The organism is Actinomadura rupiterrae (assembly GCF_024172125.1).
Classification (GTDB): domain Bacteria; phylum Actinomycetota; class Actinomycetes; order Streptosporangiales; family Streptosporangiaceae; genus Spirillospora; species Spirillospora rupiterrae.
Genome location: NZ_JAMZEA010000002.1, coordinates 682,110 through 796,908 on the forward strand (window position 1 = coordinate 682,110; position 114,799 = coordinate 796,908).

Below are 114,799 nucleotides of genomic sequence, written 5' to 3' on the forward strand. Positions count from 1 at the left end.
CGAAGCCGACGATGTCGAAGCGGTCCTGGAGCGCCTTGGGCAGCAGGACGCGCCCGTACTCGGAGATCGATTCCGCGCCCTCACCGCCGGGCCCGCCGGGGTTGAACAGCAGCGAACCGAGGCGATGCCTCTTGTCGAGCGCGGGCAGGCGGGACAGGTGCAGCGAGATGGACCGTCCGTGCGGGTCGGCCCACGACAGCGGCACGCGGATGTCCGCGCACTCCGCCGGGTTCGGCCCCTTCGCCGCGTCCGGACACCGGCTCCACTTCGGCGCGGCCGGTGCGGCCGCCGCGGCCACGGCCCCTGACAGGGAGGCGGCCGCCGCCAGCCCGGCGATCCCGGCGGCCACCCAACGTGATCTCGTCATACGAGGGACGCTACAGAGCCCGTCCCGTCCTGCCATCCGCCCGCGGGCCGAGACGCCCTCAACCCACGGACGGAGAGCGCGTCACGTCCCTGCGTGCGGCGGGACGCCCGGCTGCTGCGAGGGGCCGTCCGGCCCGGCCTGCTGCTGCGGCGGGACGCCTGGACCCGGGTACGGCGGAGGAGGCGGGGGCGGGAGAGGCGCTCCGGGCGCGGGTGCGGAGGGGGTGGCCTTCGCGTTGCGCAGGGTCATGAGCGCGGTCAGGGCGCCCGCCGCGAGCGGGACGGCCAGGATGGCGGCCCAGTTGAGCAGCCTGTAGACGTCGGCGTACTGGATGGACGCGCCGAACCGGACCTCAAGGGACTGCTGGCCGAGCTCCATGACCGCGTCGCCCAGCAGCCAGCCCACCCGCTCGGCGATGAGCCCGCCGACGGCGGCGGCGATCGGGGCGATCGGCCCCTGGGCCTTGGCGACCACGAACGCGATGGCCATGACCAGGCCGAGGCCGACCGCCCCGACGAGCCGGAGGCCGTAGAAGCCCCAGATCTGGGCGAGGTTGGAACTCAGTACGTACGAGATGAAGAGGACGACGAACGCGGCGATGGTGGTCACGACCGTGCCACCGGCGAACGCGGCGATGAGTCGTCCGGGCGGACCGCTGGGTGCGGACGCCTGCGGGGGGAAGGGGGGAGGTCCCGGCTGGTTCACCCGGCCATTGAACAGCCGTTCGGTTTCGGACGGCAACGGCCTGGCCGAACGCGGAAGGTTAAGACTTCGTGAAGCGAACGCCGGCCAGGGCCCTCGGATTCGTCCGGCCCGCTAGACGAGCCGGTGGTAGTGAAGGTCGGTCAGCCCATTGCTGGGATTGTACGTGCAGTAGTAGTGGAGCGTGGGGTTCTGGGAATTGAGCCAGAGCGCGGTGCCTTTGCACACCCAGCAGTTGGGAAAGCTGCCGTCGAATGCGTCACCGGGGTTCGCCTGCGTGGGCAGCCCGCAGTCATTGGACGCCAGCGTTGCCGCAGAGGCGGGCGCCGACGAGACCGGAAGCGTGAACAGGAATGCCGAGCCGACCACTGCCACCGCGGTCACGAGCGTCTTGACCAGGTGCTTTGCCGTGGACGCGGGCGCGCTCGCGACCGGATCCCCGTCACGGGTTCTCGCGTTGGGCAGGGCCCTGATGCGTAGGGACATCGCACTTCCTTTCCCTGGGCGGGCCATGGGTGTGCCCGCCATGTGATCCGACCTCCTTTGAATAGGCTGCGGATTGTCCAGTCGCAATGATCCTGGACAATGCGAACGGCATGGTTGTCCAGACGCCCGGCCGAATCCGGTGCGCGGACTACGAACTCGGGAGGCGGACGGCGGTTAGGGCGTGGGTGGTGAAGTTCATGGTGAAGGAGCCGCCGAGGGTGTCGACGGCGTCACCGAGAGCGTCCAGGAGTTCGTTCATCTTGGGCTCGGGGATGCGGGGGGCGACGCCGGTCGTGGGGACGTGGTCTAGCCACTCGTCGCGCGTGTAGGTGCGCGTCCACTCGTAGGTCCAGATTTCGGGTTCGGTGAAGGCGGACGTCGCGCGGATGCCGTCGGACGCCTTGTCCACGATGGCCGAATGCCCGCTCGCGGCGGCCTGCGGCCGGTTCAGGATTTGCAGCTCCGGGAGGACGCGGGCGTAGACGGCGTCGAACGCCTCGGCCGCCGCCGGCTCCGGCGCGAAGATGTGCCAGAACGCGGCGAGCACTCCGTCCGGGCGAAGGATCATGGCCGCTTTCGCCGCCGCGGAGTCCGGCTCCAGCCAGTGCCAGGTCGTCGCGGACACGACGGCGTCGAACGTGCGGCCGGACGCGTCCCATTCCTCGAACTTCGCGACCTCCGCGTCCAGGCCGCGGGAGCGGGCGAACGCGACCATGCGCTCGTCCACGTCCACGCCGAGGACCTCGCACCCCGCCGCCTGGAACTGCCGTGACGCGATCCCCGTCCCGCAGCCGACGTCCAGCACGACCGGCCCGGCCCCGCCTGCGCGGGACGCGGCGGCGACGATCCGGGTGATGAGCGCGTCGGGGTAGCCGGGGCGGGCGCGGTCGTAGCGTTCGGCGGACGCGCCGAAGGACTCGGCCATCTCGCGGGCCTGGTGGGCCTCGCGGCCCTCGAACGGGTGCGGCTGCCGGGGCGTGCCGGACGGTAGAGTGGGCATGCGCCCACACTAGTGGGCGCCCGCCCACTTCCGTCAAGGCGAGCCGGGCCGGGAGCGGTTACGTGCGGGAGTTGGCGGCGGCGGTCTTGGCGGCCTGTTCCAGCTTGTTCCGGTACTCGTGCCACCAGGTGCCGTCGCCGTCCGGGAGGTTGTCGCGGCCGACGCGCATGCCCACGGCGCCGTCGATCAGCTCGCGGGCGACGTCCGCGTGGCCGGCGTGCCGGTGCACCTCGACCGCGACGTGGACGAGGATCTGGTCGAGTGTGACGTCGGCGCGCTCGTCCGGCCACCACGGGACGCGGCCAGGGGAGTCCAGCGGGAGCTCGGTGATCGTCGCGTCGGCATGGGCGCGGACGCGCGCGTACAGGCCGAGGATGTCCTCGCGCGACTCGTCCGGGGTGGCCCACATGTCGGCGTTGTCCTCGGCGTCCTCCTCGATCCAGGCGAGGCGCTCGGGGAAGGGGCGCCCGAAGGTCGCGCCGAAATAGCCCGCCTCGACCCCCGAGAGGTGTTTCACCAGGCCCAGAAGGTTGGTTCCGGTCGGGGTCATCGGGCGGCGGACGTCGTACTCGGACAGCCCTTCGAGCTTCCAGAGCAGCGCGTCCCGCCCGAAGTCGAGGTATCGGTGCAGGTGGTCCTTGGTGCCGGGTCGTGTCATGCGCTCAGTGTGGCGACCGGCGCGGACGGTTCCAAACGGTTTGACGTCCGCTCTGAACGGTCAGCCGCCCGCGGCGGCGAGTTCCAAGCGGTCAGGCGTCCGCGGCGGCCTGCTTGGCGGCGCGCTCCACCTTCGCGTGGTGCTCCGCCCACCAGGCGGCGTCGCCCTCGGCCATGTTGCCGCCGTCCGGGCGCTGCCCGACCGCGCCGTCCGCCAGCTCGCGGACGATGTCGGCGTGCCCGAGGTGCCGGTGCGTCTCGCCGATCATGTGCACGAGGACGCGGTGCAGCGTCAGTTCCACCTTGTCGTCCCAGGGGACCCGGCCGAGCGCGTCCGGTTCCAGCGCGGCGATCGTCTCGTCCGAATGCCGCCACGCCTCGCGGTAGCCGTTGACGATCTGCTCGCGCGACTCGTCCGGGGTCGCCCAGAGGTCGGCGTTGGGCTCGGCGTCGCCCGTGATCCACAGCCCGGGGCCGTCGAACGGCCGGCCGAACATCGCGCCGAAATAGACCGCCTCCGCGCCCGTAAGGTGTTTCACCAGGCCCAGAAGGTTGGTTCCGGTCGGAGTCATCGGGCGGCGGACGTCGTATTCGGACAGCCCGTCCAGCTTCCAGAGCAGCGCGTCCCGCGCGTCCTGGAGGCACACCTGGAGATCGGCCTTGGCGTCGAATGCGGTCATGCCGGTCATCCTGCCGGGGTTCCGGCGGCGGCGCGGTCGAACTCCACTTCGTCGTGGGCGCAGAAGACGTCCACCTTGCCGCCGCGGGCCAGCTCGTTCAGCCGCGCGACGTTCCGCAGCCGCTCGGCGCGGTCGGCCTGCAGCATCACCTGGAACGCGCCGATCAGCGGCGGGCAGGACGGCGCGGGCGCCATCTGGGCCCGGTTGAAGTACGCGTCGCCGGCGTGCAGCAGCCAGCCCTCGGACGTCTCGACCGCGACACCGGTGTGCCCGCGCGTGTGCCCGGCCAGCGGCACGACCAGGATCGACGACGGCAGGCCCGGCAGGTCCCGGACGGCCGAGAACCCGAACCAGCGCTCGCCGCTCGCCTCGTGCGCCACCCAGTCCGGCCCGTGCGCCCAGTCCGGCGCGTGGTACCGCGACTTCTCCAGCATCGTCGCCGGACGGACCGCCGCGTCCAGCTCGGTCGCGCTCACGTGCACCTTCGCGTGCGGGAAGTCCCGCAGCCCGCCCGCGTGGTCGAAGTCCAAATGGGTCAGGACGATATGCCGGACGTCCTCGGCCCGATATCCGAGCCGCTCGATCTGCCGGACGGCCGTTTCGGCCTCGTCCAGTACCGGCCGGACGAACGTCCGGATCCCGGGGTTCAGGGCTTTCGGACGCCGCACGTCCTCCGTCCCGAGGCCGGTGTCGACGAGCACCAGGCCGTCGTCGGTTTCGAGCAGCAGGCAGTGGCACACGATCCGGGCCTGCCCGAGCACGCTCCCGTTCCCGCTGATCAGCCGCCCGCCGAACGGCCGCATCGTCCCGCAATTCAGATGGCGAATCCGCATGCCCGAAACCTACTAGCCGGTAGGCGCCGGTCACCATCCCCTAGATGAACATCACTGTTCGATTGATCCGCGCCCCGCCGGCGTCCCCCGGGCGGCGCGCATCCCCGGCGCATCCCCGGCGCATCCCGGGCGCATGGCGGGTGAGATGGGGAAGATCGCCGGGTTTAGGGTGTGCGCAGGCGAGTGGAGGCGGGTGGGCGGGTGACCGATTACGTCAGCGAACTGCGGCGGCTCGTCGGGACGCGGCCGTTGCTGCTGCCCGGCACGTCGGTGGTCCTGGTGGACGAGGGCTGGCGGCTGCTGCTCCTCGACCGCGCGGACGGCGCCGGCTGGTGCCTGCCGGGCGGCCTGATGGAGCCGGGCGAGTCGTTCGAGGAGACCGGGCGGCGGGAGGTGCGCGAGGAGACCGGCGTCGAGATCGGCGAGATGACGCTGCTCGACGTGTTCTCCGGCGCCGAGTACTACTACCGCTTCCCGCACGGCGACGAGATCTACAACGTGACCGCCGCCTACCTCGCCCGCGTCCGCTCCGACATCGACCTGGTCCTGGACCCGCGCGAGGCGAGGGCGGCCCGCTTCTACGACATCGACGACGTCCCGGACGAGATCATCGCGCCCGAACGCCCGATCATCGCCCGCTACGCCGCCCACCTGATGTCGAGCCGCCCGTCCAACGCCGGCGACTGACCCGACCGCCCCGAACGTCCAGAAGCCCGTCCGCGGGCTCATCTGAGTATCTGAGCGGATGCGAGGGGCGGGAATGGGCTCGATGATGGGCGGATGCTCCGATTCATGCCCTTCGTGGTGGTTCTCGTCTCCCTGGCCGGGTGCGCGGCCATGCCGTCCGCCGAGGAGCAGGCGGCCTCGGTCGCCCGCGACAAGGCCCGGCGGGCGGGCAACGTGCTGCGCGGAGGGCCGCAGGTCCGCGCGCAGGACATCGCCCACCGCGCGTCCGAGCTGGACGGCACCGAGGTCATGAACGTGTCCGGGACGTCCCTCCGCGACAAGGGCGGTGTCCGGCTGGTCGTCCGCCTGGAGGGGCAGAGCACGGAGGCGTTCGGCGGGAACGAGATCCGCGTGAAGCGGTGCTTCGAGCTCAGGGTCGACCAGGAGACGCCCTTCGACACCGCCCCGCCGCAGGTGAGGTGCCCGGCGTCCGCGCCGCTCCGGTTCGGGCCCTGGCCGAAGGGTCCCCGGCTGCCGTCCGAAACCAGCCTCCGGAAGGCGATCCCGGCCGTGCCGCCGCGCGGACGCGCCGACGAGGGCACGATCCGGCAGGCCGTGGAGCGGATGCGGCTCGACCCGGCGATCAGCGTCCGCTACCTGACCGAGGACGACACGGTCGGCGTCTCGCTGACGGTCAGACCGTCCGCTCCGAACGGCCCGCTCGACTGCGTGCTGGTCAGCGTCGCGCCCGGCAAGACCGACGTGTTCGTCCCGTCCACCGTCCAGCGCATGCCCGGCGAGGCCGGATGCGAGCCCGGGAACGCCGTCCACCCGATGCCGCCACCCCACTGAGACCCGCTCCAGGCCCCGCCGAGAACTCGATCCGGGGTTGCGGGCGACAACGGGTGTGCGAACCCACATCCCGACCCGAGAAGGACGTCATGGCCCAGGGGATCAGCTCATGACGGCCGCGGTCACACCCGGGCCCCCGCAGGCCGGCCGGCTGGACGACGCGGCGCTCATCGGGCTCTCGCTGGACGAGCCCGAATGGTTCGCGGTCCTGTTCGACCGGCACGGGGGCCGCATCCACGACTACGCGGCACGGCGGCTCGGCGTCCAGGCCGCCGAGGACATCACGGCCGAGACCTTCTACACCGCGTTCCGCCGCCGCGGCTCCTACGACCGGACGCAGCCGCACGCGCGGCCCTGGCTCTACGGCATCGCGAGCAGGCTCATCGCCCGCCACCACCGCGCCGAGGAGCGCTACCTGCGCGCCCTCCACCGGACGGGCGTGGACCCGCTGCCCGAACCCATGGACGACGCCGTGGTGGAACGCGTCGCGGCCCAGGCGGAGCGGCGGCTCGCGGGGGCGGTCGCGAAGCTCAACCCCGGCGACCGCGACGTCCTGCTCCTGGTCGCGTGGGGCGACCTGTCGTACGAGGAGGTCGCGACCGCGCTGGAAGTGCCGATCGGCACCGTCCGGTCGCGCTTGTTCAGAGCGCGCCGCAAGATCCGCGCCGCGCTGGAGGGAACCGGACGATGAACGAACTCGACGAGCTGAACGAACTGAAGAATCTGCGTGCCGCACCGCCGGAGATGTCCACCCAGACCCGCCACGAAATCCGCGCCCGCCTCCTCGCCCTCTCCGAAACACCGGGAGACGCGCCTGGCGTGCTGGACGTGGCGGGCCGCCGGAGCGGAGGGCGCGGGACGGCGGGATGGCGGCGGTCGCTGCTTCCGGTTGCGGCCGCGGTCGTGCTCACCTTGGGGATCGGCGTCGGAGCCGCGGCGCTGCGCGGGGGCTCGGACGGCGGCCACGTCCAATCGCCCGCCTACCGCTCGCCGCGGCCGCACCAGTGGCTGTACGTCCACCGGATCAACGCGGGCGGCTGGAACATGAACTACTGGTGGAAGGGTGTCGACTCGAAGACGACCGAGCAGCTGGACACCTGGGACCGCGTGGACGGCCTGTCGCACGCCTACATCAACAGCAAGGGCGCGCTGAGCGTCATGCCCCCGCCGGACGGCAGGACGGTCAGGGTGCAGGTCCCCGCCGGTGGCAAGGCGTTCAACCTGACCAACTACGACAAGCTCCCCGCCGAGCCCGATGCGCTCCTCCGCGAGTTCTACGCCGTCCACTACCCGAACCAGGTCGGCAGGACCGGGCCGCGCGACGTGTTCGAAGACCTGACCGAGATGCTGCAGAAGCCGATCTCGCCCCGGCTCCGGAGCGCCGCCTACCAGGCGCTCTTCAAGATCCCCGGGGTGGCCGTGCGTCCCGGCCTCGCCGACCAGATCGGACGGCGCGGCGACGGGTTCTCCTGGGACGACGGGGGCGACCGGGAGACCTTCATCTTCGATCCGGAGAGCCACCGGTTCCTCGGCGGCGGCGAGGACGCGACCCGCGACTTCAGCCGCGGCAGCGTGCACGTGAAGAAGGGCACCCTGCTGATGTGGTACTCGGTGACCGAATACAAGATCGTCGACAGGCCCGGCCAGCGGTGACGCGACCGCCGCGTCCGTCCGGGCATGAGGCGCTCGGACGGACGCGGCGTGTGGCGGACGCGCCGCTCAGGCGGGCGGGGTGACCGTGTAGGACGGGCGGGTGTTGAGGAGTTCGGCGTCCTGGAAGGACGTTCTGCGGTAGGCGCTGGAGATGCCGGCCAGTTCGTCGGGGGTCAGGACGTCCTCGACGCGGGTGAAGCCGTCCGGGGCGCGATCGGCGACCGTCTGCAGGACGTGGTCGACAGGCATGTCGCGGCAGGCGAGGACGATCGCGTTGACCGGTTCGCGGCGCGTGTCCTCGTAGGCGAGGAGGCCCTTGGACGGGTCGTCCGCGCGGGCCAGTTCGTAAGCCAGGACGCGGGCGTCGAGGATCGCCTGCGAGCCGCCGTTCGACCCGACCGGGTACATCGGGTGCGCGGCGTCGCCGAGGAGCGTGACGCAGCCGCGCGTCCAGGACGGGAGCGGGTCGCGGTCCACCATCGGGTATTCGAGGACGGCGTCCGTCCGGGAGAGCAGGTCCGGGACGTCCAGCCAGTCCCAGCACCAGCCGTCGAAGTGGGGGAGGACGTCTTCGAGGCGGCCCGCGCGGTTCCAGTCGACGGCCCCGGCGGCCGCGTCCGGCTCGCGGACCTCGGCGACCCAGTTCAGCAGGGCGCGGCCGGTCTCGCGCTCGGTCCGCGCCGAGATCGGGTAGACGACGATCTTGACCGTGGCGTTGCTGCCCGCGACGACCATCGTCCGCCCGTCCAGCACCGGGTCGGCCTCGACGACGCCGCGCCACATCCGGATGCCGTTCCACAGCGGCGCGCCTTCGCCCGGGTTCAGGACGCGCCGGACCGTCGAGTTCAGGCCGTCTGCCCCGACGAGGACGTCCGCCTCAACCGTTTCCTCAGCGCCCGTCCCGCGGTCCCTGAGACGCGCGCGCACGAGGTCGTCCTCCTGCTCTAAGCCGAGAAGGCTCCATCCGCAGCGGACGGCCTCCTCGCCTAAGCGCTCGCGGACGGTCCCCAGCAGCGCCATCTGCAACTCGCCGCGGTGGATCGAATACTGCGGCCACCGGTAGCCGAGCGCCATCCCGCGCGGCTCGGCCCAGATCAGCCCGCCGTGCCGGTCGAAATGCGACATCTGCCCGGTCGGGATCGCGAGGTCGGCGAGCGTGCCGCCGAGGCCCAGTTCCGTCAGCTCGCGGACGGCGTGCGGCAGCAGGTTGATGCCGACGCCGAGCGGGCGGGGTGCGGCGACCGACTCGACCACGGTCGCCGCGATTCCGTTCGCATGCAGGGCGAGCGCCGCGGTCAGCCCGCCGACGCCCGCCCCGACCACCAGGACGCGCATCCTCCGCGCCCTACTCCGCCGACCGCCGCCGCGACCGCGACCGCGACGCGGCCTGCACGACCGTCGCCGGCTTCCGCCCCGACCGCGCCCCGGCCGCACCGTCCGCGTCGTCCGCCTCGCCGTCGCCTTCGTCCGCCTTGGCCTCGTCCGCGTCCGGCTTGACGCCGTTTGCGCCCGCCTTCGCGTCCGCGTCGTCCTTCGCGTCCGCGTCGCCCGCCTTGCCGGACTTCGCGTCGTCGGCCTTGTCCGCGTCGGCCTTCGCATCCGCGTCGTCCGGCTTGGCGTCGACGGCTTCGCCTGCGTTCTCGGCGTCGTCGGACTTGGCCTCGGGGCCGGACGGCTTCTCGTCCGCGTCCTTGCCAGTCGGCGCCTCAGCGTCGGCTTCCGGCTTCGCCTCGTCCTTCACGCTCTCGTCGGACGACGTGGCATCGGCCTTCGCCTCGTCAGCCTCGGCCTCGCCCTCGGCCTTCGCGGCGTTCGGCTTCGCTGCCGCTGCGACGACGGTGGCCTTCTCGCGCGACTTTCCGCGGCCCCAGCGGCGGCGCTTGGGCTCGGCTGCCTGCGCTTCCGCCTCAGCCTCGGCCTTCGCCTCGTCCGCCTCGCTCGTAGCGTCGCTCTTGGCCTCGTCGACCTCGTCCTGAGCGTCGGCCTTGGCCTTGGTCACCTGAGCCTTGGCTTCGGACTTGGCCTCAGCGACCTTGGCCTTGGCGTCGGTCTTCGCGTTGTCGATCTCTTCCTTGGCGTCGGCCTTCGCGTCGTCGGCCTCGGTCTTCGCGTCGGCTTTGGCGTCCTCGATCTCGGTCTTCGCCTTCGCCTTGGCGTCGTCGGCCTCAGCCTTGGCGGCGGGCTCGGCTTCCGCGGCCTCGGTCTTCGCGTCGGCCTTCGGCCCGTCCGCCTTGGGCTTGGCCTCGGGCTTGGATTCCGTTGCGGCGGGCGTCTTCGGCTCGTCCGACGCGGCCGGCTCGGTCGCCTCGTCGGGCTCCGAGGCCGCGGGCTTGGGGGTGCTGCGGATGAGGCGGCCGACCTCGGCGCGCATGCGGATGAACTCGGGGTTCGCGCGGGTCTCGATCTGGTCGCGCTCGCTCGGGAGGTCGACGACCAGGTCGGCCTTGACGCCGGCCGGGGACTTGCCGAGGACGACGACGCGGTCGCCGACGTAGACGCTCTCGTCGATGTCGTGGGTGACCAGCAGGATGGTCATCTTCTGCGAGCGGTGCAGGGCGAGGACCAGGTCCTCCAGGTCCTCGCGGGTCTGCGCGTCGACGGCGCCGAACGGCTCGTCCATCAGCAGCAGGGACGGCTTGTACGCCAGCGCCCGCGCGATCGCGACGCGCTGCTGCATGCCGCCGGACAGCTGCCAGTGGTACTTGCGGCCCGCGTCCGGGAGGCCGACCTCGGCGAGCGCCTTCTCGGCGGCCTCGCGGCGCTGCGAGCGGGACAGGCCCTTGCGCTTCAGCGGCAGCGCCACGTTGTCGCGGACGGTCAGCCATGGGAACAGCGAGCGGCTGTAGTCCTGGAACACCACGGCCAGGTCGTCCGGGACGCCGTCGATCGGCCTGCCGTTGAGGGTGACGGTCCCGCCGGTGGGCCGGATCAGCCCCGCGATGCAGCGCAGCAGCGTGGACTTGCCGCAGCCGGACGGCCCGACGAGGCTGACCAGCGAGCCGTCCTCGACGCTGAGAGTGAGGCCGTCGATCGCCGTGTGCCCGTCGGCATAGGAATGGGTGAGGTCGGCTATCTCCAGCACGAGCGTCCTCTTCTCGGAGTTGGGGAAGGCCGCGGCCACCCCGTCGTTGGGGAAGTCCGGGGCCGCCCCGCGGGCGGGGCGGCCCCGGGTCGGGTCATTGGGCCCAGGGCTGGTACGCGGGGGCGTTGTCCGAGGCCACGGTGATGTCGAGCAGGAACGGCCCGGAGTGCGCCAGGGACTCCTCCAGGGCCTTGTCCAGCTCGGCGGGCGCGCCCACCCGCCGGCCGGGGACGCCGAGGCCCCCGGCGACCGCGGCGAAGTCCAGCTCGGGGATGTCCGAGCCGGGCGGGTTCGGCATGCCGAGCCGCCGGCCGAGCGCCTTGACCGCGCCGTAGCCGCTGTTGTTCAGGATGAGGATCGTCAGCGGCACGTCGTGCTGCGCCGCCGTCCACAGCGCCTGGACGGAGTACATCATCGAGCCGTCCCCGATGACCAGGGCGATGCGCTCGCCGGTTCCGGCCTGCGCCGCCTCCAGCGCGCGGCCCACCGCGAGCGGCAGGCCCCAGCCGAGCGCGCCGCTGCCGGTGGTCAGGAACCCGCCGGTCTGGTTGACCGGGACGCGGGCGTGGAAGGCGTCCCGGTAGCTCGGGACCTCCTCCACGATGACGGTGCCCTCGGGCAGCGCCGCGCGGATCGAGTCCAGGACGAGCCCGACGTCCATCGGCTCGCTCGGCTCGGGCGTCGCGGGCAGGACGCGCGGCTGCGGCAGGGGCCGGCGGAGCCGGTCCGCCGCGGTGTCGTCGATCTGCCCGAGCAGCGCCCGCACGGCCGGCCTGACCGTGGTGAGCAGGCTGGTCCCGGTGGGCGTCCACGCGGTCTGCTTGGGGTCGCAGTCCAGGTGGAACAGCCGCACGCCCGGCGGGACGAACGGGCCCTCGCCGTGCACGTGGTAGGCGAACACCTGCGCGCCGAGGACGACGATCAGGTCGTGCTCGGCGAGCCGCCCGACGATGTGCTCGCGGACGGGCGGCAGGAAGCCGCGGAACAGCTCGTGCGTCTCGTCGAACCCGGACCGGCCGGACAGCGGCGCGATCCACACGTGCGAGCGGGTCCGCTCGGCCAGCTCGACGACCTCGGGCATGGCCTGCTCGTCGTCCACGCCCGACCCGACGACCAGCACCGGGTTGCGCGCGGTGTTGAGCGCCTCGGCCAGCTCGGCGACCGCCTCCGGGGACGCGGTGAAGTCGGTGCGCACCTCGCGCACCTCGACCGGCTCGGCCGGCCGGTCCCAGTCGTCCTCGGGGACGGACAGGAAGACCGGGCCGCGCGGGTGCGTCATCGCGATCCGGTGCGCCTCGGCCAGCGCGGCCGGGACGTCCTCGGCGCGCGCCGGCTGGATGCTGGACTTGACGTACGGGCGGGGGAACTCGGCCGGCTCGTCCGCGCCGAGGAACGGGCGGTACGGCAGCATCGCGCGGCCCTGCTGGCCGGCGATGATCACGACGGGCACCCGGTCCCGGTAGGCGTTGAAGACCGCGCCGAGCGAGTGCCCGACACCGCCCGCCGAGTGCAGGCTGGCGAGCCCCGCGCGGCCGGTGCCGAGGGCGTGCCCGGCGGCGGCCGCGACGGCGACCGTCTCCTGCAGCGCGAGGACGTACTCGAAGTCGTCGGGCCAGTCGGTGAACATCTTCAGCTCGGTGGAGCCGGGGTTGCCGAAGATGGTCGTCATGCCCACCCGACGGCAGTAGTCGTAGAAGGCGTCGCGGACCGTGTATTCCGTCATGACGGGGAAGTGCCTTTCACTTGCTCTTGCCGTGCCGCCTGGTCAGGCGGGTGGGGTACGGCCTGTGCCGTGCGGGCCGCCCGGGCGCGTGCCGCCCGGGCCGTGCCCTGCGGGCCGCCCGGGCTCGTGTCGCGGGCCGCCCGGGCGCGTGCCCTGCGGCCGGTCAGGACTGCGGGGTGAACAGCAGCGACTTGATGTCCGGCTTGCTCTTGAGCAGCTTCGCGGCGTTCATCAGGTCCACCACGCGCTGGAGCCGGGTGTCGTTGTTGGACGTCGGGTAGCCCGGCAGGGTGATGACCGGCGCGACCTGCGCGGGGATGTGCGCGTAGCCGGGCAGCACCTGCTCGACCTGCTTGCGGTCGCCGGCGGCGATCGCCTGCGCCTTGAGGATCGCGCGCTGGAACGCCGCGGCGAGCTTGGGGTTCTTGGAGGTGAACTCCTGGGTGCTGACGTAGCCGGAGATCGGCATGTCCTTCACCGGCTCGCTGCCGCCGTCGACCACGACCCGGTCGCCGCTCTTCTTCTGCGCGTCGGACAGGAACGGCTCGACCATGTGCGCCGAGTCGATGTCGCCCTTGTCGAGCGACTGGCCCATCTGCGGGAACGGCACCTTGACGTACTTGATCTTCGTCGGGTCGACGTTCTTGGCGCGCAGGATCGCGTCCAGCGTCAGGCTCTGGATGTTGTTGGGGATGTTGACCGCGACGGTCTTGCCCTCCAGGTCCTTCGGCTCCTTGATCGGGGAGTTCGCCTTGACCACGACGTTCATCATGTTCGAGGTCAGCGTCGCGCCCTCGTTGAGGATCTTCAGGTGCAGCGCGCCCTGGTCGTTGGCCTGCAGGAAGGACACGTAGTTCGCGCCGGCGATGACGTCCACCTGGCCGGCCTTCAGCGCGGGCAGCGCCTGGATGGACTGCTGCACCGGCTTGATGCTGACCTTCAGGCCCTCGGCCTCGAACAGCTTCTTGTTCTGCGCGATGTACAGCGCCGCGCCGTCCACCAGCGGCAGGGCGGCGACGGTGATCTTGCCGCCGTGCTCCAGGCCCTTGCCCTTGTCGGACTTGTCGTCCCCGCCGCAGGCGGCGAGGGAGGACCCGGCGAGCGCGATGCCCACCACGGTGGCGGTGAGTCGACGAAGCGACCGCATGTGTACTCCTTGAATCTTGCGGGGGAGGGAACTAGCGGGGGTCGGGAGCGATCGGCGGGGGGACCGGTATCGGGGGCGGGGGACGGCGGACGGGGCGTGCGGGTGCCGTGGCGGACGGCCCGGACCGTTGACCCGGCCCGTCCGCCCGGCGGACGCGGCTCGCGCGCGGCGGCTCAGATCTCGACGCGGCGGGCGGCCAGGTGCCAGGCCAGCGCGCGCCGCTCGACGGCGGTGAGCACCGCGTTGAGGACGTACCCGAGAACGCCGAGCAGCACCACGACCGCCCACACCGTGGGCAGGTCGCTGCGGGACTGCGCGTCGCTCAGCTCGAAGCCGAGGCCGTCCCGGGTGCCGGGCAGCAGCTCGGAGAAGACCATCAGGATCAGCGACAGCGACAGCGACAGCCGCAGCCCGGCGAAGATCTTCGGCAGTGCGGACGGGACGATCAGCTTCCGCAGCCGCGCGAGCGGCGACAGCCGGAACACCCGCGCCGACTCGACCTGCAGCGGGTCCACGGTGCGGGCGCCGTCGGCGGTGTTGATGAGGACCGGCCACACCGCGCTGAACACGATGGAGGTGACCTGCATCGTCGAGCCGAGGTGCATCAGCACCATGAACAGCGGGACGATCGCGGGCGGGGGGATCGCGCGGGCGAACTGGAACACCGGGTCCACGTAGGCGTACACCCGCTCCGACCGTCCGAGCAGCATCCCGAGCAGCACGCCGACCAGCGCCGACAGCGCGAACGCGACGGCCATCCGGCCGAGGCTCGGCAGGATGTTGCCGGTGGCCTCCTTGGTGAGGAAGGCCCGGTCCGCCCCGGCGGAGAACCACATGTGGTACATCCGCTGAACGATCTTCGACGGCGGCGGGAAGAACGCGTCGTGCATCGCGCGCGTGCCCCACTCCCAGGCGCCGGCGGCGAGCACGAACACCAGCCACCGGTCGAGGACGGAGCGGAGCGCGCGCCAGGCGAGGCCGCGGGGGCGTCCCGGACGCCCGGTCGCTACGGCGCTCATTTGCCGACCCCCCGGAAGTGCCAGTGGAACAGCCGCTTCTCGCCGAGCACCAGCAGGACGTTCACCAGCAGGCCCAGGCAGCCCGCCCAGACCGTCCCGGCGAGGACGTCCTTGGTGCCGCCCAGCGCGATCGCGGCCTGGCCGATGAAGTTGCCGAGGCCCTCGCCGAACCCGGAGAGCACCTCGGTGCCGACCGCGAGGATCAGCGCGATCGAGGCGGCCAGCCGGATGCCGGTGTAGATGAACGGCGCGGCGGCGGGCAGCACCGCGCGCCAGAGCACCGACAGCGGCCCGAAGCCGAACGCGCGCAGCGTCTCCTTGGCGAGCGGGTCGACGTCGCGCAGCCCGTAGAGGGTGTTGAACAGCAGCGGCCACACCGCGGCGTAGACGATCAGCGTGACCTTCATCTCCAGGCCCGCGCCGAGGATCAGGCCGACCAGCGGGATCAGCGCCACCGACGGGATCGGCCGCAGGAACTCCACGATCGCGCGCGCCGCGGTGTTCACGATCGGCACGGTGCCGAACAGCAGGCCCAGCGGCACGGCGATCAGGACGGCCAGCAGCATGCCCAGCCCCCAGGCCTCCAGCGTCGCCTTCAGCTGGACGAACACGAAGTCGTGGTCGCCCGCCAGGCCCGCCGCGCGGGAGAGCACCTTGGACGCGGGCGGGAACTCGTCCTCGCTCGCCAGGTGCGCGCGGCCGAGCGCCTCCAGGGCGCCGACCGTGGCGAGGACGCCGACGGTTCCGCGGACGAGCCGGCCGCGGCGGGTCATCCCGCCGGATCCGGCGGAGCGGGCGCGGGCGCCGCGGCGCCGGGCCGCGGTCGCGGGGGGTGCGGTGGCCGCGGTGTCGGACGAGGAGAGATCGGAGGCGGTGGTCACCGGTCCGCCGTCCTCGCCGAGACGGCCGCACAAGACGGTCCGGCTACGCGTTCGACCGGCGCGGCGCCCCTTTTCGTGGCGGCCGCGCTGGTGCCAGGGCCGGTTCCGGCGTTATCACGCCTCGACCGATTCATCTCGTTCCTTCGGTACTTGGAGGGGGCGGCGGGCGGTGCGGCCAGGGGGGTGGTCACCGGCGCCGTGTGCCGATCCAGCTGGTTCTACTTGATCGACAGCGGTCGGACCATATCGCAAGAAGGGGCGTATCGGCGCAATCCACTTGCACTTCGAACAATTGTTCGATGACGTGTTCCGGTGAGTGGAAAAAGGATGCGGAAATGTGACCGTAAAGCGGTTCGGGATCGGCCTTCCCGGCGGCTGGGATCGGGCTGCCGCATGCCTCCGGGTGAGAGCGCCGGGACGGTGCGGTTTCTACTCCGAGTAGCGGCACCGGGGCGCTCGGTGTGGGCCCGTTCGGGTTGTTTGTCCGTGGACACCGAGTGACAAATCAGACATAGCGCGCACGTTCTGCGAGGTCAGCGGCCAAAGATCACCAAGTTGCGCATCTCTTTGCGGCGTTTCCCCTAATGTGCTGCAATGTCGGGCGCAGCGGAGGGCGTCCCGCGGTGGCGCGTGTCCGGACCATGGACAGGCAGGCGCCCCGCTCGTCGGTCTCGTCCGCCACGCGGCGCCAGGACCCCGGCGTCCGCGGAGGGGCGGCCGTGAACGGCACAGTTAGCGAGAGGGTGTAAACGCCAAGTGCGCAATCGAGCGGGCGATCCGGCACCGGAGGCCCTGCCGGACGAAGGCTCCCGGGCCGGAGGCTCCCGAGCCGTGCCCGGCGACCGTCCCGTGTCCGGGGACCGGACCGAGCCGGGGGCGGCTCCAGAGAACCCGGCGGGCGCCCAGGGCGCCCCGGCCGCGGACGGCCGTCGCGGGGGCAGCAGGCTCCGGCCGTCGAACTGGCGCGTGCCGGTCCGGCTGGTCGCGCTGATCCTCATCCCCACCGCCGTCGCGGTCGTGCTGGGCGGGCTGCGCGTCCTCAGCGCCGACCAGGACGCCAAGGACTACGCCAAGGTCGAGCGGATGGCCCGCCTCGGCGGCAGCGTCACCGACCTCATCCACGAGCTCGGCACCGAGCGCGACCTGTCCGCCGGCTACATCGCCGCCGGACGGCCCGCCGCCGCCAAGCCGCCCATCGACCAGCAGTACGCCAGGGTCGACCGGGTCGCCGCCGAGGTCCGCCGCCGCGTCGACACGGTCGTGTCGTCCGACGGCGACACCGAGGTGCGCGCGCTGGTCACCCGGCTCGACGGCCTGGCCGCGCTGCGCCAGCTCACCCAGGCGCGGGTGCCCGCCGACACGGTGACCACCAAGTACAGCGAGATGCTCGGCGAGGTCATCGGCTACCTCGACGACATCTCCTCCGCGACCAACGACGCCGCGCTCACCTCCGACACCCGCGCGCTCGCCGCGCTCAGCCGCGCCGCCGAGCAGGCGTCCCGGCAGCGCGCCGTGCTGCTCGCGGGCGCCAACACCGGCCGGCTCGACACCGACGGCCTGCGCAACCTGCTCGACGGCCGCGCGCAGATGGACGGCGACCTCGCCAACTTCCGCACCGCGGCCCGGCTGCCCCAGCGCCAGCTGTACGACGACACCGTCACCGGCCCCGACGTCGACCGCGCCGCCGAGTTCCGCGAGCGGGCGCTGACCGAGAGCCTGCGCGGCTCGCGGCTGCGCCTGGTCAAGGGCGGCAACGACGGCGAGGAATGGCGCAAGGCCATGACCGGCACCGTCGACAAGATGTACTCGGTGCAGCGCAGCATGGTGGACGGCCTCATCACCGTCGCCGGGCAGCGCAAGAGCGACGCCCAGCGCTCGGTGATGGTCCAGGGCGCGGTCGTCGCCGGCGTCCTCATCCTGGTCCTGCTGTTCACCTTCGGCGTCGCCCGCTCGCTGGTCCGGCCGCTGCGCCGGCTGAAGGACGGCGCGCTGGAGATCGCCGGCACCCGGCTGCCCGGCCTGGTCGACCGGCTCCGCGACCCGGAGGCCGCCGCCCAGGGCATCGAGGTCGAGCCGATCGACGTCGACTCCACCGACGAGATCGGCCAGGTCGCCCGCGCGTTCGACGAGGTCCACCGCGAGGCGGTCCGGCTGGCGGCCGACGAGGCCGTCCTGCGAGGCAACATCAACGCGATGTTCGTCAACCTGTCGCGCCGCAGCCAGACCCTCATCGAGCGCCAGCTGCAGCTCATCGAGGAGCTGGAGCAGAGCGAGCGCGACGAGGAGCAGCTGGCGAACCTGTTCCGCCTGGACCACCTCGCGACCCGCATGCGCCGCAACAACGAGAACCTGCTGGTCCTCGGCGGCCAGGACCAGGCCCGCCGGTGGAACCGGCCCGTCCCGTTCATCGACGTCGTGCGCGCCTCCCTGTCGGAGGTCGAGCAGTACGAGCGGGTCGAGGTCCGGGTGCACGGCGACATGACCGTCGCCGGCCCCGTCGTCAACGACCTCGTCCACCTGCTCGCCGAGCTGGTCGAGAACGCCACCGTCTTCTCCGACGGGCGCACCCGCGTCACCGTCTCGGGCCAGCGGCTCAGCGGCGGCGGCGCGATGCTCCAGATCACCGACAACGGCGTGGGCATGACCGCCGAGGAGCTCGACCAGGCCAACTGGCGGCTCGCGAACCCGCCGGTCATCGACTTCTCCGCGGCCCGCCGCATGGGCCTGTTCGTGGTCGGCCGCCTCGCCATCCGGCACGGCATCCGGGTCGAGCTGCGCGCCGCGCAGGGCGGCGGCCTCACCGCGTTCGTCATGCTGCCCGACCACGTCGTCAGCCCGGCCGACAACGCCGGCGTCGGCACCCGCGGCGGCGGCACGGCCCAGCTGGAGAGCGGCGCCGTTCCGGCGCTCGCCGCCCCGGCGGTGGCCGAGGACCGCCCCGGCTTCGACGACTACCCGGGCGCCGCGCAGCAGAGCGGCGCCTACCCCGGCGCCCCGGGCGCGCCCGGCGCGCCCGCGCCGCGGTTCGGCGAGAACGGCGGCCGCTTCGACGGCGGCCGCGGCCGCCGCATCGGCGACACCGGACCGCAGCCGGTCTTCGGCGGCACCGGCGAGCAGCGCGACCTCGGCTACGCGGGCGGCGGCTACGGCGCCGACGACCGCATGGACACCCGCGCGGACGGCCTGCACGACGGCCCCGCCGCACGTCCGGCCATGCCGCGCGCCGACCAGGACGACCCGTCCCGCAGCAGCTCCACCGGCCTGCCGGTGCGCCGCCCCGGCGCGCAGCTGCCCGGCGTGGGCACCCCGTCCGACAACGTCTTCCAGCCCACCGAGCGGACGGGGCAAGACCCGCGCGCCTCGGTGGCGCCCCGCACGTCCGGCTCGTGGCCCGCGTCCGGCCGCGACGACTCGTCCTACCAGGAGCCGTCCTACCAGGACGGGCCCCAGCCCGACCGCACGCTCGCGGACCGGTCCGCCCCCGCGGACCGGACCCCCGCCGCCGAGCCGTACGCCGGAGACCCCGGCACCACGGCACCGCTGCCGCAGCGTTCCGAGACGCCCGAGCCGGCCCCGGCCCGCCGCGCGTTCTCCTGGGACACCGGCCCCGTCAGCGCCATCCCGGAGGAAACGAACATCCCGGAGGACGCCATTCCGGAGCAGACGAACCGGCCGCCGACACCGACCAGGCCGCGTCCCGAGGACGTGCCCGTGGCCTCGCAGGCCGGGCCGCCCCCCGCCGCACCGCCCGCCCCTCCGGCCCGCGCCCCGCGCCCGGCCGAGACCGGGCCGCCCGCCGCCCCCGACCAGCCGCCCGGACGCCCCGTCCGCTCGCCGATCTTCGAGGCGATGCAGTCGGAGTGGTTCCAGCGCGGCTCCGGCCAGTCCGCCGACCCCGTCAAGGGCTGGGCGTCCCCGGGCGACGAGGGCTTCCAGGCCGTCGAGGCGCTGCGCGAGCCGGTCGCGGACAAGCAGACCCGCGCCGGGCTGCCCAAGCGGGTGCCCGGACGCAACCGGGTCCCCGGCACCGTCGGCGCGCGCAACGGCAACGGCGCGCAGCCCGCCCCGGCGAACGGCGTCAACGGTGTGAACGGAGCGCCCGGCGCCGCCCCGGCGCAGGCCCCCGGCGGGCTGCCGGGCCCCGGCGGGCTGCCGGGCCAGGCCGCCGGCCCCGCCCGGCCGGCCGCCGGACCGCCCGCCGACACCGTGCGGAACCGGTTCGCGAGCCTGCAGCGCGGCGTCCAGCGCGGCCGTACCGAGACCCGAGGCGGGACCCCCGACCTGCCCGGTGGGGGCGACCCCGCGGACGGCGGCACTAGTGGTGAAGATCCGTCGCACAGGAGCGGCGGAGAGACAGGAGGCACGCGGTGAGCGGGCAGGATCTCAACTGGTTGGTGACGAACTTCGCGGACCGTGTCCCGAAGGTCGCGCACGCCGTGGTGGTCTCCTCCGACGGACTGCCGATGGCGTACTCGGCCGGGTTCCCGCCCGAGCGCGCCGACCAGCTGTCGGCGATCGCCTCGGGGCTGATGAGCCTCACCCAGGGCGCGGCGAAGATCTTCGACGCGGGCGGGGTGAACCAGACCGTGGTCGAGATGGACCGCGGGCTGCTGTTCGTGATGTCCATCGCCAACGGCTCGGTGTTCGCCGTGCTGGCCGCGCCGGACTGCGACCTCGGCCTGGTGGCCTACGAGATGACACTGCTCGTCGAGCGCGTCGGCCGGGTCCTGACCCCGGCGCTGCGCAACGCCGAGCAGCAGCCCCCCTACGCCGGACCTCCCGTGTCGGGCATGGGCGCCGGCCCCGCCCGGTACTAGCGGACCCTGAACACGGAGGTCGGTGCGATGGATCAAGGTGGTTCCTTCGGTCCCGGACCGGGCGGCGGCCCGCCGGGCGGCTGGCACGGTGACGTCCCCCAGGGCGGACGCGGCGGGCACAGCGGCGGCTACCCGGCACACGGGCAGCAGCCGCCCCTCGGCCCGGGCCGCGCGCCCGGCGGCGGGCGGCACGGCGCGGACCCGGGCGGCGAGTCCAGCTCGCTCGTCCGCCCGTACGCGGTCACCGGCGGCCGCACCCGGCCCCGGTACGACCTCGCGATCGAGGCGATGGTGACCGCCGCGCCGCACCCGCCGCGCGACATCTCCTCGCTGACCCCGGAGTACCGGGCGATCATGGACATCTGCCGGACGGCGCGTTCGGTGGCCGAGGTGTCGGCGCTGCTGCGGCTGCCGCTCGGCGTCGCCCGCGTCCTCGTCGCCGACATGGCCCTGGAGGGCCTGCTGCGGCTGCACCAGTCCCGCCCCGCGGGCGCGCAGCCGGACATCAGACTGCTTGAGAGGGTTCTGAGTGGGCTTCGGAAGCTATGACCAGCCGTCGGCTGCGGCCGCGCCCGGGGACGGGCCGGAGCTGACCTCGGTCAAGATCGTCGTCGGCGGCGGCTTCGGCGTCGGCAAGACCACGTTCGTCGGCTCGGTGTCGGAGATCATGCCGCTCACCACCGAGGCCGTCATGACCGCCGCCAGCGCGGACGTGGACGACCTGTCGGCCGTGCCCGACAAGACGACCACCACCGTCGCGATGGACTTCGGCCGCGTGTCGCTCGACAGCGAGCTGATCCTGTACCTGTTCGGCACCCCGGGCCAGCACCGCTTCTGGTTCATGTGGGACGACCTGGTCAAGGGCGCCATCGGCGCCGTCGTCCTCGTCGACACCCGCCGGCTCGCCGACTGCTTCGCCGCCGTCGACTACTTCGAGGAACTGGGCCTCCCGTTCGTCGTCGGCGTCAACGGCTTCCACGGCGAGTTCCAGTACGCGGTCGAGGACATCCGCGAGGCCCTCTCGGTCAGCGCGCACGTCCCCATCGTCGAGTGCGACGCCCGCAACCGGGAGTCCACCAAGGCCGTCCTCATCACGCTGGTGCAGCACGCGCTATCTATGGTGAGCCCTGCTCACTGAGATGTAGTTGCGTGGCCTCGCCTAGGGGCTCGGCCACGCAACTACATCTCTGTGCGAACGCTGCATCGCTTCGCGATCAACCGCGTGGGGGGACTCGCCTTCGGCGTCGTCCCCCCACGCGGTTGTTAACGCGTTCGCGTGCGGGTCGGGGTTGGTGCGTGGCCGCGGTCGCTGGGGTGTCGTCATGGTTTGGCGGGCGGGTTGCGGTTGTTGGGGGCTTGGCTTTTTGCGGCTCGCCTTCGGCCTTGCGCCTGGGCTCGCTCGCCTTCGGCTTCGCATCGGGGCCGGCTCGCTCGCCTTCGGCTTTGCTTTGCTTACGGTGTGTCCGGTGGTGGTCACTACGGTCGCGTAGGCATATGTGCATCATGCATCATTAGTGGTGCGAACGATGGACGGACCTGTACGAGGAACGGCGATGAACGAGGCGGGGCAGCAGGGGCGGATCGGCACGTTCGTGGCGATCGGGGACAGCTTCACGGAGGGGCTGAACGATCCGGTTCCCGGCGAGGACGATGTGTTCCGGGGGTGGGCCGATCGGGTCGCGGAGCACATCGCGGCGCATAATCCGGAGCTGCGTTACGCCAACCTCGCGGTGCGGGGGAAGCTGCTGCGGCAGATCGTCGAGTTGCAGGTGCCTGCGGCTGTTGAGCTGAAGCCGGATCTCATCACGTTCTGTGCGGGTGGCAATGACATCATCCGGCCTGGTGGGGATCCGGATGCGCTCGCGGTGGAGTTTGATGAAGCTGTTCGGACGTTGCGGGGGACCGGTGCGCGGGTCGTGCTCTTCACCGGGTTTGATACCCGTGGGCTTCGGTCTGGGCGGCGGATTCGGGGGAAGGCCGCTACGTACAACATGCACCTGCGGGCCATTGCCGACCGGCGCGGTTGCGATGTCGTGGATCTGTGGTCGCTGATGCCGGTGTTCAACGATCCGCGTGCCTGGTACGAGGATCGGCTCCATCTGTCGGTGGAAGGGCATCGGCGGCTGGCGTTGCGGGTGGCCGAGGTGCTGGGCGTGCCCGCCGAGGGGGACTGGCGCGAGCCCTGGCCGCCGCAGGATGCCGCGGACTGGCTCACGCTGCGCCGTGAGGACGTCCACTGGGCGCGGACCTACCTGCTGCCCTGGATCGGACGGCGGGCCACGGGACGGTCGTCCGGTGACGGGCGGTTCGCCAAGCGGCCGGAGCCTCTGCCGTTGGAGAAGCGGGCCGGCTGACGGGGCTCCGTAAGTACAGTGCTGTCGTGAACTCCCCGCGGCTTCCGGATCACCTTCAGTTGCTGTTGACCGACGAGCCCGTGCTGGACGTGTACGCGTCCGGGCCCTGGCGGGTTCCGGACGGGCTCTACAAGGAGATGCGGGAGCGCGCGGTCGCGTTCAACGCCGACGAGCGGGCCGTGGTGCTCACGCGGCGGCTCAGCGACTTCTACGGGACGGGGACGTCGGCGGCGGGGGCCGAGCTGTGGTCGCTGCTGACGTTCCTTCTGGGGGCCGGGGCGGTGCGCGCGGGGAACCGTGGGGACGTCGACTTCGAGTTGCTCGGGGACCTGCTCGCCGATCCCGAGGCTCCGGTGCGGCATCCGCTGGCGTGGTTCTCGCAGGGTGGACGGTGGCGTCCGCCCGGGCTGTGGCTGCCCGAGCCCGCGGGGGACGACCCGGAGCGCCGCACGGTCATGTTCGAGCTCGGGCGTGCCGCCCTGGACGTGCTGGCCGGGCTGGAGCCGCTGGAGAAGGGGCGGCTGGCGCTGGCGGGGCTGTTCGACCGGTTCGCGGAGCGGGCGGAGCTGCGCGATCTGGCGCTGAGCGCGCCGCGCGACCGGCTTGAGGAGGTCTGGAGCGCGGAGCTGACCGCGGACGAGCTGGCCGTCCTGCCCGAGCTGGCCGGGCCCGTCGGGTACCTGACCTGGGCGTGCGACGGGCTCGCGGCGGCGCACGAGCGGCTGGCGAACGGGGCGGAGCCGTTCGCCGTTGCTTTTGCCCGGCTGCTGGCCGCGGGCGAGATCGCGGAGGCGCCTGCCGAACTGGCGGTGGCGCTCGGAGCGGACGTCTATGGCGACGTCGCCGACCGCCTTTCCGCTGAGGCGGACGAGTTCGACCCCGAGGCGTGGCAGTTGCGGTTGCGCGGCTGGCTCGCGCGCGGGCTCGTCGCGGGTGAGGCGGACGCGTGCCGCGCGTGGCTCGACATGGCCGCGCGCGTGACCGGGGCCGTCCAGGGGCTGCCGGGCGTCGCGGTGAACCCGCGCTGCCGGTTGCCGGTCGGGCATTTCCAGGAGGATCTGCGGCGGTTGTTCGCCGTCCGGCGCGTCCCCAACGCGTTGCGCGAGACGCTCGCCGGGCATCCTGTCGGACGGCCTGCCGCGCGTGATGACGATTCATCCGTTCCTGCGGACGTCTCGCCGGTCGTGGGGCAGCCGGAACTTGTGCGGGCCATGCGCGTGGCGCTCGCCGATCGTGCGGCCGGGCGGCGGCCCGTCCGGCTGCTGATCGCCGGGCCCGAGGGGAGCGGGCGCATCGACGCCGCCGATCTCCTGGCGGAAAGCCTCGCCCGGCTTGGCGCCGTCCGCTCCGCGCTGTGGATCTCCGACCAGACGTTCGCGTCGCTGGGTGTGAGTGATGCCGTCCTGTGGCTGTCCGCGCGCGTGCGGGAGTGCGCTGAGGCGCGGCTTCTGCTCATCGTGGACGACCTGGAGCGGATCGCGTCCGCCGAACGCTGCGGGCCCGCTGCCGTCGAGGAGCTGCGCCGCCTCATCGAGCGCTCGCCCGCGCTTGATGTGGTCGCCCTGTGCCGGACGAACGGCGACCGCCGCCTGCTCGACCTCAATCCCGCGCTGGTGCGCGCGTTCGACATCGTCCGCACTCAGGAACTCAACGAGGACGGCCTGGGCGAGCTGTTCCGGCGTGCGGCGTCCAGGCGCGGCGCGGTCGCCGCTCCGGAAGTGGCGCGTGCGGCGGGCGTCCTGCTGGCGCGGACGCCTTCGCGCGGCAACCTGCGCGGCGCGCGGTTGGCCGAGCACCTCGCCGGCGAGTGCGTCGCCGCTGCCCGGGAGCGGCTTTCGAGCGACTCCCTCGATGAGGAGATCGTTCTGACGGCGGGGGACCTGCCGTCGCGGATCAGCCAAGGGGGAGCGGCCGAGACCGTGGCCGCCGATCCGGCCGTGGAGCTGGCGAGCTGCGTGGGCATCGAGCCGGTCAAGCGCGAGGTCGAGGCGCTCGTGGCGGAGGCGCGTGCGGAGCGGTTGCGGCGCGAGGCCGGGATGCCCGTCGCGTCCCGTCCGCGGCACCTCGTCTTCACCGGGAACCCGGGCACGGGCAAGAGCCGCGTGGCGCGGGCGCTCGGACGGATGTACGCCGGCCTCGGCACGCTCTCCACGGGGACGCTGGTCGAGACCGACCGCGCCGACCTGGTGGGGGAGTTCCCCGGCGAGACCGCCGGGAAGGTGCGCGCGGCCGTCGAGCGAGCGCTTGGTGGTGTCCTGCTGGTCAGGGACGTGCACGTGTTCGCGACCGCCGAGGGCGCGCGCGGGCGCGAGGCCGTGGACGTGCTGCTCTCGGCCGTCCAGTCCCATCCGGACGACCTGCTCGTCGTCCTCACCGGGCCGGAGGCCGAGCTCAACGGGCTGCTGCGGTCGCATTCGGAGCTGGCCGCGACGTTCCCGCGCGTCGTCCGCTTCCCCGACCTGACCGATGACGAGCTGGTCGAGGTGTTCGCGCGGCGCGCCGCCGAGGCCGCGTTCGCGCTCGCCGACGGCGTGCTCGCCAAGGTCAGGCGGCTCGTCCGGGCGACGCCGCGGGAGCGGGGCTTCGGCAACGCGCGGCTCATGGTCGACCTGCTCGACCGCGCCGTGGCGCTCCAGGGGCGCCGCGTCCTCGCGGACGGCGTCGTCGACGAGACCGAGTCGCTGGACGAGATCCTGCTCGCGGACGTCCCGGACTCGCTCGGCCCCGCGCGCGACGCGCTGCCCGGCGACCCGGTCGCGGCGATCGAGGCGCTGGTCGGGCTGGAGCCGGTGAAGGCCGAGGTCAGGTCGCTGCACGCCGAGGCGCGCGCGGAGCCGATGCGGCGCGATGCCGGGATGGCGCAGAGCGCCCCGACCCGGCACATGGTCTTCACCGGCAACCCCGGCACCGCGAAGACCACCGTCGCGCGGCTGATCGCGGCGGTGTACGCGCGGCTGGGGCTGCTGACGTCCGGGCACCTGGTCGAGGTCACCCGCGCGGACCTGGTCGCCGAGTACGTCGGGCAGACCGCGCCGCGGGTCCGGGCGGCGGTCGAGCGCGCCCTCGGCGGCGTCCTGTTCGTGGACGAGGCCTACACCCTCGCCGCCGCCGGTGCCGGGGGAGACCGGCAGGACTTCGGCCCCGAGGCGGTCGCCGAGCTGCTGCGGCTGATGGAGGAGCACCGCGCCGACCTGGTGGTGATCGTCGCCGGGTACGCCGAGCCGATGGAGCGGTTCCTGTCGTCCAACCCGGGCCTGCGGGACCGGTTCCCGCGGGTGCTGAGCTTCCCCGACTACTCCGAGGACGAGCTGGTCGAGATCTTCGAGTCGATGGCCGGGTCGGCCGGGTTCCGGCTCGCCGACGGGCTGCTCGGCGCCGTCCGCCGCCGGGTGGCCGCCCAGCCGCGCGGGCCGGAGTTCGGCAACGCCCGGTTCGTCCGGAACCTTCTGGACGCCGCGATCGCCCGCCAGGCCCAGCGGATCACCGCCGAGACCCCCGGCGCCGGGCTGGACGCGGCCGAGGTCGCGCTGCTGCGGCCGGAAGATCTTCCGCTTGCTCCGGCCCCCCGGCGGCGGGACGAGGACGGGCACGGGCACTACCTGTAGGCGCGCGGGTGTGTATGGTGATCCGTCCAACGGGTCGGGAAGGTACCTAATTGGGGTATCTGCCCGTCCGGGACGTCCCCGGGCGGGTGCCCGCTCGTACATAAGGCGTGCACCGGAGGTACCAGCCTTCCTCCGCGCACGTCCCATGCTGAGATGACCTGGCGGCCGCCGTAATCATGCGCCAGTGGGACGCGGTTCTCACTGGGAGTTGTCTAAGGTCTACGAACATGACCGATGGCCGGCCCGAGAGCTGGAATCGAGACAGGAGGAGCGACGTGCATCAGGGAGCACCGGTCGGGGGCCACGACCCCTACGCCGGGCCTCACGATCCGTACGCGCCCGGCCCGCCGGACGGCGGCGTCCCGCTGCGGCGGCGGCGCCGCAGGCGCTGGCCCAAGGTGCTGGGGGCGGTGTTCGTCGTCCTGGTGCTGCTGGTCGTCGGCGGCTACTTCTACCTCGACTCCCGGCTCAAGCGCGAGGACGTCCTCACCGACTACGCCGGACGCGTCGCCGACACGCCCGGCACGAACTGGCTGATCGTCGGCTCCGACAGCCGCGAGGGGCTCAGCCGCGACCAGGAGAACGACCTCGCCACCGGGCACGCCGAGGGCCGCCGCACCGACTCGATGATGCTGCTGCACTACGGCTCCGGCGGGACGTCCCTGATCAGCCTGCCGCGCGACTCCTACGTCCCGATCCCCGGGCACGGCTCGAACAAGCTGAACGCCTCGTTCGCCTTCGGCGGGCCGAAGCTGCTCGTCCAGACCGTCGAGATGGCGACCCGCGTGCACATCGACCACTACGCCGAGATCGGCTTCGGCGGGTTCGTCGGCGTCGTGGACGCCATCGGCGGTGTGAAGATCTGCGTCAAGGAGCGCATGAAGGACCCGAAGGCGGGCCTCGACCTGCAGCCCGGCTGCCAGAACCTCAACGGCAAGCAAGCGCTCGGCTACGTCCGCACCCGCAAGTTCGCCCGCGCCGACCTGGAGCGCGTCGAGCACCAGCGGCAGTTCTTCGGCGCCCTCATGAAGAAGGCGACCAGCCCGGGTGTCATGCTCAACCCGTTCGACAGCATCCCGCTGGCCCTGCACGCCACCAGCAACTTCCGCGTCGACAACAACGACCACCTGTACGACCTGATCCGGATGATGTGGGCCATGCGCGGCGTCACCGGCGGCGACGGCGTCACCACGACGATCCCGATCGGCGGCACCGGAAGCAGCGCGTCCGCCGGTTCCTACATCACGTGGGACAAGACCCGCTCCGGCCAGCTCTTCGACGCCCTGCGCCAGGACAAGCCGATCCCGCAGAACGTCATCACCAAGTAGCCGTCTCCGCAGAGGCCACGTCCCGCAGCCGCGCGCGACGTGGCCTCCGCGCGTGATGGTGCGCGTGCGTGGCCTGTGCGCGTGGTGCGGCGCGTGCGTGGCCTCTGCGCGGGCGGGATGCGCGGCCTGGGCTCTGCGCGTGGGCCGGGCGGCCATCGGGCGTGTTGGACGGATAGAGTCGGCGCATGTCCGACGAGAAGGCCGTCGCCGCCGACCTGGACTCGCTGTCCACCGCGGAGCTGCACGACCGGGCCGTGAAGCACGCCCGCGACCACCACGACCTGCGCTTCCTGTGGGAGCTGCTGCGGACGATCCCGGCCGCCGCCGCGTCCCTGGGGGAGGGCGAGCGCGCCGAGTACGACATGATGCACAGCCTCTCGCTGCTGGAGGAAGCCCTGCACGCCGGCGAGGGCGAGCTGGGCCAGGCGCTCCGCCCGGTCTACATCGACTACCTGACCAAGCACGGCGGCAAGTAGCGGCAGCGGCCTGTAACCGGGCCTGTAACCGGGCCGGTAACGGGGGCCCAGGGGTCTGACCTGGTCTTTACGTTGCGTTGAGGCACCGGCGCCCGCCATGGGGCATTACTCTGAGTAGTAGCTTCAGTGCAGAGGGTGGGGGCCGTGAACAAGAAGCATCTCAAGCTCGCCGCGATCGCATTCGTGGTCTGGTACGTCGTCAGCAGGCCGGAGGGCGCGGCCAACCTGGTGAACAGCGCCCTCGGCGGTCTCGGAAGCGCGGCGGAGTCGCTGTCGCAGTTCGTCAGTGCCATCCCTTAGCCGACCCGGCGGCGGCGTCCTGTAGCGGGGGCGCTCGCCAAGCCCCGTACCCACAAGGTGCGGGGCTGTTTTCACGTCCGGGCCGGGGTGCGGCGGCTGGTCGTGCCATGCGGGGCGGGGCGGTCGCGCCGCGCGCGGCGGGCGTTTGCGCGGGGTGGGGCGCGCGGGGCGGACGGGTCCGCAGGGTTTCTTGAACGGGGCGGGGGCGCGGCCGCGGCCGGGACGGCGTCTTTCCGAGCCCGGTTCCGCGTCCGGTTTCGTCGCCGAGCCGCAGGTGGGACGCGGTTTCGCCTACGGGGTAAGGGATCTCGCGCACTCGCGGACGAGCGCCGACGGCATCATGACAGTAAAATCCCGCGTAGCGGCCAGCCGCAGACGGGCACAATTGGTTCGGGTCAGTGTGTCGCTGCGCTACTACAGGGACGGCGTTCGGGATGAAGAAGAACCTCCGCTACGTGGCCATCGCCTTTGTCATCTTCTACCTGCTGAGTTCACCCACCGCTGCGGCCCATGTGGTCAACAACGCGTTCACCCAGCTCGGACGGGCGGGCACGCAACTCTCCTCGTTCGTGAACGCGCTCGGCACCTGACGGACCCGGGCCCGTCCCGCCGTCCGCGCGGGCGGGACGGGCGCCATGGCCGTCCGGCGGTACCGTGCCGCTTCGCGCGGCTCGGAGTGCAGCCGTTCGGTGAGGAGTCCGTAGCGGTGCCGCTACGGCTCCCGATGCGGGCGTCCCGGCGGAGTTCGTCCTAGGATCACCCCATGTCTGTCTTCGACGTAGAGATCGACGGTCTGCGGGGCGGCTCCGCGGACCTGGGGCAATACCGGGGCAAGGCCGTCCTCGTGGTCAACGTCGCCTCCAAGTGCGGCCTCACCCCGCAGTACGCGGGGCTGGAGCGGCTCCAGGAGCGCTACGCCGGGCGCGGTTTCACCGTCCTCGGCGTCCCGTGCAACCAGTTCATGGGGCAGGAGCCGGGCACCGCCGAGGAGATCGAGCAGTTCTGCTCCACCACCTACGGCGTGACCTTCCCGATGACCGAGAAGATCGAGGTCAACGGCGATGGCCGGCACCCGCTGTACGGGCAGCTGGTGGACGTCGCCGACGCGGAGGGCCACACCGGCGACATCCGCTGGAACTTCGAGAAGTTCCTGATCGCCCCGGACGGTTCGGTCGCCGCCCGGTTCTCCCCGCAGACCGAGCCCGAGTCGGACGAACTCGTCTCCGCAATCGAGAAGACGCTTCCCGCGTCCTGACCGCCTCCGCCGCCCGCGGCGCGGGCCCTCCGGCCCGTGCCCCAGGCGGCCCCACCAGCACGAACGCCGATCCGTCCCGATCGCCGGGCGGTTCGTCCGCCGGTCCGGGGCGTCGCGTGTGTCACCTTGTCGCTGTTCGACGGCACGTCTAACTTGAGGTCCGTCAGCACGTCTCACCGAGTTCCGCCGGTCGCCCGAGGGGCCCGCCGGACAACAGCGGAGGTGCACCATGGGCGGCTGGACCGCGGCCGACATTCCGGACCTGCACGGCAAGAGCACCGTCGTGACCGGCGCGAACAGCGGGCTGGGCTACCACACCGCGCTCCAGCTGGCGCGGCACGGCGCGTCCGTCACCCTGGCGTGCCGCAGCACCGAGCGCGGCCGGACCGCGCTGGACCGGATCCGCGCCGCCGTCCCGGACGCGGACCTCGCGCTCGCCCCGCTCGACCTCGCCGACCTCGCGTCCGTGCGCGAGTTCGCGCGGCGCTGGGCGGACGACCCGCTCGACATCCTGGTCAACAACGCCGGCGTGATGGCGCTGCCGAAGCGCACCACCGCCGAGGGCCACGAGATGCAGTTCGGCACCAACCACCTCGGCCACTTCGCGCTGACCGGCCTGCTGCTCCCCGCCCTGCGCGGCGCCCCCGCGCCCCGCGTCGTCACCGTGACCAGCGCGTTCGCATGGTCGGGACGCATCCGTTTCGACGACCTCCAGGGCGAGGGCGGCTACCGCCCGTGGCTCGCCTACGCCCAGTCCAAGCTCGCGAACCTGCTGTTCACCAAGGAGCTGGCCCGCCGCGTCCCGGACGTGACCAGCGTCGCCGCGCACCCCGGCTTCGCGTCCACCAACCTCCAGGCCGCCGGCCCGCGCATGGCCGGCCGCGCCCTCGCCGAGCGCGTGGCGACGCTCGGCAACGCCGTCCTCGCCCAGTCCGGCGCGATGGGCGCCCTGCCCTCCCTGTACGCGGCGGTCGTCCCGGACGTCGAGTCCGGCGCCTGCTACGGCCCGCGCTTCTTCCAGTACCGCGGCACCCCCACCAAGGTCACCACACCACCCCAGGCCGCCAACCTCCAGACCGCCCGCCGCCTCTGGGAAGAATCCGAAAAACTAACCGGCGTCACCTACTAACCACCCCCCTCCTACGGGCGGGGTTGGGCGGGCTTGGGTGGGGTTAGGCCGTGGACGGCTTGGGCCACGGCGGTGTCGACGACGGTCGCGGCGGACGCGGGGGTGCGGGTGGCGAGGGCGGCGGCCGCGTCCACGATGCCCTGGACGAGCCCGGCGCGCAGTTCGGGATCGGGGAGTCCGGCGTCCTTCAGGGCGTCCACGAGCGGGCGCAGGAGCTGGGCGTGGCCTTCGCGGATGCGCTCGCGGGCCGGTTCGGCGAGGGCGTGCTCGACGAGCTGGACGGCGGCGGCGTGCCGGCCGTCCGTCATCACTTCGAGCTGGGCGCGGACGTAGGCCTCGACCTTGCCGACCAGGTCGGGCGGGCCGGTGAGGGCCTGCTCGACGAGCGCGGCCCAGCGCGGCAGCTCCTCCTCGACGATCGCGGCGACCAGGTCGTCCTTGGAGCGGAAGTACTCGTAGAGGCTCGGCCGCGACAGCCCGACGCGCCGGGCGAGCGCGGCGAGGGAGAGCGCCTCGATGCCCTCCTCGGCGACGAGCGCGCGCGCCGCGTCGAGCAGGGTGCGCAGCTGCCGGGCGCGGTGCTCGGCGACGGTGGGCTCGCTGATTCTTGGCACGCCGCCATTCTACGTTTTCCGACGTGGTGTCGATAAGTTGGCGTTCCGACGCGGCGTAGGTATCTTTGCCTACGTCGCGTCGGAAACGTCGGAAGAGCTGGGAGTGATCGTCGTGTGGTTCCTCGCGTGGCGGGAGATCAGGCACGGCCGGGTGCGGTTCGGGCTGACCGCGCTGCTCGTGGGGCTCGTCGCGTTCCTGGTCTTCATGCTGACCGGGCTCGCGGTCGGCCTCGGCGACGCCGGGGTGTCCGGCCTGCGGCGGCTCCCCGCGGACGTCGTCGTGTACGCGGCGGGCTCGGAGAAGACCCTTTCGCGCAGTTCGCTCCCGGCGGCCGACGGAGCGCGGATCGCGGCGGTCCCCGGCGTGTCGTCCGTCCAGCCGATCGGCCAGACGATGGCGCAGGCGAAGGGTCCCGGCGCGTCCCTGCCGGTCGCGCTGATGGGCGTCGAGCCGTCCGCGCCGTTCGCCGCGCCCGGGCTCGGCCGCGGCGGCATCGTGCTGGACCGGACGCTGGAGGGCAAAGCGCGGCCGGGGGACGTCCTGACCGTCCAGCCCGGGGGAGTGCGGCTGACCGTCGCCGGGTTCGCCGATCTCGGGTCGCTCCAGCACACGGCCGTCGCGCAGGTGCCGCTGGACGAGTGGCGGCGCGTCCAGCCGTCCGCCGTCGGCGCGTACCTGGTCACGACGTCCGGGGACGCGCGCGGCATCTCCGCCGCCGTCCCCGGCACGGACGCCGTGACCAAGTCCGAGGCGGTCGAGGCCGTGCCCGGCTACAGCGCCGAGACCGGCACGCTCAACCTGATCCGCGGCTTCCTGCTCGCGGTCACCGCGCTGCTCACCGGCACCGTCTTCTGGATCTTCACGATGCAGAAGGAGCCGAGCCTCGCCGTCCTGCGCGCCACCGGCGCCCGCGCCCGGCTGCTCGTCGGCTCCTACCTCGTGCAGGTCGCGCTGACGACCGTCCTCGGCGTCGCGGTCGGCCTCGCGTTCGTCGCGGGGATCGGCGCCGCCATGCCGGCCGGGACGTTCTCGCTGCCCGGCGGATCGGCCGCCCTCTCAGCGGTCCTGCTCGGCGCGCTCGCGCTCGGCTCGTCCGCCGCGTCCTTGCGCCGCCTGCTGACCGTCGACCCGCTGCTCTCCCTGGGAAGGAACGCATGAGCACGCCCCTGGAACTGCGCGGCGTCCGGCACTCGTACGGGGACGTCGAGGTGCTGCACGGCGTCGACCTCGTCCTCAAGCCCGGTGAGGTGACCGCGCTGCTCGGGCCGAGCGGGTCCGGCAAGACGACGCTGCTGGCCGTCGCGGGCGGGCTGCTGCGCCCGACGTCCGGGCACGTCTCGGTCTTCGGCGAGGACATCGCGGGCCTCCGCCTGGACCGCGTCGCCCGCCGCGTCGCGTTCATCCTCCAGGCGGGCTCCCTGATCCCGTACCTGACCGTCGAGGAGAACCTGCTCGCCCGCCGCGTCGTCGCCGGATACAAGATCACCCGAGCCGACCGGGCCCGCGCCGCGGACCTGCTCGGCGCGGTCGACCTGGCCGCGAAGTCGCACCGCCACCCGGACGAGCTCTCCGGCGGCGAGCGCCAGCGCGCCTGCGTGGCCCAGGCCCTCTACACCGGCGCGCCCGTCCTCCTGGCGGACGAACCGACCGCCAGCCTCGATCGCGTCCGGGGCCGCGCCGTGATGCGGCTGCTCGCCGACCACGCCCGTAATACGTCCGCGTCCGTCCTCATAGCCACCCACGACGAACGCGCCCTGGACCTGGTCGACCGAACCCGCTCCATAGAGGACGGCCGCCTACTCACCCCTTGACCACACGGCGCTGGCGCTTGGGGTCAGAGGGCGGCGGGGCCGTCTTCGAGGGACCAGTCGAGCGTCGCGGGGAGCGAGCCCTCCATGGTGAGGAGCCAGCGCTTCACCTCGATGCCGCTGCCGCCGCTGTAGCCGCCGATCCCGTTGGACGCGACGACGCGGTGGCACGGGACGATGATCGGGATCGGGTTGGACCCCATGACCTGGCCGATCGCCTGCGCGTTCACGCCGGACTCGGACCGCTCGCCGAGCGTGCCGTAGGTGATCGTCTCGCCCCAGCGGACCCGGTCGTACAGCGTCCCGAGGACCTTGCGCTGCAGCGGGTTGGTCAGCCGCCAGTCGATCGGCACCTCGAACGCGTGCGGGTCGCCGCCGAAGAACAGCTTCAGTTGCGCGAGCGCCTCGCCCGTGCGGTCCGGGTCGTCCACTGTGGGAAGCCCGATCTGGGTGGCCGTCCGCGCGCGGGTGCCGGCGTTGTCGCGCCAGGTGAGGCTGGCGATACCGGTCTCGGTCATGGCCACCAGCAGGCGCCCGAGTGCCGTGTCGAGCGACCCGAACGCCAGAGTTTCGGACATCTGTCCCCTCCCGCTCAATCCCGGCGGCCCACGCTACGCCCTGCCACCGACACTTCGTGGCCCGCGCCCGTGAGAGGACGCGGGCCGCGAGGCGGGTTAGACGTACGCGGGGAAGAGGAGGGCCAGCTCGGCGGGGTAGGCGGCGATGAGGCGGAGCTCGTCGTCGGTCAGCGGGCGGCCGGTCATCGCGTTGCACAGCTGGACGAGCTGGAACGCCAGCTCCGGGTCGGACGGCTCGACGCCCAGCTCGTCCATGACGTGCCGGAAGCCGGAGCGGCCGCCGTACTCGCCGGTGAGGACGACGCGTCCGCGGCGGGCGTGCAGGTCGTCCGGGAACGGGCCGAGCGTGCTCTCGTCGAACAGCTCGTAGTTGCCGTGGTCCTTCAGGGCGCCGTCGGCGTGGATGCCGGACTCGTGCGCGAACGCGTTGATCCCCGCGCCGACCTGGTTGTAGGGGAGCGGCTGGTTGAACGCGTAGCTCGCCCAGAGCGCGAAGCGCCGCGCCCAGGACAGGTCGAGCGCGTCGCCGATCTCGGCGTCCACGCCGAAGGCGTGCTCGAACGCGAGGATCGTGGACAGCAGGTCGGCGTTCCCGGCGCGCTCGCCGATGCCGTTCACGCACGTGTTGACCCAGGCGTCCTGCCCGGCCTCAAGGTCGCCCAGCGCGCCGGACACCGAGTTCGCGACGGCCATCCCGAGGTCGTTGTGGCAGTGCGTCTCGACCGGCATCTCGATCACGGCGGCGAGCTTGGCGAAGCGCTCGCGGATCCGGCCGGGGCTGTCGCCGCCGATCGTGTCGCAGTAGCGGACGCGGTCGGCGCCCGCCTCCTTGGCGGCCAGCGCGAACTCGTGCAGGAAGCCGTCGTCGGTGCGCGAGCCGTCCTCGGCGTTCACGCCGACGGTCTCGACCCCGCCCGCCTTGGCCGCCCGGACCGCCGCCTGCGCCTCCCTGATGATGGACGCGCGGTCCAGCTTCCCGCGGAACTTGTTCGCGATCATGTAGTCGGACGTCGAGATCGACAGGTTCATGTGCCGCAGGCCGCGGCCGGACGGCGACCGCACCTCCAGCGCCTTCTCCACGTCCGCCGCGACGCCCCGGCACCAGCCGGACAGCCGCAGGTCCCCGAACGCCCCCGCCTCCGCCAGCGCCAGCTGCGCCCGGACGTAGGGGACCTCGTGGAACAGGAACGGGAACCCGATCTCCGACTGCGCCACGCCGAGCCGGCCCAGGTACAGGTTGACCATCGTCTTGCCGAACTTCGAGAGCCCGGTCCGCGCGGTCTGGACGCCGTCGCGGTTGGTGACGTCCAGGAAGTGAATCTGAGGCATGCGCTCAGATTGACAGCCGAATCCATATGTATCAATATTGACCAAAATCAATGTCGATACCGGAGGAGCGCAGGTGGGCGAGTGGATCGACGCGGCCGCGGCCGCGGAACGCCTCGGTGTGAAACCCGCCACGCTGTACGCCTACGTGAGCCGGGGCGTCCTGCGCCGCCGCCGGGACGACTCGGGCCGCCGCTCGCTCTTCGACAGCGACCAGGTCGAGGAGCTCGCCCGCAGGGGCAAGCCGCGCCGCCCGCCCGGCCCGTCCGAGCTGGCCATCGAGTCGGCCGTCACCGCCCTCGGCCCGGACCGCCCCTACTACCGGGGGCGGGACGTGCTGAAGCTCGCGTCCGCCTACCCCTTCGAGTCCGTTGCCGAGTGGCTCTGGACCGGCGACCCGTCCACCCTCGGCCCCGCCGCGACGTGGCGCGCGTCCGAAGACGGCCTCCGAGCGGCCCGCGCCGCCCAGTCCGGCCTCCCGGACGACCTCCTCCCCCTCGACCGCCTCCAAGTGATCACCACCGCCCTGGCCGCCACCGACCCCCTCCGCCTCCACACCGACCCGGAAGGCCTCCAATCCACCGCCCGCACCTTGATCGCCGGCCTGGTAGACGCCCTCCCACCCGCCGCGCCCACCTCGCCGCCCACGCACCCCCCACACCCCGCCGAGCCCGACACCCCACACGGCCCCACCCCCGCCGCGCTCGGCATCAGCCCCGCCGCGCCCGGCCCCGCCGCCTTGAACGCCCCGGACCCCATCCCGCACGGTCCAAGCCCCGCCACGCACCGCGCCGACCCCACCGCGCCCGGCTCGGCCTCCACCCCGCATGGCGCCAGATACGCCACGTCCGTCTCGGGCCCCGCCGGCAGTGCAGGCCCCGCGGACGGCTCAGGCCCCGCCGCGCGGGGCGCCGACTCAGTCGCGCATGGCTCTGGCTCTGCGGCGCATGCCTCGGGTCCCGCCGAGGTCTCGGGCCCCGCCGACAGCGCGGGCCCTGCGGATGGCGCGAGCCTTGCGGACGGCGCGGGTCCTGCGGATGGCGCGGGGCCTGGGGAAGGCGTGGGCCCTGCGGACGGCGGCTCGGGTCTCGGCCGTCGCGATGGGATCGCGGGGCGGTTGTGGGGGGCGCTGTCCTCGGACGAGCCGACACCCGGGCTCCTGCGCGCGTTCGAGGCGGCGATGGTGCTGCTCGCTGATCACGAGCTGGCGGCGTCCACGCTTGCGGCGCGGGTTGCGGCGTCCGTCCGGGCGGATCCGTACGCCGTGGTCACGGCGGGTCTCGGCGTGCTGGGCGGTCCGCTCCATGGCGGCGCGTCCTATGCGGCGGAACGCCTGTTCGCCGAAGCAGCCGAGCCTGACCAGGTGGCCCGAGCGATCGGCGACAGGCTGCGGGCGGGGGAGCGCATCCCCGGTTTCGGGCATTCGGTCTACAAGTCCGGGGACGCCCGGGGGACGGCCCTGCTCGCCCTCATCCGGGACGCGGCGCCCGATCATCCGCGTGTCGCCGTCGCGGACGCCGTCCTCGCCGAGGCGAAGCGCCGCCGACTCCCCGCGCCCAACATCGACTTCTCGCTCGCCCTGCTGGGCGGCGTCGCCGGGCTCGTCCCCGGTGCGGGAGAGGCCCTGTTCGCCGTCGCGCGCGTCGCGGGCTGGCTCGCCCACGCGCTGGAGGAGTACCAGGGACACGCCCCGCTCCGTCCCCGCGCCGTCTACGTCGGCCCGCCCCTCGAACGCTGACCGCCGCTCCAGCCGGGACGTTGCGGTTGAGTGGGGGCCTGCACGGGCTCGGGAGAGGCGGGGGTACGCTCATGACGTGCGAAGGTTCTTCACCCCCGGTTGGATCGGGCTCCATGCGACGGCGGTCGTGCTGTTCGCGGCGTTCCTCGGGTTCGGATGGTGGCAGTTCGCCCGGGCGGAGGCGGGCAACGACCGCAGCTGGGCCTACACCTTCGAGTGGCCGATCTTCGCCATCTTCGTCGTGGTGATGTGGGTCAAGATGATCCGGGACGAGCTGACCGGCGAGGAGTCGATCCCGCGCGGTCCCGAGGTGATCGAGGAACCCGCCGAGAGGGCGGTCACCCGCGAGATCATCAAGCGGCAGGAGACCGAGGACCCCGAGCTCGCCGCCTACAACCGCTACCTGGCCCGGCTCAACACGCAGACCGGCCGCCGCGACTAGGCCCGCGTGGACGGAACGGTACCGTATCGTCCATACGAACTCCCGAGGACGCCGCGGACCCGATTGTTCCGATGGACGGGACGGGACCGTAGCGTCCTGTCGAACGTGACGCGCCGCGTGGCGCGCTGAGAGAGGTGTGACTCGTGGAAGCGGCCATCAAGCGGTACCGGATCATGGCGCTGATCGTCGGCGTGATGCTGCTGATCCTGGTCTTCGTCGCCGTTCCGCTGCGCTACATCTGGGACAAGCCGGGCGCGTCGGCGGTCATCTCCCCCACCCACGGCATCCTGTACATGGTGTACCTGGTGACGGCGTTCGACCTGTACCGCCGGGCCGGCTGGCAGCTGCAGAAGATGGTTCTCATGGTGGCGGCGGGCCTGGTCCCCTTCCTCGCCTTCTACGTCGAACACCGCATCGTCCGCGAAGCCCGCGCCGACCTAGCCCGCACCCCCACCCCCGCCGAAGCCTAACCCGCCCCACCGCCCGCCCCCAGCCCTGCCCCACGCAGGCGCCCCCAGCGTGCCCTTGCCGCGCGCCACCGGACATGCCCCCGCGCGTGACCCGCGCGAGCGCCGTCCGAGCATGCCCCCACGCCCCCGACCCCCAGCACGGCCTACGCGTGCACCCCGTCCCCGACCTGGCGCACGCCGCCCAGCATGACGTGCGGGCGCGCTACTGGGAGCGACCCGCGTGAGCGCCACGCGGGAGTGACTAGCCCGTGTACTACCCGGCCGCGTTCTGCGTGTGCCGCCCGGTCGTGCCACCGGGCGTGTCCTGCCTGAGCGCCGCCAGGGCGCTACCTTCGCACGCGCCGCCCGGTCATGACCTTCGCGCGCGGCGCCAGGCAAAACGCTGCGGGCGTGCCGCCGGGCGTGACGGGCGCGTGCACCGCCGGACGTGGCCTGCGCGTACGCCACCCGGGCCAGGGCCTGCGGGCGCCGCCAGGCGTGACCTGCGTGAGTGCAGTCTGGGTGCCATCTCCGCACGTCGCTCGGGCATGTCCTTCGCGCGCGGCGGCTGGCAAGGTGCTGCGGGTGCACCACCGGGGGTGGTCTGCGAGAGTGCCGCGCGGGCGTGACCTGCGCTTGCGGCACCGCCCCGTGCCCTGCGCAAGCGTCGCGCGGGCGTTACCTTCGGGCGCCTTGCCCCGGTATGACCTTCGCGTGCGGGAGCTGGCCGGGCGTGCGTGTACGCCGTGCGGCGTGACCTGTGGGCGCGCCACCGATAGCGGCCTGCGCGAGTCCCGTGTGGGTGTGACCCGCGCGTGCGCCTGGCATGACTTGCGTGGTGCGCCACCGAGCGTGACCTGCGCGTGCACCACCGAGCGTGACCTGCGCGTGCACCACCCCGCCGTGATCTGCGCGCTGCCCAGGGCATGGCCTGCGGGCGTGCCACTGGGCGTGACCTGCGCAAGCGCCATCCGGGCGTGATCTGCGCGCTGGCCGGGCATGATCTTTGCGCGGGCTACGGGGCGTGACCTGTGCGGGCGTTGGTGGGGCTGGGGTTGGGGACGGTGCCAGGGCTGAGGGCGGTGGGGGTGAGAGGCGTGAATGCTGGACGGTTGGGGTTGCTTCGGCTTATTGTTTGACTCCGTCAAACAAAGTGGCGAGGGGGTTCGTCCATGCCGGTGCCTGCCCATGACGTCGCGACCGTCCGGGATTTCAACCGCTTCTACACGCGCGTCCTCGGCCTGCTCGGCGACGGCCACGTCCGGACGCCGTACTCGCTCACCGAGGCGCGCGTGGTCTTCGAGCTGGCCCAGCGCGCCGAGACCGAGGTGCTCGCGCTGCGCCGCGCGCTCGACCTGGACGCCGGATACCTCAGCCGGATGCTCGCCCGCTTCGAGAGCGACGGCTTGGTCCAGCGGGAGCGCTCGGCGGACGACGCGCGCCGCCAGGTCGTCCGACTCACGGCGCGTGGGCGCGAGATGTTCGCGCTCCTGGACGAGCGGTCCGCCGCGCAGATCCGGACCCTCCTGGACGGCCTGACCAGCGATGACCGCGACCGGCTGGTCGGCGCGATGCGCACCGTCCGCGAACTCCTGGACGATGCCGAAGCGTCCGCCTCCGGACCGTCCGGCAAGGTGGTACTGCGCCCGCTCGGCCCGGGCGACCTGGGGTGGGTCGTCCAGCGCAACGGGGAGCTGTACGCGTCCGAATGCGGTTGGGACCGCAGCTACGAGGCGCTCGTCGCCCGCGTCGTCGCCGAGTACTCCGAGCAGCACGACCCCGCGTGCGAGAACGCCTGGATCGCCGAGCTCGACGGCCGGCGCGTGGGCAGCGTCTTCTGCGTCCGCCGGGACGCCTCGACCGCGCAGCTCCGGCTCCTGATCGTTGAGCCCGACACGCGCGGCGCGGGGATCGGCGGCCTGCTCGTGGACGAGTGCGTCCGCTTCGCCGCCGGGTGCGGTTACGAACGCATGGTCCTCTGGACGACGGCCCTCCAGGAACCTGCCCGGCGCATCTACGCCCGCGCCGGTTTCGAACTCGTCGACAAGGAACCCCCGTCCGAACGCTTCGGCGACACCGTCCACGGCGAAACCTGGTCCCTGACCTTGAAACAGGCCCCAGGCTCCCACGGTCCGGGCGCACAAGCCTCGGACGTCCAGGCGACAGGCGCCTAGGTCACTGGCCTCCAGGACGCGGGTGCGCAGGCCACGAACGTCCAGGCCGCGGGTGGGCGAGATGCGGGCGCCTAGGCTGCGAGCGCCCAAGGCTCGGGTGAGCAAGCCGCGGGCGCGCCAGCCCCGAGCGCCCAGGCTCTCGGCGTCCAGTGCACCGGCGCGCGAGCCCCGGGTGCGCAGGCCGCGGGCGTCCACGCGATGGACGCCAAGGGCGTGGGCGTTCAGGCCGCAGGCGGGCAAGCCTTGGTCGCGTAAGCTCCGAGCGCCTAGGCCACCGGGCTCAAGCCGCGGGTGCGCAGGCCGCGGGCGTCCAGTGCACGGGCGCGCGAGCCGCGGGTGCGCGGGCCGCGGGCGTCCAAAGCCGCGCGCTCAAGCCGCGGGTGCGAGGGCGACGGGCGTCCAGGCCGCAGGCGGGCAAGCCTTGGTCGCGTAAGCTCCGAGCGCCTAGGCCACCGGGCTCAAGCCGCGGGTGCGCGGACCGCGGGCGTCCGGTTCACGGGCGCGCGAGCCTTGGGTACGCAAGCCCCGGGCGCAGGCTGCGGGCGTGCAGGCGACGGACGGCTAGGCCATGGGCGGCAAGGCCGCGGGCGGGCAAGCTGTGGGCGTTCAAGCTTCGGGTGCCCAGGCCGCAGGTGGTAAGCCGCGGGCGCGCATGCTCCGTGCGCCTAGGCCACCGGGCTCAAGTCGCGGGTGCGCAAGCCTCGGGGCGCGGAAGCGCGGGCGTTCCGGCCCGCGGGCGCGCAGGCCTCGGATGCGCAGGCCCCCCGGGGGCGTCCAGGTCCCGATCGTCCAGGCCAGGGTGCCCAGGCTCTGGGCATCCGGGGCGCGGGCGCTCGCGTCGGACGCGCAGGCCGGGGGTGCGCAGGGCGCGGGGCGTCCGGTGCATGGTGCGCGGGCTGCGGGCGGTCAGGGACGGGCGGGGCTTTGGTGTGCGGGGCTTAGCGGCGCGGGGGAGGTTAGAAGGTGTTTGGGTGGTGGGAGCGGGTTGCTTGGCGGGTGCCTAGGACGAGCATGGTTATGCCGACCGCTATTGCTAGGGCGGTTGAGGTGCCGAGTAGCCAGATCGGGGCTCCGGCGTGGGGTGGGTGGTGCCTTGCGGTCGCGTGGACTCCGTCATGTGCCAGTGCGGAGGTGCTGTCGGACAGGAGGCCGAGGGTTAGGCCTGCCAGGAGCGCGGCCAGGGTGCGTCGGTTCAGGTGGTGGGCCGGGCCGGCGGTGGCGCTAGAGGGTACCGCCGGCCCGGCGGTGAGGGACGTCGGTGCCGCGGGGGCGTGCGGCGCCGTCGCCCGGTGGTGGCCGCCGGCGCCGGTGGCGGGGGCCACCGGGCCTGGCGTGACCCCGGTCCGGCGGGCGGGCGTCCCGCCGGACGGGGCGAGGTGACGCCCGCGGACACCACGGGGGATGGTGGCGCCGCGGGCGAGTCCGGGGCCTGCCGCCGCACCGCGCTCCCGCGACGGCAGGCCGTTCGGTTCCCCGCTGGACGCGGCCGGGGCGGTACGGCCGAGGGCCCGAGGTGTGTCGCCGCACGTCGCCGGGACCGCGTGCACCGTGGAGCCCTGGGGGCGGTGCGGGAAGCGGGGAGGCTCGTCGGGAACGCCCTCGGCCGTACCGTCCTGGCCGGGCAGGGAAGCATGCGGGAGATCGGACGGCCGGGCGGGAGCGGTCCGTTTCGTCCGCGTCGCGCCTCGCATCCGTGCCCTCCCGGTTCGCCGGACGGTGCCGGTCCGGGCTTGATCACCCGTTGACCTTCACCGTCACTCATTGTCACGATCTCGATACGAGAGGTACCCCCGCGCCATGGGGCCGTAAACCGAGGTCAAGGGACTTTCCCCTCGCTGGCCTGCGGTTTTGCCCTACGCGCCCCGATATGAGGGAAGGGTCAGTCGAGTTGACGGAGCGTGAGAGCGGCCGCGTAGCGGAGCAGTCCGCGGGCGGTCCGCGGGTCGACGCCGGTGAGCCGCGCGGCGGACGCCAGCCGGTTGTCGACGGTGTTGGGGTGGACGGCCAGGGCCCGGGCCGTCCGGCGGCGGTCCATGTCGTGGTCGAGGTAGGCGCGGACGGTCGCGACCAGCTCGGGACGGCCGTCCAGCGGGTCCAGCAGGGCGGCCAGGAGCGGCGCGCTGTCGGCGGGGCCGCTGAGGTGGTAGTCGAGCAGGATGTCGTCCAGCTCGTACACGCCGGGCGGGCGGTCCGTCGCGTCCGCGATGCGGGCGATCCGGGCGGCCTGCGCGGCGGCGCGGGGGACGTCGGCGACGTCGGCCGAGCGCGCCGCGCCGACGACGATCCGCTCCCCGGCCGCGGCCGCGCCGACCAGCGGTTCGGCGAGGTCGGACGGCCGGACGGACGAGGGAAGCAGGATGTGTCCGCCGCGCTCGTCCCGATGCAGCAGGACGACGCCGTCCACCAGGCTCTCCAGGCGCGTCCGGATGCGGCGGAGCACGCGGTGCTCGGCGATCCCCCGGAGCGGACCGCCTGCTTCCCGGGCCCGGACGGTCAGGATCAGGTGGCTCGCGGACGGCGCGATGCCGTACCGGCCGACCGGCTCGCTGGCGAGCAGCGCGCGGGCGATCTCGCGGAGCGTCTCGCGCTGCTCGGCCCGGATCGCCTCGCGTTCGGCCTGGTAGGCGTCGGTCACGGCGGTCACGACATGCCCGAGTCCGCGCAGCTGGCGGCGCGCGAGCAGTCGTAGCGCCGCCTCCTCGCCGGGGAGGGCCGTGTCGCAGAGCATGTCCCACACGGCCTCGGCCGCGATGAAGTACGTCTCCAGGAGTGAGGAGAGTTCGAGGCCCTCCTCGGCGCGCTGCGCCGCCCGCTCGGTGAAGACCCGCAGGTCGGAGTCGCGCGTCCGGCGCCCGGACGCCTCCCGCAGGAACCGCCGGATGCCCTGCCGCGCGGTGTCGGCGATCTCCAGCGTCCGCATGTCCTCGGGCAGCGCGGCGTACTCCGGCAGCGCGGTGAACCGCCGCTCGGTCAGCTCCCGCGCGAGCCGGTTCACCTGCCGCTCGCACCGCCCCGCCAACGCCGCCGCGGCCTTCCGAGTCTCCGCATCCTCCAAGCCGGCCCCCTGATCCTCGTCCCCACCGAACGCCATCCGTCCCGCCCCCTCCCCGGACGGCCCGAGAGCCTCGTTCTTCTCGCGCGCCCCTTGGGCCTCGCCCTCCGCAAACCGCCCTAGAGGCCGCCCCGCCACGGACGCCCGCCGGTCCGCGTCCTCTGCGAACGCCTGCCGGTTCGCGTCCTCTGCGAACGCTCGCGGGTTTGCGTTCTTTGCGGACGATCTCTGATCTGTGTTCTCCGCAGTCGGATGCTCGTCCGCGCCCTTCGCAGACGACCGCTGGGCCGCGTCCTCCGCGGGCGGTTGCTGGGCGTCCTTCGCGGGCGAGCGCTGGTTGGGGTGCTTCGCGGACGGGGGCTCGTGGGGCATGTGGGGATTGTGACATCTCACAGGGGGTGGGGGCTAACGCTGGGGTGATGCGTGGTTGTCGCAGGACAGCGGGGGTCGGGAGAGTGAGGGGGACCAATCACCGGCGGACGGAGGCGCGTATGGCGGCAGCGGGTTCGGCCGTGCCCGAACGGACGGCCGGCGAGCCCGGCGTGCACCGCCGCGCGTGGACGGTCGTGGCGCTGCTGGTGCTGTTCATGGCGATCAACTTCATGGACAAGGTCGTGCTCGGCCTCGCGGGCAAGCATGTCCGCGCGGACCTCGGGCTGAGCGACACGGCGTTCGGCGCGATCGGGAGCGCGTTCTTCCTGCTGTTCAGCGTGTCCGGGGTCGCGGTCGGGTTCGTGACCGACCGGATCGGGGCGCGGCGCCTGGTCGGGGTGCTGGTCGCGCTGTGGAGCGTGTCCCAGCTCGCGGTCGCGGTGCCGGGCGCGGGCCTCGCCGTCCTGCTCGGGACGCGCGTGACGCTCGGCGCGGCGGAGGGGCCGGCGTTCGGGCTCGCGAGCCACACGGCGTTCGGCTGGTTCCCCGACCGGCGGCGCGGGCTCGCCGCGAACCTCCTGTCGGTGGGCGCGGCCGCCGGGGTCGCGGTCGGCGGGCCGCTGCTCGCCGCCGTCATCTCCGGTCCCGGCTGGCGGACGGCCTTCGCCCTCACCGGCGTCCTCGGACTGCTGTGGTTGCTCGCCTGGGCGAAGTTCGGCGCCGAAGGCCCCTACAACGCGCAAACGAGCGGCGGCGGTCGCCGCGGGCAGGAGCGCGGTGACTTTCGCGTGCCGTACCGGCGGCTGCTGACCCGGCCGAGCATCCTGGCCGGGCTGGCCTGCGGGTTCGCCGGGTTCTGGCTGCTGGCGGTCGCGATCACGTGGATGCCGCAGTTCATGCAGCGCGTCCACGGCTACACGCTGCAGGACGCCGGGCTGCTCGCGGCCGGGACGCAGGTCGTCGGGATCGGCGTGATCCTCGCGTTCGCCGCCGCGTCCCAGCGGATCCTGCGGCGCGGCGGGACCGGACGGGCCGCGCGAGGTGTCCTCGGCGGCGCCGCGATCCTGGTCTCCGGCGCGGCGCTGCTGCTGGTCAGCCGGATCGGCGGCGGGGCGCCGCTGGTGCTGGCGCTCATGGTCGCGTTCACCTTCGCGCACCCGTTCTTCGGGTTCGTCCAGGCGGCCGTCGCGCAGATCGCCCCGACCCGGCAGCGCGCGGCGGCGCTCGGCGTGGTGACCGCCGTCGCGTCCACGGCGGGCGCGGTCGGCCCGGCGGTGACCGGCGCGCTCGTGGACCGGGCCGGATCGGACGCGGCGGGCTTCCAGCACGCGTTCGACCTCACCGGCGTCCTGCTCCTGATCGGCGGCGTGCTCGCCGTCGCCTTCGTCAACCCCGAACGCGACAGCTTCCAGGAAGGGAACACCTTGTGAGCGATCTCGACATCAAGGACTACGCGGACCGCATCTGGCGCGGTGAGGAGGACGACAGCATCGCGCACACCGGCCTGCACGGCGCCGGCGTCGTGGACGTCGCGGACGGCGTCGGATGGGCGCCCGGGTTCGGCAACGTGATCGCGTTCCGGGCGGACGGCGGCGAGGTCGTCCTGTTCGACACCGGGAACCCGATCACCGCGGGCCGCCTGCACGAGCAGGTCCGCGCCTGGTCGCCGGACCCGCTGTCCCTCGCGTTCTACTCGCACGGGCACATCGACCACGTCTTCGGCGTCGGGCCGTTCGACGCGGAGGCGCGCGAGCGCGGGTGGGCGCGGCCGCAGGTCGTCGCGCACGAGGCCGTCCGCGCCCGGTTCGACCGGTACGTCCTGACGAACGGCTACAACGCGGTGATCAACCGGCGGCAGTTCCAGGCGCCCGACCTGACCTGGCCGGACGAGTACCGCCACCCCGACGTCACCTTCGCGGACGGCCTGACCGTCACGCGCGGCGGCCTCACCTTCGAGCTGTTCCACGCCAAGGGCGAGACGGACGACGCGGCCGTCGCGTACGTCCCGGAGCACAGGCTGCTGCTGCCCGGCGACCTGTTCATCTGGCTCACGCCCAACTGCGGCAACCCGCAGAAGGCGCAGCGCTACCCGCGCGAGTGGGCGCACGCGCTGCGCCGGATGGCCGCCCTCGGCGCGGAGACGATGATCCCGTCCCACGGCGCCCCGATCTTCGGCGCGGACCGGATCGAGCAGGCGCTGACCGAGACCGCCGAATGGCTGGAGAGCATCGTCGAGCAGACCCTCGCGCTGCTGAACGAGGGCGCGCGGCTGGACGACATCGTGCCCGCCGTCCGCCCGCCCGCGCGGCTCGCCGACCGCGTCTACCTCCAGGCCAAGTACGACGAGCCGGAGTTCATCGTCCGCAACCTGTGGCGGATGTACGGCGGCTGGTACGACGGCAACCCCGCGCGCCTCAAGCCCGCCCGCGACGCCGACCTCGCCCGCGCCGTGGCCGGACTCGCCGGCGGGACGGCCCGCCTCGCGGGCGCCGCCCGCAAGGCCGTCGCGGACGGCGATCTGCGCCTCGCATGCCACCTGGCCGAAATGGCCGTCCAGGCCGAGCCGGACGACGCGGACCTGCACGCCGTCCGCGCCGAGGTCTACGCCGCGCGCGCGGCGGCCGAGTCCTCGCTGATGGCGCGCGGCGTCTACACCTGGGCCGCGAACGAGTCCCGCGGCCGCACCGAATCCGTAGGCCCGACCCTCACCGACCTCGTCTGACGTCAGAGCAGGCGAAGTCGCGGCAGTCGCGGTCAGTCGAGTTCTTCGGCGAGGAGGTCCATCAGGAGGGTGTCGTGCCAGGTGCCGTCATTGCCGCGCTCGGCTTTGCGCAGGATCCCGACGGGCCGGAAGCCGACCTTCGTGTAGGACCGGATCGCGGGCTCGTTGGCGGCGGCCGGGTCGATCGTGATCCGGTGGTGGCCGTGGTCGCGGACGAGGTGCCGCGCGAGGGTCCGGACGGCGTCCGTCCCGAGACCGCGCCCGTGCAGGTCGGGGTCCAGGTAGACGTCGATGCTCGCGTGCCGGTAGTCGGGCTCCTCCTCGGCCTGCCACTGGATCCACCCGGCCGTCCGGCCCTCGTGGACGATGACGTACTGGTGCCCGCCCTCCTCGGCGAGGTCCTCGGCGATGGCCTTCTCCAGGTCGTCGCCGCCGCGCCACCACCGGAACACCTCGGGACGCCGCCGGATCGCCGCGAGCGCCGGAATGTCCGCCTCGTCCGCCGGACGGAGCAGCACGCGCTCCCCCTGAACCGGCTCGTCCTGCTTGCGCTCGTCGTCCATACGGCGAACGCTAGCGGCCGTCCGGCCGGGGAGCGACGGTATTTCGCGGGTGTCAGAAGGCGTTGATCAGGCCGGGGGAGCGCTCGGCGCGGGTCAGCGCCCGGATCACGGCGGTGGCGCCGTGGCGGCGGACCGACAGCCGCGCCAGCAGGTCCACGACAGGCCCGACCACCCGCGGCGGGAACTCCGGCGTCGGGACGCCCGCGCTCACGGCCAGGTCGTCCGCGTGGACGACCATCTCCATCATCCGGGTGACCAGCAGGTCGTCCAGGCTGAGCGACCACGGGCCCCAGAACGGGAACCGGACCGGACGCCCGCCGTCGAAGTCGCGTCCGGAAAGGGTGCCGAGCGCCGCCTCCAGCCGGGCGGCCAGCGCGTCCCGGCCCTCCTCGGCCGCCCGCTCGGAGCCCTCCCGGATACCGACGTTGACCGCGGCGTCCAGGTCGGCGCCGACCCACGCCGAGCGCGCGTAGTGCTCCAGCAGCGGGACGGTCTCCTCGGACGGACGCGGCGCGTCCAGGACGTCCGGCACGAAGACGACCTGGTACGCGAGATGCGCCGCGAGCCCGGCGACGCTGAACTCGGGGAGCGCGCTCGGCTTGTCCCAGGATGCCGCGACCTCGGGTGCGCGCAGGAGGTCGAGCGCCACCCGTCCAGTGGTGAGAAAGTCGTCCTTCACAGCTGGCTCCCCTCGCGCGCGCATGAGACGAGCCCAAGCCTCCGACGGCCGCCACACCATGTCAACGCAACCGCCCCGAAACTGCCGCCCGGTCGCGACGAGGTGCCCTTAACGCCGCCGCCCGGCCGCGACGAGGTGCCCTCAACGCCGCCGCCCGGCTGCGACGAGGTGGCATCAACACCGCCGTCCGGCCGCGACGGAGGTGTTGTCACTCCTCGATGGCGCCGCCCAGGCTGCGCAGGTGCTGGCGGAACGTGAGGGACGGGTCGTCCTCGCGGGCCTTGAGGAACGAGCCGAACGCCAGCTGGCTCCGCAGCGTCTCGCCCGCGCGGACGCGCTCGGCCTGCCCCCGCTCGGTGTCGCGGATGCCCCGGGCGAGCGCGGTCAGCTCGTCCACCCGGTCGGACGGGACGAACAGGACGCCGTCGTCGTCCGCGAACACCGTGTCGTCGGCGGTCACCGTCCACTCGCCGACGCGCGCGGACGCGAGCGCGTCGTCCGGACGGGCGCCCAGGCTCAGCGGACCGGCCGGGACCGAGCCGAGGCTGAACACCGGCAGCCCGATCGCGCGGATGTCGGCGGTGTCGCGGTGCAGTCCCCAGATGACCACGCCGGCCAGGCCCGCCGCCTTCGCCTCCAGGACGGCCAGGTCGCCGACGCACGACTCGTCCAGCCGGCCGCCGTTGTCCACGACGAGCACGTCACCGGGCGCGGCCTGCTCGAACGCCTCCAGGAAGACGTCCACGCTGCCCACGTGCCGGGCCGGGAGGACGCGTCCGGCGACCCGTCCGCCCACCGCGACGGCGCGGGTTCCGGCGGGTCCGCAACGCACCGGGACGTCCGCCCGGATGCAGGCGTCCGCGACGTGCGCGGTCGTCAGGCCGGTGAAGTCCGACGCGCTCATGCGACCACCCGCGCCGAAACCGCTGCCGTGGTGCCGGCGCCGCGCTTCGAACGGGCGCGCCTGTCCGCCGTGAGTTCCATACCGTCCCTTTCTCAGTCCAGTACGTCCGCGGGGGCACGCGCGATGGCTCGTCTCGTGCGCGCGCGTGTGAGGGACGCTACTTCGACAAGGTGAACGCGTCCCGTCCGATTCCCGGTCACCACCATCACCAACCGTCCAGGACCGGTCACGAGGCGGGGACGAGACCCCGGCGCCGCGCATCCTCGGCGGCGATCCGTCCTGTGACCTGGGCGCTCTTCGCGGCCCGCGACCGAAGACCCGTCCGGTGGGTGGACGGGACCCGCCCCGGACCGCCGTGGCCACACCGGCATCGCGGAAGGGGCGGGTCTTCTGGCGCAGGAGGCAATGACGGGGCCTGTCAGGACTGGTGAGGATGGTGCCGACAATCCGCGCCATCTGCGAAACAGGAGGTCCTCATGCCGAGCGTGACCAAGACCGCCGTTCTGGCCGCCGCTGCTCTGCCCGCCGCCGCCCTGCTGTTCCTGGTCCCGGCCACGGCGTCCGCCGCGTCCGCGGCCGCGCCGCCCCAGCCCGCCCAGGTGGCCGTCACCGACATCCTCTGCAACGCCGGCGGCGGCTTCGTCTTCCCGGACGCGGCCAGCCCGACCGGCTTCATCTGCTCCGGCGGCGTCTTCAGCGGCGACCCCGTCATCATCACCTGACACCGAGCGGTGCCGGACGGCGACCCGTCCGGCACCGCGAAAAGGGCTCCATCGGCTCAAGTGTCGGTGGGGTGGAGGGCGCTGGTTATCCGGGTGCGGAGGGTGGCCAGGGCGTGGGTGAGGTCGGATGGGGTTATGTCGGTCATGTCGGCGTCGAAGGTGAGGAGCAGGGCTGCGAGCCCGGGCCAGGACCAGGCGCCCAGGGTGAGGCGGGTCGTGGTCTCGGTGACGTAGTCGACCGTCGAGCCGCCGGGTGCGTAGCGGGCGACGGTGGCCGCGGGCAGGGCGAGGGTGGCGGAGCCGCGGCACGGCCATTCGGCGGTGGCGTCGCCGCGATCGTGGGCGGTCATGACGAAGGCGACGGGATCGCCCTGCGGGACGTCGCGGCGGGTGAAGGGCATGTGGGTGGGCGGGTGCGGGCGGAGGCGGTCCACGCGCATCGCGCGCCACCGGTCCGCGTCCGGGTCGAAGGCGGCCAGGTACCAGCGGGCGGCCCAGACCACGAGGGCGTGCGGCTCCAGGGTGAGCGTGACGGGCTCGCGGTCGCCGGTGTAGTCGACCCGGACGAGATGCCGCCGGCTGATCGCGGTGCCGACGGCGCGGACGGTCTCGGCGTCGATCGGCGGCGCGGGGAACTCCCAGTAGTTGCGGGCGGACGACACGGTGAACGCCTCGGCATGCAGGCGGCTGCGTGCGGGCATCGCCTGGTGCAGCGTGGCGAGCGCGCGCGCCGCGTTCTCATGAATGCCCGACAGGACGGTCGGGACGGTCTGGAGCGCGACCGCCGTGGCGACGGCCTGGTCCTCGTCGAAGACGACCGGCGGCAGGCGGGTGGCGCGGCCGAGCCGGTACCCGCCGCCCGCTCCCCGGACGGCCTCGATCTCGTACCCGAGGTCCCGGAGCGTGCCGATGTCTCGGCGGACGGTCCGCACCGACGTGCCCAGCCGGGACGCCAGCTCCTCGGCGGTCAGCGTCGCGCCGACCCCGAAGATCGACAGCAGCTTGAGCGCCCGCGCGGAGGTGGTGGCCATGATTCCCCCGATCCTCCCACCGATAGCGGCCACTCGGTGGCAACTATGCGGGCGATGGTGTCCCGCATGACCGATACACCAACTGCCCGCGAGGGCATCCGCACGCCTGGCCCCTCCCCGGCGTCCATATCCGAACCCAGCACAACCGACGGCGCGTCCAGCGCGCCCAGCGCCGATTCAGCGCGTCCGCCACCGATCCCGGCGCGGGCGGCCGGGGGAGTGGGGGTGGGGCGGGCTTGGCGTTGCTGGTCGTGCTCTTCGGGACCTTCATGGACCTTCTCGACGCGACGATCGTGACGGTCGCGGCCCCGGCGATGGCCCGCGACCTGCATGCCGGCGACACCCAGATCCAGTGGACGGTCGCCGCCTACGCGCTGGCCCTCGGCGCGGGCCTGGTCACCGGAGGACGGCTCGGCGACCAGTACGGCCGGAAGCGGCTGTTCCTGACCGGGCTGGCCGCGTTCATGGTCGCCTCGGCGCTGTGCGCGCTCGCCGCGGGCCCGGGCATGCTCATCGGCGTGCGCGCCGGGCAGGGGCTGGCCGCCGGGATCATGGTCCCGCAGGTGTTCGGGATCATCCGGGCGTCGTTCGCCCCGGCCGAGCGCGCCAAGGCGTTCGGCGCGTACGGGGCCGTCCAGGGGCTCGCCGCGGTCGCGGGTCCGCTGCTGGGCGGGCTGCTCGTGGACGCCGACCTGTTCGGCCTCGGCTGGCGGACGATCTTCTGGATCAACGTGCCCGTCTCGGTCCTGGCGCTCGCCGTCGGCGGGCGGGCGCTGCCGGAGTCCCGGTCCGCCTCGTCCGCGCGGCTGGACGTCCCGGGCGCGCTCCTCGCGGCGGCGGGCATCCTGCTCCTGCTGCTGCCGATCATCCAGACCGGGGCCTGGGGTTGGACCTGGGGCAGCTACGCCCTCGTCGCGGCCGGAATCGCCGCGCTCGCGCTCTTCCTCGCCTACGAGCGCCGCCTCACCCGGCGCGGTGACGAGCCGGTCTTCGACCCGGCCCTGCTGAGGATCCGCGCCTTCGCGGTCGGCCTGGGCGCCTCGGTGCCGTTCTTCGGCGGCATCGGATCGTTCTTCCTCACCCTGTCCGTCTACCTGCAGAACGGAACCGGCAGGACGGCCTGGGAGACCGGCCTGGTGATCCTTCCCTACGCGCTCGGCTCGATCGTCACGTCCGGCCTCGGTGTCGCGCTGGCCGCGAAGGCGGGCCGGTTGCTCCTGGTCACCGGCTCGCTCACCATCGCGGCCTCCCAGCTCGTCCTGTGGCCGATGGTCAAGGACGGCGACGACCCCGGGTACTGGCTGCTCGCGCTCCCGCTGTTCATCGGCGGCCTCGGGCTCGGGCTGGCCGCGCCGATCCTCGTCAACGTCGTCCTCGCGGGCGTGCCCGGCCGCAACGCGGGCGCGGCCGGCGGGGTGCTCTCCACGGCCAACCAGATCGGCAGCGCGATCGGCATCGCCGTCCTCGGGACGATCTTCTTCACCGCCGTCACCGACTCGGCCACCGGACGGCCCGGGCTCCATGACCACGGTCACGCGCTCGGCATCGTCCTGATCATCTCCGCCGCGCTGTACCTGGTCACGGCCCTCGCCATGCTGGCCCTCCCGAAGGCCGCCCTCGCCCACCCCGAGTGACCGCCGAGCGTCCATCCCGAGTGACCGCCGGGCGTCCCTGCGGTATGCCGCCCGTCCGGAAGGATCCGGACGGGCGGCGCGGGCGGCGCGGGCGGCGGGTTTGATCGCTGAGAGCGAACGTTGCTGAGGAAATTATTTCGGGCTCCGTTTTCTTGAGTGTGGATGACTCAACCCTCCGGGGTTCGGGTTCCCTAGAGACTTGGAGCTGAGAGCATGAGCGAGACCCTGACGCTGCCGGTGCTGCCCCTGGACGACGGGGCCGTTCTGCCTGGAATGGTCGTTCCGCTTGACCTGTCCGAGGGCGAGGTGCGCGCGGCGGTCGAGGCGGCCCGGGCGGCGGCCCGCGCCAAGGGCCAGGGGCCCGGCATCCGGTCCGCGGTGAAGCCGCGTGTGCTGCTGGTGCCCCGGCTGCACGGGCAGTACGCCGCCGTGGGCACCCTCGGCGTGATCGAGCAGGAGGGGCGGCTGCCCGGCGGCGAGCCCGGCGCGGTCGTGCGCGGCGTGTCCCGCGTCCGCATCGGCACCGGGACGACCGGCCCCGGCGCGGCCCTGTGGGTCGAGGGGCAGGAGATCGAGGTCCCGCCCGCGACCGGGCGCGCGCAGGAGCTGGCCAAGGAGTACAAGGGCCTGGTCAGCGCCATCCTGCAGAAGCGCGGCGCCTGGCAGGTCGTGGACGTCGTCCAGCAGATCGAGGACCCGTCCACCCTCGCCGACAACGCCGGCTACGCGCCCTACCTGAGCGACGAGCAGAAGATCGAGGTGCTGGAGACCCCGGACACCGTCGAGCGGCTCACCCTGGTCATCGGCTGGGCGCGCGACCACCTCGCCGAGCTGGACGTCGCGGAGACCATCCGCAAGGACGTCCAGGAGGGCATGGAGAAGACCCAGCGCGAGTTCCTGCTCCGGCAGCAGCTGGACGCCATCCGCAAGGAGCTCAACGAGCTGAACGGCGACCCGGCCGACGAGGAGGACGACTACCGCGCCCGGATCGAGGCCGCCGACCTGCCGGAGAAGGTCCGCGAGGCCGCGCTCAAGGAGGTCGACAAGCTGGAGCGGTCCTCCGACGCGTCCCCCGAGGGCGGCTGGATCCGCACCTGGCTCGACACCGTCCTCGACATCCCGTGGAACGAGCGCACCGAGGACGCCTACGACATCGCCGGCGCCCGCGAGGTGCTCGACGCCGACCACGCCGGGCTCGACGACGTCAAGGAGCGGATCATCGAGTACCTGGCCGTCCGCAAGCGGCGGTCCGACCGCGGCCTCGGCGTCGTCGGCGGCCGGCGCAGCGGCGCGGTGCTCGCGCTCACCGGCCCTCCCGGCGTCGGCAAGACCTCGCTGGGCGAGTCGGTCGCCAAGGCCATGGGACGCGAGTTCGTCCGCGTCGCGCTCGGCGGCGTCCGGGACGAGGCGGAGATCCGCGGCCACCGGCGCACCTACGTCGGCGCGCTGCCCGGCCGGATCGTCCGCGCGATCCGCGAGGCCGGCTCGATGAACCCGGTCGTGCTGCTGGACGAGATCGACAAGGTCGGCGCGGACTACCGCGGCGACCCGACCGCGGCGCTGCTGGAGGTCCTGGACCCCGAGCAGAACCACACCTTCCGCGACCACTACCTGGAGGTCGAGCTCGACCTGTCGGACGTGCTGTTCCTCGCGACCGCGAACGTCGTGGAGGCCATCCCCGAGCCGCTGCTCGACCGGATGGAGCTCGTCCAGCTGGACGGCTACACCGAGCACGAGAAGGTGACGATCGCGCGCGACCACCTGCTGCCCAAGCAACTCGACAAGGCCGGGCTGGAGGCCGCCGAGGTCGCGTTCGACGACGCGGCGCTGCGCAAGCTCGCGTCCGAGTACACCCGCGAGGCCGGCGTCCGGTCCCTGGACCGCGCGATCGCCCGCGTCCTGCGCAAGGTCGCGGCGAACGTCGCGCTGGAGAAGTCCGCGCTGCCGATCGCGGTCGGCGAGCCCGAGCTGAAGGACTACCTGGGCCGCCCGCGGTTCACGCCGGAGGCCGAGCTCAGCAGGTCCGAGCGGCGGACGGGCGTGCCCGGCGTCGCGACCGGCCTCGCCGTCACCGGCGCGGGCGGCGACGTCCTCTACATCGAGGCGTCCCTGGCCGACAAGGAGACCGGCGACACCGGCGTCACGCTCACCGGCCAGCTCGGCGACGTGATGAAGGAGTCGGCCCGGATCGCGCTGTCCTACCTGCGCTCGCGCGGCGCGGAGCTGGAGCTGCCGGTCGGCGACCTGAAGGACCGCGGCGTGCACGTGCACGTGCCCGCCGGAGCCGTCCCGAAGGACGGGCCGAGCGCCGGGATCACCATGACCACGGCCCTGGCGTCCCTGCTGTCCGGCCGCGCCGTCCGCGCGGACGTCGCGATGACCGGCGAGGTCTCCCTCACCGGCCGGGTGCTGCCGATCGGCGGGCTCAAGCAGAAGCTGCTCGCCGCCCACCGCCTCGGCATCACCACCGCGATCGTCCCGAAGCGCAACGAGCCCGACCTCGAGGACGTCCCGGAGGAGGTGCTCAGGGACATGACCGTCCACGCGGTCAGCGACGTCCGCGAGGTGCTGGACCTGGCCCTGGAGCCCGCCACCACCCCGGTCACCGTCTGAGTGCTCCCTGATGAAGGCCGCCCCGGCGTCCGGGGCGGCCTTCGCCATGCCTTCAGAAGGGCCAGCGTCCGTGTTGCGCGTCCTCGATCCAGGGGATGACGCGGAGCGCCTCGTCGCTGAACCCGGTCAGCCCTATGCCGGGGGTGGACGTCCAGTGATAGGCCGGGACGCCCAGGGGCAGGTCGCGTTCGCCGGGCATGACGGCGTACTCCTCGACGATGACCACGCGGTCATGCCCGGCGAACGCCTCTTCCAGGGGCGGAGGCTGGGTCGGGGGCCAGCGGTGCAGGTCGTGGAGCGGCGACTCGCCGTCCAGGAGGTCGAACGGGCGTCCCTCGTGGTCGATGACGTCGGCGTGGGCGCAGATGCGGGCGAGTGACAGCCCGAACGCGCGGGACGTCGCGGTGCCTCCGCCGATGAGGATCAGCGTCCAGCCGGGGATCTCGGGGAAGCGTTTCAGGCTTTGGGTCGCCGCGTCCTCCAGAAGGACATTCCAGCGGGCGGTATCGACGGCGCGTCGTGCGGCCAGGAAGGCAAGCGGGCCCAGCCCGCTCGCTTCGATCTCCGCGGGATCGCGGAGGCGCTCGGCGATCTCCATGGCCTCCTCGAACCGCGTGCCTTCACGGTCGAACCGTCGCAACGAGCGCAGAACGTCCTCAAGCGGCGGTTCGCTCGGGCACTGTCCGCGCACGATCGGGGCCTGCGCGCGGCGGGAATGTTCGGCGCGCGTGTCTTGGGGCCTTTGATGGCCGTCCAGGGCATGCCGGAAGACGTCGGCCTGCGCGGCGTCCTTCGGCGTCGGATGGACGAGCCGGAGAACGTCGCCGAACCGGAACGGCCGCGGTGCCTCGGCGTCCGGTGGCAGGTTCAGATGGAGACCGCCGGTGTCGTACCGGGCGAGGGCGTCCTCGTCGTAAAGCCGGACGACCGCGTCCGCGAGGCCGCGCTTCACCGGCTTCGGCATCGCGCGCCCGTACAGGTGCCGCCAGTGCGCGATCAGATGCCCGGGATCGTCCGCCCGCTGCAGGACAGACCCGACAACCTGCCGGGACATCCCGTCCTGGCCGCGTTCTCTGCGTTCCCGGACGAACGCGCACGCGCCGACGATCGCTGGGATGCGCAGCGGCGTGGACGCGCGCAACCACCGCAGGAAGCGGGCGGTCCACTCCGGGTCCTGCGTCGTCGCTTTGCGCGCGAGCGTCAGGAACCGTTCGCGGTCACGGTCCGGCCAGGCGAAGAAGCCGTCGCCGAGCGCGATGCGGCTCAGGACGAGCGTGAACAGCTCCTCGATGCCGGCCTCCATCCGATCGCGTTCGCCGGACGGCGACCCGAGAAACTCCGGCGACAGGCGGGTTCATGGCGGAACGCAGGCCGCCTCACCGCTGGGCAAGGCACGCCTGACCTCTCCCGGAGCGCAACCGTCGCCGTCACACCGGGCCGCCGTCCTGCGAACGAGGGAAAGCTACCGGCGCCCTACGACAGGAACCGCTCGATGATCGGGATCAGCTCCGGCCGGTGCGTGACCGCCTGGTGCGTGGTGTCCGGAAGGACGGCCAGCTGCGCGTCCGGGATCATTTCCCGCATCTCGACCGCGTGCTCCAGCGTCACGAAGTCCTCGTCCCCGACGACGATCAGGGTCGGCACGGCGATCCCGCGCACCTCGTCGTCCGACCAGCCCTGGAACGACTGCGCCGCCGCCGAGGTCTTCGCCATGAACGCCTCGAAGTACTCCGGATGCGGCGCGACCTTGAGGTACGTCTCGCGCATCTCGCGGAAGTCGTCCTCGGTGGGCATGCGCCGGGACTCGGCCCAGCGCTCGGGATCACTGATCTCCGGATGCATCCCGTCCGGCCGCACCTGCGCGGACGCGACGACCGCCTTGGTCACCCGCTCCGGATGCGCCATGGCCAGCTGAAGCGCGACGAACCCGCCCAAACTGAACCCGAACACGGCCGCCCGCTCGACCCCGAGATGATCGAGCAGCCCCCGCACGTCCTCCGCCAGCGCGCCCACGGTGATCGGACGCTCGATATCGGCGGTATGCCCGTGTCCTTGCAGCTCAGGCGCGATGACCCGATGCCTCTTGGCCAGCTCCGGCAGCATTGAGGAGAACGAAAGCTCGACCGTGAGCACACCCCCGTGCAGCAGCACGACCGGACTCCCGTCCCCATGCTCCTCGTAATACATCTTCAGCCCGTTCACCTGCGCATATCCCGTGGACATCAGAACCTCCCGCCGATACCGACCACCACCGCCCCGAAAACTCATCGCACCGGACGACCCGGACGTGGTCCGCTACCGCCCATGGAAGATCTGGTGCAAGCCGTCCATCCCGGCGCAGCCATTCGCGAGGTGCTCACCCGCACCGGCGGCGAGATCGCGCCCGTGGTCGAGGTCGTCTGCACGAACCCGGACGTCCGCCTGATCGTGAAGACCTACCCGTCCGACCAGCGCTGGAAGCTGGCGAAGGAGCGCCATGTCTACGGCCTGCTCCCCGAGGACGTCCCGGCCCCGCGCGTCTTGCACGCCTCCCGCGAGAAAGGAGCGCTCGTCCTCACCTGCCTTCCCGGGCAGCCCTTGTCGGAGATCTCCGCCTCACTTCCCCCGGACGAGCTGCACGACCTCTACACGCAGATGGGCCGCATCCTCGCGTCCATCCACCGCCGCCGAATGGACGCCTTCGGCTACATCGTGGACGGCGTGTACGAGCCCGTGCCGACGAACACCGAATACATGACGTCCCACTTCACCCGCCACCTCCGCACCTTCCGCGACCGATCAAACGATCCCGACCTGGTCCAGCGCATTCAAAAGTACGTAGACCAACGCACCGACCTATGGCGGCTCTGTGACACGCCCGTCCTATGCCACAACGACTTCCACGAGGGAAACGTCCTCGTCGATAAGACACCCGACGGCTGGCACGTCACCGGCATCATCGACATGGAAAACGCCGTAGCCGCCGACCCCCTCCTCGACTTGGCCAAAACCGACTCCTACGCCCCCGCCCACTCCCGCCCCCACCTGGACGGCCTACGCAACGCCTACGGCGACCAACCTCCCACCTGGCCAGAAGCCTTCCCCCTATACCGCCTCCACCACGCCCTAGAACTCTGGGGCTGGTTCGCAACCAACAACAACAAACCCCCACTCGAATCCCTGGCAAACGACATGAGAGAAATCGTCCACGGCTAGCCCGTCAAGCGGAACCACACACGCAGCCGCCCGTCCTCAAGCACGCCGAACCCCCACTCGTCCGCCAGCGCCCGAAGGATCGGCAACCCCCGTCCGCCGACCCCGCAGGGATCGTCAACGAAGTGAGGCAGCGCCCCGCCCCCGCCGTCCACAACCTCGACGTTGACGCGGTCCGGACCGGCTCCGACGCAGACCTCGACCTTTTCGCCCGCGCCATGCACAACGGCGTTGGTGAACGTCTCCGAGATGAGCAGCACGCAGTCGTCCAGCAGCGGATGCCCCGCCCCGAGGACGTCCGCAACCCACCCCCGAGCCGCCGCGACCTGCTCCTTTTCGGACGCGAAGAACCGGCGTTCCACGCGTCCCGAACATGCCCTCACCGCGCGACCCGCGCGGGCATCTGCGCGGCGAGCCGGCACGGCTCCAACCGCATGTCGATCCCGTCCACGACCGGCCCGAGCCGCCGGACGCGCCCGAGCGTGTTCCCGGAGCTGTCGATGAAGCACAGCCACCCGCCCCGCCGCCGCACCTGGACGGACTCACCGACACCCGACACGAGCGGGTGGAAGACCCGCAGCACCCGAGGCCGCTCCCAGGCCCGCGAGGAACTCATCCACCCGCGCTCAGCCAGCACCCAGGCCAGCCGCCCCAGGTGAAAGTCCTCGACATCCGCCCGCACCCGCCGCCCGAGCGGCGCCCGTCGTATTCTCATGTACGTCCTCCCAGTGAGGATGGCCCGCGCGGCCGGCGGAGGTCTCCCAATCTCGAACCGGCCGCGCGGCGGCTTTTGATCTGTCTGCCCTGATTGCTGTGATTGCCCGTGTAGGGCACGGGAACTGTCCTGCGTGAGCAGGCCGGTCATCGCGCGGAGATCGTCTATTTGCTTCAACAAATCCGCGTGACCCATGGTGCCCGGTACGATGCGGACGGTCAATAAGCTTCAACAAATCCGCGAGAGGTGGGGTTGTGGCGACGGCTCGATACCGGGAGATTGCGGACAGTCTGCGTCGGCGCGTCCAGGATGGCGAGTGGTCGCCAGGCGACACGCTGCCTCGGCATGTGGATCTCGCCAAGGAGTACGGCGCCGGACGTAACGCCGTGGCCGCGGCGATCAAGATGCTGGAGGACGAGGGGCTCCTGTGGGCCGTCCCGAGGCGGGGGACGATCGTGCGCCCCGACAAGCGCCGCGTGATCATGCGCACCGACCTGGTGCGGCGCAACACCCGGCATGTTGTGGACGGTCGTCCGGCGTCAGGCGGATACAGCTTTCCGGCGGCTCAGGGGGACGAGTTGTGGGTTCACCATGTGGAGCCCAGCGTCGCCGAGGAGGAGATGGACGACGCGCGTCTGGCGCACATGCTGAATGTGAAAGCAGGGTCGCGTGTCCTCCGGCGGCGCCGGGTGACCGGGCCGCCTGGTGAGCCGCCGTTCCAGATCAGCAACACGTGGATCCATCCGCGCGGCGTCGCCGACGCGCCGCTTGTTCGCGAACCCTATGGCACTGGGCCGGGGGCATGGCTCGACCGTCTAGAAGAGGCGGGACACGGCCCCATCGAATGGCTCGAGCGGCGCCGCGCCCGAATGCCCAACGCGGAGGAAGCCGGGCTTCTGCAGATCCCGGTCTCGCTTCCCGTATGGGAGATCGTCCGGATCGGTTACTCGGCCAAGGACGAGAACGCGGTGGAGGTGACGCAGGTCGTCATTCCGTCCGACCGCATGGAGGAGGTCTGCCGCTTGAGGCGCGACCCGTCCGCTCAATGGCCCCACGGCGACCGCGGCCCGGACGGTCCCCCTGTCGCCGGCCTCCAGGAATGAGCGAATGCCCTGCGGGTGGGGTCATGACGGGGTGGGGTGGGGGGTGCGGCGGCAGGTTGAGGGGGTGGTTTTGTGGTGGCGTTTGAAAGCGACGCTGAAGGCGAAAGGGTCCTGGTAGCCGACGGTCTTGGCGACTGCGGCTATGGGGGTGTCGGTGGTGCGCAGCATGTCGGCGGCGATGGTCATCCGCCAGTTGGTGAGGTAGGAGATCGGGGGTTCGCCGACGGTGGCGGTGAAGCGGGCCGCGAACATGGCGCGCGACATGCCGAGCTCGGCCGCCAGGGCGCCGACGGTCCAGGGGTGTTCGGGGCGTTCGTGGAGCAGGTGCAGCGCGTCGCCGATCACCGGGTCGGCGAGGGCGCGGCACCAGGGGGGAAGGGCGGCGTCTCCGCGTGCGCACCACTCGCGGAGGGCGATCACGAGGAGCAGGTCGAGGAGCCGCCGGAGGACGGCGTCCTGGCCGGGTTCGCTGAGGCGTGCCTCGCGGGTGAGGAGTTCGAGCACCGGCGCCGTTCTTGGGCCGGTGGGCACCACCGCTAGCCGGGGGAGCATCTCCAGCAGGCGGGCGGCGACGTCGCCGCCGAGGTCGTAGGCGCCGCGAAGCATGATGGACGCGCCGGACGAGTCGGCGCCGTAGGTCCGGGCGGCGAGGCCGGCGTGGTCGGCGGGCACGTCGCCCTCGCCGGCGAGGTACTTGCGTCCGCTGTGGATGACGTACTGCTCGGGAGTGTCCGGGCTGTCGGAGATGGTGTAGCGCGCCTCCCTGCTGATGAGCGCGACATCCCCGGCGTCGAGCGGTGCCGTCGCACCGGTGCCGAGCCGGACGGTGGCCGGTCCTCGCAGTATCGCCACGAGCGTGAGTGAGGGCGCGTCGGCATAGGTCATCGACCACGGCGGCGGGTGGATGAGCTGCCGCACCTGCGCGTCATTGGCCTGGGCGCGGAACAGGAGATCGCTGAGGACGTCCACGGCTCTCACCGTAGACGCTCGCAAAGGAATCCTCGACGTTCACCCATGGTTCGTCCGGCGGGGGCGGGATTGCATGGCGACCATGACTCGTTCCCACGAAGAGCCGACCGGACGGACCGTCCTGGTCCTGATGTGCCTGGCGCAGTTCATGTGCGTGCTCGACGACACGATCGTGAACATCGCGCTGCCGGCCGTCCAGAAGGACCTCGGGTTCTCCGGGGCCGGCCTGCCCTGGGTGCTCAACGGCTACCTGCTGACCTTCGGCGGCCTGCTCCTCGTCGCCGGCCGCGCCTGCGACGTGTTCGTGCGGCGCACGGTCTTCCTGACCGGACTCGCGGTGTTCGGCCTGGCCTCGCTGGCCTGCGGCCTCGCGGCGGGCCCGGCGATGCTCGTCGCGCTCCGCATCGTCCAGGGGGTCGGGGCGGCGCTGCTGTCGGCCTCGGCGCTGGCCATCCTCACCGCGACCTACACCGGTCCGGCCCGGGCCCGCGCGTTCGGCGTGTGGGGCGGCCTGTCCGGTGCCGCCGGCGCCACCGGCGTCCTGCTCGGCGGGCTGCTGACCAGCGGAATCAGCTGGCGCTGGGTCTTCCTGGCCAACGTCCCGGTCGTGCTCGCGGTGGCCGCCCTCACCCTGCGCCGGGTCGGTCCCGCCCGCTCGCCGGTGCGTCCGGCCCTCGACCCGTTCGGGGCGCTCACGGTCACCGCCGGCCTCGGGCTGCTGATCTTCGGCATCGCCGGCGGGGAGCGGTCGGGGTGGATCTCGCCATCGGCGCTCACGGCACTGGCCGCCGCGGTGGCCCTGCTGGCGGCGTTCGTTATGGTGGAGCGAAGGCACTCGTCGCCGCTCGTCCCCCTCGGGGTGTTCGCCAGGCGCAACGTGACCGGCGGCGCGATCTGCGCGCTGCTGCTGGCCGGCACGATGCTCGGGACCTTCTTCTTCCTGACCCTCTACCTCCAGCAGGTTCTCGGGTTCAGCGCCGTCCGGAACGGGATCGCCTTCCTGCCCTTCGCGCTCGCGGTCGTCCTCTCGGCCGCGACCTCCTCCCGGCTGGTCCCGGAAACCGGCTTCAAGCCCCTGCTCATGGGCGGCTTCGCCCTCCTCGTCGTCGCCCTGCTCTGGCTGGCGCGGATCGGCCTCGACGGCGACTACTGGACGGACGTCCTCGGGCCGGCGCTCATCGCCGGCGCCGGCCTCGGGACGGTGCTCGTCAGCTCCGTGACCGCCACGACCCAGGATCTCAGCGGGGAGGGAGAGCAAGGACTCGCCTCCGGCCTCGTCACCAGCACCAACCAGGTGGGTGGCGCGCTCGGCCTGGCCATCCTTTCGACGGTCGCCTTCGCCCGCGCCGATACTGCCTCCGGCGCCCCGGCCGCCAAACCGGGATCGCTGCTCGCGGGGTTCCACCTCGCCTTCTACGTCGCCGCGGGCTTCGCTCTCCTCGGATTCCTGGTCGCCGCCTTGGTCACAGTCCGCACTCCCGGACGGGCCCTGAATGAGGTGCAGCGAATGGCGCGCCACTGAAACGCGCGTCCCGCCCCTTTCAGCTCGCCGGATTCAACGCCGGGGCCATGGCCTTGGGAGTCGTCTTGGACGGGGTGGGAGTGGGGGTGGTGTGTTGGACGGGGTCGATGGTTTTGTAGCAGCTGGTTTTCGTGGAGCGGGAGCGGCCGGTGCTGTTCACCACGTAGGCCTCGGCGTAGACGCAGCCGGGTTTCGTTTCGAGGATGCTGCTCCAGGAGCCGGGGCGGAGGTCGGCGCTCACGGAGAACTGGACGTTCGCGTCGTCGGCGGGGCGGTGGACGATGATGTAGACGCGCCATTTCGAGGAGTTGGGGCCGGTGACGTAGCCCCAGTTGGCCTTGCAGCGGTCGGAGTAGAAGAGGGTGAGCCAGCCGTAGGTGCTCTCGTCCGGCCAGACCATTCCCTGGCGCTCGATGATTTTCTGGTCGCGGCCGCAGCCGGCGACGTACGGGTCCACGCCGTCGGCGGGGGCGACGGCGGCGGGAGTGGGTTTCGGAGAGGCGGCGGAACGGCCCGAGATGGGGTGGACGAACCAGCCGGCCGTAAAGGCGACGACCGTGACGAGGGCGCCTATCAGCAGGGCGCGGCGCTTTCGCGGAGGCGTGAGGACGGTTCCGGGAATCGTCGTCGGCAAAGCGTGTTCGGGGGGTAACGCGATGTTGGAGGACGGCCGGGGGACGAGCCATCCGCGTTTCTCCGCCTCCTCTTGTGCGTCCGGCGTGGACAGTTCGGCTTGGGTGTCCGGCGCGGACAGTTCAGCGCGGGTGGCTTCCAGGCGGTCGAGCCACCAGCGGACGTCGCCGTTGCAAAGGCGGACGAACTCGGTGAGGACGCGTTCGCTCGGGAGTTGGTATCCGGCGACCGCTGCGGCGAGCGCGCTCTTCGACACGGTGGCGTGCCGGGCCATCGTCCCGAAGGGGGCCTCACCGGCGGCGGAGCGCAGGGCGCGAAGCTCGCAGGCGAAACGCTCGACAGGTCCCATGGCCGGATTCAACGGCCGCATAGTCCGCCCCATGACGCCCATTCCTTTGCACGTCAAAGCCCAGCCTAAAGGGCTCTGGTTCGGAAGGAATCTTGCACAGCGGAGCGGACGGTGAAAGACCCAAACGCCGCCTTCTTTTAGGTGCGCCTAGGTGCGCCTGATTCGGTCGAGACCTAAACGGCCGGGGCCGTTAGGCGGAGCAGGGCGTCCGCGACGGTCGGCCAGGTCGGGCGAGGGAGGCCCTGGCCGGTGCCGTGCAGGGTGAGGAGGGTGGCGCCGGGGATCTCCTCGGCGAGCGCGACGCCGTTGCCGTGCGGGAAGAAAGGGTCCTCGTCGCCGTGGACGACCAGGGTCGGCGCGGTGATCTCGCCGAGGCGCTCGCGCCAGCGCGGCTTGCAGTCGACGGCGGCGAACATGGTGCCGATGTGGCTGGCGCGCTGCGCTTCGGGGGTCTTGCGGGCGCGGTCGAAGATCCGTCCGGCGGTCGCGCGGGCGTCCGCCTCGTCGAAGCCCTGCGCGCCGGTCATCAGCTTCGCGGAGGTCGTCATGTAGTCGACGACGGAGTCGCGGTCCGTCCAGTCGGGTTGGGGGCGGCCGAACAGCTTGCCCATCGTCTCGCCGTCGTGGTCGGGCAGGTCGTCGTCCACCGGACCGGGGGCGACCGGACGGGTGGAGACCAGCGTCAGCGACGCGACCCGCGAGGGGTGGTCCAGCGCGAGCAACTGGGCGATGAAGCCGCCGACGCCGAGGCCGACCACGTGGGCGCGGTCCAGGCCCAGAGCGGAGAGGAGTTCGGCCGCGTCCGTGACCAGGTCGCGGAGGTCGTACGCGGGCGCGTCCGGGTCGACGTAGGTGGACTCGCCGGCGTCGCGCAGGTCGTAGCGGATCACGTAGCGGCCTGCGAGCGCCTCGCACAGCTCGTCCGGCCAAGCCTGCATGGTGACGCCGATGAGCAGCACCGGCGGGTCGGCCGGGTCGCCGGAGGTCTCCGCGCACAGCTCGACACCGTTGGCCTTGACCAGCATCGTGGTCCCCTCTCGTCGTACGTATGTTCTACCCACACGCTAGGGCACGGCGCTTCACGATGTGGGCGCGAACCGGGTTCGGTAGGCGGTCGGGGTCAGGCCCGTCTGGCGGCGCAGGTGGGTGCGCAGGTTCGCGGCCGTGCCGAGGCCGGTGGCCTGGGCGATGGCGTCGAGGCGCAGCTCGCCGGCCTCGATCAGGCGGCAGGCCAGGGTCACGCGCTCGGCGGTCAGCCAGGCCAGGGGAGTGGTGCCGAGCTCGGTGCGGAAGCGGCGGTGCAGGGTCGCGGGGCTCGTCGCGGCGCGGGCGGCCAGGTCGTTGACCGACAGCGGGCGGTCCAGGTTCGCCTGCGCCCAGGCCAGGACGGGCGCCAGGGACGTGTCCGGAACGTCGGGCAGCGGGCGCTCGATGAACTGCCGCTGGCCGCCGTCCCGGTGGACGGCGAAGACCAGCCGGCGCGCGACGGCGTTGGCGATCTCGGCGCCGTGGTCGCGGCGGATCAGGTGCAGGCCGAGGTCGAGCGCGGCGGCGCTGCCCGCGGCGGTCAGGACGTCCCCGTCGTCCACGAAAAGGACGTCCGGTTCGAGTCGCACGTCCGGGTACCGGACGCGGAACACCTCGGCCCAGCGCCAGTGCGTGGTCGCGCGGCGGCCGTCCAGTACGCCCGCTGCGGCCAGCGAGAACGTGCCCGTGCAGAAGCTGACCAGGCGCGCGCCGCGCTCGGCGGCGGCCCTGATCGCGTCCAGGACGGGCCCGGACGGCGGCGTCTCCGGATCCGGACGGTTCGGAACGATCAGCGTGTCCGCCTTTTCTGCTTCGTCCAGGCCCGGAATGCCGGTCATCGTGAACATGGCCCGGTGCATGGTGACAGGCCCGGGCGCGCAGAGGGCGAAGTCGTACCACGGGACGTCCAGCTCGGGACGGCGCAACCCGAACAATTCGGTCGCGACGCCCAGCTCGAACGGGTTCGAACCGTCCTCGACGATCATCCGGACGCGGTGCGAGGATCCTTGCGGCATATGCGATTCCTAGCACTCGTCCGGGCGGTCGCGCGACCGGCAGGCTGGCCGCATGAGCGACGAAGTGATCGGACTGCGGGACGCGCTGGCCACGTTCGACGAGGTCTGGAGCCCGCGCATCGCGACCCGGGTGAACGACTACGACGTGCGGATCGCCAAGTTCGAGGGCGAGCACGTCTGGCACGTGCACGAGGACACCGACGAGTTCTTCCTCGTCATCGACGGCGAGATCACGATCGGCCTGCGCGAGGACGGTGCGGAGCGGTCTGTCAACCTTCCGCAGGGCTCGGTGTTCGTGGTGCCGAAGGGCGTCGAGCACAAGCCGTCCGCGGTGAAGAGGGCCTCGGTGCTGCTGTTCGAGCCGTCCGGCACGCTGTCGGTCGGCGACCGCCACGAGGACGTCCCCGACCACGTCGACGCGACGGTCGGCCACCAGCTGACCCGCTAGAACAAGCCGATCCGTTAGGACGGGGTCAGGCGGAAGATGCGCAGTTCGCGGCCGGCCCGTTCCACATAGCGGTCGTAGACGGGCCAGACCTGGATGAGCCGGGGCCAGGCCTCGGCGCGCTCGGCGTCCGTCAGCAGGTGCGCGGTGACCTTGGTGGTGCGGCCGCGGAAGGAGACCTCGGCGGCGGGGTTCTTCATCAGGTTCGCCGTCCAGGCGGGGTGCTTCTCGCGGCCGAAGTTCGAGCCGACGACCAGCCACGTGCCGTCCTCCTCGGGACGGCACGCCAGCGGCACCTCGCGGCGCAGCCCGGACTTCGCGCCCGTCGTCGTCAGCAGCAGGCTCGGCACGAGCGCCTGGCCCAGCAGGATGCGGCCGCCGCTGATCCGGTGCAGCGCCCGGTCCAGCGGCGGGACGACCTTGGGCCCGACCTTCGAGAACCACGGCGCGCCCGAGACGTACCGGAACACCGGTCCCAGGGTGCGCTGGATGAGCGTCGGCATCGGCTTCTCCTCCGCAGGGCGCGCTCCGGCGGGGCGCGGATCGGTGGGACGAACCGCCCCCGGGGGCCCGGGGACGAGCGGCGGCGCGTCCGGGGCGAGGCGGCCGGCGCGGCGGGGTTTGAGGTGGCCGGACGCGGCCAGCCAGCGCAGCGCGTCCGCCACCGTCGTCTCCACGGGGCGCAGGCCGAGGTCCAGCGCGGCGAGCGTGGGGGCGTCGTCGGTCGGGACGAGGCCGACCATCATCTGCGCCGCGTCCCTGGTCAGCGGGTAGTCGAACGGGCGGACGCGCTTGGCGGCGTCCAGCACCCGGCCCAGGCCGATCATGACGCTGCCCGGGACGCGCATCCTCCGGCACGGGACGCCGGTGAGCGTGTCGCAGAGGTCGGCGATCTCCGGCCAGGTGAGGTAGGTCCCGCCGAGCGTCCAGCGCTCGCCGCCCTCGGCGGTGCCGATCGCGCGGGCCAGCGCCTCGGCCAGGTCGCGGACGTCGATCACGCCGACACCGCCGGGCGGCAGCGGCCAGGCCAGGTTCAGCGCCCCGGCGAGCCCCTCCGGCAGGGCGTCCAGGTGCGGCTGGTGGGGGCCGCAGACGCCGCCGGGGTAGACGATCGCGACGGGGGCGCCGCCCGACTGCACCTCGCGGACGTACCGCTCGGCGGCGACCTTGGACCGGCCGTAGTCGGTGTGCGGGCTGGCGAGCGGGCTGTCCGGCGTGATCACCGGGCCGTCCGGCGGGACGAACACCGCGACCGACGACACGTGCACGACCGGCGCGAGGCCGCGCTCGACCGCGCCGCCGATGATGTTGCGGGTGCCGGTGACGTTCGCCGAGACCAGGTCGCCCGCCGGGCCGGTGACGCCGATCGCGGCGGCGGCGTGGATCGCGGCGTCGCAGCCGTCCAGCGCCGCGCCGACGGCCGCGGTGTCCAGCATGTCGCCCCGGACGAACTCGACGTCCGCCGCGTCCACGCCGAGCGTGGCGAGCGTCCGGGCGGCCCGCTCCGGGGCGCGGACGAGCGCGCGCACCTCGTGCCCGGCGGCCAGCAGGGCGGCGACGGTGTACGAGCCGACGAATCCCGACGCACCGGTAAGGAACACGCGCATGACGGCAACCTAGCGCTTGCTCATACAGAAGAGAAACCCCGGGGCCACCCCGAGTTCCGGCCGCGCCCCGGAGTGGCGGCGCGCTCCGGGGTTCCGGTCGCCCCTAACCATGGTCGCGCCTCGCCCGGGGCGTTGACGGGTCTGGAACGCTCCAGCACACTCGGGGCTCACCCACCCCCGCCCGGGAGGGAACCATGAGGATCGCACTCGCCGGCGCGGGCCGGATCGGCGCGCGGCACGCCGCCGCCCTGGCCCGCTCGTCCCACGTCACCGAACTCATCATCGCCGACGCCGACCCGCACCGCGCCGCCGCCCTGGCCGCCCGCCTCCGCCCGGCCCACTCACCCCCGCCGCCCACCACCTCCGAGCAGCCGACCAGCCCGCCCGCGTTCGAACCGATGGCGTCTGCGTCTGGCGCGGCCGCTGCTTCCGGGTCCGCGTCCGGCGCGTATGCGGGCGTCGCGTCCGCGGGCGCCTGTGTTGCGGTTCGTGCCGTTGCTTCTGTGGACGAGTTGTTCGCTGCGGGTGCGGACGGGTTCGTGGTGGCGGCGGCCACGGATGCGCATGCGGTGCTGGTGGAGCGGGCCGTGGCGCAGGGGACTCCGGTCTTCTGCGAGAAACCGCTCGCCCCGGACGCGGATGGAACGCTCCAAATCGTCCGCGCCGCGTGTGAGGCGCGGGTTCCGGTGCAGGTCGGGTTCCAGCGCCGGTTCGACGCCGGGTACCAGGCCGCGCGGGACGCCGTCGCGTCCGGACGGCTCGGCTGGCTGCACACCGTCCGGTCGTGCGGCTTCGATCCCGCGCCGCCGCCCGCCGAGTACGTCCCGACGTCCGGCGGGCTGTTCCGCGACTGCCTGATCCACGACCTCGACTCGATCCGCTACGTGACGGGACGGGAGGTCGTCCGGGTCGTCGCGGCCGGGGCCAACCGGGGGGACGCGTTCTTCCGCGAGAGCGGCGACGTGGACACCGGCGCGGCGCTGCTCGTCCTGGACGACGGGACGCTCGGCCTCATCGCCGCGACCAGGTACAACGCGGCCGGGTACGACGTCCGGCTGGAGGTGTTCGGCTCCAAGGACAGCGTCGTCGCCGGCCTGGACGACCGCACGCCGATCACGCCGCTGCCCGATGCGGGCCGGAGCGGCCCCGCCTACAGCGGGTTCCTGGAGCGCTTCGCCACCGCCTACGATGCCGAGCTCGCCGCGTTCGTCCAGGTCGTGGCGGGAACCAGGGCCAACCCGTGCCCGCCGGAGGAGGCGCTCGAAGCGTTCTACCTGGCCGAGGCGTGCGACCTGTCCCGGCGCGAGGGCCGCGCCGTGGACGTCGAGGAGGTCCGGCGATGACGGCGCGCAGCGCGGTGAAGGTCGCGGGGGCGCCGATCTCGTGGGGTGTGTGCGAGGTGCCCGGCTGGGGGCACCAGCTCGCGCCCGGCAGGGTGCTGGACGAGTTGGCCGCGCTCGGCCTGGACGCCGTGGAGCGCGGCCCGGACGGCTTCCTCCCGGACGATCCGGACGAACGCGACGCGCTCCTCAAGCAGCACGGCCTGCGGCTGGTCGGCGCGTTCGTCCCAGTCGTCCTGCATGACCCGGATGACGATCCGCTCGGCGAGATCGCAACGGCCCTGGACGCGCTGCCCGCCGAGACCGTCCTCGTCCTGGCCGCCGCGACCGGCCTGACCGGCTACGACACCCGCCCCGCGCTCGGCCCGGACGAGTGGCGGACGCTGCTCGCCAACCTCGACGCGGCCACCCGCCACGCCGAGGCGCGCGGCCGGACGATCACCCTCCACCCGCATGTCGGCACGGTCGTCGAGCGGAAGGACGAGGTCGCCCGCGTCCTCGACGGCTGCGCGGTCCCGCTCTGCCTCGACACCGGACACCTCCTCGTCGGCGGCACCGACCCCGTGGCCCTCACCCGCGAGGCCGCCGCAAGGATCGGGCACGTCCACCTCAAGGACGTGGACGTCACGCTCGCGCGACAGGTGCAGGCAGGCGAGAGGCCCTATGCCGAAGCGGTCGCGAGCGGCTTGTACCGCCCGCTCGGCCAGGGCGGCGTCAACGTGGAGGCGATCGTCCGCGCCCTCACCGATGCCGGATATGACGGCTGGTACGTCCTCGAACAGGACGCCGTCCTCACCGAGGAGCCGCCGACCGGCCGCGGCCCGGTCGAAGAGGTCGCGGCAAGCCTCGCCTACCTCACCGGGATCGCCCCATGACCCCGGAGCCGAACCGCCCGGCCGCACCGGATCCGGACGGCGCGGGCGTGCCGGAGCTGATCACGATGGGGCGGGTGGTCGTCGATCTGTACCCGCACCAGAGCGGCGTGCCGCTGGAGGACGTCGAGACGTTCGGCAAGTACCTCGGCGGCAGCCCGACGAACGTGGCCGTCGCCGCTGCCCGCCTCGGCCGCCGCGCCGCCGTCATCACCCGCACCGGGGACGACCCGTTCGGCCGGTTCGTCCATAAGGCGCTGCGCCGGTACGGGGTGGACGACCGTTACGTCACGTCCGTCCCCGGCCTGCCGACCCCGCTCTCGTTCTGCGAGATCTTCCCGCCGGACGACTTCCCGCTGTACTTCTACCGCTACCCCAAGGCCCCCGACCTGGTCATCCACCCCCACGAGCTCGACCTCGAAGCGATCACGAAAACGAAGCTCCTCTGGGCGACCGTCACCGGCCTCTCGGCAGAACCGAGCCGCACGGCGACGATCGCCGCACTCGAAGCACACCCCCAAACGACCGTCCTCGACCTGGACTGGCGTCCCACCCTCTGGGCCGACCGCTCCGAAGCGCGCCCGCGCGTCCACGAAGCGCTCAAACACGCGTCCGTCGCGGTCGGAAACCAGGAGGAATGCGAACTGGCGACCGGCGAGCGCGACCCGCACAGGGCCGCCCAAGCGCTCCTCGACCACGGCCTCGCCCTGGTAGTCGTCAAACGCGGCCCGGACGGCGTCCTAGCGATGACCCAAGACCGGACAGCCGAGGTCGCGCCCGTCCCCATCGAGGTGGTGAACGGCCTGGGCGCGGGCGACGCGTTCGGCGGCGCGCTGTGCCACGGCCTCCTCGCGGGCTGGGGCCTCGAACGCGTGCTCGCCTTCGCGAACGCCGCGGGCGCGATCGTCGCGTCCCGGCTGTCCTGCGCCGAGGCGATGCCCACCGCGGACGAGGTGGACGATCTCCTGTCCGAACAGTCACTTCTACCCGTCCCGCCCGCCGAGAAACAGCCGTGACCTGGAGCGCGGAAGGGGCCAAGATGAACTCCATCCGATCGCCCGCCCCCCACCGAACGGAGACCGGCCGTGACGACACCGACGCCGCGCAGACGACTGCTGGCCCTGACCACCGCCGCGCTGGCGCTGACCGCCGCGCTCGCCGGATGCAGCAGCTCAGGGGGCAAGAGCGCGGAGCAGAAGGGCCCGAACCCGGTGCGCGCCGGCGGCCCCCGGCTGAAGATCGCGATGATCACGCACTCCGGGCAGGGCGATACGTTCTGGGACATCGTGCAGAAGGGTGCGCAGGCCGCCGCGACCAAGGACAACATCGAGTTCCAGTACTCGGCCGACCCCGAGGGCGGGCGGCAGGCGCAGTTCGTCCAGACGGCGATCGACAAGCACGTGGACGGCATCATCGTCACGCTCGCCAAGCCGGACGCGCTGAAGGACGTGCTCGCCCGCGCCGCCGCCGCGAAGATCCCGGTGGTGTCGATCAACTCCGGCGCGGACGTCTCGGCGAGGCTCGGCGCGCTCGTCCACTTCGGGCAGGACGAGAGCGTCGCCGGTGAGGCCGCCGGGCGGCAGCTCGCGAAGATCGGCGCGAAGAAGGCGCTGTGCGTCGTGCACGAGCAGGGCAACGTCGGGCTGGAGGCGCGCTGCGCGGGCGCGAAGAAGACCTTCGGCGGAACCCTGCAGAACCTGTACGTGACCGGCACGAACATGCCGCAGGTGAAGTCGGCGATCACGGCGAAGCTGCAGGCGGACAAGGGCATCGACGGCGTCCTCACGCTCGGCGCGCCGTTCGCCGCCACGGCCGTCCAGTCCGCGCAGGAGGCGGGCAGCAAGGCGAAGGTCGGCACCTTCGACATGAACAAGGACCTGATCGCCTCGATCAAGGACGGCTCGATCCAGTTCGCCGTCGACCAGCAGCCCTACCTCCAGGGCTACGAGGCCGTGGACGAGCTGTGGCTGTACAAGGCCAACGGCAACGTCCTCGGCGGTGGGCAGCCCGTCCTGACCGGCCCGGCGATCGTCACCAAGGACAACGCCGACCAGATCGCGCCGTTCGCGCAGCGGGGGACCAGGTGACGGCAGCGCTCACCGAGGGCGCCGCGGACGAGCGGGTCGCGCGCCGCAACCCGCTGCGCCGCCTGCTCGTCCGGCCCGAGCTCGGCGCGCTGATCGGCGCCGCCGCGCTGTTCGTGTTCTTCTCCGTGACGGCCGACGCGTTCCTGCAGACGTCGTCGTTCTCGACCGTGCTGTACGCCTCGTCCACGTTCGGGATCATGGCGGTCGGGGTGTCGCTGCTGATGATCGGCGGCGAGTTCGACCTGTCGGCGGGCGTGCTGGTGACCAGCGCCGCGCTGGTCGCCTCGCTCGTGTCGTTCCAGCTCACGCTGAACGTGTGGGTGGGCGTGCTGATCTCCCTGGTGGTCACGCTCGCGCTCGGCGTGCTGAACGGCCTGCTCTACGTCTGGACGAAGCTGCCGAGCTTCATCGTCACGCTCGCGACGTTCCTCATGCTCGCCGGGGCGAACCTCGGCGTGACGAAGGCGGTCACCGGGAACGTCGCGTCCGACTCGATCAGCGACATGGACGGCTTCAAGAGCGCGAAGAGGGTGTTCGCGTCCGAGATCGGCGTGGTGGACCACCAGATCAGGATCAGCGCCCGTCCGGCCGTCTTCACCGGGCCGCACGTCAGCATCACGGTGCTCTGGTGGCTGCTGTTCACGGCCGTCGCGACCTGGATCCTGCTGCGCACCCGCGCCGGGAACTGGATCTTCGCGGTCGGCGGGAACGCCGCCAGCGCCCGCGCGGTCGGCGTCCCGGTGGCCCGGACGAAGATCGGGCTGTTCGCCGGGGTCGCGTTCTGCGCCTGGTTCTCCGGGATGCACCTGCTGTTCGCGTTCGCGACCGTCCAGTCGGGGGAGGGCGTCGGGAACGAGTTCTTCTACATCATCTGCGCGGTGATCGGCGGCTGCCTGCTGACCGGCGGCTACGGCTCCGCCGTCGGCGCCGCGATCGGCGCCTTCATCTTCGGGATGGTCAACAAGGGCATCGTGTACGCGGACTGGAACCCCGACTGGTTCCGGTTCTTCCTCGGCGCGGCGCTGCTCGCCGCGACCGTCGTCAACCACCTCGTCCGCCGGCGGGCCGAACGGTGACCGCGCTGGTGAAGCTGAGCGGGGTCGGCAAGGACTACGGCAGCGTGATCGCGCTGCGGGACGTCTCGCTGGAGGTAGCCGCCGGGCAGGTGGTGTGCGTGCTCGGCGACAACGGCGCGGGCAAGTCCACCCTCATCAAGATCATCGCGGGCCTGCACCGGCACGACACCGGGACCTACGAGGTCGCGGGTGAGCCGGTGTCCTTCGCGTCCCCGCGCGACGCGCTCGACCTCGGCATCGCGACCGTCTACCAGGACCTCGCCGTCGTCCCGCTCATGCCGGTCTGGCGGAACTTCTTCCTCGGCTCGGAGAAGCGGGCCCGTTTCGGACGGCTCGACGTCGAGTTCATGCGCCGCACCACCCGGGACGAGCTGCTCGCCATGGGCATCGACCTGCGGGACGTGGACCAGCCGATCGGCACCCTGTCGGGCGGCGAGCGGCAGTGCGTCGCGATCGCCCGCGCCGTCTACTTCGGCGCGAAGGTCCTCGTCCTGGACGAGCCGACCGCCGCGCTCGGCGTCAAGCAGGCCGGGGTCGTGCTCCGCTACATCGTCCAGGCGCGCGACCGCGGCCTCGGCGTCGTCTTCATCACCCACAACCCGCACCACGCCTACCCGGTCGGCGACCGCTTCCTGATCCTCAACCGGGGGCGTCCGCTCGGGTACCACGACAAGTCCGACATCACCCGGGAGGAGCTCACCGCGCTCATGGCGGGCGGCGCGGAGCTGGAGCAGCTGGCGCACGAGCTCCAGGCCACCGGCGCCGCGGAGGCCGCCCGCGAGGTCGAGGACGAGACCCGCAGCCTGGGCATCCAGGACCCCTGATCCCACGGGTCCGCCGGTTCCGCCGGGGCGGCCTGGCCTGGTCCTAGGTCCAGGTCGCCTTGGCGAGGACCTGGTCGAGGCCCGGCGTCTGCCAGAAGTCGACGATGAGGATGTTCGACTCGGGCAGGTACCAGATCCGCTCGGTGTAGGACGTGGCGGTCCGCGTCTTGAAGCCGCGTCCGTCGGTCGCGTCCCGCGTCCAGCAGGGGACGGTCCACTCGAAGTACTGCGCCTTGTGCGAGCCGACGGGCTTGAACGAGCTGACCGTCCGGGACGCGCCGTGCTGGGCGTCCGAGACGCGCAGCTTGTTGTCCGCCGGGCAGTCCATGCCCTTGTCCTCGCCGAACATCCCGCCGAACGGCTCGGTGGCCTTGAACTTCGCGGCGAGGTAGATGTCGCTGTGGGTGCTGAAACTCGGGCCCATCACCGCGTAGCCCTTGCACTGCGACAGGTTGTACGGCGAGAACTGCTTGTCGGACGGTGTGCAGCCCGGGCTCGCGCCCTGCGCGACGAGGTAGCTGTCCCCGAAGGGCTGCCCGCCCGTGCCGAGCGTCATCGGATGCAGCACCCACGGCACGGGCGTTCGGAGCGAGATGCGTCCGACCGTCATCGCCTTCGTCGGCGCGGTCGCCGCGACGTGCTTCTTATGGGACGGCTTGACCGCCTGGTACACGCCGTATCCGGCGGCCCCGGTCGTGAGGAGCGCCGCCGCCGCGATCGCGAGCCCGGTCTTGCCGCCGAGCAACGCACTGGCCCCACCGCCCGCCGAAGCCGTCCCCGCGCCCGCCGTCCCCGCACCCGCCGTCCCCGCACCGGCCGTGCCTGCGGTTCCGGCACCGGCGGCTCCTGCGCCCGCGCCTGCCGCACCGGCGCCTGCACCTGCACCCGCGCTGGCGCTGAGCGCGGCCAAGGGGAACAGGGATGCCAGCGCCATCGCCACGCCCGCGAGGACCCGCGCGCCGCGCGACTCCCAGTCGGGTCCGTAGGCGGCGCGCGCGGCGTCCTCCAGCTCGCGGACGAACACGGCGGCCCCCGGCGGGCGGTGCTCGGGCGCCTTGGCCATGCCGCTCATGACCAGCGGACGCAGCGGCTCCGGGACGTCCTCGACCGGGACGGCCCCGGTGAGGTGCCCGCCGCGCGGGTCGTCCGCGAAGGGCCTGCGCCCGGTCACGGTCTCGACGAACACGCAGGTCGCGGCGTACACGTCGGCGGCCGGGCCCGCGGGCTCGCCGAGCCACTGCTCGGGCGCCATGTACGCGGGCGTGCCCGCGCCGGACGCCGCGCCCGCCATGGTCGCCACGCCGAAGTCGATGAGCTTGCTCCGGCCGTCCGCCGGGACGATCACGTTGGACGGCTTGTAGTCGCGGTGCACGACCCCGGCCGCGTGCGCGGCGGCGAGGCCGAGCAGCGACCCCTTGAGGACGGTCAGCGCCGCCTCCGGCGCGAGCGCCCCGTACCGTCCGAGGACCTCCCGGAAGGACACGCCGTCCACGGCCTCCATCACCAGCGCGAGCCCCTGCTCGGCCTCGACGAGCTGGTAGAGCCGCGCGACGTGCGGGTCCCGGACCCGGCCGAGCAGGACCGCCTCGTCCCGGAACCGCGCGCGGGCGCCGGACCCGGCGTCCCCCAGCAGGTACTTGACCGCGACCAGGCCGCCCGACACCGCGTGCCGAGCCAGGACCACCCGGCCCTGCCCGCCGCGTCCCAGCTCCCGGATCTCCACGAACCCGTCGATGCGCCACTCCACGAGGTATGGACGCGCCTCACCGGTTTCCGGTTGCACCTTTTTCCCTAACGAATCCGAGGAGCCAAAGTCCTGGCCGTAATCGGGGCTCCGGGCTCGCGGGCGGGACCTCGCCGCGGTGCGGGTGCTCAGCGCGGCGGGTCCTCCTCGTCCGCGTAGGCCAGGGTGAGGACGGCCCGGGCGGCGTCCGTCCATCGGTCGATCGCGCCCCGGGACATCGTCCCGCCGGGCCCGGGCAGGCGCGCGACCAGCCCGGCTACGGCCGGGTCCAGGTCGCGGGCCGGCGGGGCGGCGTGCGCGCCCGGGTGCGCGCCGGGGTGCGGGCCGACGACGCCGGTCTCCGGGAGCCCGGTGAACCGGCCCGCCATCCGGGCCTGCGCTTGCGCCATCTCGTGTGCGCCACTGTTCGACATGAACGGCAACCTAGCCACGTCCGGCGCATCCCGGACGCATGATCTTCTCCGCTTTTGCCGTGGTGAACCGAACCGTTTCCCCTAGGGCCAGGTCGCGCGGCGGAGGACCGCGTCGAGATCGGGCGTGTTCCACGCGTCCACCACCACGATCTGCGCGGACGGGACGTACCAGATGCGTTCGGTATAAACCGACCCCGTCCCGTCGCCCTGGCGTTCGAAGCAGGGCACGCGCCACTGGTGGAATTCGGCCGGCCGCTTACCGAGCTGAAGGGTCTTCGACGCCGTTTGGGACGCGCCCTTGGCGGCCCCTCCCGCGACGAGCTCGGGATGCCGGGGGCAACTCATCGAGATCCGGGAGGAGAAGGTGTCCTTGGGGTCGTACGGTCCGCCGCCGTACGCCTGCGACTCGGACTTGTCGAAGAAGCTCGGCCCCATCACCGCGAATCCCGGGCACGACCCGAGGCTGGACGCGGCGGGCTGCGGGCATCCGCCGGCGAGCGACACGTAGTAGCTGTCGGAGGCGCGTCCCTTGACGGCGATCGGCAGCGCCTCCCAGGACGAGGGGGCGCGCATCCCGAGCCGTCCGAGCGTCAGGGCCTTGCCCGCCGCCGCCGAACGCTCCGCCGCCGCCCGCTGCGAGGACGCGTGCGGATCGACGGCCATGTAGATCCCGTACCCGCCGACCGCGAGCACCGCCGCGACCGCGACCCCGGTCGCGGCCAGCTTCCGGCCCCGAGGGACCCGGACCCGGCCTCGTCCCGCGCGCGCACGAGACCGTCCACTACGCGAACGCGGGGGAGGAGGAGAATCGAGGAAGCGGTCGGGGGCGGCCAGGGCGGTGAGAGCCCGGCGGCCCCGCGGTTCCCAGTCGGGGCCGTAGGCGGTGAGCGCGGCCTTCTCGACCTCGTCGGCCATCACGGCGGCGTCGGACTGCCGGTGGCGCGGGTCCTTGGCCATGCCGGACGCGACGAGCGGGCGCAGCGGCTCCGGGACGTCCCCGGACGGGATCGGCGCCGCGAGGTGGCCCTCCTCCGGGGCGCCGTACGGCCGGTGCCCGGCGAGGGCCTCGAAGAAGACGCAGGTCACCGCGTAAATGTCGGACGAGGGCGACGGTGCGCCCCCGTGCCACAGCTCCGGCGCCCGGTACACCGGCGAGGTCTGCCCGGCGTGGTCGCCGACCGCGAAATCGACCAGGACGGCGCGTCCGCTGTCCCGGATGAGGATGTCGCCGGGCGTGCAGTCGCCGTGGACGACCCGGACGGCATGCGCCGACGCGAGGCCGAGCAGGGCGTCCCGCAGCAGGACGAGCGCGGCCTCCGGGGCGATCCGCCGCTCGCGGCGCAGGATCTCGCGGAGCGCGACGCCGTCCACCCGCTCCATGACGACGGCGGTGCCGTGCGAGTTCTCGACGAGCTGGTAGGGGCGGGCGACGCGCGGATCGCGCAGCTGCCCGAGCGCGCCTGCCTGGCGGCGGAACCGGTCCCGGGCCGCCGGGCTGACCGCGGGCTCCAGGTACCGGACGACCACCGCGGACCCGGACGTGCCGTGCCGGGCGAGGACCGTCCTGCCGCGCGGCCCCCGGCCGAGCTCACGGACCTCGTCGAACCCCGCGACCCGCCACTGCGCCACCCCGACTCCCTTCGGCCTCCCCCCAGGCCGTCCCGGAGGCGACGGCGGGGGAGCTGATCTGTCCGGGATTATTGCGTGATGCGCAGCTCAACGCGAGTGCGAGGCAGGCGAACGGCACCGCGGTGACGACGTAACGGTAGTCGAACTCGGCGGTCGCGGCGGGCAGCACGACCAGTCCGGCAGCGGCGGCCCAGGGCCCGGCGGCGAGCCGTCCGGGCAGACCGCGCCGGACGAGCGCGAGGACGATCCCCGCCGCGAGGATCAGCCCGACCATCGTCCCGCGGAGGAAGAAGACCTTCTGGTAGAGGCCCGCGAAGCCCGCCCAGGGCTGGAAGACCGTCGTCTGGACGGGCCCCTGCTCGTACTGCGCGGCCCGGCGGTACAGGGCGGCGGCGTGCCTGCTGCGCGGGTTGTCCGAGATCGGCGCGGGCCTGGGCCCGAACTGGTAGCGGTCGTAGGTCAGCCGGTCGGGGAAGACCGTCCGGGACCAGTCGAAGGCGCGCAGCGTGTCGTGCGAGACGGCCTTCAGGTAGTCGCCGGGCTGCGCCTCGATCGCCCGGACGGCGAACCGCTCGGCCATGTGGTTCTTGCGCCGGCTGTAGCGCCCGCCGCGGATGTGGTTGAGCGGCGACGCCGCCGCCCAGATGTAGTTCTGCGAGATCATCCGCCTTTCCGGCGGCACCTTCGTGCAGAGTCTCCGCAGCTCGCGCGGTGGGTGGATCTTCTCGCAGTCGGCGAACCTCATGACCCGCCCGTACAGGAACACGCCCGTGCTGCGGTTGAGCGCGAACTCCCCGTAGTGCGAGTTGAACCACATCCCGTAGGCGAGGACCGGCGCGACGCATCCGGCGAGGACGAGCGCGGCCGTCCCGAAGCGCCGTCCCCAGGTCTGCCGCGCGCCCAGCAGGACGGTCAGCAGGACGCCCGCCACCACGGCGATCCCGGTCGGGCGCGTCACCACCGACGCGCCCGCGACCAGCCCGGCCGCCGCCACCGCCCACGGCCGCGGCGGGCTCCGCCACAGGACGAGCGCGAACGCCGCCATCCCGATCGCCAGGAACAGCGTGTCCGACAGGATCATCCGTTCGAGCTGGATCTCGTAAGCGTCGAACAGGACCGGCGCCGCCGCGAGGAGCGCCCCCCACTTCGGCACCCCGTACCGCCACGCGAGCGCGTACACCAGGACGCCGACGGCGAGCCCCATCACGTGCTGCGTCGCCATGACCAGCGTCAGGCTATGGAACGGTTTCAGCAGCCAGAGGTAGATCGAGTACCCGCCCGGCCGGGGCAGGCCGGGCCGCCCGTCGATCGCCTCGTCCAGGTAGGTGAAGCTGTCGGTGAACCACATCGCGGGCCGGTACCCCAGCGCCGCCACCAGCCGCAGCAGCCCCGCGACCAGCAGCGCCACCACCAGCGGCGCGTGCGCCCTGACCGGCTGCCACCGCCCGGATGTGCGCGCCCGCCCCCGCCCGAGCCGGGCTCCGGCCGTCACCGGGATCGGCCGGAGCCGTGGTTCGAATTCCGTCGCTGGAACGGGTCCGGCACCTAACCAGAGCCGCTGGAGCCGCGTCCAGACCACCGCCGATCACCCCCTTGCGGTGACCTACCGGTAAGCCGGGAAAGCGAACCTCCCCAAGGGCAATCTCATCTCCAAGTCTCATGCATGTCACTCGGCGGGAACCGCGGCCTCCTCGCCGCCGGGAACCGCGGCCTCCGCGCCGCCGGGAGCTGCGGGGACGGGCTGCGCGCGGGCCGCGGTCATCGCGGCGGCGAGCCGCCGCACCCGCGGCTCGTGCTCGTCGTACCCGACCACGACCGGCGGCTCGTTGTACGGCATCGTGTCGGACGAGCGGCGCAGCTTGATGTACTGCCCGCAGGCGTCGATGGCGTAGGGCTCCATGTCGTCCTGGAGCGCGCCGATGACCGTGATGCCGTGCTGCTCGCCGATCTCCCGGAACAGCGCGACGGCCTCCTTGCGGTGCTCCTTGCCGAGGTTGCGGCCCAGCTCGTCCAGCACCAGGCACAGCCGCCCGCCGCCGGACGACGCGAGCGCCGCCGCGCACACCAGCTTCACGGCCTTCTCGTCCATCAGCGCCGTGTTCGCGCGCCGGTTGTACGGGACGTACCGCTGCCCGTCGCTGCGCCGCCACTTCGGCGTGACCCGCCAGCGCCACTCCTGCTCGGGGTCGCCGGGCGGCTCCGGTGTCGGGAACTCCAGTGTCGCGCCGTACCCGCCGTACTGGACGTCCAGCTTCTCGAACTCCTCGGCGACCCGCTGCAGCCGGCTGCGGATCGCGGCGGTCAGCGCCGTCCGGTGCGCCTCGGCGGCGCCGGCGGCCTCGTCCGCGCCCTTGCTCGCCTTGTCCAGGTCGGCGCGGCGCGCCGCCATCTGCACCTCGATCTGCCGGCGCTGGTGCCGCTCGTAGTCCTCCTGCTGGCGCAGGTACGACTCCAGCGACCGCACCAGCCGCGGGAACGTCGCCTGCTCCCGCTCGGTCCGGCGGCCCTCGCCCTCGACGCGCTCGCGCAGCAGGAACCGGACCTCCTCCGGCATGTCCTCGTCGTTCACGCCGTCCGGGAAAACCCGGCGCAGCGCCTCGGACAGGTGCTTCTCGGCGGTGTGCCACCACTCGTCCGGCGTCCAGGTGCGCTCGTCGGCGGTCAGCGCGCCGAGCCACTCGGCGGCGGCCTCGCGCGACTCGCCCCACTCCTTCTCCAGGACGTCCAGACCGAGCGCCGCGCGCCGTCCGCCCAGCTCCGCGGCCTTCGCGGCGAGCTTCTCGCGGTCGCGCTCCAGCGCCTCCCGGCGGCCGCGCAGCCGGTCGACCTCCAGCGCGCGCGTGTCCGCCTTCGCCTGGAGCCGCCGCAGCGCCTGCTCGGCCGACCCCATCCGCGGTCCGAGCTTCGCCTCGCCGCCGGCCAGCTCCTCCAGCTCCTCGCGCAGCGCCGCCATCGCCTCCCGGACGGCGTCCAGCTCGGCCCCGGCCTGCGCCCCGCCGAGCCGCCGCGTCGCGAGCGCCACGTCGGCGGCGGCGTCCGAGGTCCGCTGGCGCGCCTCCTCCAGCGCGTTCTGCGCGTCCGTGACCCCGGCGCGGGCGGCCTGCACGCGCGCGACGCGCCCGGTCACCGGCTCGGGGAACCCCCCGAGGATCACCACGCCCGTCCCGTCGCCGCTTTCGAGGGCCGCGAAGAACCGCGAAAGCGGCAGATCACACCGGACGCCCTCGGGCAACGCGCCCTTGGCCTCGGGCGCGGCTTCAGTGAGCGCGCCGTCCGCAGGGACGATCATGGAGCCGGGGAGCGACCCGAGCGCCTCGGACGCGGCGGGCAGGTCAGCCGCGTCCAGGACGACCGCCTCCCGGTACGGCCACAGCGCGGCCTCCCAGCGGTCCCGGACGTCCTCGGCCAGCTCGACCGCGTCCAGCAGCCCGACGGACGCGACGCCCGCCCCGGCCAGCGCGCGGATCTGCGCGGGCGCGCTCGACTCGCCCGCCTCCGCCTCGGCCAGCGCGCGCTCGGCCCGCGCGACCGCGCCGCGCGCCATGCCGAACTCCTGCTGCGCCTCGTCCCGGCGGGCCTCGGCACCGGCCAGCTCGCGGCGCGCGGTGTCCTCGTCGCGGCCGTCCGCCTCGCGGCGCCGCTCCTCCAGCGCCGACACCCGGCGCCGCAGCTCCTCCATCCGGTTGCGCGCGACGGCCTTGTCCGCGCCGAGCTGGTCGGCGCGGCCTTTCAGCTCGGCGAGCGCCGCCTGCGCCTCGGCGACCTGCGCGTCCAGCGCGCCGCCGGTGAGCTGCTCGGCCTCCTTCTCGGCCGCCCGCGCCGCCTGCCGGACGGTCTCCGACTCGTCCTCCAGCGCGGCCAGCTCGGCGGCGAGCGAAGCGTCGGCCTCCGCCGCGTCCACCAGGAGCCGGGCCTGGCGCGTCCGCCAGTTCCGCAGCGCCGCCGCGACCTCGGCGCGCGCCTTGTCGCGCCGGTCGAACGTCTTCAGCAGGGACGCCGCCTCGCGCTCCCACTCGGCCAGCCGCGCCGTCGCCTCGGCCGCCTTCGCGCGCTCGCGGTGCTCCTCGGCCCGCGAGACCCGCTCGGCCTCCAGCTCCCGGTCCAGGCCGGTCAGCGCCGCGATCGCGGAGAAGATCCGCTCCGGGCTGATCTCGTTCAGCGGCTGCGACAGCAGGTTCGTCGCGACCCTCGACCGGACGGACGTCGACAGGAACGACACGCACCGCACCTGCCCGCCGTACAGCACGCGCGACAGGTCCTTGGCGACGAAGTCGCGGCGGCCCGCGCTGCGCGGCAGCGACGCCCACAGCGCGTCGGCCATCGTGACCCGCTCGGCCTCCGACGCCGCCGACGCCAGGTGCACGCCCTGCCGCCAGCGCAGCTCCAGGTGCGGCGCGTCCGCGTTCACCCGCAGCCAGACGGTGAGGGCGTCCGAGCCGTCCCCGTCCGCGTGGTCGAACACCCCGACGATGTAGCCGTGGTCGGCCGACGCCCACTGCTGGTCGCCCTGCGCGGCCAGCTCCGCGTTGAACAGCAGCTCCGCGACCGCCCGCGCGCCCGACGCGAACCGCCACTGCTCGTCCCCGAGCAGCGCCGTGATCGACGCGATGAACGACGACTTGCCCGCGCCGTTGGAGTCCTTCGGCCCCTGCCCGGCGACCACGATCAGCGTCCCCGGCACGGTCGGCACCGGATGCGTCGAGAGCCGCGAGATGTTCACCGCCTGGACGGCGACCAGCGTCCGCCCCCCGACGACGTCCTCGGCCTCACCCCCGGCCCGGGCCGGCCCCGGCACCAACGGATCAAGAACAGCGCTCACAACCCCTCCTCCCGGACGTCCTGCGTTGACACGTCTCCCTGCTCCACCCCGGCCCGCTCAGCGGAGGTTTCGCGCCTTGCTGCGGCTTCTTGTTCGGCGCGTTCGCGGCTGCGGCGGCGGGCGCGGATCGTCGCGGCCAGCGGCGAGTCCGGGCCGGCCGCGAGGATCAGCTCCTCCTGGAGGCGGCGGCGCGCGGCCGGTGTCAGGCGGTGGAACTGCGGACCCGGGACGAAGCCGCCCGCGTCGGCGCCGTCGGTCCGGCCGTCCGCGCGGACCTGGGTGACCAGGCCCGCCAGCCGCAGCCGGCGCAGCGCCGACTCCAGCTCGCCGATCGGCAGCTGGGAGCGGCGGCGCAGCTCCTCCAACGGGGTCGGGTGCGGCGACAGCCACGTGTCGTCCGGCAGCCGGCCCGCCGCGCGCGGGATCGCCACCGAGTGGATCAGCACCAGGGCCAGGACGGCCCGGTCCCCGGCGGGCGGCACGCACGCGGGGTCGCGGGCCAGTTCGGCGGCGACCTCGTCCCGGTAGCCGGACGTCCAGGACGTCCGGTCCGCGCGGATCAGCGTGCGACCGGACAGGTTCAGCATCGCCTCGACCGTCCGGCGGGACGCGGGCTCGCGCAGCCCCGCGAAGCGCGCCTCCGGCACCGGCTCGGCCGCGTGCTCGACCGCCATGTACGCCGCGACCAGCTCCGACCGCCGCCGCTCGTCGTAGGACCGGAGCAGCGGCTCGAACGCCTCACTCACCCGCGATCACCCCCTGCGGCGGCTCGGGCAGGCGGCGCAGCAGGTCGCGCAGCGGGCCGAGCGAGTCGTCCGGCCACAGCGCCACGCGCGGACCCGGGCGGACGACCCCGGCGGCCTCGTCCAGCAGCAGCCAGCCGGTGTCCGACAGCCGCCGCAGCTCGCCGGTCGCCCAGCGCCGCGCCAGCTCGGCGTCGCCGCGCGACATCCCCCCGTACACCTCAAGGACGGCCTGGACCGGCGCGGCCTCGCCCGGCCACGGCGCGTCGTCCAGGCGCGTCCAGCAGCAGCGCAGCGCCGCCGCCAGGACGCGCCGCGCCTGCCCGGAGCGGTCCAGCGGCATCGGCGCGGTGTCGTACTCCTCCAGCAATGCCGGAGTCGCTCCGTCCGGCCACGCGGACAGCAGCCACACCCGCTCCCCGTCGGACGCGGCCACCACCCCGGGCGGCGTCGGCTCCGTCACCGCCTGCGACGCGCCTCCCAGCACGCGGGCGCGCGCCCGGGCGAGAACCCCCGGATCCACGTCCGCCTTGGACTCGGCGCTTGCCTTACTCATCGGCTCCCGCCTTTCGGGGAGCGGCGACGTGCTTCACGTCGGTGCGCTCGAAGGTGCCGGGGGAGAGCCAGGTCGGGGAGCCGTCCGGCCGGACGGCCAGACCGTCCGACCAGGTCAGCCGGTAGGGCAGCTCGGGGTGCAGGTGGGCGGACGACAGGTCGGCGAGGACGCGCCGGGCGGTCGGCCAGTCCTGGGTGAGCAGGTCCTCGACGGCGATCCGGTCGCGGCCGCGGAGGGCCTGCTCGGCGACCGCGCGCAGGCGTTCGGTCGCGGTCGCGTCGCCGCCCGTGTCGTCCGAAAGGCCGGGATCGGGGACGGACGGCCGCGGCGGCGCCGGGCGCGGCGGGGTGGCGCGCGGACCGTCCTCCACCGCCTGGACGACCGCGGACGGCTCGTGCCACGGCGCCGGCGCGTCGAAGACGAAGCCCTCCAGGACGGCGGCCAGATCGTCGCGGGACGCGGTGCGGGCGAACGTCCGCCAGGTCTCCGGCGGCAGCAGGGTCAGGTTCCGGGTCGTCCCGGCCGAATCGGACAGGCGCGCGGCGGCCCGCCGGGACGCGTCGCCGTAGGCGTAGATCGCGGTGCGCAGGTCGGTGCAGGCCCGGTCGAGCTGCGGCCAGCGGCGCAGGATCGCGCCGTGCAGCCGCTCGGCGCGCTGCAGGATCTCCTCGGTGCCCCATAGTTTTGGCGCCTGCTCGCGCAGCTCCTCGATCGTCCCGTTGGTGAGGGTCAGCAGCTCGACGCTCCACAGCCGGAACGCGCGGGCGAGGCCCGCCGCGCCGTCCCTGGCCTGCGCGGGCGTCATCCGCGGGTCCGCGACGTTCAGCTGTTCGAGCGCGAGCAGCCGGTGCATCTCGGACTGGCCGCCGTCCAGCATCATCCGCCGGACGAACATCAGCCCGACCACCGAGGTGAAGGACGCCCGGTAGCGCAGCTGGTTCGGCTTCGGGAACACCTCCCGGACGGCGCCGAGCCCGCGCAGCACCCGCAGCCGGTTCTCGAACACCTCGGTGGGGTAGCGGCGGCACACGTACCGCATCTGCTCGCGGCTCAGCCCCTCCTCGCCCGCGTCGGCGAACGCGGCGAGCAGCGTCTCGGCGACGTCCACCAGCTCCGGGTCGTCCACGACCGCGCCGCCGTCCCGGGCGAGCGCGGCGAACATCTGCCGGTACACGCCCAGCACGGCCTCGCCGACCAGGGCGTCGTCCAAGGTCGGCGTGGTGTCGGAGGTCGGATCGGAGGGGTGGGACACGGCGAACTACGGTAAGGCCAGCGGGCCCCGAGGGTGGAATCGGAGCCGCTCGGGCGTGTTCGGCGGGAACGCGCCGTGCCCGCCCGGTCACGGTCCGGCGGCATGTTTTCGGCCCTCCAGGTAAAGCGGCGGGAGATAGTTCTCCGTAGCGATTCCGGGACGCGGCCCCGGACCGGGTGAAAGACTCCCGGTGAGGACGACTCGGGAACAGGGAAGCTCCCCTTGCCGAGGCACCCCCGGTCCGGCACGCCGGAGGTTGTGGAGGCCGCTGGCATGACACCGAACCACCCCGCCGCCGCGCCAGGCAAGACCCCGCCCCCCGGCGCGCCCGAGGCGACCATGCCCTCCGACCCGTCCGAAGGCCCCCCACCCACCGATGTGGTGCGGACCAATTTGCCGGGGGAGCCTAATGCGTTCGTCGGGCGGGAGCGGGACGTGGCGGACCTGCGCGGGTTGCTGCAGACGACGCGGGCCGTGACGCTCTGCGGGGCGGGCGGGATCGGCAAGACGCGGCTCGCGGTGCATGTCGCGCATGGCGTCCTTGCCGCGCATCCGGGCGGTGTGTGGCTGGTCGAGCTGGCCGACATCGCGCCCGGCGGGCCCGCCGACGTGGTCGCGCGGCGGGTCGCGGCGGTGCTCGGCGCGTCCGAGGAGGACGGGCGGGAGCTGGCCGTCACGCTCGCGGACGCGATCGGCGACCGGGCCGTGCTGCTCGTCCTGGACAACTGCGAGCACGTCGTCGCCGAGTGCGCCGAGCTGGCCGGGACGCTGATGCCGCGCTGCCCGCGGCTGCGCCTGGTCGCCACCAGCCGCGAGCCGCTGCGCACCGCGGGCGAGACGGTCTGGCGCGTCCCGCCGCTGGATCCGGGCGAGGCCGTGCGGCTGTTCGCCGAGCGGGCCCGGGCCGTCCGGCCCGAGTTCGCCGTGACGGCCGAGAACACCGCGGCGGTCGAGGAGGTCGGGCGCGCGCTGGACGGCGTCCCGCTCGCGCTGGAGCTGGCCGCCGCGCGGCTGCGGGTGCTGACCGTCGAGCAGATCGCCGGGCGGCTCGCCGACCGGTTCCGGCTGCTCGGCGGGAACGCGCGCACCGCGCCGCACCGGCAGCGCACGCTGCGCGCCGCGATCGACTGGTCGCACGAGCTGCTGGACGACCGGGAGCGCACCCTGCTGCGCCGCCTGTCGGTGTTCACCGGCTGGACGCTCGGCCAGGCCGAGCGCGTCTGCGCCGACCCGGCCGGGCTCGGCGCCGACCTGATGGACCTGCCCGACCTTCCCGACCTGCCGGAACTTCCCGACCTGGCCGACCTGCCGGGCCTGGACGAGGAGCCCGAGCCTTCGGCGGACGGCCTGCCGCCGCGCGGCGTCCTCGACCTGCTCACGGCGCTGGTCGACAAGTCCCTGGTCGTCGTCGGGGACGAGATCGCGGGGGAAACCCGGTTCCGGCTGCTGGACAGCATCCGGCAGTACGCCGCCGAGCGGCTCGCCGAGGCGGGCGAGGAGGACACGATCCGGGACCGGCACCGCGACTGCGTCCTGGAGGCGGCCGAGCGGGACGGGGAGCTGGCGCTCGCCGAGTCCGAGGCGGACTGGGCGGGCCGGGTCGCGCTGTTCCACCGCTGCGACGCCGAGCTGGGCAACATCCGCGCCGCGCTGGCCTGGGCGCTCGACCGCGAGGACGTCGAGGGCGGCCTGCGCATCTGCACGGCGCTGCGCTCGTACTGGATCGCGCGCGGACGCGTCGCCGAGTGGGCGCAGTGGACCGACCGGTTCCTCGCGCGCAGCCGCGGCCTGCCCGCGATCGTCCTCGGCCCGGCGCTCGCGGGCCGCGCGCAGCTCGCGCTCAGCGCCCGCGACTTCCCGCGCGCCGCGGGGTTCGCCGAACGCGCCCTGGACCCCTGCCGCCGCGCCGGGGACGGGTTCATGGCCGCCGCTTCGCTGATCACGCTCGCCGAGGCCCACACCCGCGCTGGCCGCTACACCGAGGCCGCCGACCGCCTGGACGAGGCGGACGCCCTCACCGACGCCCCCGGGCAGGAGTGGAACCGGGGCTACGCGCACATCGCGCGCGGCTACATGCTCGCGCGCTCCGGACGCATGCGCGAGGCGAGCCTCGCCTACGAATCCGGACTCGATGTGATGCGCGACATCGGGCAGCTTTGGGGCGCCGCACACGCGCTGATAGGGCTGGGCCGGATCGCCGAACTTCGCGGGGACGCCTCCGGCGCGCGCGCCCGATTCACCGAAGCGCTTCCGGCTCTTGTTGAGATCGAGGCGCGTCCGGAGTTGGCACGCGCGCTCGCCGGACTCGGACGAGTCGCCCTTGCAACCGGGGATGCGCCGCTCGCCCGCCGTTCCCTAGCGCGCGCGCTGCGGCTCAGCCGTGCGTCTGGGGTTCGTCCGGAAATCGCGCGCGGACTGGAGGCGTTCGCGGAACTTCTCGCATGCGAGGGCGACTCGCGCGGCGCGGTGCTGCTCACGGGCGCCGCTGCTGGACTACGCGAGGCCGCCGCGCGCCGCCACACTCCGCATCCGGACGGCCCGGCCCACCCGTCGGGGACGTCCGTCCAGCGACGGCCGGGCCACGGCGCGCGCGTCGAAGGGATGCTGGAACCCATCCGCCGCGCGATGGGCGAACCGGTCGTCGCGCAGTGGTTCGACGAGGGCCGCTCCCTGGCCCCGGACGAAGCCATAGCCCTCGCCCTCGGCACCGACGAGAACGACCCGGAACCCGCCACCACGACCGAAACCCCGGACCCGTCCCTCGCCGCCGGGGGAGCCTTCCTGCCCGCTGAACCGGCGGCCAAGGACCCGTTCGCATCGGACGCGTCCGCATCGGGCGCTGCGTCCGGGAAGGAAGTGTTCGCGTCCGGCGGGACGGCCAAGGACGAGGCCGCGCCGGGCGGCGGGGCGCCCAGCACGCTGACGGCGCGGGAGCGGGAGATCGCGCGGCTCGTCGCGCGCGGCCTGAGCAACAAGGGCATCGCGAGCGAGCTGGTGATCAGCCCGGCGACCGCCGCCCGGCACGTCGCGAACATCCTCACCAAGCTCGGCTACAACTCGCGGGCGCAGATCGCCGTGTGGGCGGTCGACCACCACCTCACCGACCAGCCGCAGCTGCGCTGAGCTACATACCAACGTGCACAATCGTGTGCATGTGCCACCGGGGGCGGCGGCCGTAGCGTCGGTCGCATGATCTGCATGCGTGTGGACGCGGCGTCCGGTCACCCCGCGGTGACGGTGTCCCGTGCGGTGTTCGGCGCGGACGCCGGCGACGAGGGGACGGCCGAGGCGCGCACCGGCGGACGCCTCGCCGTGGTCGACGCCATGGGCGACCGCGCGATGACCCACGCCGACCTCGCCGCCGCCGTCGGCTCGCTCGCCTCCGGGCTCGCCCGCGAGGGCGTCGGCCCTGGCACGGTCGTCGCCCTGCACCTCCCCGACAGCCCCGAGTTCGTCGTCGCGCTGCACGCCGTCACGGCCGCGGGCGCGACCCCGATGCCGGTGCGCCCCACCCTGCCCGCCGCCGAGCTGGCGGCCCTGCTCACCGAGGCCGACGCGCGCGTGGTCATCACCTGGCCCGTCCTGCTCGACATCGCCCAGACCGCCCTCCGCGAGATGGAGCGCACCGCCCTCCGCGGCATGGAGCAATCCGCCCTCCGCGACCTCGTGACCCCCCTCCCGAACACCCCACCCCCACCCGACCCCTCCGACAACGCGCCGGGCGACACCGGACGGTCTGCGTCGTCCGACTCGCGGCGGTCGGGGTCGTCCGAGATGCCCTGGTCCGGGTTCGGTGGCGGACGGCGGGGCGTGGTCCGGACGCGGGCGGTCAGGCGGCTGTTCTGCTTCGGGGACGAGCCGGACGTCGAGTCCGTCGCCTCGCTGCACACGGCCGCGCCCGCGCCGGACGTGCCGGTCGACCCCGCGCGCGACGCGGCGCTCATCGCGTGCACGCGCGGCGAGGGCGTCCCGGCCCGGGCCGTCCGGCTCACCCATGCCGAGGTCGTCGCCGGGCTCACCCGGGTCGCCGACGCGGGGCTGGTCGGGCCGTCCGACATCGCGCTGTCCGCGCTGCCGCTCGCCGACCCGATCGCGCTGAACGGCCTGCTCAACCCCGGGCTGCGGCTCGGCGCGACCGTCGTCACCCTCGCCGGCGCGGGACGGCACGAGCTGCTCCGCGCGATCCAGGACCACCGCGTCACCGTCCTGCTCGCGCCGCCGCGGCTGGTCGAGGTGCTCGCCTACGACCGGTCCGTCCCGCGGTACGACCTGCGCTCGCTGCGCGCCGTGGTCAGCGCGGGCGGCCCGCTGTCCGCCGAGGCCGCGCGCGCCTGCGCGAACCGGCTCGGCTGCCCCGTCCGGCAGGCGTACGGGACCGCCGAGGCCGCCGGGATCACCCACCTCAACCCGCGCGGGGTGGAGGAGGGCACGCTCGACTCGGTCGGCCGCGGCCTGCTCGGCGTCGCCTGGCGGGTCCTGGACCCGGCCACGGGCACCGACCAGCCCGCCTACCAGCCGGGCGAACTGTGCCTGCGGCTGCCGATGACCTCGGCGGCCGCGGTCCCGGTGCGCTGGCTCACCACCGGCGACCAGGCGTTCGCCGACGAGCACGGCCGCGTCTACATCCTCGGCAGGCTCGGCGCCGGACGCCCCGACCCGCCCGCCGAGCCGGACGCCGTGCTCGCCGCGCACCCCGCCGTCGCGGACGCCGTGATCGTGCCCGTCCCCGACCTGGAGGTGGGGCTCGCGCCGCACGCGTTCGTCGTGGCGACGCGTCCGGTCGCGCGCGAGGAGCTGCTCACCTACGTCAACGGCCACGTGCCGTCCTACCGGAAGGTCGTCGCGGTGCACGTGGTCGACATGATCCCGCGGTCCCCCGGGGGGCGGGTGCGGCGCCGGGCGCTACTCCAGCGGGCGGGGCTGTCCTGATGAGCTACATACCCACCTACACAGTTCTGCGGATGTGGCCGCCCGGCCGCGCTCCGTACGTTCAGCCCATGCCCGAGGGAGAAGCCGGAACGGGGACGGTGGCCGAGCCCACCGTGACCCGGGCCGTGCTGGCCTCCGCCCGCGAGCACGCGGCCCGGTTCGGCGGGCGCCCCGCGCTGGTCGACCCGGACCGGCGGATCGGCTTCGGCGCCTTCGCGGCGCTGGTCCCGGCCGCCGCGACCGGACTGCACCGGCACGGCGTCCGGTCCGGCGACGTGGCCGCCGTCCAGCTCGCGGGCGTGGCCGAGCTGACCCTCGCCGTCCACGCGCTGTGCGCGGCGGGCGCGGTGCCCGCGCCGCTCCCGCTCGACGCGACGGTCGGCGAGCTGGCCCGCATGATGACCGAGTGCGGGGCCCGGTTCCTGGTGACCGGCGGCGAGGTCGCGGCAGCGGCCCTCGCCGCCACCGAGCGGTCGTACGTCCGGCAGGCGTTCGCCTTCGGGGAGTACCCCGGGGCGACGTCGTTCGCCCGCCTCGTCGGGGCGGGCGCCGCCGGCGGGACGGCCGCCCGGTGGGGGGAGCAGGCGGCCGTGTGGGGAGACACGGCCGCCGCGTGGGGGGACGCGGGCGGCGGGTCGCACGGCGAGGGGGCCGGCGTGGGGAGCGCCGGGCCGTCCGGCCCGCCGCCGGAGGTCCCGCGCGACCCCGCCCTGCGGCTGTTCGAGCCGCCCGTCGACCTGACCCACGCCGACCGGTTCGGCGCGCTGCACCGGCTCGCCGCCGTCACCCGCGTCCGCTCCGGCGACGTGCTGGTGTGCGGTGTCCGCGACTGCCGCCCGGACGTCCTGATCGGCCTGTCCGACCTGTGCCTCGCGCACGGCGCCACCCTCGTCGGCGTCCCCGAGCCCGAGGTCGCGCCGCTGCTGCACGCCATCGGCGCGCACCACGCCACCGCCGCCGTCGTCACCCCGGAGAAGCTGCGCGCGCTCACCTTCGACCACGCGCCCGTGCCGGTCCCGGACGTCCGCCTCCTGGTGACCGGCGACATCGACCCGGAGGTGGCGCGCGCCTGCCACCACCGGCACGGCTGGAGCCCGGTCCCCGTGACCTGACCCCGGCCCGCGAACCACCCTCCGGTGCCCGCGCGGCGATTCCGCCCCGCCGCGCGGACCCACGGGACGGCCCCGGCCGAACGGGGATCACCGACCACCGGGCGCCAGGTGATCCCCGTCCGCCCGGGGCCGTCCTTTTTGTATTTCGGCTCCGCCGGACTCGCCTAGCGGCTCGCCCACCGGCCCGCAATACGTGCGAACGCTGCATGGCTTCGCCATCAAGCGCCCGCACACTCGCCTCCGGCGTTGTGCGCGGGCCCTTGTTAACGCGTTCGCGCGCGGGCCGGGCGCCGTCCGTGGCCCCCGGCTTGCCAATGTGCGTCAGGTTCCGCTGGGTGCGACACCGGTTTCAAAGCTCGCCTAGCGGCTCACCCCCGGCCCGGAAACCCGCGCGAATGCTGCATGGCTTCCCCACCAAGGACCCGCGCACTCGCCTCCGGCGTCGCGCGCCGCCCGTGGCCCCGCCTCGGCGATGTGCGGCGCGCTCTGCTTTTTGAGCCTCCGGCTCCGGGGGCTCGCCTAGCGGCTCGCCCCCGGCCCGGAAGCTCGTGCGAATGCTGCATGGCTTCGCCATCAAGGGCCCGCGCACTCGCCTTCGGCGTTGTGCGCGGGCCCTTGTTAACGCGTTCGCGCGCGGGCCCTTGTTAACGCGTTCGCGCGCGGGCCCTTGTTAACGCGTTCGCGCGCGGGGCGGGCGCCGTTTGTGGCCCCCGGCTTGCACCAACGCGCCCGGCGCGGAAGGCGCTCTGCGCCTGGAGCGCCGGGCTTGTTCTAAGCGGAGCGGGAGACTGCGATGGGTTCACGCGCGGCTCTGTCCGCGCTTCTCGGTTTGCGAGGGGGCGGGGGAGGCGGTTTGCGCCTGGGGCGCTGGGGTGGTTCTAGGCGGGACGGGGGATGGCCTTGTGTTCTAGGTAGGCGGTGAGGCCTTCGGGGCCTAGTTCTCGGCCTAGGCCGGAGTCCTTGTAGCCGCCGAAGGGGGTGTTGGGGTCGAGGACGTAGAGGTTGACGCCGCAGGAGCCGGTGCGGATGCGGCGGGCGATGTCGACGCCGTGGGCGACGTCGGCGGTCCAGACGGAGCCGCCGAGGCCGTAGTCGCTGTCGTTTGCGATGCGGACGGCGTCGTCCTCGTCCTCGTAGGGGATGAGGGCGAGGACGGGGCCGAAGATCTCCTCGCGGGCGATGCGCATGTCGTTGGAGACGTCGGCGAAGACGGTGGGGGCGACGTACCAGCCGCGGTCGTGCGGGCGGTCCAGGCCGCCGGCGATGATCTTGGCGCCCTCGTCCTGGCCGATCCGGATGTAGTTCTCGACGCGGTCCTGCTGGCGGCGGGCGACGAGGGGGCCGATCTCGGTGCCGTAGTCGGCGGGGTCGCCGACGGCGAGGGACGAGACCATGGTGCCGAGGGCGTCCGCGACCTCGGCGTAGCGGCTGCGGGGGGCCAGGATGCGGGTCTGCGCGGCGCAGGCCTCGCCGTTGTTCATCAGGGACGCCATCTTGAAGCCCTCGATGGTCGCCGCGAGGTCGGCGTCCTCCAGGATGATCGCGGCGGACTTGCCGCCGAGCTCCAGGGTGGCGGGGCGGAGCAGGCGGCCGCACGCCTCGCCGATGCTGCGTCCGGCGGCGGTCGAGCCGGTGAAGGCGACCTTGTCGACGCCGGGGTGGGAGACGAGGTAGGCGCCGACCTCGCGTCCGGCCGGGACGAAGTTGAGCACGCCGTCCGGGACGCCGGCCTCCTTGGCCCACTCGGCGAGGAGGTAGGCGTCGAGGGGGGCTTCGGGGGACGGCTTGGCGACGACGGTGCAGCCCGCGACGAGCGCCGGCGCGAGCTTCAGCATCAGCGTGAACTGCGGGACGTTCCAGGGGTAGATCGCGGCGACGACGCCGACCGGCTCGCGGGTGACGGTGACCGGGCCGAGCATGCCGGGACGCTCGTCCTCCCACGCGAAGTCCTTGGCGAGGTCGACGTAGTACTGGAGCACCATCTGCGGCAGCGCGGCCTGGCCGAAGATCGAGAAGAGGATGGGCGAGCCCATCTCCTCGGTGACCAGGTCGGCCATCGCCTGCTGGCGCTCGGCGTAGATCGCGGAGAGGCGGCCGAGGATCTCGGCGCGCTCGGCGGGCGCCATCCGCGGCCAGGGGCCGTGGTCGAACGCGCGGCGCGCGGCCTGGACGGCGCGGTCCATGTCGGCCTCGGTGCCGTCCGGGACGCGGCCGACGAGCTCCTCGGTGTGCGGGGAGACCACGTCGATGGTGCCGGTGCCGGCGGGCGCCGTCCACTCGCCGCCGATGAACAGCCGATCGTGTTCGCGCATGCCGCCTCCCGGCTTGACCGAATGCTTGCTTGGGAGACAGCATCGCACGACGCACCCGGGCGTCCGCAAGAGGAATGAGACGCCAGTCTCATCAAGGCGCGACGGTCAGTCGAGGAGGTGGGCGTTGGGTTTGCGGGCTCGGGCCGACAGGGACGGGAGTTCGACGACCTCCACCTCGTGCGCGCGCAGGTACTCGTCGCCTACGCCTTCGACAAAGAGGGATGGTTCGCGCCATGCGAACACCACGCGCCGGATTCCGGCCGCGACGATCAGTTCGGCGCAGGGGCGAGGGCGCGACTTGCGCGCTCCGCAGGGTTCGAGCGAGCTGTAGATCGTCGCGCCGGACGGCACGGACGCGAGCTTCGCGAGCGCCGCCTCCTCCGCGTGGTCGGACGGGTCGGACTCGCGCGAGAACCCGCGGGCCAGTTCCGTGCCGTCCGGGCCGACGACGACCGCGCCGACCGAAAATGCGGTCTCGGACGGCGGGCACAGTTCGGCCAGGTCGCAGGCCAGTGCCAGCCACCGCTCGTCGGGATCGTCAGCCACGGTGCTCTCCGACCAGGTAGCGCAGCAGGACGAGGTTGCCGATGCGGGTGATGTCCTCCAGCCGCATCGGACGATCCGGGGACTGCGGGAAGACGCCCGAGCCGACGAAGCGCGGCGCGGACGGGTCGCCGAGCAGGAACGGCGCGATGACGAGCTGGATCTCGTCAACCAGGCCCTGGGTGAGGAACGCGGTGTGGATGCCGCCGCCGCCCTCGACCATCAGCCGCTTCACCCCGCGTTTTGCCAGGTCGGCGAGCATCGCGGGGAAGTGGACGGGGTCGCCGGCGTCCATCACCTCGGCGCGGTCGCCGAGCCGCGTCGCGAGCGCGGGCGCGTTTCCGGACGACGCGTACACCAGTTTCGGCGACTCGCCGGTGGTGAAGAACCGCGCGTCCGGGTCGAGGTCGCCGCTCCAGGTCACGGTCACCTTGGTGAGGTCGGGCGGGAGCCCTTGACGGACCCGCTTCTCGCGCCGCGACTCGCCCTTGATGAGCAGTTTCGGGTCGTCCGCCCGGACGGTTCCGGCGCCGACCAGGATCGCGTCGCAGGTGGCGCGGACCGCGTCCACCCGGTCGAAGTCGGCCGGGGTGGACAGCCGCAGCCGCTCGGGAGCCGAGTCGTCGATGTACCCGTCGATCGACATCGCGCAGCTCAGCAGCACATAGGGACGCTCGCTCACGCGCGTCACTCTAGGGGACGGCACGCCCGGCCGCGCAGGGTGCGGACGATATCACCGAGCGTCATACCGGACGGGGAATCCCGTGCGGGGCGGCGTTTCTGAGCCTGTTGTGTCGGGGGTGGCGCTTAGGGTGTCGTCCGCGATGCGAATTCTCCACACCTCCGACTGGCATCTCGGCAGATCGTTCCACCGCGAGGACCTGCTGTCCGCGCAGGCCGCGTACGTCGACCACCTGGTCGAGACGGTGCGCGCGGAGGACGTCGGCTGCGTGCTGGTGTCCGGCGACGTGTACGACCGCGCGCTGCCCGGCGTGGACGCGGTGAAGCTCGCCAACGAGGCCCTGGAGCGGCTCGCCGAGCGCACCCGCGTGGTGCTCATCGCGGGCAACCACGACTCGGCGCGCCGGCTCGGCTTCGGAGCCCGGATGATGGACGCGTCGGGCGTGCACCTGCGCACCGACCCCGCGCGCGTGGGCGAGCCCGTCATGGTGGAGGACGTCGCGGTCTACGGCATCCCGTACCTGGAGCCCGAGATCGTCCGTCCCCAGTGGGACCTGCCCGAACGCGGCCACGCCGCCGCGCTCGGCGAGGCGATGCGGCGCGTCCGGGCCGACCTGGCGACGCGTCCGGACGGGACGCGCTCGGTCGTCCTCGCGCACGCGTTCGTCACCGGCGGCGAGCCGAGCGACAGCGAGCGCGACATCTCGGTCGGCGGCGCGGTGCACGTCCCGGCGGCGGTGTTCGACGGCATCGGCTACGCCGCCCTCGGCCACCTGCACGGACGGCAGCGCATCACCGAACGCGTCCGCTACTCGGGTTCGCCGCTCGCCTACTCGTTCTCCGAGGAGCACCACCTCAAGGGCTCCTGGCTCATCGACCTGCGCCCGGACGGCTCGCTCGGCGAGGAGTTCGTGGAGGCGCCGGTGCCGCGTCCCGTCGCGCGCCTGCGCGGGAGGCTCGACGACCTCCTCGAATCGCCGCGCTACGACGACTTCACCGGGCACTGGCTCCAGATCACCGTCACCGACCCGAACCGTCCGACCGCCGCGATGGAGAAGCTGCGCCGCCGCTTCCCGCACACGCTCGCGCTGAACTTCGAGCCCGACGCGTCCGGCGGGGTCCCGCGGCCGCGCACGTTCGCCGAGCGCGTGCACGAGCGCTCGCACCTCGACATCGCCGCCGACTTCGTCACCGAGGTCACCGGCACGCCCGCGTCCGAGGCCGAGAGCGACCTGCTGCACGAGGCGTTCGAGGCGTTCCGCCGCAAGGAGGCGCTGCGGTAATGCGACTGCACCGGCTGGTCGTCACCGCGTTCGGCCCGTTCGGCGACGAGCAGGAGATCGACTTCGGCGCGCTCGCCGACGCCGGGCTGTTCCTGATCCAGGGGCAGACCGGCGCGGGCAAGACCAGCGTGCTCGACGCGGTCTGCTTCGCGCTGTACGGGCAGGTTCCGGGCGTCCGGAACAGCGCGCGCGGGCTGCGCAGCGACCACGCCGCGCCCGACCTCGCGCCGAGCGTCCAGCTGGAGACGACGATCCGGGGCCGGCGGCTGCGCATCACCCGCTCGCCCGAATGGTTCCGGCCGAAGAAGCGCGGCGAGGGCCTGACGAAGGAGAACGCCAAGGTCGTCCTGGAGGAGTTCGAGCACGGCGAGTGGGTCGCGCTGTCCACCCGGGTCGGCGAGGCCGACGACGTGATCGGCCGTCTGCTCGGGATGACGGCCGCGCAGTTCTGCCAGGTCGCGATGCTGCCGCAGGGCGCTTTCGCCGGGTTCCTGCGCGCGAAGGCGGGCGAGCGCCGCGAGGTGCTGGAACGCCTGTTCTCCGCCGAGGTGTTCTCGTCGGTCGAGCAGTGGCTCGCCGAGCGGCGCCGGGACGCCGGCCGCGACGCCGACGCGCGGCGCGTCCACGCCGAGTCGGTCGCGGGACGCATCGCCGAGGTGGCGGGGGAGCGCGGCCCGCACGACGCGTCGCCCGTCCCCGCGCCGAGGCAGGGCCAGCCGCGCGGCGGCGAGGCGCAGGACGCGCTGGAGACGGTCGAGTCGCTGCCCGCCTGGGCGCGCGGGCTGGTCGCCGAGCATCGGGACATCCTGGACGTCCAGCGTGACCTGCACCGGGACGCCGTGGACGCCGCGTCGGCCGCGCGCGAGGAGCTCGACGCGGCGCGCGAGCTGGCCAAGCACCAGCAGCAGCACGCCGACGCGCTGCGCAAGCGCGAGCAGCTGGCCGAATACGCCGAGGCCCGCGCGAGCTGGGCCGCGCGGCTGGACGCCGCCGCGCGCGCCGACCGGGTCATCCGGGTCGTCCAGGAGGTGGCGGCGCGGGAGGGGCAGGAGCAGCGGGCGCGCGCCCATGCGGCCGCCGTCCGGACGCGCGTCGCCACGCTCGTCCCGCCGGGCGCGGCGGAGGACGTCCTCACCAAGGCCGAGCGCGACCGCCGCGACGAGATCGCCATGCTGGAAGGACGCCGCGAGACCGCGCACCGCCTCCGCGACATCACCCGCGAGCGCGAGCAGCTCTCAACGACGCAGATCCGGCTCAACGCCGAGCTGGCGCAGCTCGCCGACGCGCTCGAAGAGCTGCCCGGACGCGTCGAAGCGCACCGGACGGCCGTGGAGCAGGCCCGGGTCGCCGCCGCCGAACTTCCGGGCTCGCGCGCCGCGACCGAGGAGCTGGACCGGAAACTGGCCGCCGCCGAGCGCCGCGACCACCTCGCCGTCGCCATCGAGCAGGCCGACGACCGGCACAGCGAGGCCGTCGACACCGCGCAGAACGCCCGCGACGTGTACCAGGACCTCCAGCAGGCGCGGCTCGAAGGCATGGCCGCCGTGCTCGCCGCCGAACTCGAACCCGGCGAGCCGTGCCGGGTCTGCGGCGCGACCGAGCACCCCGAACCGGCCACCCCGTCCGGCGACATTCCGGACAAGGACGCCGTGGACCGGGCCCGCGCCGCCTTCGAGGCGGCCGAGAAGCGCCGCGAGGACGCCAAGCTGCGCGTCCGCGAGCTGCGCGGCGAGTACGACGCCAAGCTGGAGGTCGCGGGCGAGGAGCCCGCCGCCGAGTTCGCCGCGTCCCTCCAGGCCGCGCGCGAACGCCAGGACGAGCTGGCCGCCGTCGCCGCCCGGGCCGAGCACCTCGAAGCGGAGCTGCGCCGCGTCCAGGGCGAGGAGCAGCGGCTCCGGACCCGGCACGAGGAGGTCTCCGCGAACGTCCAGACCGTCCGCGCGCAGGACGAGGGCCTCGCCGACCAGCACGTCCGGCTCACCGCCGAACTCGACGCCGCCCGCGGCGACGACCCGACGCTCGAAGCGCGCATCGACCGCCTCGACCGCGAGGCGTCCGCGCTCGGCGCCGCCGCCGAGGCCCTCCGCACCGCCGAGCAGGCGTCCCGCGAGCTGGCCGCCGCCCGCGACGCCGCCTCTCGCGCCGCGACCGAGGAACTGTTCGCCAGCCCGGAGGCCGCGTCCGCCGCCTGGCTGGACGACGAGGACCAGGCGCCCCTCCGCGACCGCCTCCGCCGCTACGAGCAGACCGAGGCCGTCGTCGAGAACGCGCTGAAGGACCCGCAACTGCGCGCCGCCGCCGACCGTCCGGCCCCGGACCTACCCGCCTACGAGGCCGCCGCCGCGCGCGCGGAAGCCGCCGCGACCGCCGCCGCGTCCGCCGTCTCCCGCTCCGAACTGCGCCTCTCCCGGCTGGACGAGCGCTGCCGCGAGCTGGCCACCGCCGTCGCCGCGTGGCGCCCCGCCGCCGAGGCCTACGCGGTCGCCGAGCGCATGGCCGGGCTCGTCTCCGGCACCTCCCCGGCCAACCGCGACAGCATCTCGCTGACCGCCTACGTCCTCGCGGCCCGTCTCGAACGCGTCGTCGCCGCCGCCAACGAGCGCCTCGGCCGCATGTCCGCGGGCCGCTACGTCCTGCGGCACACCGTCGACAAGGCGGCCGGCGACCGCAGCAAGAGCGGCGGCGGGCTCGGCCTGCGCGTCGTGGACGCCTGGACGGGCGCCGACCGCGACCCGGCCACCCTCTCGGGCGGCGAGTCGTTCATCACGTCCCTGTCCCTCGCGCTCGGCCTCGCCGACGTCGTCACCGCCGAGGCGGGCGGCACCGAGGTGAACACCCTCTTCGTCGACGAGGGCTTCGGCACCCTGGACGACGAGACCCTCGACGAGGTGATGGCCGTCCTCGACGCCCTCCGCGACGGCGGCCGAGCCGTCGGCGTCGTCAGCCACGTCGCCGAACTCCGCACCCGCATCCCCGCCCAACTCAAGGTCACCAAGACCCGCACCGGCTCCACCGTCCACGTCACCGCCTGACAAGCAAAGCCGTGATCCCGGACGAACTCCACCAAGCCCGGCAATCAACCAACGCCCGACCGTGGCTGAAGCTGGACGAGCAGCTGCGCCTCAACGACATCGAGGAACACGGCTACCCCGCCCGCCACCCCACCCCGCCCCCGGTAACGCCGACCACCGAGACCGCCCTCCTCCTGGCCCTGTGCTCAGCGGACGGCCGCATCCGCGAAGCGGCCCTCCACCCCGCCAACGACCTGTCCCCGCTCCTCCCCCTCGTCGTGATCCGCGCCGCCGACTGGGCCAAACCCGTCCGCGACGCCGCCCGAGCCGTCCTCCCCAACCTGCTGCGGGACGCCCTGCAAACCCCAACCACAAACGCCGCGACGGCCGTCCTGACCGCAACGCACCTCGCAGCCCGCCGCCGAGGCGACTTCGTCCTGGACCTGCTCGCGCAACTCCTGCCCGACGCACCCCCCAACGTCCTCGCAGCACTCCGCACCCTGGACGACCGCTACACCCGCCGCCTCGTCTACCAGGCATGGCTGCCTCGCCCGGACACCCGCGTGCAGGACGTCCTGGACGCAGTCCAGAAGGAATCCGACACCCGCTGCCGAACCTGGGCGGGCGAGTACATCGCCGCGCAAGCGACCGCCCGGCACCGCCCCGACCTCATGGAGCCCCTGCTGCCTTCGTCCGGCAGCGACCTCCGCGCCCTGGCCCTCACCGCACTCGTCCGCCTGGGAAACCCCGAGCGCGGCCGGGCTTTCCTGGGAGACCGGTCCGCGCCAGTGCGCGCCGTCGCGCAATGGGCCGCAAGACGCGCAGGCGACGACCCAGCCCACCACTACAGAACCGCCCTGGCCGGGAACGAGGACCAAACAACAGCTGTCGCCGGCCTCATCTTGGGCCTCGCAGAGTCCGGCGGCCGCGACGATGCCGAGGCAGTAGCGCCGTTCTTTCAGCACACGCTGCCTCGCGTACGCGCTGCGGCCGTCCGCGCGTACTCGGCACTGCGCGGTCAGGCCAGGAGTGGGGCGCGCTGCTGACGGACCCTTCCCCGGCCGTGGTTCGCACGGTCAGCCGGGCGATGGTCGCGCACGAGGTGACCGTCCCGGTCGAGACGCTCAGGCGTCTGCTTCGGCCGGCGCGTCCGCTTCACATCCGCAGGGCCGCGCACAAGCTGTTGCTGCGGCGCGACACCTGGACGCGGCTGGACGCCGATCTGCGGCTGCTCGCAGCGCGTGATCCGGACCTGGCGGAGGCGGCGCGGAGCGACCTGGGGTCCTGGATGGCGCGCGATGCGGCGACGGTTTACGGCCGCCCGTCGGAGGAGGCGCGGGCCGCGCTCGTCCGGCTGTTGGAGGACGCGCGGGACGAGTTGCCCGAGGCCGTCGGGGCTCGGGTGCGGTGGCAGCTTGGGGTGCTTGGGTAGGTCAGGGGGCGCCGGGGCCGGGGAGGAGGGTTACTTCGGTGGGGTGCATGCGGGCGCCGCAGTGGGTGCAGTGGAGGCCGGCGTTGCTGGTTTCGCCGCAGGTGTTGTGGTGGTAGAGGACGGGTGGGCCGGCTTCTCCGGCTAGCCAGCGGTCGCCCCAGGCGGCCATGACCATGAGGACGTCCACGAGCTCGGTGCCGCGTTCGGTGAGGACGTATTCGTATCTGGGGCGCTGGTCGTAGGGGCGGCGTTCGAGGACGCCGCGTTCCACGAGGTGGTCGAGGCGCTCGGTGAGGACCTTGCGGGAGATGCCGAGGTCGGCCTGGAGCTGCTGGAACCGGGTGAGTCCGGCCCAGACGTCGCGGAGGATGAGCGGCGACCAGGGTTCGCCGATGACGTCGAGGGTGCGGGCGATCGAGCAGGCCATCGCGCCGAAGTCCGTGCGCTGCATGGGATCAGTCTACGCATTGGGGTTCCTTTAGGGAACTCCGACTGTTATGGTCTTGGAGTCTCCTCGGGGAACTCCGGGGGAGGGATGATGGGAGGAACGCGATGCTGAAGCCAGAGGTCCGCCGCGCTGTGGAGGGCACGGCCCTGGGCCACCTCGCCACCGTCCTGCCGGACGGGTCGCCGCACTCGGTGCCGCTGTGGGTGGACGCGCGCGGCGAGCGGATCGTCTTCCTGACCGGGCCGGACTCGCGCAAGGCGCGGAACCTGCGGCGCGACCCGCGGGTGGCGCTGTCGCTGACGTCCGCCGAGAACCCGTTCGAGCCGATCATCGTGCGCGGGCGGGTGGCGGAGTGGATCGAGGGGGACGAGGCGTGGGCGATCATCGACGAGATCGCGGAGAAGTACCTCGGCCGGCCCTATTCGCGCGATCTGGAGCGCGTCGTGGGCGTGATCGAGCCGGAGCGCCAGATCGTCGGGGTCAACTAGGGCCGTTTTCGGCCATTTCGGAAATGCGCGGAACGGCATTCCGCCGATCCCGCATCGGGACGCGGGCCGCGGCGGAACGATATTCCGCGGGCCCGCGTCCGAAATATGGGTGAGAGGGAGCCGTCTCGGAGGTTACCAGCGGTACCACCGGCGGCGGGCGCCGGTGCCTTCGGCGGAGCGGAGGACGAAGCCGAGGATCCACACGACCAGGACGACCAGGGCGATCCACCACAGGACGTGGACGGCGAATCCCAGCCCGCCCAGCAGGATGGCCAGCAGGAGTACGGCGAGGATGAGCGCCACGGCGCTTCACTTCCTTTTCCTGTTGATTTCCGGGTGACGGTTCCTATGTACCCCTGATAGGCGATTCATGCGTGGCGTGCGCCATACGGTAATTCGGCCCCGGGATCGCGCGTTCCGGGTGTGTCGTGGTGCCGGTTCGCGGGAAGGGGCACGGGATGCTCCATGTGCTGCGTGATTACGCCTTCGTCGGGGACGGTGAGCGGGGCGCGCTGATCGGGCCGCACGGCGATTTCGCCTGGATGTGCTTCCCGTCGTGGGAGTCGCCGCCGGTGTTCTCGGGCCTGCTGGGCGGGCCCGGCGCGTACGTGGTGTGCCCGGTCGCCGAGCGGCGGGTGTGGGGCGGGTACTACGAGGACGGCGGCCTGGTCTGGCGGAGCCGCTGGGTGGTGCCGGACGGGGTGGTCGAGTGCCACGAGGCGCTGTGCCGTCCGGCGGACGCCGGCCGCGCGGTGGTGCTGCGGCGGATCCGGGGTGTCCAGGGGACGGTGGCGGTCCGGGTGCGGTTCGGCCTGGGCGGCGACCACCGGCTGCGGCGGGAGGACGGCGCGTGGCGCGGCGACGCGGACGGCCTGTACTTCCGCTGGACGGGCGCGCCGGAGAACGCCGCAGGCTGGCCGCTGGCCTTCGAGATCGACGTGCGCGAGGGCGAGACGCACGATCTCGTACTGGAGCTGTCGAATCGTCCGCTGGACGGTCGGCCGGAACCGCCCGACCGGCTCTGGCAGCGGACGCAGGACGACTGGAAGGCGCGCATCCCCGACTGCTCGGACACGTTCGCGCCGCGGGACGCGCGCCTGGCCTACGGCGTGATGATCGGTCTGACCTCGGCGCACGGCGGGATGGCCGCAGCCGCGACGACGTCGCTGCCCGAGCATCTGGCGGGGACGCGGAACTACGACTACCGGTACGCGTGGATCCGGGACCAGTGCATCGCGGGCCAGGCCGTGGCCGCGCACGGCGGGCACTTCGGGCTGCTCGACGCGGCGACTGGGTTCGTGGCGGACCGGCTCATCGAGGACGGCGCGCACCTGACGCCCGCCTACACGGTCTCGGGCGGCCGGGTCCCGGACGAGAGCCCGGCGGGCCTGCCCGGATATCCCGGCTCCCGCGCGGTCTACGGCAACCACGTCACCAGCCAGTTCCAGCTGGACGCCTTCGGTGAGGCGCTTCTCCTCTTCGCGGCGGCGGCCCGGCATGACCGCGTCGATGCGCGGATCGCCGACGCCGCGATGCGGGCCGTCCGGGCGATCGAGGAGCGCTGGCACGAGGACGACTACGGCATCTGGGAGACCGAGCCCGCGCAATGGACGCATTCGCGCCTGGTGTGCGTCGCGGGATTGAGGTGCGCCGCCGCCTCGCTCGCCGCCCAGAAGGACAAGGCGGAGTGGGAGGCGCTCGCCGACCACATCCAGGCGGAGACGGCGACGTCCGCGCTGGACGGTCAGGGCTACTGGCGCCGCGCCCCCGACGACAAGCGGGTGGACGCGGCGCTCCTGCTCCCGGCGCTGCGCGGCGCGTACCCGCCCGATGCGGACCATGCCGTCGCCACCTACCGGAAGATCCGCGACGAGCTGGAGCAGGAAGGCTTCGTCTACCGGTACCGCCTGGCGGACGAGCCGCTCGGCGAGGCCGAGGGCTCGTTCACGCTCTGCGGCTTCATGATGTCGCTGGCCGATCTCCAGCAGGGCGACCGCGAGCGCGCGCAAGGACGGTTCGAGCGGGCCCGTTCGGCGTGCGGCGAGACCGGGCTGTTCGCCGAGGAGTACGACGTCCGCCAGCGGCAGGTCCGCGGGAACCTGCCGCAGGCGTTCGTTCACGCGCTGTTCCTGGAGGCCGCGACGCGCCTCGCCGCGCCGTAGGCGAGCAGAGTCCCGGCGGCGAAGGCGCCCGTGACTGCGGCGCGGTGCTGGCTGATCCACACCTGCGGGCTCGACGGGTGGGAGTCGGTGTCGAACCGTCCGTGCGCGCCTTCGTCCTCAGCCTGGTCGCGCGGCTCCCAGAGGTTGCCGTGCGGCGGCCCGGCGCGTTCGGACGTCTGCTGGCTGTCGAACCCGGTGCGGGCCAGGTAGCGGTCGAGGAGGCCGGGCGCGATCCGGTCGGCGAGCAGCGTCAGGACGGTGGACGCGCCGACCCAGTACTCGCGCCGCCGCGGATGCCCGGCCGCGAACACGATCGCCTCGGCGGCGACCTCCGGCTGGTAGATCGGCGGGACGGGCTGCGGCTTGCGCGGCAGCCGCGACAGCACCCAGTCGAACTGGGGCGTGTTGACGGCGGGCAGGTGCACCATGGTGATCCCGACGCCGCTGCGCTCGTGCAGCAGCTCGCAGCGCAGCGACTCGTACATGCCCTGGATGGCGTGCTTCGCCCCGCAGTAGGCGGATTGCAGCGGGATCCCGCGGTGCGCCAGCGCCGACCCGACCAGGACGATCACGCCGCGCTCGCGCGGGCGCATCACGTCCAGCGCGGCGCGGGTACCGTGCACGAAGCCGAGGTAGGTGACCTCGGTGACGCGCTTGTACTCCTCGGGCGAGATCTCGGTGAACGGCGCGAACACCGAGGTGAAGGCGCAGTTGACCCACACGTCGATTGGACCGAGCTCCTTCTCGACGGTGTGCGCGGCCTCGGCGACCTGGCGCGGGTCGGCGACGTCCACCTCGATCGGCAGGCCCTGGCCGTCCAGTTCGCGCGCGACGCTCTCCAGGCCGGCGCGCCCGCGCGCGAGCAGCGCGACCCGCGCGCCGCGAGCGGCGAAGGCCCGCGCGGCGGCCCGTCCGACTCCGGCGGACGCTCCGGTCACTACGACGACTTCCATGGCTCTCCCGTCATGTCGGGCAAAAGGGTTAGGCGACGCGGAAGCGCTCCGCGTCCGGGCGGCGGAACGCCAGGCCGAGCCCCGGCTCGCCGTCGCGCGGACGGACCGTCCCGCCGTCGGGATCGAGGACGCCGTCGAAGAGCATCGACTCGATCCGGACGTGGTCGTGGAACCACTCGATGTGCCGGGCGTTCGGGATCGCCGCCATCACCGCCGCGTGCAGGTGCGGCGCGCAGTGCGCGGACAGCTCGCGGTTGTGCGCGCGGGCGAGCCCGGCGACCCGCAGGAACTCGGTGTACCCGCCGCAGCGCGTGACGTCGGCCTGCGGGCAGTCGACCGCGCCGATCAGGTCGCGGAAGTAGGGCAGGTCGTAGCCGTACTCGCCGGCCGCGACCTCGCACTCGACCGCGTCCCGGACGGCGCGGAGCCCGGCCGGATCGTCGGACGGGACGGGCTCCTCGAACCAGCGCAGCCCGAGGTTCTCGGCGGCGTGCGCGACCTGGACGGCCTGCTTGACCGAGTAGGCGCCGTTGGCGTCGGCGTACAGCTCGGCGTCCGGTCCGATCGCGAGCCGCGCGAGACGGAGCCGGGCCAGGTCGCGCTCCTCGCGGCCGCCCCGGGCCTCACCGATCTTGATCTTGACGCGCGGGATGCCGAGCCCGGCCACCCAGTGCTCCAGCTGCTCGCGGGTCCGCGCGTCGTCGTAGGTGGTGAAGCCGCCGGACCCGTACACCGGCACGTCCGCGCGGCAGGCGCCGAACAGCCGGTGCAGCGGCAGGCCGAGCACGCGGGCTTTCAGGTCCCACAGCGCGCAGTCCACGGCGGAGATCGCCATCGAGGACGCGCCGGGACGCCCCGCGTTGCGGACGGCCCGGCACATGCGCTCGTGCGCGTCCGGAACGTCCAGGACGCCGACGTCCTCGACGGCGGGCGCCAGCAGCTCCCCGACGAGCGCGGCGACCGGCGCGGGCGCGTACGTCCAGCCGATGCCGTGGTGCCCGTCGGAGCGGGCCTCGACCAGCACCATCGTCGTGGACGTCCAGGACAGCGTCCCGTCCGCCTCCGGCAGGTCGGTCGGGATCCGGTACGCCGACGCGGCGATCCGGGTCATCCGCCACGCTCCGCGTGCTGCGCGGCAGGCCGTTTCGCGCTGCCCGAAGGAAGGAGCTGGGCGAGGAGTTCGGCCAGGTGGAGCGGGCGCGCGTCGGTGCCCGCCTCGATCTGGGTGCGGCACGAGAAGCCGTCGGCGAGCACGGCCCGGCCGTCGCGGACACCGTCCCGGACGGCCGGCCAGACGCCCTGCTCGGCGACCGTGACCGACACCTCGTGGTGGCCGCGCTCGAAGCCGAAGTTCCCGGCGAGGCCGCAGCACCCGGCGTCGAGCACCTCGACGTCCACGCCGGCGCGGCGCAGCACGCGGGTGTCGGCGCCGAAGCCCATGAGCGCGTGCTGGTGGCAGTGCGGCTGGGCGATCGCGCGCACCGGGTCGCGGTCGAGCCCGGCCGAGAGCCCGTGGGACGCGAACGGCGACGCCCCGCCCAGCGCGGCCTGCTCCTCGTCGAGGAGTTCGGCCAGCGTGCTGGTCCGGTCGCGGAGCAGCGCGATGTCCGGATCGTCCGGGAGCAGCTCGGGCGCGTCGGCGCGGAGCACGGCGGTGCAGCTCGGCTCCAGCGAGACCAGCGGGATGCCCGCGCGGAGGTGGGGCGCGATCGCCGCGGCGGTGCGGCGCAGCCGCTTGGCGGCCTGGTCGAGCTGCCCGGTCGAGATCCAGGTGAGCCCGCAGCAGACCGGCTCGGACGGGACGATCACCCGGTGCCCGGCGGCCTCCAGGACGCGGACGGCGGCCCGCGCGATGTGCGGGTGGAAGCTGTTGGTGAAGGTGTCCGGGAACAGGACGACCGGTGAGCCGCCCGGTCCCGGCGGGCGGCGGCGCCTGAACGAGTGGGTGAACCGGCGAGGGGCGAAGCGCGGCAGCTCGCGGTGCCGGTCGATGCCGCCGAGCCGCTTGGCGATCCGGTCGAGTCCGGGCAGGTGCAGCGCGCCGTTCGCCAGGTCCGGCGCGAGCGCGGCGAGCCGCGCCCAGACCGGCAGCCAGCCCATCGTGTAGTGCGACATGGGCCGTATGCGGCCCTCGTAGTGGTGCGAGAGGAACTCGGCCTTGTAGGTGGCCATGTCCACGTTGACCGGGCAGTCGCTGCGGCAGCCCTTGCAGGCCAGGCACAGGTCGAGCGCGTCGCGGACCTCCGTGGACCGCCAGCCGCCGGTGATCACGTCGCCGCGCATCATCTCGTCCAGCAGGCGGGCGCGGCCCCGGGTGGAGTGCTCCTCCTCGCGGGTCGCGCGGTAGCTCGGGCACATCACCCCGCCGGACGACGAGCGGCACTGGCCGATCCCGACGCAGCGCGCGGCGGCGTGCGCGAAGTCGCCGTGGTCCTGCGGGTAGGCGAAGTGCACGGACGGCTCGCCGGGGTCGTAGCCGCGCAGGTCGAGGTGGCGGTCCAGCGGGACGGGGTCGACGACCTTGCCGGGGTTCATCCGGCCGTCCGGGTCGAAGACCGCCTTCATCCGGCCGAAGAGGGCGACCACCTCGTCCCCGAACATGATCGGCAGCAGCTCGCCGCGGGACTGGCCGTCGCCGTGCTCGCCCGACAGCGACCCGCCGTGGCCGGAGACGAGCCGGGCCGCGCGGGTGACGAAGTCGCGGTAGCGGGCCACGCCCGCGTCGTCGGAGAGGTCGAACGGGATGCGGGTGTGCACGCACCCTTGCCCGAAATGCCCGTAGAGCGTGACCGGCCGGAGGCCGAACTCGTCGATGAGCGCCTGGAACTCGCGCAGGTAGGCGCCGAGCCGGTCCGGCGGGACGGCCGCGTCCTCCCAGCCCTCGTGCGTGTCGGCGTGGTGCGGCGGGTAGGCGGTCGCGCCGAGCCCGGCCTCGCGGACCTTCCAGAGCCGGTCCTCCTCGGCCGGATCGTGCAGGAACGTGCAGCGCGGCCCGGTGTCCGAGCCGTCCAGGCCGTCGATCAGCGCCTGCGCCTTGTCGTCGGCCTCCGCTCGGGTGTCGCCGCCGAAGCGGACCATGAGCCAGCCCGCGCCTTCCGGCATCTCCTCGCGGATCCTGTCGTCGGCGAGGTGCTCCGCCTCCGCGAGGTCCAGGAGGTAGTCGTCCATGCCCTCCAGTGCCAGCGGACGGTACGCCGCGATCTCCGGGACCGCGTCGCCCGCCGCCGCGATGTCGTCGTAGCCGAGCACGACCAGCGACTCGTGCGCCGGGACGGGCACCAGGCAGATCTCCGCGCGCAGCACCGTGACCAGCGTCGACTCCGAGCCGACCAGCGCGCGGGCGACGTTGAAGCCGTTCTCGGGGAGCAGCTGGTCCAGGCCGTAGCCGGACACGCGGCGCGGGATGTCGGGGTAGCGGGTGCGGATCAGCGCCAGGTTCTCGTCGCGCAGCGCGCGCAGCTCCCGGAAGATCTCCGCGCGCCGCCCGCCCCCGGCGATGATCCGCTCGTACTCCTCGTCGGACGTCTCGCCCACCCACATCCGCAGCCCGTCGTAGGTGAGCACCTCCAGCCGCAGCACCGAGTCGGTCATCTTCCCGTAGGCCTGCGCGGACGCGCCGCACGAGTCGTTGCCGACCATCCCGCCGATCGTGCAGGTGTCGTGCGTGGACGGTTTCGGGCCGACCATCAAGTTGTATTCGGCGAGTTCGGCATTCAAGTCGTCAAGGCAGATTCCCGGTTCGACCACGGCCGTTCTGCCCTCGGGATCGACCGACAAAAGCCGCGTGCAAAATTTCGACCAGTCGATGACCACGGCCTCGTTGCAGCACTGCCCGGCCAGGCTCGTCCCGCCGCCGCGCGACAGCACCGGCACCTGGTGCCGCGCGCATACCGCGACCGCGGCGACCGCCGCGTCCACATCGCGCGGAACCACCACCCCTACAGGCGGTTGGCGGTAGTTGGACGAGTCGTGGGCGTACGCGGCGCGCGTTCCGGCGTCGAACCGGACCTCGCCGTCCACCTCGTCGGCCAGCGCTTCGCGGAGCGCGGAGAGGCCCTCGGGCGCCTTCACGGTGCTGGATGCCATGAATGCGCATTACCCCAACCGCAGGTTTCAAGCACGCGTCCGGGGAACCGCTTCGGAGAGGACCAGAGAAGGGAACCGCCATGGGCGCGAAAGTCGCCGATTACGTGCTGGAACGCCTCCGGCAATGGGATGTGCAGCAGCTCTTCGGCTATCCGGGGGACGGTATCAACGGGCTGGTCGCCGCGCTCGGACGGGCCGATGACAAGCCCAGGTTCATCCAGAGCAGGCACGAGGAGATGTCGGCGTTCGAGGCGGTCGGCTATGCCAAGTTCAGCGGCCGGCCCGGCGTGTGCATGGCGACCAGCGGCCCCGGCGCGATCCACCTTCTGAACGGCCTTTACGACGCGAAACTCGACCACGTGCCCGTCGTCGCGATCGTCGGGCAGACCGCGCGCAGCGCGATGGGCGGCGCCTACCAGCAGGAGGTCGACCTCCAGTCGCTGTTCAAGGACGTCGCCGCCTACGTCCAGACGGCGTCGGTCCCGTCGCAGTTCCCGAACCTGATCGACCGCGCGATGCGGTTCGCGATGGCCAAGCACGCCCCGGCCGTCGTGATCATCCCGAACGACCTCCAGGAGGAGGAGTACAGCCCGCCCGAGCACGCGTTCAAGCAGGTCCCGTCGTCCGCGCCCGGCTACACCCGGCCGCTGACCCGCGCCCCGGACGAGGAGGTCGAGCGGGCCGCCGAGGTGCTGAACGCCGGGTCCAAGGTCGCGATCCTGGTCGGCCAGGGCGCCCGCGACGCCGCCGACGAGGTGCTGGAGGTCGCCGAGACCACCGGCGCGGGCATCGCCAAGGCGCTGCTCGGCAAGGACGTCCTGCCGGACGACCTGCCGTACGTGACCGGGTCGATCGGCCTGCTCGGCACCCGGCCGTCCTACGAGCTGATGCGCGACTGCGACACGCTGCTGATCGTCGGGTCCAACTTCCCGTACTCGCAGTTCATGCCGGAGTTCGGGTCCGCCCGCGCCGTCCAGATCGACGTGGACGGTCGGCTCATCGGCATGCGCTACCCGACCGAGGTGAACCTGGTCGGCGACGCCGGGGAGACGCTCCGCGCCCTGCTGCCGAAGCTGCGCAAGCAGAAGAAGCGGTCCTGGCGGGAGAAGGTCGAGGAGAACGTCGCGCGCTGGTGGGACACCGTCGAGCGGCAGGCGCACGTCCCGGCCGACCCGATCAACCCGATGCTGCTGGCCTGGGAGCTGTCGTCGCGGCTGCCGGACGACGCGATCGTCACCGCCGACTCCGGCTCGGCCGCCAACTGGTACGCCCGCGACCTGAAGTTCAGGCGCGGGATGCGCGGCTCGCTGTCCGGCACGCTCGCCACGATGGGCGCGGGCGTCCCGTATGCGATCGGCGCGAAGTTCGCCCATCCGGACCGTCCGGCGATCGCGCTCGTCGGCGACGGCGCGATGCAGATGAACGGCCTCGCCGAGCTGCTCACGATCCGCCGCTACCAGGACCGCTGGAGCGACCAGCGGCTGGTCGTGGCCGTGCTGCACAACAACGACCTCAACCAGGTCACCTGGGAGCTGCGCGCGATGGGCGGCGCGCCGAAGTTCGAGGAGTCCCAGGTGCTGCCCGAGGTCTCCTACGCCTCGTTCGCCCGGTCCATCGGGCTGGACGGGATCAACGTCGAGAAGCCCGAGGAGGTCGGTCCCGCCTGGGACCGCGCGCTCGCCGCCGCCGGGCCGGTGGTGCTGGACGTCCGGTGCGACCCCGACATCCCGCCCATCCCGCCGCACGCGGACTTCGACCAGATCAAGGACGCCGCCGAAGCGATCATCAAGGGCGACCCGGACTCGTTCGGCGTCGTCAAGAAGGGCCTGCGCACCAAGGCCCAGGAGCTGTTCGGCCGATCCGGCGACGGGTGACCCGGCATGGCGGCGGGCGACCTGTGAGGGAGGCGGGCGACCTGTGATGGGGACGGGTGACCGGTGATGGACGCGCGGCGGAGGTGGGACCGGTGGCCGTCCGTCCGGCGGGAGACGCTCCCGCGGGCGGCCGGGCCGGCGGCCTGGACGTTCCTCGCCTGGGTACTGCTGACGTGGGAGTTCACCGCTGAGCAGCTGCTCATCGGCGTGGTCGTGGCGCTGGCCTCCGGGCTGCTGTTCGCCCCGCTCGGCAAGGGCGCCGGGCCGTGGGACGTGCTGCGGCCCGGGCGGCTGCGCGCCGCCGTCGAGCTGGCCGGCTACACCGCCTGGTGGATCGTGGTCGCGAACGTGCGGCTCGCGCGCCGGGTGTGGGCCCCGTCCCGTCCGCTGCGCAGCGGCATGGTCGTGGTCCCGACCCGGGAGCGGGACGACACGGGCCTGACCACGGTCGCGCTGCTCACCTCGATGATCGTGGACAACCAGCTGGCCGACCTGGACGCGCGGCGCGGCCTGCTCCAGTACCACGCCGTCGCCGTCCCGGACCGGCCCGAGACTATCAACGAGCGCGTCGAGCGCATCCTGGAACGCACCCACCCGGACGACCACACCGCCGGGACGGGTGACTCGTGAGCAGCCTGTACCTGGTGGTGGCGCTGGCCGAGGTCGCCATCGCGGTGCTGCTGACCGTCCGGCTCGGGCTCGGGCCGACGACCTGCGACCGGATCGTGGCGCTCAACGCGCTCACCACGCAGGCGATGCTCGCGCTGCTGTTCTTCGCCGCCTACGCCGACCGGACCGGGTACCTGGACGCGGCGCTGTGGCCCGCGTCCTTCGGCTACCTCGGGACGATCGTCTGGGCCCGCTACCTGGAACGGGGTCTGCTGTGAAGGATCTGCTGTGAAGGAGCTCGTCTTCGCCGTCGTGGCCCTGGTCGGGCTGGGGTTCTCGCTGTCCGGCGCGGTCGGCGTCCTGCGGATGCCCGACGTGTACACGCGGATCCAGTGCTCGTCCAAGACCGTGACGATGGGCGCGCTGCCCGTGCTCGCCGCGCTGCTGATCGGGGAGGGGCCGTTCGGCCAGTACGGCAGCCGGGTGCTGCTCATCGCCGTCCTGCTGGGGGTGCTGAACCCGGCCGCCGCGCACGCGCTGGCCCGCGCCGCCTACCGGACCGGCGTCCCGATGTGGCGCGGCGCCGTCCAGGACGAGTCGCTCCCGCAGCGCAACGGCGAGCGCGACGGCGAACGCGGCGGTTCCGGCAAGCCGGACGAGCGGCAGGGGTGAGGCTCGGGTGTTCTGGGCGCTCGACTACCTGGTGCTCGCGCTGGTCCTGGCCTGCGCAGTCCTGGTCGTCCGGATCCGCTCCCTCAACGGCGCGGTGATGGCGCTGTCGGCGGTCGGCGTGCTGCTCGGCCTGCTGTTCATCGTGCTCGGCGCGCCGGACGTCGCGCACGCCCAGCTCGTCGTCGGCGCGATCGCGCTGCCCGTCCTCTACCTGATCGCCATCGGCAAGACCCGCACGGACGTCCCGGAGGACGACCCGTCGGGCGCGAGCACCGACCGGACCGAGGAGGCGGATCCATGCACCCGCGAAACCCGCATCGAAGACCCTTCACAGGAGCGTTCCTGACCGGCGGCTTCGCGGCGCTGCTGGCCGCTGGGCTGCTCGCCGCGCCGCGCGAGGACGCGCCGCTGTCCGCCATGGCCCGGCACGCGCTGGCGGTGTCCCTGCCGGACTGGAAGCTCACCGAGCCGGTCAACGAGATCGTCTACGGGACGCGCGGCTTCGACACCTTCGGCGAGACGTTCCTGCTGCTCGCGGCCGTGGTCAGCGTGCTGGTGCTGACCCGTCCGCGGGAGCTGCGCACCGAGCCGATGGGCGAGGAGCGGGCCGGCCGCCGCGAGCAGGCCGAGGACGACCCGGCCAGCCCCGTGGACGCCCGCGAGCGCGCGGCCCGCCGTGCCGAGCGCGCCGAGCAGGACGCCCGGACACCGATGACCCCGGTCGTCCGGACCGCGGTGCGCGTGGTCGGCCCGATACTGTTCGCCGCCGGGTGCTACCTGGTCGCCTGGGGCTACGCGCCGGGCGGCGGGTTCCCCGCCGGGGCCGTCCTGGCCGGGGTCATGCTCATGGTCTACGCCGCGTTCGGGCGCCGGACGTTCGGCACCCGGCGGCTGGAGACCGCGGAGCTGGCCGGGGCGCTCGGGATCATCGTGATCATGGGGCTCGGACTGGTCCTCAAGGACGCGGTCGGGGCCGACTGGGTGCCGCACGCCGCCGAGCGGACGCCCGCGTCGGGCGGCATCGTCCAGCCGTTCTCGGTCGCGGAGTTCGCCGAGGTCGGCACCGGCATCCTGCTCGCCGTGCACGCGCTGCTCGGCGCCCGGCACGACTGGACCCCGGACGAGGCCGGCGCCGGCGAAGGGGTGCCGTCGTGATCGTGGGGAACTACCTGGCGGCGGCGGCGCTGTTCTGCCTCGGCCTGCACACCGTGCTGACCCGCCGGAACCTGGTCCGGATGGTGATGGGCCTGTCGCTGATGGAGTCGTCCACCTACCTGCTGATGATCTCGTTCGCCTACCGGGCCGGGTCGACCGCGCCGGTGCTGCTCGACCCGCCGCACGGCAAGAAGCCCGAGCAGCTCGCGCACGGCAACGTCGCCGATCCCGTCCTGCAGAACTTCTGCCTGACCGCGATCGTGATCGGTGTCGCGGTGACCGCGGTGTTCCTGTCGGTCGTCGTCCGCGTCGCCCAGCACTACCGGACCCTGGACGCCGACCGGGTCCGGGCGATGCGCGGATGAGCACGGCCGCGCTGCTGCCGATGGCGGTCGTGCTGCCGCTGACCGCGGCGGCGCTCGCGCCGCTGCTGGCCCGCCTGGACCGGCGGCTGCCGCTGCTCGCCGGGCTGCTCGCGCTGGCGGGCGCGGGCGCTGTCCTGCTGCGCGCCCTGCCGGACGTGCTGGACGGCCGCCCGGTCGGGACCCGGCTCGGCGGCCAGGCCGGGGTGATCGCGATCGTCTTCACCGCCGACCCGCTCGGCACGCTGTTCGCGCTGGTCACCGCGCTCGTCGGGGCGATCCTGCTGGTCTACACGCTGTCCGAGCTCGGCGGGCTCGGGGGCCGCGAGCTCGGCGGGTACGCCGCGCTGTGCCTGCTGCTGCTCGGCGCGCTGATCGGCTCCGCCCTCACCGCCGACCTGTTCAACCTGTTCGTCTGGTTCGAGGTCGCCGCGCTCGCGTCCTACGGCCTGACCGGCTTCTTCCTGGAGCGGCCGATCGCGCTGGAGGCCGCGTTCAAGATCCTCGTGCTGACCACGGTCGCGAGCTTCGGCGTGTTCGTCGGCACCGGCATGCTCTACGCCCGGCACGGCGCGCTGAACCTCGGCATCCTGCACGACTCGCTCGGCGTCGCGACCGGCGTCGCCGACCTGGTCGCGCTGGCGCTGCTGATCGGCGGGTACGCGACCAAGGCGGGCCTGGTGCCGTTCCACACCTGGCTCCCGGACGCGCACACCGCCGCGCCCGGCCCGGTCTCCGCGCTGTTCTCGGGCCTGATGGTGAACCTCGGGATCGTCGTCCTGGCGCGGCTCGGCTACCAGGTGTTCCCGTCGTCGCAGGTGCCGATCATGGGGCTGCTGATGGTCCTGGGCCTGGTCTCGGCGCTGGTCGGGGCGGCCCTCGCGCTCCGCCAGGACGACCTGAAGCGGCTGCTGTCCTACGACACCGTCTCGCAGATGGGCGTGATCACGGTCGGGCTCGCCAGCGGCACGGCGTCCGGCGCGGCGGGCGGTGTCTACCACCTGCTCAACCACGCGCTGTTCAAGTCGCTGCTGTTCCTGTGCGCCGGGGCGATCGTGCACCGGACGGGCCTGACGAACCTGTCCGACATGGGCGGACTCGCCCGCCGCATGCCGGTGGTCGCGGTCGCGTTCCTGGTCGGCGTCGCGTCCATCGCGGGCGTGCCGCCGCTGAACGGTTACGCGTCGCTGTCGCTCATCCACCACGGGCTGGAGACGACGCACCAGACCATCCCGGCAGTGCTGCTCGCGGTAGCGCAGGCCGTCACGGTCGCCGCGCTCGCCCGCGCGGCCTGGCTCGCGTTCTTCGCGCGCAAGGACCCGCCGGAGTTCACCGAGCGGCCGCGTCCGGGCATGGTGACCGGCTTCCTGTCCCTCGCGGCCTGCTGCGTCGCGCTCGGCGTGCTGTCCCGGCCGGTCGTGGAGCACGCCATGAAACCGGCGGCCGGAGCCCTCGTCCACGGGGACCTCTACGCCTCGGCCGCGCGCGGGAAGGTCACGCCCATCCCGGCCCCGGATGTCACGCTCCACTACCTCGCGCCGTCCTCGCTGCTGCTCACGCTCGGCTGCCTGCTCGCGGGGCTCGTCCTGGCCCGGGTGAGCGGACGCGTGGTCGACGCGCCTCCGCTGCGGCGGCTCGCGGCCCTGCACAACGGCTCGGTGAACGACTACGCGGCGCTCGCCGCGGCGGGCACCCTCGCCGTCGCGCTGGCCGTCCTCACGTGATCGCGGACGACTCTTGGTTGTTTAGTGACGCCAGAATGGGAATGGAGCTGTATGGGCGTTTCGCCCGCGTCCGCGGAGCGTGACAGCAGAGCGGCGCTGACAGACCGAAGAGGGGAGCCCGGTCATGCCGCAGCAGGCATGGGGAAACAAGCGTGAACGCCAGTACGAGCACATCAAGGAATCGGAGAAGGACCAGGGCGCTTCCAACCGCCGCGCGGAGGAGATCGCCGCGCGGACGGTCAACAAGGCGCGCGCCCGGAGCGGCGAATCCGAGACCGCCAGCAAGTCGTCCACCCAGGACATCTCGTCCGGCCGGCGCGGTGGCCTGCGGTCCGGGACGTCCCGCACCAAGGGCCGGACCAAGGACCAGCTGTACCACGAGGCGAAGCGCCGGAACATCAAGGGCCGTTCCTCCATGACGAAGGCGGAACTGCAAAAGGTGCTCGGCGGGGGATAGCGCCGGGCCGGCACGGCGCCCGGAACGGCCGGATGCGGAGGGACGCGTCCGGCCGCTTTCGCGTGCGCGCGTTCGTGCGCCCGTTCGTGCGCGCGTGACGTTCGCGTGCGCATTACGGATGTCCAGAACACCGACCGGGA

At 73.2% G+C, this 114,799-nt stretch carries 100 protein-coding genes and 1 pseudogene (1 of these 101 running past the window's edge); 55 read left to right on the forward strand and 46 right to left on the reverse strand.

What is annotated here, in order from left to right; translation table 11 throughout:
* The 7 genes from FHU30_RS07675 to FHU30_RS07705 form a co-directional block, all read right to left on the reverse strand.
* Positions 1-367 carry the 5' end (the start) of an alpha/beta hydrolase gene (locus tag FHU30_RS07675; RefSeq protein ID WP_253873408.1) on the reverse strand. The gene continues 1,109 nt to the left of window position 1, outside the view, so the window shows 367 of its 1,476 coding nt (coding positions 1-367); the start codon lies at positions 365-367; its stop codon lies off the left edge, out of view.
* 81 nt (positions 368-448) lie between these two features.
* Entirely contained in the window at positions 449-1,072 is a 624-nt protein-coding gene (locus FHU30_RS07680) for a hypothetical protein (protein WP_253873410.1), read from the reverse strand.
* Positions 1,073-1,183: 111 nt separating this feature from the next.
* On the reverse strand, positions 1,184-1,555 hold the full coding sequence (locus FHU30_RS07685; RefSeq protein ID WP_253873412.1) for a hypothetical protein: 372 nt from the start codon (positions 1,553-1,555) through the stop codon (positions 1,184-1,186).
* Between the two features lie 148 nt (positions 1,556-1,703).
* Positions 1,704-2,555 carry a class I SAM-dependent DNA methyltransferase gene (locus tag FHU30_RS07690; RefSeq protein ID WP_253873414.1) on the reverse strand — a complete coding sequence of 284 codons (852 nt, stop codon included), beginning with the start codon at positions 2,553-2,555 and terminating at the stop codon, positions 1,704-1,706.
* A gap of 58 nt (positions 2,556-2,613) precedes the next feature.
* Positions 2,614-3,213: a DinB family protein gene (locus tag FHU30_RS07695; RefSeq protein WP_253873416.1), complete on the reverse strand. Its 600-nt coding sequence runs from the start codon at positions 3,211-3,213 to the stop codon at positions 2,614-2,616.
* Between the two features lie 91 nt (positions 3,214-3,304).
* Positions 3,305-3,892: a DinB family protein gene (locus tag FHU30_RS07700; protein ID WP_253873418.1), complete on the reverse strand. Its 588-nt coding sequence runs from the start codon at positions 3,890-3,892 to the stop codon at positions 3,305-3,307.
* A 5-nt stretch (positions 3,893-3,897) separates the two neighbouring features.
* Positions 3,898-4,725 carry an MBL fold metallo-hydrolase gene (locus tag FHU30_RS07705; RefSeq protein ID WP_253873420.1) on the reverse strand — a complete coding sequence of 276 codons (828 nt, stop codon included), beginning with the start codon at positions 4,723-4,725 and terminating at the stop codon, positions 3,898-3,900.
* Between the two features lie 201 nt (positions 4,726-4,926).
* Here FHU30_RS07705 and FHU30_RS07710 point away from each other — a divergent pair, with 201 nt between their 5' ends.
* The 4 genes from FHU30_RS07710 (at position 4,927) to FHU30_RS07725 (ending at position 7,896) form a co-directional block, all read left to right on the forward strand.
* The gene (locus FHU30_RS07710; protein ID WP_253873422.1) at positions 4,927-5,412 is read left to right on the forward strand and encodes an NUDIX hydrolase; all 486 of its coding nucleotides are present in this window, start codon (positions 4,927-4,929) and stop codon (positions 5,410-5,412) included.
* Positions 5,413-5,517: 105 nt separating this feature from the next.
* Positions 5,518-6,243, forward strand: a complete 726-nt coding sequence (locus tag FHU30_RS07715; protein WP_253873424.1) for a hypothetical protein — start codon at positions 5,518-5,520, stop codon at positions 6,241-6,243.
* A gap of 109 nt (positions 6,244-6,352) precedes the next feature.
* Entirely contained in the window at positions 6,353-6,934 is a 582-nt protein-coding gene (locus FHU30_RS07720; RefSeq protein WP_253873426.1) for an RNA polymerase sigma factor, read from the forward strand.
* On the forward strand, positions 6,931-7,896 hold the full coding sequence (locus tag FHU30_RS07725; RefSeq protein ID WP_253873428.1) for a hypothetical protein: 966 nt from the start codon (positions 6,931-6,933) through the stop codon (positions 7,894-7,896). The genes FHU30_RS07720 and FHU30_RS07725 overlap by 4 nt, the downstream gene beginning before the upstream one ends.
* A 66-nt stretch (positions 7,897-7,962) precedes the next feature.
* Here the strand turns inward: FHU30_RS07725 and FHU30_RS07730 are convergent, their stop codons facing one another.
* From FHU30_RS07730 to FHU30_RS07755, 6 genes and pseudogenes are all read right to left on the reverse strand, one after another.
* Positions 7,963-9,231, reverse strand: a complete 1,269-nt coding sequence (locus FHU30_RS07730; RefSeq protein ID WP_253873430.1) for a flavin-dependent oxidoreductase — start codon at positions 9,229-9,231, stop codon at positions 7,963-7,965.
* 985 nt (positions 9,232-10,216) lie between these two features.
* Positions 10,217-10,978, reverse strand: a pseudogene (locus FHU30_RS07735) (ABC transporter ATP-binding protein); the annotation flags it as partial.
* A gap of 94 nt (positions 10,979-11,072) precedes the next feature.
* Positions 11,073-12,701 carry a benzoylformate decarboxylase gene (mdlC, locus tag FHU30_RS07740; protein WP_253873432.1) on the reverse strand — a complete coding sequence of 543 codons (1,629 nt, stop codon included), beginning with the start codon at positions 12,699-12,701 and terminating at the stop codon, positions 11,073-11,075.
* 163 nt (positions 12,702-12,864) lie between these two features.
* A complete protein-coding gene (locus tag FHU30_RS07745) occupies positions 12,865-13,848 on the reverse strand; it encodes an ABC transporter substrate-binding protein (protein ID WP_253873435.1) in 984 nt (327 codons plus the stop codon).
* 173 nt (positions 13,849-14,021) lie between these two features.
* A complete protein-coding gene (locus FHU30_RS07750) occupies positions 14,022-14,867 on the reverse strand; it encodes an ABC transporter permease (protein WP_253873437.1) in 846 nt (281 codons plus the stop codon).
* On the reverse strand, positions 14,864-15,748 hold the full coding sequence (locus FHU30_RS07755) for an ABC transporter permease (RefSeq protein ID WP_253873439.1): 885 nt from the start codon (positions 15,746-15,748) through the stop codon (positions 14,864-14,866). Before FHU30_RS07755 ends, FHU30_RS07750 begins: the two co-directional genes overlap by 4 nt.
* Before the next feature lie 756 nt (positions 15,749-16,504).
* Here FHU30_RS07755 and FHU30_RS45880 point away from each other — a divergent pair.
* From FHU30_RS45880 to FHU30_RS07825, 12 genes are all read left to right on the forward strand, one after another.
* The gene (locus FHU30_RS45880; protein ID WP_308211228.1) at positions 16,505-20,119 is read left to right on the forward strand and encodes a nitrate- and nitrite sensing domain-containing protein; all 3,615 of its coding nucleotides are present in this window, start codon (positions 16,505-16,507) and stop codon (positions 20,117-20,119) included.
* Positions 20,116-20,565 (forward strand): roadblock/LC7 domain-containing protein, encoded by a 450-nt coding sequence (locus tag FHU30_RS07775; protein ID WP_253873441.1) that lies wholly within the window; start codon positions 20,116-20,118, stop codon positions 20,563-20,565. The genes FHU30_RS45880 and FHU30_RS07775 overlap by 4 nt, the downstream gene beginning before the upstream one ends.
* Positions 20,566-20,592: 27 nt before the next feature.
* A complete protein-coding gene (locus tag FHU30_RS07780; RefSeq protein WP_253873442.1) occupies positions 20,593-21,114 on the forward strand; it encodes a DUF742 domain-containing protein in 522 nt (173 codons plus the stop codon).
* A gap of 40 nt (positions 21,115-21,154) precedes the next feature.
* On the forward strand, positions 21,155-21,703 hold the full coding sequence (locus FHU30_RS07785; RefSeq protein ID WP_253873901.1) for a GTP-binding protein: 549 nt from the start codon (positions 21,155-21,157) through the stop codon (positions 21,701-21,703).
* 415 nt (positions 21,704-22,118) lie between these two features.
* Positions 22,119-22,919: an SGNH/GDSL hydrolase family protein gene (locus FHU30_RS07790; RefSeq protein ID WP_253873444.1), complete on the forward strand. Its 801-nt coding sequence runs from the start codon at positions 22,119-22,121 to the stop codon at positions 22,917-22,919.
* A gap of 65 nt (positions 22,920-22,984) precedes the next feature.
* Positions 22,985-26,524, forward strand: a complete 3,540-nt coding sequence (locus tag FHU30_RS07795; protein WP_253873446.1) for an AAA family ATPase — start codon at positions 22,985-22,987, stop codon at positions 26,522-26,524.
* 275 nt (positions 26,525-26,799) lie between these two features.
* Entirely contained in the window at positions 26,800-27,852 is a 1,053-nt protein-coding gene (locus FHU30_RS07800; protein WP_253873448.1) for an LCP family protein, read from the forward strand.
* A gap of 185 nt (positions 27,853-28,037) precedes the next feature.
* Entirely contained in the window at positions 28,038-28,328 is a 291-nt protein-coding gene (locus tag FHU30_RS07805; protein WP_253873450.1) for a hypothetical protein, read from the forward strand.
* 144 nt (positions 28,329-28,472) lie between these two features.
* Positions 28,473-28,628: a hypothetical protein gene (locus tag FHU30_RS07810; RefSeq protein WP_170026506.1), complete on the forward strand. Its 156-nt coding sequence runs from the start codon at positions 28,473-28,475 to the stop codon at positions 28,626-28,628.
* 434 nt (positions 28,629-29,062) lie between these two features.
* Positions 29,063-29,218, forward strand: a complete 156-nt coding sequence (locus FHU30_RS07815; RefSeq protein ID WP_253873452.1) for a hypothetical protein — start codon at positions 29,063-29,065, stop codon at positions 29,216-29,218.
* 173 nt (positions 29,219-29,391) lie between these two features.
* On the forward strand, positions 29,392-29,883 hold the full coding sequence (locus FHU30_RS07820; RefSeq protein ID WP_253873454.1) for a glutathione peroxidase: 492 nt from the start codon (positions 29,392-29,394) through the stop codon (positions 29,881-29,883).
* A gap of 229 nt (positions 29,884-30,112) precedes the next feature.
* Positions 30,113-31,012: an oxidoreductase gene (locus tag FHU30_RS07825; protein ID WP_253873456.1), complete on the forward strand. Its 900-nt coding sequence runs from the start codon at positions 30,113-30,115 to the stop codon at positions 31,010-31,012.
* An 11-nt stretch (positions 31,013-31,023) separates the two neighbouring features.
* Here the strand turns inward: FHU30_RS07825 and FHU30_RS07830 are convergent, their stop codons facing one another.
* Positions 31,024-31,626: a TetR/AcrR family transcriptional regulator gene (locus FHU30_RS07830; protein ID WP_253873458.1), complete on the reverse strand. Its 603-nt coding sequence runs from the start codon at positions 31,624-31,626 to the stop codon at positions 31,024-31,026.
* Between the two features lie 103 nt (positions 31,627-31,729).
* Between FHU30_RS07830 and FHU30_RS07835 the strand changes: the two genes are divergently transcribed.
* The gene (locus FHU30_RS07835; protein WP_253873460.1) at positions 31,730-32,785 is read left to right on the forward strand and encodes an FtsX-like permease family protein; all 1,056 of its coding nucleotides are present in this window, start codon (positions 31,730-31,732) and stop codon (positions 32,783-32,785) included.
* A complete protein-coding gene (locus FHU30_RS07840) occupies positions 32,782-33,438 on the forward strand; it encodes an ABC transporter ATP-binding protein (RefSeq protein WP_253873462.1) in 657 nt (218 codons plus the stop codon). The genes FHU30_RS07835 and FHU30_RS07840 overlap by 4 nt, the downstream gene beginning before the upstream one ends.
* A 23-nt stretch (positions 33,439-33,461) precedes the next feature.
* On the opposite strand, the gene FHU30_RS07845 is transcribed toward FHU30_RS07840, so the two are convergent.
* Both FHU30_RS07845 and FHU30_RS07850 read right to left on the reverse strand, forming a co-directional pair.
* Positions 33,462-34,013: a methylated-DNA--[protein]-cysteine S-methyltransferase gene (locus FHU30_RS07845; RefSeq protein WP_253873464.1), complete on the reverse strand. Its 552-nt coding sequence runs from the start codon at positions 34,011-34,013 to the stop codon at positions 33,462-33,464.
* Positions 34,014-34,109: 96 nt separating this feature from the next.
* A complete protein-coding gene (locus tag FHU30_RS07850) occupies positions 34,110-35,342 on the reverse strand; it encodes a LeuA family protein (protein ID WP_253873466.1) in 1,233 nt (410 codons plus the stop codon).
* A 73-nt stretch (positions 35,343-35,415) separates the two neighbouring features.
* Between FHU30_RS07850 and FHU30_RS45885 the strand changes: the two genes are divergently transcribed.
* The 4 genes from FHU30_RS45885 (at position 35,416) to FHU30_RS07880 (ending at position 40,142) form a co-directional block, all read left to right on the forward strand.
* Positions 35,416-37,077 carry a citrate/2-methylcitrate synthase gene (locus FHU30_RS45885; RefSeq protein WP_308211229.1) on the forward strand — a complete coding sequence of 554 codons (1,662 nt, stop codon included), beginning with the start codon at positions 35,416-35,418 and terminating at the stop codon, positions 37,075-37,077.
* A gap of 76 nt (positions 37,078-37,153) precedes the next feature.
* A complete protein-coding gene (locus tag FHU30_RS07870) occupies positions 37,154-37,519 on the forward strand; it encodes a hypothetical protein (RefSeq protein WP_253873468.1) in 366 nt (121 codons plus the stop codon).
* A 143-nt stretch (positions 37,520-37,662) separates the two neighbouring features.
* Positions 37,663-37,989, forward strand: a complete 327-nt coding sequence (locus FHU30_RS45890; protein WP_308211230.1) for a DUF3817 domain-containing protein — start codon at positions 37,663-37,665, stop codon at positions 37,987-37,989.
* Between the two features lie 1,151 nt (positions 37,990-39,140).
* Positions 39,141-40,142 (forward strand): bifunctional helix-turn-helix transcriptional regulator/GNAT family N-acetyltransferase, encoded by a 1,002-nt coding sequence (locus FHU30_RS07880; protein ID WP_253873469.1) that lies wholly within the window; start codon positions 39,141-39,143, stop codon positions 40,140-40,142.
* Between the two features lie 1,879 nt (positions 40,143-42,021).
* Here the strand turns inward: FHU30_RS07880 and FHU30_RS07885 are convergent.
* Positions 42,022-43,197, reverse strand: coding sequence for a PucR family transcriptional regulator (locus FHU30_RS07885; protein ID WP_253873471.1), 1,176 nt, complete (start codon positions 43,195-43,197; stop codon positions 42,022-42,024).
* Between the two features lie 488 nt (positions 43,198-43,685).
* Here FHU30_RS07885 and FHU30_RS07890 point away from each other — a divergent pair, with 488 nt between their 5' ends.
* Both FHU30_RS07890 and FHU30_RS07895 read left to right on the forward strand, forming a co-directional pair.
* Entirely contained in the window at positions 43,686-44,996 is a 1,311-nt protein-coding gene (locus FHU30_RS07890; RefSeq protein WP_253873473.1) for an MFS transporter, read from the forward strand.
* Positions 44,993-46,288: an alkyl sulfatase dimerization domain-containing protein gene (locus FHU30_RS07895; protein WP_253873475.1), complete on the forward strand. Its 1,296-nt coding sequence runs from the start codon at positions 44,993-44,995 to the stop codon at positions 46,286-46,288. The genes FHU30_RS07890 and FHU30_RS07895 overlap by 4 nt, the downstream gene beginning before the upstream one ends.
* Positions 46,289-46,320: 32 nt before the next feature.
* On the opposite strand, the gene FHU30_RS07900 is transcribed toward FHU30_RS07895, so the two are convergent.
* The 3 genes from FHU30_RS07900 to FHU30_RS07910 form a co-directional block, all read right to left on the reverse strand.
* A complete protein-coding gene (locus FHU30_RS07900) occupies positions 46,321-46,851 on the reverse strand; it encodes a GNAT family N-acetyltransferase (RefSeq protein WP_253873477.1) in 531 nt (176 codons plus the stop codon).
* Between the two features lie 52 nt (positions 46,852-46,903).
* The gene (locus FHU30_RS07905) at positions 46,904-47,530 is read right to left on the reverse strand and encodes a maleylpyruvate isomerase N-terminal domain-containing protein (RefSeq protein ID WP_253873479.1); all 627 of its coding nucleotides are present in this window, start codon (positions 47,528-47,530) and stop codon (positions 46,904-46,906) included.
* Positions 47,531-47,738: 208 nt separating this feature from the next.
* On the reverse strand, positions 47,739-48,434 hold the full coding sequence (locus FHU30_RS07910; RefSeq protein ID WP_253873481.1) for an RraA family protein: 696 nt from the start codon (positions 48,432-48,434) through the stop codon (positions 47,739-47,741).
* Between the two features lie 476 nt (positions 48,435-48,910).
* Between FHU30_RS07910 and FHU30_RS07915 the strand changes: the two genes are divergently transcribed.
* The gene (locus tag FHU30_RS07915; protein ID WP_253873483.1) at positions 48,911-49,156 is read left to right on the forward strand and encodes a hypothetical protein; all 246 of its coding nucleotides are present in this window, start codon (positions 48,911-48,913) and stop codon (positions 49,154-49,156) included.
* Positions 49,157-49,212: 56 nt separating this feature from the next.
* Here FHU30_RS07915 and FHU30_RS07920 read toward each other — a convergent pair whose 3' ends face one another.
* A complete protein-coding gene (locus FHU30_RS07920) occupies positions 49,213-50,187 on the reverse strand; it encodes a helix-turn-helix transcriptional regulator (RefSeq protein ID WP_253873485.1) in 975 nt (324 codons plus the stop codon).
* Between the two features lie 236 nt (positions 50,188-50,423).
* Here FHU30_RS07920 and FHU30_RS07925 point away from each other — a divergent pair, with 236 nt between their 5' ends.
* Positions 50,424-51,821, forward strand: a complete 1,398-nt coding sequence (locus tag FHU30_RS07925; protein WP_253873487.1) for an MFS transporter — start codon at positions 50,424-50,426, stop codon at positions 51,819-51,821.
* Between the two features lie 213 nt (positions 51,822-52,034).
* Positions 52,035-54,434 carry an endopeptidase La gene (gene lon, locus FHU30_RS07930; RefSeq protein WP_253873488.1) on the forward strand — a complete coding sequence of 800 codons (2,400 nt, stop codon included), beginning with the start codon at positions 52,035-52,037 and terminating at the stop codon, positions 54,432-54,434.
* A 52-nt stretch (positions 54,435-54,486) separates the two neighbouring features.
* Here lon and FHU30_RS07935 read toward each other — a convergent pair whose 3' ends face one another.
* Positions 54,487-55,737, reverse strand: a complete 1,251-nt coding sequence (locus FHU30_RS07935; RefSeq protein ID WP_253873490.1) for a hypothetical protein — start codon at positions 55,735-55,737, stop codon at positions 54,487-54,489.
* Positions 55,738-55,907: 170 nt separating this feature from the next.
* Positions 55,908-56,657, reverse strand: a complete 750-nt coding sequence (locus FHU30_RS07940; protein ID WP_253873492.1) for an alpha/beta fold hydrolase — start codon at positions 56,655-56,657, stop codon at positions 55,908-55,910.
* An 81-nt stretch (positions 56,658-56,738) separates the two neighbouring features.
* On the opposite strand from FHU30_RS07940, the gene FHU30_RS07945 reads away from it, so the two are divergent.
* Positions 56,739-57,629 (forward strand): phosphotransferase family protein, encoded by an 891-nt coding sequence (locus FHU30_RS07945; protein WP_253873494.1) that lies wholly within the window; start codon positions 56,739-56,741, stop codon positions 57,627-57,629.
* Here FHU30_RS07945 and FHU30_RS07950 read toward each other — a convergent pair.
* Both FHU30_RS07950 and FHU30_RS07955 read right to left on the reverse strand, forming a co-directional pair.
* Positions 57,626-57,988, reverse strand: a complete 363-nt coding sequence (locus FHU30_RS07950; RefSeq protein WP_253873496.1) for an ATP-binding protein — start codon at positions 57,986-57,988, stop codon at positions 57,626-57,628. The two genes, FHU30_RS07945 and FHU30_RS07950, sit on opposite strands and share 4 nt — an antisense overlap.
* Before the next feature lie 17 nt (positions 57,989-58,005).
* Positions 58,006-58,341 carry a hypothetical protein gene (locus FHU30_RS07955; RefSeq protein WP_253873497.1) on the reverse strand — a complete coding sequence of 112 codons (336 nt, stop codon included), beginning with the start codon at positions 58,339-58,341 and terminating at the stop codon, positions 58,006-58,008.
* A 254-nt stretch (positions 58,342-58,595) separates the two neighbouring features.
* Here FHU30_RS07955 and FHU30_RS46935 point away from each other — a divergent pair, with 254 nt between their 5' ends.
* Positions 58,596-59,444: a GntR family transcriptional regulator gene (locus FHU30_RS46935; protein WP_253873499.1), complete on the forward strand. Its 849-nt coding sequence runs from the start codon at positions 58,596-58,598 to the stop codon at positions 59,442-59,444.
* 21 nt (positions 59,445-59,465) lie between these two features.
* Here FHU30_RS46935 and FHU30_RS07965 read toward each other — a convergent pair whose 3' ends face one another.
* Positions 59,466-60,413 (reverse strand): AraC family transcriptional regulator, encoded by a 948-nt coding sequence (locus FHU30_RS07965; RefSeq protein ID WP_253873501.1) that lies wholly within the window; start codon positions 60,411-60,413, stop codon positions 59,466-59,468.
* Positions 60,414-60,495: 82 nt separating this feature from the next.
* Between FHU30_RS07965 and FHU30_RS07970 the strand changes: the two genes are divergently transcribed.
* Positions 60,496-61,935, forward strand: coding sequence for an MFS transporter (locus FHU30_RS07970; protein ID WP_253873503.1), 1,440 nt, complete (start codon positions 60,496-60,498; stop codon positions 61,933-61,935).
* A 19-nt stretch (positions 61,936-61,954) separates the two neighbouring features.
* Here the strand turns inward: FHU30_RS07970 and FHU30_RS07975 are convergent, their stop codons facing one another.
* The 3 genes from FHU30_RS07975 to FHU30_RS07985 form a co-directional block, all read right to left on the reverse strand.
* Positions 61,955-62,917 (reverse strand): hypothetical protein, encoded by a 963-nt coding sequence (locus tag FHU30_RS07975; protein ID WP_253873505.1) that lies wholly within the window; start codon positions 62,915-62,917, stop codon positions 61,955-61,957.
* A 173-nt stretch (positions 62,918-63,090) separates the two neighbouring features.
* The gene (locus FHU30_RS07980; protein ID WP_253873507.1) at positions 63,091-63,942 is read right to left on the reverse strand and encodes an alpha/beta fold hydrolase; all 852 of its coding nucleotides are present in this window, start codon (positions 63,940-63,942) and stop codon (positions 63,091-63,093) included.
* Between the two features lie 54 nt (positions 63,943-63,996).
* A complete protein-coding gene (locus FHU30_RS07985; protein ID WP_253873510.1) occupies positions 63,997-64,959 on the reverse strand; it encodes a helix-turn-helix domain-containing protein in 963 nt (320 codons plus the stop codon).
* 52 nt (positions 64,960-65,011) lie between these two features.
* On the opposite strand from FHU30_RS07985, the gene FHU30_RS07990 reads away from it, so the two are divergent.
* Entirely contained in the window at positions 65,012-65,407 is a 396-nt protein-coding gene (locus FHU30_RS07990) for a cupin domain-containing protein (protein ID WP_253873512.1), read from the forward strand.
* 14 nt (positions 65,408-65,421) lie between these two features.
* Here FHU30_RS07990 and FHU30_RS07995 read toward each other — a convergent pair whose 3' ends face one another.
* Positions 65,422-67,011, reverse strand: a complete 1,590-nt coding sequence (locus FHU30_RS07995) for a nitroreductase/quinone reductase family protein (protein ID WP_253873514.1) — start codon at positions 67,009-67,011, stop codon at positions 65,422-65,424.
* Positions 67,012-67,205: 194 nt separating this feature from the next.
* Here FHU30_RS07995 and FHU30_RS08000 point away from each other — a divergent pair, with 194 nt between their 5' ends.
* The 6 genes from FHU30_RS08000 (at position 67,206) to FHU30_RS08025 (ending at position 73,210) form a co-directional block, all read left to right on the forward strand.
* The gene (locus FHU30_RS08000; RefSeq protein WP_253873516.1) at positions 67,206-68,354 is read left to right on the forward strand and encodes a Gfo/Idh/MocA family protein; all 1,149 of its coding nucleotides are present in this window, start codon (positions 67,206-67,208) and stop codon (positions 68,352-68,354) included.
* Positions 68,351-69,226, forward strand: coding sequence for a TIM barrel protein (locus FHU30_RS08005; protein WP_253873518.1), 876 nt, complete (start codon positions 68,351-68,353; stop codon positions 69,224-69,226). The genes FHU30_RS08000 and FHU30_RS08005 overlap by 4 nt, the downstream gene beginning before the upstream one ends.
* Positions 69,223-70,239, forward strand: a complete 1,017-nt coding sequence (gene iolC, locus FHU30_RS08010; RefSeq protein ID WP_253873519.1) for a 5-dehydro-2-deoxygluconokinase — start codon at positions 69,223-69,225, stop codon at positions 70,237-70,239. The genes FHU30_RS08005 and iolC overlap by 4 nt, the downstream gene beginning before the upstream one ends.
* A 69-nt stretch (positions 70,240-70,308) precedes the next feature.
* Positions 70,309-71,310, forward strand: coding sequence for a sugar ABC transporter substrate-binding protein (locus tag FHU30_RS08015; RefSeq protein WP_253873521.1), 1,002 nt, complete (start codon positions 70,309-70,311; stop codon positions 71,308-71,310).
* Complete coding sequence (locus tag FHU30_RS08020; RefSeq protein WP_253873523.1) at positions 71,307-72,386, forward strand: ABC transporter permease; 1,080 nt, start codon at positions 71,307-71,309, stop codon at positions 72,384-72,386. The genes FHU30_RS08015 and FHU30_RS08020 overlap by 4 nt, the downstream gene beginning before the upstream one ends.
* The gene (locus FHU30_RS08025) at positions 72,383-73,210 is read left to right on the forward strand and encodes an ATP-binding cassette domain-containing protein (protein ID WP_253873525.1); all 828 of its coding nucleotides are present in this window, start codon (positions 72,383-72,385) and stop codon (positions 73,208-73,210) included. Before FHU30_RS08020 ends, FHU30_RS08025 begins: the two co-directional genes overlap by 4 nt.
* A 43-nt stretch (positions 73,211-73,253) precedes the next feature.
* Here FHU30_RS08025 and FHU30_RS08030 read toward each other — a convergent pair whose 3' ends face one another.
* The 8 genes from FHU30_RS08030 to FHU30_RS08065 form a co-directional block, all read right to left on the reverse strand.
* A complete protein-coding gene (locus tag FHU30_RS08030) occupies positions 73,254-74,993 on the reverse strand; it encodes a serine/threonine-protein kinase (RefSeq protein ID WP_253873527.1) in 1,740 nt (579 codons plus the stop codon).
* 89 nt (positions 74,994-75,082) lie between these two features.
* Positions 75,083-75,367 (reverse strand): hypothetical protein, encoded by a 285-nt coding sequence (locus tag FHU30_RS08035; RefSeq protein ID WP_253873529.1) that lies wholly within the window; start codon positions 75,365-75,367, stop codon positions 75,083-75,085.
* 81 nt (positions 75,368-75,448) lie between these two features.
* Positions 75,449-76,996, reverse strand: a complete 1,548-nt coding sequence (locus tag FHU30_RS08040; RefSeq protein WP_253873531.1) for a serine/threonine protein kinase — start codon at positions 76,994-76,996, stop codon at positions 75,449-75,451.
* On the reverse strand, positions 76,956-78,488 hold the full coding sequence (locus tag FHU30_RS08045; RefSeq protein ID WP_253873533.1) for a phospholipid carrier-dependent glycosyltransferase: 1,533 nt from the start codon (positions 78,486-78,488) through the stop codon (positions 76,956-76,958). The genes FHU30_RS08040 and FHU30_RS08045 overlap by 41 nt, the downstream gene beginning before the upstream one ends.
* A gap of 174 nt (positions 78,489-78,662) precedes the next feature.
* Positions 78,663-81,815, reverse strand: a complete 3,153-nt coding sequence (locus FHU30_RS08050; RefSeq protein WP_253873535.1) for a coiled-coil domain-containing protein — start codon at positions 81,813-81,815, stop codon at positions 78,663-78,665.
* Entirely contained in the window at positions 81,812-82,561 is a 750-nt protein-coding gene (locus tag FHU30_RS08055) for a DprA-like winged helix domain-containing protein (RefSeq protein ID WP_253873537.1), read from the reverse strand. Before FHU30_RS08055 ends, FHU30_RS08050 begins: the two co-directional genes overlap by 4 nt.
* The gene (locus tag FHU30_RS08060; RefSeq protein WP_253873539.1) at positions 82,554-83,114 is read right to left on the reverse strand and encodes a hypothetical protein; all 561 of its coding nucleotides are present in this window, start codon (positions 83,112-83,114) and stop codon (positions 82,554-82,556) included. The genes FHU30_RS08055 and FHU30_RS08060 overlap by 8 nt, the downstream gene beginning before the upstream one ends.
* Complete coding sequence (locus FHU30_RS08065; protein ID WP_253873540.1) at positions 83,107-84,366, reverse strand: hypothetical protein; 1,260 nt, start codon at positions 84,364-84,366, stop codon at positions 83,107-83,109. Before FHU30_RS08065 ends, FHU30_RS08060 begins: the two co-directional genes overlap by 8 nt.
* 273 nt (positions 84,367-84,639) lie before the next feature.
* Here FHU30_RS08065 and FHU30_RS08070 point away from each other — a divergent pair, with 273 nt between their 5' ends.
* From FHU30_RS08070 to FHU30_RS08080, 3 genes are all read left to right on the forward strand, one after another.
* The gene (locus FHU30_RS08070) at positions 84,640-87,489 is read left to right on the forward strand and encodes a LuxR C-terminal-related transcriptional regulator (protein ID WP_253873542.1); all 2,850 of its coding nucleotides are present in this window, start codon (positions 84,640-84,642) and stop codon (positions 87,487-87,489) included.
* Positions 87,490-87,555: 66 nt separating this feature from the next.
* Entirely contained in the window at positions 87,556-89,295 is a 1,740-nt protein-coding gene (locus FHU30_RS08075; RefSeq protein ID WP_253873544.1) for an AMP-binding protein, read from the forward strand.
* A gap of 68 nt (positions 89,296-89,363) precedes the next feature.
* The gene (locus FHU30_RS08080; protein ID WP_253873546.1) at positions 89,364-90,407 is read left to right on the forward strand and encodes an AMP-binding protein; all 1,044 of its coding nucleotides are present in this window, start codon (positions 89,364-89,366) and stop codon (positions 90,405-90,407) included.
* An 878-nt stretch (positions 90,408-91,285) separates the two neighbouring features.
* On the opposite strand, the gene FHU30_RS08085 is transcribed toward FHU30_RS08080, so the two are convergent.
* The 3 genes from FHU30_RS08085 to FHU30_RS08095 all read right to left on the reverse strand — a co-directional run bounded on the left by FHU30_RS08085 (position 91,286) and on the right by FHU30_RS08095 (position 93,944).
* Positions 91,286-92,719: an aldehyde dehydrogenase gene (locus FHU30_RS08085; protein WP_253873548.1), complete on the reverse strand. Its 1,434-nt coding sequence runs from the start codon at positions 92,717-92,719 to the stop codon at positions 91,286-91,288.
* Between the two features lie 105 nt (positions 92,720-92,824).
* Positions 92,825-93,265, reverse strand: coding sequence for a cytidine/deoxycytidylate deaminase family protein (locus FHU30_RS08090; protein WP_253873550.1), 441 nt, complete (start codon positions 93,263-93,265; stop codon positions 92,825-92,827).
* Positions 93,258-93,944, reverse strand: coding sequence for a RibD family protein (locus tag FHU30_RS08095; RefSeq protein ID WP_253873551.1), 687 nt, complete (start codon positions 93,942-93,944; stop codon positions 93,258-93,260). The genes FHU30_RS08090 and FHU30_RS08095 overlap by 8 nt, the downstream gene beginning before the upstream one ends.
* A 142-nt stretch (positions 93,945-94,086) precedes the next feature.
* On the opposite strand from FHU30_RS08095, the gene FHU30_RS08100 reads away from it, so the two are divergent.
* From FHU30_RS08100 to FHU30_RS08115, 4 genes are read left to right on the forward strand one after another with little or no spacing between them, the layout of a single operon-like run.
* The gene (locus FHU30_RS08100; protein WP_253873552.1) at positions 94,087-95,226 is read left to right on the forward strand and encodes an exonuclease SbcCD subunit D; all 1,140 of its coding nucleotides are present in this window, start codon (positions 94,087-94,089) and stop codon (positions 95,224-95,226) included.
* The gene (locus FHU30_RS08105) at positions 95,226-98,258 is read left to right on the forward strand and encodes an AAA family ATPase (RefSeq protein WP_253873553.1); all 3,033 of its coding nucleotides are present in this window, start codon (positions 95,226-95,228) and stop codon (positions 98,256-98,258) included. Before FHU30_RS08100 ends, FHU30_RS08105 begins: the two co-directional genes overlap by 1 nt.
* A gap of 11 nt (positions 98,259-98,269) precedes the next feature.
* Positions 98,270-99,283 (forward strand): hypothetical protein, encoded by a 1,014-nt coding sequence (locus tag FHU30_RS08110; protein ID WP_253873554.1) that lies wholly within the window; start codon positions 98,270-98,272, stop codon positions 99,281-99,283.
* A gap of 17 nt (positions 99,284-99,300) precedes the next feature.
* Positions 99,301-99,669 carry a hypothetical protein gene (locus FHU30_RS08115; protein ID WP_253873555.1) on the forward strand — a complete coding sequence of 123 codons (369 nt, stop codon included), beginning with the start codon at positions 99,301-99,303 and terminating at the stop codon, positions 99,667-99,669.
* Position 99,670: 1 nt separating this feature from the next.
* Here the strand turns inward: FHU30_RS08115 and FHU30_RS08120 are convergent, their stop codons facing one another.
* Positions 99,671-100,120 carry a winged helix-turn-helix transcriptional regulator gene (locus FHU30_RS08120; RefSeq protein ID WP_253873556.1) on the reverse strand — a complete coding sequence of 150 codons (450 nt, stop codon included), beginning with the start codon at positions 100,118-100,120 and terminating at the stop codon, positions 99,671-99,673.
* 101 nt (positions 100,121-100,221) lie between these two features.
* Here FHU30_RS08120 and FHU30_RS08125 point away from each other — a divergent pair, with 101 nt between their 5' ends.
* The gene (locus FHU30_RS08125) at positions 100,222-100,605 is read left to right on the forward strand and encodes a TIGR03618 family F420-dependent PPOX class oxidoreductase (protein ID WP_253873557.1); all 384 of its coding nucleotides are present in this window, start codon (positions 100,222-100,224) and stop codon (positions 100,603-100,605) included.
* A 132-nt stretch (positions 100,606-100,737) separates the two neighbouring features.
* Here the strand turns inward: FHU30_RS08125 and FHU30_RS08130 are convergent, their stop codons facing one another.
* Positions 100,738-100,908 carry a hydrophobic protein gene (locus FHU30_RS08130; protein WP_253873558.1) on the reverse strand — a complete coding sequence of 57 codons (171 nt, stop codon included), beginning with the start codon at positions 100,906-100,908 and terminating at the stop codon, positions 100,738-100,740.
* A 155-nt stretch (positions 100,909-101,063) separates the two neighbouring features.
* Here FHU30_RS08130 and FHU30_RS08135 point away from each other — a divergent pair, with 155 nt between their 5' ends.
* On the forward strand, positions 101,064-102,767 hold the full coding sequence (locus FHU30_RS08135) for a glycoside hydrolase family 15 protein (protein WP_253873559.1): 1,704 nt from the start codon (positions 101,064-101,066) through the stop codon (positions 102,765-102,767).
* Here FHU30_RS08135 and FHU30_RS08140 read toward each other — a convergent pair.
* From FHU30_RS08140 to FHU30_RS08150, 3 genes are read right to left on the reverse strand one after another with little or no spacing between them, the layout of a single operon-like run.
* Positions 102,722-103,720, reverse strand: a complete 999-nt coding sequence (locus FHU30_RS08140; protein ID WP_253873560.1) for an SDR family oxidoreductase — start codon at positions 103,718-103,720, stop codon at positions 102,722-102,724. The two genes, FHU30_RS08135 and FHU30_RS08140, sit on opposite strands and share 46 nt — an antisense overlap.
* 28 nt (positions 103,721-103,748) lie before the next feature.
* Positions 103,749-104,831: an enolase C-terminal domain-like protein gene (locus tag FHU30_RS08145; RefSeq protein WP_253873561.1), complete on the reverse strand. Its 1,083-nt coding sequence runs from the start codon at positions 104,829-104,831 to the stop codon at positions 103,749-103,751.
* Complete coding sequence (locus tag FHU30_RS08150) at positions 104,828-107,806, reverse strand: FAD-binding and (Fe-S)-binding domain-containing protein (RefSeq protein WP_253873562.1); 2,979 nt, start codon at positions 107,804-107,806, stop codon at positions 104,828-104,830. The genes FHU30_RS08145 and FHU30_RS08150 overlap by 4 nt, the downstream gene beginning before the upstream one ends.
* Before the next feature lie 80 nt (positions 107,807-107,886).
* On the opposite strand from FHU30_RS08150, the gene FHU30_RS08155 reads away from it, so the two are divergent.
* The 9 genes from FHU30_RS08155 to FHU30_RS08195 all read left to right on the forward strand — a co-directional run bounded on the left by FHU30_RS08155 (position 107,887) and on the right by FHU30_RS08195 (position 114,659).
* Positions 107,887-109,680 (forward strand): thiamine pyrophosphate-requiring protein, encoded by a 1,794-nt coding sequence (locus tag FHU30_RS08155; protein ID WP_253873564.1) that lies wholly within the window; start codon positions 107,887-107,889, stop codon positions 109,678-109,680.
* Positions 109,681-109,746: 66 nt separating this feature from the next.
* Complete coding sequence (locus tag FHU30_RS08160) at positions 109,747-110,310, forward strand: Na+/H+ antiporter subunit E (protein WP_253873566.1); 564 nt, start codon at positions 109,747-109,749, stop codon at positions 110,308-110,310.
* On the forward strand, positions 110,307-110,567 hold the full coding sequence (locus FHU30_RS08165; RefSeq protein ID WP_253873568.1) for an MrpF/PhaF family protein: 261 nt from the start codon (positions 110,307-110,309) through the stop codon (positions 110,565-110,567). The genes FHU30_RS08160 and FHU30_RS08165 overlap by 4 nt, the downstream gene beginning before the upstream one ends.
* A gap of 10 nt (positions 110,568-110,577) precedes the next feature.
* Entirely contained in the window at positions 110,578-110,961 is a 384-nt protein-coding gene (gene mnhG / locus FHU30_RS08170; protein WP_253873570.1) for a monovalent cation/H(+) antiporter subunit G, read from the forward strand.
* 7 nt (positions 110,962-110,968) lie between these two features.
* Entirely contained in the window at positions 110,969-111,307 is a 339-nt protein-coding gene (locus FHU30_RS08175; RefSeq protein ID WP_253873572.1) for a Na(+)/H(+) antiporter subunit B, read from the forward strand.
* Positions 111,259-112,116, forward strand: a complete 858-nt coding sequence (locus FHU30_RS08180; RefSeq protein WP_253873574.1) for an MnhB domain-containing protein — start codon at positions 111,259-111,261, stop codon at positions 112,114-112,116. The genes FHU30_RS08175 and FHU30_RS08180 overlap by 49 nt, the downstream gene beginning before the upstream one ends.
* Positions 112,113-112,481 (forward strand): sodium:proton antiporter, encoded by a 369-nt coding sequence (locus FHU30_RS08185; protein WP_253873576.1) that lies wholly within the window; start codon positions 112,113-112,115, stop codon positions 112,479-112,481. The genes FHU30_RS08180 and FHU30_RS08185 overlap by 4 nt, the downstream gene beginning before the upstream one ends.
* Positions 112,478-114,202 (forward strand): complex I subunit 5 family protein, encoded by a 1,725-nt coding sequence (locus FHU30_RS08190; RefSeq protein ID WP_253873578.1) that lies wholly within the window; start codon positions 112,478-112,480, stop codon positions 114,200-114,202. Before FHU30_RS08185 ends, FHU30_RS08190 begins: the two co-directional genes overlap by 4 nt.
* A 124-nt stretch (positions 114,203-114,326) precedes the next feature.
* The gene (locus tag FHU30_RS08195) at positions 114,327-114,659 is read left to right on the forward strand and encodes a hypothetical protein (protein ID WP_253873580.1); all 333 of its coding nucleotides are present in this window, start codon (positions 114,327-114,329) and stop codon (positions 114,657-114,659) included.
* The last annotated feature ends 140 nt before the right edge of the window (positions 114,660-114,799 follow it).

Excerpts from the sequence above, each read along its gene's own strand:
- FHU30_RS07955 (WP_253873497.1), bottom strand. The coding sequence starts at position 58,341 with ATGAGAATACGACGGGCGCCGCTCGGGCGGCGGGTGCGGGCGGATGTC.
- FHU30_RS07915 (WP_253873483.1), top strand. The coding sequence starts at position 48,911 with ATGCCGAGCGTGACCAAGACCGCCGTTCTGGCCGCCGCTGCTCTGCCC.
- FHU30_RS08105 (WP_253873553.1), top strand. The coding sequence starts at position 95,226 with ATGCGACTGCACCGGCTGGTCGTCACCGCGTTCGGCCCGTTCGGCGAC.
- FHU30_RS07910 (WP_253873481.1), bottom strand. The coding sequence starts at position 48,434 with ATGAGCGCGTCGGACTTCACCGGCCTGACGACCGCGCACGTCGCGGAC.
- FHU30_RS07820 (WP_253873454.1), top strand. The coding sequence starts at position 29,392 with ATGTCTGTCTTCGACGTAGAGATCGACGGTCTGCGGGGCGGCTCCGCG.
- FHU30_RS08070 (WP_253873542.1), top strand. The coding sequence starts at position 84,640 with ATGACACCGAACCACCCCGCCGCCGCGCCAGGCAAGACCCCGCCCCCC.
- FHU30_RS07700 (WP_253873418.1), bottom strand. The coding sequence starts at position 3,892 with ATGACCGCATTCGACGCCAAGGCCGATCTCCAGGTGTGCCTCCAGGAC.
- FHU30_RS07690 (WP_253873414.1), bottom strand. The coding sequence starts at position 2,555 with ATGCCCACTCTACCGTCCGGCACGCCCCGGCAGCCGCACCCGTTCGAG.
- FHU30_RS07920 (WP_253873485.1), bottom strand. The coding sequence starts at position 50,187 with ATGGCCACCACCTCCGCGCGGGCGCTCAAGCTGCTGTCGATCTTCGGG.
- FHU30_RS08060 (WP_253873539.1), bottom strand. The coding sequence starts at position 83,114 with ATGAGTAAGGCAAGCGCCGAGTCCAAGGCGGACGTGGATCCGGGGGTT.
- FHU30_RS07825 (WP_253873456.1), top strand. The coding sequence starts at position 30,113 with ATGGGCGGCTGGACCGCGGCCGACATTCCGGACCTGCACGGCAAGAGC.
- FHU30_RS08000 (WP_253873516.1), top strand. The coding sequence starts at position 67,206 with ATGAGGATCGCACTCGCCGGCGCGGGCCGGATCGGCGCGCGGCACGCC.
- FHU30_RS08160 (WP_253873566.1), top strand. The coding sequence starts at position 109,747 with ATGGACGCGCGGCGGAGGTGGGACCGGTGGCCGTCCGTCCGGCGGGAG.
- FHU30_RS07990 (WP_253873512.1), top strand. The coding sequence starts at position 65,012 with ATGAGCGACGAAGTGATCGGACTGCGGGACGCGCTGGCCACGTTCGAC.
- FHU30_RS07715 (WP_253873424.1), top strand. The coding sequence starts at position 5,518 with ATGCCCTTCGTGGTGGTTCTCGTCTCCCTGGCCGGGTGCGCGGCCATG.
- FHU30_RS07805 (WP_253873450.1), top strand. The coding sequence starts at position 28,038 with ATGTCCGACGAGAAGGCCGTCGCCGCCGACCTGGACTCGCTGTCCACC.
- FHU30_RS08075 (WP_253873544.1), top strand. The coding sequence starts at position 87,556 with ATGATCTGCATGCGTGTGGACGCGGCGTCCGGTCACCCCGCGGTGACG.
- FHU30_RS07940 (WP_253873492.1), bottom strand. The coding sequence starts at position 56,657 with ATGTCCACGGGATATGCGCAGGTGAACGGGCTGAAGATGTATTACGAG.
- FHU30_RS07845 (WP_253873464.1), bottom strand. The coding sequence starts at position 34,013 with ATGTCCGAAACTCTGGCGTTCGGGTCGCTCGACACGGCACTCGGGCGC.
- FHU30_RS08125 (WP_253873557.1), top strand. The coding sequence starts at position 100,222 with ATGCTGAAGCCAGAGGTCCGCCGCGCTGTGGAGGGCACGGCCCTGGGC.
- FHU30_RS08005 (WP_253873518.1), top strand. The coding sequence starts at position 68,351 with ATGACGGCGCGCAGCGCGGTGAAGGTCGCGGGGGCGCCGATCTCGTGG.
- FHU30_RS08190 (WP_253873578.1), top strand. The coding sequence starts at position 112,478 with ATGAGCACGGCCGCGCTGCTGCCGATGGCGGTCGTGCTGCCGCTGACC.
- FHU30_RS07750 (WP_253873437.1), bottom strand. The coding sequence starts at position 14,867 with ATGAGCGCCGTAGCGACCGGGCGTCCGGGACGCCCCCGCGGCCTCGCC.
- FHU30_RS08035 (WP_253873529.1), bottom strand. The coding sequence starts at position 75,367 with ATGTCGAACAGTGGCGCACACGAGATGGCGCAAGCGCAGGCCCGGATG.
- FHU30_RS08195 (WP_253873580.1), top strand. The coding sequence starts at position 114,327 with ATGCCGCAGCAGGCATGGGGAAACAAGCGTGAACGCCAGTACGAGCAC.
- FHU30_RS07725 (WP_253873428.1), top strand. The coding sequence starts at position 6,931 with ATGAACGAACTCGACGAGCTGAACGAACTGAAGAATCTGCGTGCCGCA.
- FHU30_RS07705 (WP_253873420.1), bottom strand. The coding sequence starts at position 4,725 with ATGCGGATTCGCCATCTGAATTGCGGGACGATGCGGCCGTTCGGCGGG.
- FHU30_RS08180 (WP_253873574.1), top strand. The coding sequence starts at position 111,259 with ATGCACCCGCGAAACCCGCATCGAAGACCCTTCACAGGAGCGTTCCTG.
- FHU30_RS07815 (WP_253873452.1), top strand. The coding sequence starts at position 29,063 with ATGAAGAAGAACCTCCGCTACGTGGCCATCGCCTTTGTCATCTTCTAC.
- FHU30_RS07900 (WP_253873477.1), bottom strand. The coding sequence starts at position 46,851 with ATGGACGACGAGCGCAAGCAGGACGAGCCGGTTCAGGGGGAGCGCGTG.
- FHU30_RS07790 (WP_253873444.1), top strand. The coding sequence starts at position 22,119 with ATGAACGAGGCGGGGCAGCAGGGGCGGATCGGCACGTTCGTGGCGATC.
- FHU30_RS07840 (WP_253873462.1), top strand. The coding sequence starts at position 32,782 with ATGAGCACGCCCCTGGAACTGCGCGGCGTCCGGCACTCGTACGGGGAC.
- FHU30_RS07970 (WP_253873503.1), top strand. The coding sequence starts at position 60,496 with ATGACTCGTTCCCACGAAGAGCCGACCGGACGGACCGTCCTGGTCCTG.
- FHU30_RS08155 (WP_253873564.1), top strand. The coding sequence starts at position 107,887 with ATGGGCGCGAAAGTCGCCGATTACGTGCTGGAACGCCTCCGGCAATGG.
- FHU30_RS07850 (WP_253873466.1), bottom strand. The coding sequence starts at position 35,342 with ATGCCTCAGATTCACTTCCTGGACGTCACCAACCGCGACGGCGTCCAG.
- FHU30_RS07995 (WP_253873514.1), bottom strand. The coding sequence starts at position 67,011 with ATGCGCGTGTTCCTTACCGGTGCGTCGGGATTCGTCGGCTCGTACACC.
- FHU30_RS07730 (WP_253873430.1), bottom strand. The coding sequence starts at position 9,231 with ATGCGCGTCCTGGTGGTCGGGGCGGGCGTCGGCGGGCTGACCGCGGCG.
- FHU30_RS07695 (WP_253873416.1), bottom strand. The coding sequence starts at position 3,213 with ATGACACGACCCGGCACCAAGGACCACCTGCACCGATACCTCGACTTC.
- FHU30_RS07780 (WP_253873442.1), top strand. The coding sequence starts at position 20,593 with ATGGATCAAGGTGGTTCCTTCGGTCCCGGACCGGGCGGCGGCCCGCCG.
- FHU30_RS07890 (WP_253873473.1), top strand. The coding sequence starts at position 43,686 with ATGGCGGCAGCGGGTTCGGCCGTGCCCGAACGGACGGCCGGCGAGCCC.
- FHU30_RS08150 (WP_253873562.1), bottom strand. The coding sequence starts at position 107,806 with ATGGCATCCAGCACCGTGAAGGCGCCCGAGGGCCTCTCCGCGCTCCGC.
- FHU30_RS08120 (WP_253873556.1), bottom strand. The coding sequence starts at position 100,120 with ATGCAGCGCACGGACTTCGGCGCGATGGCCTGCTCGATCGCCCGCACC.
- FHU30_RS08145 (WP_253873561.1), bottom strand. The coding sequence starts at position 104,831 with ATGACCCGGATCGCCGCGTCGGCGTACCGGATCCCGACCGACCTGCCG.
- FHU30_RS08135 (WP_253873559.1), top strand. The coding sequence starts at position 101,064 with ATGCTCCATGTGCTGCGTGATTACGCCTTCGTCGGGGACGGTGAGCGG.
- FHU30_RS08140 (WP_253873560.1), bottom strand. The coding sequence starts at position 103,720 with ATGGAAGTCGTCGTAGTGACCGGAGCGTCCGCCGGAGTCGGACGGGCC.
- FHU30_RS08080 (WP_253873546.1), top strand. The coding sequence starts at position 89,364 with ATGCCCGAGGGAGAAGCCGGAACGGGGACGGTGGCCGAGCCCACCGTG.
- FHU30_RS07975 (WP_253873505.1), bottom strand. The coding sequence starts at position 62,917 with ATGGGACCTGTCGAGCGTTTCGCCTGCGAGCTTCGCGCCCTGCGCTCC.
- FHU30_RS07685 (WP_253873412.1), bottom strand. The coding sequence starts at position 1,555 with ATGTCCCTACGCATCAGGGCCCTGCCCAACGCGAGAACCCGTGACGGG.
- FHU30_RS07880 (WP_253873469.1), top strand. The coding sequence starts at position 39,141 with ATGCCGGTGCCTGCCCATGACGTCGCGACCGTCCGGGATTTCAACCGC.
- FHU30_RS07980 (WP_253873507.1), bottom strand. The coding sequence starts at position 63,942 with ATGCTGGTCAAGGCCAACGGTGTCGAGCTGTGCGCGGAGACCTCCGGC.
- mdlC (WP_253873432.1), bottom strand. The coding sequence starts at position 12,701 with ATGACGGAATACACGGTCCGCGACGCCTTCTACGACTACTGCCGTCGG.
- FHU30_RS08100 (WP_253873552.1), top strand. The coding sequence starts at position 94,087 with ATGCGAATTCTCCACACCTCCGACTGGCATCTCGGCAGATCGTTCCAC.
- FHU30_RS07935 (WP_253873490.1), bottom strand. The coding sequence starts at position 55,737 with ATGGAGGCCGGCATCGAGGAGCTGTTCACGCTCGTCCTGAGCCGCATC.
- FHU30_RS07945 (WP_253873494.1), top strand. The coding sequence starts at position 56,739 with ATGGAAGATCTGGTGCAAGCCGTCCATCCCGGCGCAGCCATTCGCGAG.
- FHU30_RS08085 (WP_253873548.1), bottom strand. The coding sequence starts at position 92,719 with ATGCGCGAACACGATCGGCTGTTCATCGGCGGCGAGTGGACGGCGCCC.
- FHU30_RS07745 (WP_253873435.1), bottom strand. The coding sequence starts at position 13,848 with ATGCGGTCGCTTCGTCGACTCACCGCCACCGTGGTGGGCATCGCGCTC.
- FHU30_RS07720 (WP_253873426.1), top strand. The coding sequence starts at position 6,353 with ATGACGGCCGCGGTCACACCCGGGCCCCCGCAGGCCGGCCGGCTGGAC.
- iolC (WP_253873519.1), top strand. The coding sequence starts at position 69,223 with ATGACCCCGGAGCCGAACCGCCCGGCCGCACCGGATCCGGACGGCGCG.
- lon (WP_253873488.1), top strand. The coding sequence starts at position 52,035 with ATGAGCGAGACCCTGACGCTGCCGGTGCTGCCCCTGGACGACGGGGCC.
- FHU30_RS07985 (WP_253873510.1), bottom strand. The coding sequence starts at position 64,959 with ATGCCGCAAGGATCCTCGCACCGCGTCCGGATGATCGTCGAGGACGGT.